Source organism: Pseudomonas sp. C6002, from assembly GCF_013385805.1.
GTDB lineage: Bacteria > Pseudomonadota > Gammaproteobacteria > Pseudomonadales > Pseudomonadaceae > Aquipseudomonas.
Genome location: NZ_JACAPH010000032.1, coordinates 186946 through 302288, shown reverse-complemented (window position 1 = coordinate 302288; position 115343 = coordinate 186946). Strand labels below are relative to the sequence as shown.

Annotated in this window: 107 protein-coding genes and 1 pseudogene (1 of these 108 running past the window's edge); 27 read left to right on the top strand and 81 right to left on the bottom strand. The window is 61.0% G+C overall.

Annotation, left to right across the window (positions count from 1 at the left end; genetic code table 11):
• From HX817_RS24900 to fabB, 3 genes are all read left to right on the top strand, one after another.
• Positions 1-845, top strand: the final stretch of a protein-coding gene (locus HX817_RS24900) for an ATP-binding protein (RefSeq protein ID WP_102369646.1). 1057 nt of this gene lie to the left of the window's left edge; the window shows 845 of its 1902 coding nt (coding positions 1058-1902); its start codon lies off the left edge, out of view; the stop codon is at positions 843-845.
• 248 nt (positions 846-1093) lie between these two features.
• Entirely contained in the window at positions 1094-1609 is a 516-nt protein-coding gene (fabA, locus tag HX817_RS24895; RefSeq protein ID WP_003210552.1) for a 3-hydroxyacyl-[acyl-carrier-protein] dehydratase FabA, read from the top strand.
• 11 nt (positions 1610-1620) lie between these two features.
• Entirely contained in the window at positions 1621-2841 is a 1221-nt protein-coding gene (fabB, locus tag HX817_RS24890; protein WP_003210553.1) for a beta-ketoacyl-ACP synthase I, read from the top strand.
• Positions 2842-3347: 506 nt separating this feature from the next.
• On the opposite strand, the gene HX817_RS24885 is transcribed toward fabB, so the two are convergent.
• Positions 3348-4973 (bottom strand): methyl-accepting chemotaxis protein, encoded by a 1626-nt coding sequence (locus HX817_RS24885; RefSeq protein ID WP_003210555.1) that lies wholly within the window; start codon positions 4971-4973, stop codon positions 3348-3350.
• A gap of 148 nt (positions 4974-5121) precedes the next feature.
• Complete coding sequence (locus HX817_RS24880) at positions 5122-6126, bottom strand: amidohydrolase family protein (RefSeq protein ID WP_008434016.1); 1005 nt, start codon at positions 6124-6126, stop codon at positions 5122-5124.
• A 140-nt stretch (positions 6127-6266) separates the two neighbouring features.
• On the opposite strand from HX817_RS24880, the gene HX817_RS24875 reads away from it, so the two are divergent.
• Positions 6267-6683, top strand: a complete 417-nt coding sequence (locus HX817_RS24875) for an OsmC family protein (RefSeq protein WP_003210558.1) — start codon at positions 6267-6269, stop codon at positions 6681-6683.
• A gap of 64 nt (positions 6684-6747) precedes the next feature.
• Complete coding sequence (locus HX817_RS24870; RefSeq protein ID WP_003210559.1) at positions 6748-7620, top strand: pirin family protein; 873 nt, start codon at positions 6748-6750, stop codon at positions 7618-7620.
• A 135-nt stretch (positions 7621-7755) separates the two neighbouring features.
• Here the strand turns inward: HX817_RS24870 and HX817_RS24865 are convergent, their stop codons facing one another.
• The 4 genes from HX817_RS24865 to HX817_RS24850 form a co-directional block, all read right to left on the bottom strand.
• Complete coding sequence (locus HX817_RS24865; protein WP_008434010.1) at positions 7756-8484, bottom strand: dienelactone hydrolase family protein; 729 nt, start codon at positions 8482-8484, stop codon at positions 7756-7758.
• Between the two features lie 66 nt (positions 8485-8550).
• On the bottom strand, positions 8551-10455 hold the full coding sequence (gene htpG, locus HX817_RS24860; RefSeq protein ID WP_003210561.1) for a molecular chaperone HtpG: 1905 nt from the start codon (positions 10453-10455) through the stop codon (positions 8551-8553).
• An 89-nt stretch (positions 10456-10544) separates the two neighbouring features.
• The gene (locus HX817_RS24855) at positions 10545-10997 is read right to left on the bottom strand and encodes a PaaI family thioesterase (protein ID WP_087694453.1); all 453 of its coding nucleotides are present in this window, start codon (positions 10995-10997) and stop codon (positions 10545-10547) included.
• Positions 10994-11470, bottom strand: coding sequence for a PaaI family thioesterase (locus HX817_RS24850; protein ID WP_003210563.1), 477 nt, complete (start codon positions 11468-11470; stop codon positions 10994-10996). Before HX817_RS24850 ends, HX817_RS24855 begins: the two co-directional genes overlap by 4 nt.
• 157 nt (positions 11471-11627) lie before the next feature.
• On the opposite strand from HX817_RS24850, the gene HX817_RS24845 reads away from it, so the two are divergent.
• Positions 11628-11870, top strand: coding sequence for a hypothetical protein (locus HX817_RS24845; protein ID WP_003210564.1), 243 nt, complete (start codon positions 11628-11630; stop codon positions 11868-11870).
• Positions 11871-12019: 149 nt separating this feature from the next.
• Here the strand turns inward: HX817_RS24845 and brnQ are convergent, their stop codons facing one another.
• The 10 genes from brnQ to sdhC all read right to left on the bottom strand — a co-directional run bounded on the left by brnQ (position 12020) and on the right by sdhC (position 25159).
• Positions 12020-13333, bottom strand: a complete 1314-nt coding sequence (gene brnQ / locus HX817_RS24840) for a branched-chain amino acid transport system II carrier protein (RefSeq protein WP_003210565.1) — start codon at positions 13331-13333, stop codon at positions 12020-12022.
• A 417-nt stretch (positions 13334-13750) separates the two neighbouring features.
• Complete coding sequence (gene sucD, locus HX817_RS24835) at positions 13751-14632, bottom strand: succinate--CoA ligase subunit alpha (RefSeq protein WP_003210566.1); 882 nt, start codon at positions 14630-14632, stop codon at positions 13751-13753.
• On the bottom strand, positions 14632-15798 hold the full coding sequence (sucC, locus tag HX817_RS24830; RefSeq protein ID WP_003210567.1) for an ADP-forming succinate--CoA ligase subunit beta: 1167 nt from the start codon (positions 15796-15798) through the stop codon (positions 14632-14634). The genes sucD and sucC overlap by 1 nt, the downstream gene beginning before the upstream one ends.
• A gap of 214 nt (positions 15799-16012) precedes the next feature.
• On the bottom strand, positions 16013-17449 hold the full coding sequence (gene lpdA, locus HX817_RS24825; RefSeq protein WP_003210568.1) for a dihydrolipoyl dehydrogenase: 1437 nt from the start codon (positions 17447-17449) through the stop codon (positions 16013-16015).
• 95 nt (positions 17450-17544) lie between these two features.
• The gene (odhB, locus tag HX817_RS24820; protein ID WP_177041469.1) at positions 17545-18789 is read right to left on the bottom strand and encodes a 2-oxoglutarate dehydrogenase complex dihydrolipoyllysine-residue succinyltransferase; all 1245 of its coding nucleotides are present in this window, start codon (positions 18787-18789) and stop codon (positions 17545-17547) included.
• Between the two features lie 44 nt (positions 18790-18833).
• Complete coding sequence (locus HX817_RS24815) at positions 18834-21665, bottom strand: 2-oxoglutarate dehydrogenase E1 component (protein ID WP_003210570.1); 2832 nt, start codon at positions 21663-21665, stop codon at positions 18834-18836.
• A gap of 262 nt (positions 21666-21927) precedes the next feature.
• On the bottom strand, positions 21928-22632 hold the full coding sequence (locus tag HX817_RS24810; protein ID WP_003210571.1) for a succinate dehydrogenase iron-sulfur subunit: 705 nt from the start codon (positions 22630-22632) through the stop codon (positions 21928-21930).
• 11 nt (positions 22633-22643) lie between these two features.
• Complete coding sequence (gene sdhA, locus HX817_RS24805; protein ID WP_003210572.1) at positions 22644-24419, bottom strand: succinate dehydrogenase flavoprotein subunit; 1776 nt, start codon at positions 24417-24419, stop codon at positions 22644-22646.
• Between the two features lie 3 nt (positions 24420-24422).
• A complete protein-coding gene (gene sdhD / locus HX817_RS24800; protein WP_003210573.1) occupies positions 24423-24791 on the bottom strand; it encodes a succinate dehydrogenase, hydrophobic membrane anchor protein in 369 nt (122 codons plus the stop codon).
• Positions 24785-25159 carry a succinate dehydrogenase, cytochrome b556 subunit gene (sdhC, locus tag HX817_RS24795; protein ID WP_008433998.1) on the bottom strand — a complete coding sequence of 125 codons (375 nt, stop codon included), beginning with the start codon at positions 25157-25159 and terminating at the stop codon, positions 24785-24787. Before sdhC ends, sdhD begins: the two co-directional genes overlap by 7 nt.
• A 363-nt stretch (positions 25160-25522) precedes the next feature.
• Here sdhC and gltA point away from each other — a divergent pair, with 363 nt between their 5' ends.
• Positions 25523-26812 carry a citrate synthase gene (gene gltA / locus HX817_RS24790; protein WP_003210575.1) on the top strand — a complete coding sequence of 430 codons (1290 nt, stop codon included), beginning with the start codon at positions 25523-25525 and terminating at the stop codon, positions 26810-26812.
• Positions 26813-26972: 160 nt separating this feature from the next.
• On the opposite strand, the gene HX817_RS24785 is transcribed toward gltA, so the two are convergent.
• The 3 genes from HX817_RS24785 to HX817_RS24775 all read right to left on the bottom strand — a co-directional run bounded on the left by HX817_RS24785 (position 26973) and on the right by HX817_RS24775 (position 30030).
• A complete protein-coding gene (locus tag HX817_RS24785; protein ID WP_003210576.1) occupies positions 26973-28631 on the bottom strand; it encodes a cation acetate symporter in 1659 nt (552 codons plus the stop codon).
• Positions 28628-28939 carry a DUF485 domain-containing protein gene (locus tag HX817_RS24780; RefSeq protein WP_003210577.1) on the bottom strand — a complete coding sequence of 104 codons (312 nt, stop codon included), beginning with the start codon at positions 28937-28939 and terminating at the stop codon, positions 28628-28630. The genes HX817_RS24785 and HX817_RS24780 overlap by 4 nt, the downstream gene beginning before the upstream one ends.
• Before the next feature lie 239 nt (positions 28940-29178).
• Positions 29179-30030: a glycine betaine ABC transporter substrate-binding protein gene (locus tag HX817_RS24775; RefSeq protein ID WP_008433997.1), complete on the bottom strand. Its 852-nt coding sequence runs from the start codon at positions 30028-30030 to the stop codon at positions 29179-29181.
• A 330-nt stretch (positions 30031-30360) separates the two neighbouring features.
• Here HX817_RS24775 and HX817_RS24770 point away from each other — a divergent pair, with 330 nt between their 5' ends.
• Positions 30361-31914: a glycosyl hydrolase family 17 protein gene (locus tag HX817_RS24770; RefSeq protein WP_177035107.1), complete on the top strand. Its 1554-nt coding sequence runs from the start codon at positions 30361-30363 to the stop codon at positions 31912-31914.
• A gap of 98 nt (positions 31915-32012) precedes the next feature.
• On the opposite strand, the gene HX817_RS24765 is transcribed toward HX817_RS24770, so the two are convergent.
• Positions 32013-32381: a hypothetical protein gene (locus tag HX817_RS24765; protein WP_003210580.1), complete on the bottom strand. Its 369-nt coding sequence runs from the start codon at positions 32379-32381 to the stop codon at positions 32013-32015.
• A gap of 236 nt (positions 32382-32617) precedes the next feature.
• Between HX817_RS24765 and HX817_RS24760 the strand changes: the two genes are divergently transcribed.
• Both HX817_RS24760 and HX817_RS24755 read left to right on the top strand, forming a co-directional pair.
• Positions 32618-33916 (top strand): hypothetical protein, encoded by a 1299-nt coding sequence (locus HX817_RS24760; protein WP_003210581.1) that lies wholly within the window; start codon positions 32618-32620, stop codon positions 33914-33916.
• Positions 33909-34697, top strand: a complete 789-nt coding sequence (locus HX817_RS24755) for a VacJ family lipoprotein (RefSeq protein ID WP_003210582.1) — start codon at positions 33909-33911, stop codon at positions 34695-34697. Before HX817_RS24760 ends, HX817_RS24755 begins: the two co-directional genes overlap by 8 nt.
• Positions 34698-34727: 30 nt before the next feature.
• Here the strand turns inward: HX817_RS24755 and HX817_RS24750 are convergent, their stop codons facing one another.
• The 7 genes from HX817_RS24750 to HX817_RS24720 form a co-directional block, all read right to left on the bottom strand.
• A complete protein-coding gene (locus HX817_RS24750; protein ID WP_177035109.1) occupies positions 34728-36719 on the bottom strand; it encodes an FUSC family protein in 1992 nt (663 codons plus the stop codon).
• Between the two features lie 71 nt (positions 36720-36790).
• Positions 36791-37774, bottom strand: a complete 984-nt coding sequence (locus HX817_RS24745; RefSeq protein ID WP_003210584.1) for a GlxA family transcriptional regulator — start codon at positions 37772-37774, stop codon at positions 36791-36793.
• 34 nt (positions 37775-37808) lie between these two features.
• Positions 37809-38714: a DUF808 domain-containing protein gene (locus HX817_RS24740; RefSeq protein WP_003210585.1), complete on the bottom strand. Its 906-nt coding sequence runs from the start codon at positions 38712-38714 to the stop codon at positions 37809-37811.
• Positions 38715-38781: 67 nt separating this feature from the next.
• The gene (locus HX817_RS24735; RefSeq protein ID WP_177019607.1) at positions 38782-40203 is read right to left on the bottom strand and encodes an efflux transporter outer membrane subunit; all 1422 of its coding nucleotides are present in this window, start codon (positions 40201-40203) and stop codon (positions 38782-38784) included.
• Positions 40200-43325 (bottom strand): efflux RND transporter permease subunit, encoded by a 3126-nt coding sequence (locus HX817_RS24730; protein ID WP_043226017.1) that lies wholly within the window; start codon positions 43323-43325, stop codon positions 40200-40202. The genes HX817_RS24735 and HX817_RS24730 overlap by 4 nt, the downstream gene beginning before the upstream one ends.
• Before the next feature lie 5 nt (positions 43326-43330).
• On the bottom strand, positions 43331-46393 hold the full coding sequence (locus tag HX817_RS24725; protein ID WP_177041466.1) for an efflux RND transporter permease subunit: 3063 nt from the start codon (positions 46391-46393) through the stop codon (positions 43331-43333).
• Positions 46394-46406: 13 nt separating this feature from the next.
• Positions 46407-47534, bottom strand: coding sequence for an efflux RND transporter periplasmic adaptor subunit (locus HX817_RS24720; protein WP_177035111.1), 1128 nt, complete (start codon positions 47532-47534; stop codon positions 46407-46409).
• 241 nt (positions 47535-47775) lie between these two features.
• Between HX817_RS24720 and HX817_RS24715 the strand changes: the two genes are divergently transcribed.
• Positions 47776-48381: a TetR/AcrR family transcriptional regulator gene (locus tag HX817_RS24715; protein WP_003210590.1), complete on the top strand. Its 606-nt coding sequence runs from the start codon at positions 47776-47778 to the stop codon at positions 48379-48381.
• A gap of 211 nt (positions 48382-48592) precedes the next feature.
• A complete protein-coding gene (locus HX817_RS24710) occupies positions 48593-49051 on the top strand; it encodes a transposase (protein WP_177041464.1) in 459 nt (152 codons plus the stop codon).
• Between the two features lie 126 nt (positions 49052-49177).
• On the opposite strand, the gene HX817_RS24705 is transcribed toward HX817_RS24710, so the two are convergent.
• Positions 49178-49618: a heme-binding protein gene (locus tag HX817_RS24705; protein ID WP_003210592.1), complete on the bottom strand. Its 441-nt coding sequence runs from the start codon at positions 49616-49618 to the stop codon at positions 49178-49180.
• Between the two features lie 267 nt (positions 49619-49885).
• On the opposite strand from HX817_RS24705, the gene gcl reads away from it, so the two are divergent.
• From gcl to HX817_RS24665, 8 genes are all read left to right on the top strand, one after another.
• On the top strand, positions 49886-51661 hold the full coding sequence (gcl, locus tag HX817_RS24700; RefSeq protein WP_063028181.1) for a glyoxylate carboligase: 1776 nt from the start codon (positions 49886-49888) through the stop codon (positions 51659-51661).
• A gap of 10 nt (positions 51662-51671) precedes the next feature.
• Positions 51672-52454 (top strand): hydroxypyruvate isomerase, encoded by a 783-nt coding sequence (hyi, locus tag HX817_RS24695; RefSeq protein ID WP_008432625.1) that lies wholly within the window; start codon positions 51672-51674, stop codon positions 52452-52454.
• Between the two features lie 176 nt (positions 52455-52630).
• Positions 52631-53521 (top strand): 2-hydroxy-3-oxopropionate reductase, encoded by an 891-nt coding sequence (locus HX817_RS24690; RefSeq protein ID WP_003210595.1) that lies wholly within the window; start codon positions 52631-52633, stop codon positions 53519-53521.
• Positions 53522-53699: 178 nt separating this feature from the next.
• Positions 53700-54995, top strand: a complete 1296-nt coding sequence (locus HX817_RS24685; RefSeq protein ID WP_003210596.1) for a glycerate kinase — start codon at positions 53700-53702, stop codon at positions 54993-54995.
• Positions 54985-56400 carry a pyruvate kinase gene (gene pyk, locus HX817_RS24680; RefSeq protein ID WP_003210597.1) on the top strand — a complete coding sequence of 472 codons (1416 nt, stop codon included), beginning with the start codon at positions 54985-54987 and terminating at the stop codon, positions 56398-56400. The genes HX817_RS24685 and pyk overlap by 11 nt, the downstream gene beginning before the upstream one ends.
• Before the next feature lie 129 nt (positions 56401-56529).
• Entirely contained in the window at positions 56530-57405 is an 876-nt protein-coding gene (locus HX817_RS24675) for an urea transporter (protein WP_177041462.1), read from the top strand.
• A gap of 31 nt (positions 57406-57436) precedes the next feature.
• Complete coding sequence (locus HX817_RS24670) at positions 57437-58261, top strand: ion transporter (RefSeq protein WP_008434745.1); 825 nt, start codon at positions 57437-57439, stop codon at positions 58259-58261.
• A gap of 107 nt (positions 58262-58368) precedes the next feature.
• Positions 58369-59373, top strand: a complete 1005-nt coding sequence (locus tag HX817_RS24665; protein ID WP_177041460.1) for a sulfate ABC transporter substrate-binding protein — start codon at positions 58369-58371, stop codon at positions 59371-59373.
• A 141-nt stretch (positions 59374-59514) separates the two neighbouring features.
• Here the strand turns inward: HX817_RS24665 and HX817_RS24660 are convergent, their stop codons facing one another.
• Entirely contained in the window at positions 59515-60129 is a 615-nt protein-coding gene (locus HX817_RS24660; protein ID WP_008434747.1) for a DUF5666 domain-containing protein, read from the bottom strand.
• 178 nt (positions 60130-60307) lie between these two features.
• Here HX817_RS24660 and HX817_RS24655 point away from each other — a divergent pair, with 178 nt between their 5' ends.
• Entirely contained in the window at positions 60308-61504 is a 1197-nt protein-coding gene (locus HX817_RS24655; RefSeq protein WP_032899318.1) for an MFS transporter, read from the top strand.
• Positions 61505-61661: 157 nt separating this feature from the next.
• On the opposite strand, the gene HX817_RS24650 is transcribed toward HX817_RS24655, so the two are convergent.
• The 15 genes from HX817_RS24650 to phnC form a co-directional block, all read right to left on the bottom strand.
• Complete coding sequence (locus HX817_RS24650; RefSeq protein ID WP_177041458.1) at positions 61662-63701, bottom strand: M10 family metallopeptidase C-terminal domain-containing protein; 2040 nt, start codon at positions 63699-63701, stop codon at positions 61662-61664.
• Positions 63702-64090: 389 nt separating this feature from the next.
• On the bottom strand, positions 64091-65587 hold the full coding sequence (locus tag HX817_RS24645) for a M10 family metallopeptidase C-terminal domain-containing protein (protein ID WP_177041456.1): 1497 nt from the start codon (positions 65585-65587) through the stop codon (positions 64091-64093).
• A 348-nt stretch (positions 65588-65935) separates the two neighbouring features.
• Positions 65936-66685: a phosphonate metabolism protein PhnP gene (gene phnP, locus HX817_RS24640; protein WP_003210610.1), complete on the bottom strand. Its 750-nt coding sequence runs from the start codon at positions 66683-66685 to the stop codon at positions 65936-65938.
• Positions 66676-67239 (bottom strand): phosphonate metabolism protein/1,5-bisphosphokinase (PRPP-forming) PhnN, encoded by a 564-nt coding sequence (phnN, locus tag HX817_RS24635; protein ID WP_003210611.1) that lies wholly within the window; start codon positions 67237-67239, stop codon positions 66676-66678. Before phnN ends, phnP begins: the two co-directional genes overlap by 10 nt.
• The gene (locus tag HX817_RS24630) at positions 67239-68384 is read right to left on the bottom strand and encodes an alpha-D-ribose 1-methylphosphonate 5-triphosphate diphosphatase (RefSeq protein ID WP_177041454.1); all 1146 of its coding nucleotides are present in this window, start codon (positions 68382-68384) and stop codon (positions 67239-67241) included. Before HX817_RS24630 ends, phnN begins: the two co-directional genes overlap by 1 nt.
• Positions 68374-69093 (bottom strand): phosphonate C-P lyase system protein PhnL, encoded by a 720-nt coding sequence (gene phnL / locus HX817_RS24625; RefSeq protein ID WP_008434762.1) that lies wholly within the window; start codon positions 69091-69093, stop codon positions 68374-68376. Before phnL ends, HX817_RS24630 begins: the two co-directional genes overlap by 11 nt.
• The gene (phnK, locus tag HX817_RS24620; RefSeq protein WP_085984643.1) at positions 69093-69902 is read right to left on the bottom strand and encodes a phosphonate C-P lyase system protein PhnK; all 810 of its coding nucleotides are present in this window, start codon (positions 69900-69902) and stop codon (positions 69093-69095) included. Before phnK ends, phnL begins: the two co-directional genes overlap by 1 nt.
• Positions 69863-70729: an alpha-D-ribose 1-methylphosphonate 5-phosphate C-P-lyase PhnJ gene (locus tag HX817_RS24615; protein ID WP_177041452.1), complete on the bottom strand. Its 867-nt coding sequence runs from the start codon at positions 70727-70729 to the stop codon at positions 69863-69865. The genes phnK and HX817_RS24615 overlap by 40 nt, the downstream gene beginning before the upstream one ends.
• On the bottom strand, positions 70722-71798 hold the full coding sequence (locus tag HX817_RS24610) for a carbon-phosphorus lyase complex subunit PhnI (RefSeq protein ID WP_177041450.1): 1077 nt from the start codon (positions 71796-71798) through the stop codon (positions 70722-70724). Before HX817_RS24610 ends, HX817_RS24615 begins: the two co-directional genes overlap by 8 nt.
• On the bottom strand, positions 71798-72388 hold the full coding sequence (gene phnH / locus HX817_RS24605; RefSeq protein WP_063028147.1) for a phosphonate C-P lyase system protein PhnH: 591 nt from the start codon (positions 72386-72388) through the stop codon (positions 71798-71800). The genes HX817_RS24610 and phnH overlap by 1 nt, the downstream gene beginning before the upstream one ends.
• Positions 72388-72825: a phosphonate C-P lyase system protein PhnG gene (gene phnG, locus HX817_RS24600; RefSeq protein WP_003210619.1), complete on the bottom strand. Its 438-nt coding sequence runs from the start codon at positions 72823-72825 to the stop codon at positions 72388-72390. Before phnG ends, phnH begins: the two co-directional genes overlap by 1 nt.
• Positions 72826-72836: 11 nt before the next feature.
• Complete coding sequence (gene phnF / locus HX817_RS24595; protein ID WP_023659262.1) at positions 72837-73541, bottom strand: phosphonate metabolism transcriptional regulator PhnF; 705 nt, start codon at positions 73539-73541, stop codon at positions 72837-72839.
• Positions 73542-73576: 35 nt separating this feature from the next.
• Positions 73577-74359 carry a phosphonate ABC transporter, permease protein PhnE gene (gene phnE, locus HX817_RS24590; protein WP_033897602.1) on the bottom strand — a complete coding sequence of 261 codons (783 nt, stop codon included), beginning with the start codon at positions 74357-74359 and terminating at the stop codon, positions 73577-73579.
• Positions 74360-74507: 148 nt separating this feature from the next.
• Positions 74508-75509 (bottom strand): phosphonate ABC transporter substrate-binding protein, encoded by a 1002-nt coding sequence (phnD, locus tag HX817_RS24585; RefSeq protein WP_003210622.1) that lies wholly within the window; start codon positions 75507-75509, stop codon positions 74508-74510.
• A gap of 32 nt (positions 75510-75541) precedes the next feature.
• Positions 75542-76375, bottom strand: a complete 834-nt coding sequence (gene phnC, locus HX817_RS24580; RefSeq protein ID WP_003210623.1) for a phosphonate ABC transporter ATP-binding protein — start codon at positions 76373-76375, stop codon at positions 75542-75544.
• Positions 76376-76786: 411 nt separating this feature from the next.
• On the opposite strand from phnC, the gene HX817_RS24575 reads away from it, so the two are divergent.
• On the top strand, positions 76787-77209 hold the full coding sequence (locus HX817_RS24575) for an NUDIX domain-containing protein (protein ID WP_177041448.1): 423 nt from the start codon (positions 76787-76789) through the stop codon (positions 77207-77209).
• A gap of 129 nt (positions 77210-77338) precedes the next feature.
• Here the strand turns inward: HX817_RS24575 and HX817_RS24570 are convergent, their stop codons facing one another.
• Positions 77339-78235 carry a LysR family transcriptional regulator gene (locus tag HX817_RS24570; RefSeq protein ID WP_177041446.1) on the bottom strand — a complete coding sequence of 299 codons (897 nt, stop codon included), beginning with the start codon at positions 78233-78235 and terminating at the stop codon, positions 77339-77341.
• Positions 78236-78370: 135 nt separating this feature from the next.
• Here HX817_RS24570 and HX817_RS24565 point away from each other — a divergent pair, with 135 nt between their 5' ends.
• Positions 78371-79570 carry an MFS transporter gene (locus HX817_RS24565; protein ID WP_177041479.1) on the top strand — a complete coding sequence of 400 codons (1200 nt, stop codon included), beginning with the start codon at positions 78371-78373 and terminating at the stop codon, positions 79568-79570.
• A gap of 185 nt (positions 79571-79755) precedes the next feature.
• Here HX817_RS24565 and HX817_RS24560 read toward each other — a convergent pair whose 3' ends face one another.
• The 10 genes from HX817_RS24560 to ccmA all read right to left on the bottom strand — a co-directional run bounded on the left by HX817_RS24560 (position 79756) and on the right by ccmA (position 87057).
• Complete coding sequence (locus HX817_RS24560) at positions 79756-80148, bottom strand: hypothetical protein (protein ID WP_177041444.1); 393 nt, start codon at positions 80146-80148, stop codon at positions 79756-79758.
• A gap of 15 nt (positions 80149-80163) precedes the next feature.
• Complete coding sequence (gene ccmI, locus HX817_RS24555; RefSeq protein WP_177023215.1) at positions 80164-81357, bottom strand: c-type cytochrome biogenesis protein CcmI; 1194 nt, start codon at positions 81355-81357, stop codon at positions 80164-80166.
• Positions 81350-81823, bottom strand: coding sequence for a cytochrome c-type biogenesis protein (locus HX817_RS24550; protein WP_003210629.1), 474 nt, complete (start codon positions 81821-81823; stop codon positions 81350-81352). The genes ccmI and HX817_RS24550 overlap by 8 nt, the downstream gene beginning before the upstream one ends.
• Positions 81820-82356 carry a DsbE family thiol:disulfide interchange protein gene (locus tag HX817_RS24545; RefSeq protein ID WP_008434782.1) on the bottom strand — a complete coding sequence of 179 codons (537 nt, stop codon included), beginning with the start codon at positions 82354-82356 and terminating at the stop codon, positions 81820-81822. Before HX817_RS24545 ends, HX817_RS24550 begins: the two co-directional genes overlap by 4 nt.
• Positions 82353-84341 carry a heme lyase CcmF/NrfE family subunit gene (locus tag HX817_RS24540; protein ID WP_087694319.1) on the bottom strand — a complete coding sequence of 663 codons (1989 nt, stop codon included), beginning with the start codon at positions 84339-84341 and terminating at the stop codon, positions 82353-82355. The genes HX817_RS24545 and HX817_RS24540 overlap by 4 nt, the downstream gene beginning before the upstream one ends.
• A gap of 3 nt (positions 84342-84344) precedes the next feature.
• Positions 84345-84800, bottom strand: a complete 456-nt coding sequence (ccmE, locus tag HX817_RS24535) for a cytochrome c maturation protein CcmE (protein ID WP_008434786.1) — start codon at positions 84798-84800, stop codon at positions 84345-84347.
• The gene (gene ccmD / locus HX817_RS24530) at positions 84797-84973 is read right to left on the bottom strand and encodes a heme exporter protein CcmD (protein WP_008434788.1); all 177 of its coding nucleotides are present in this window, start codon (positions 84971-84973) and stop codon (positions 84797-84799) included. Before ccmD ends, ccmE begins: the two co-directional genes overlap by 4 nt.
• The gene (locus HX817_RS24525) at positions 84970-85725 is read right to left on the bottom strand and encodes a heme ABC transporter permease (RefSeq protein WP_003210634.1); all 756 of its coding nucleotides are present in this window, start codon (positions 85723-85725) and stop codon (positions 84970-84972) included. The genes ccmD and HX817_RS24525 overlap by 4 nt, the downstream gene beginning before the upstream one ends.
• Before the next feature lie 85 nt (positions 85726-85810).
• Positions 85811-86479: a heme exporter protein CcmB gene (gene ccmB / locus HX817_RS24520; protein WP_003210635.1), complete on the bottom strand. Its 669-nt coding sequence runs from the start codon at positions 86477-86479 to the stop codon at positions 85811-85813.
• Positions 86476-87057: a cytochrome c biogenesis heme-transporting ATPase CcmA gene (ccmA, locus tag HX817_RS24515; protein WP_003210636.1), complete on the bottom strand. Its 582-nt coding sequence runs from the start codon at positions 87055-87057 to the stop codon at positions 86476-86478. The genes ccmB and ccmA overlap by 4 nt, the downstream gene beginning before the upstream one ends.
• Positions 87058-87309: 252 nt before the next feature.
• On the opposite strand from ccmA, the gene HX817_RS24510 reads away from it, so the two are divergent.
• The 3 genes from HX817_RS24510 (at position 87310) to HX817_RS24500 (ending at position 90609) form a co-directional block, all read left to right on the top strand.
• On the top strand, positions 87310-88893 hold the full coding sequence (locus tag HX817_RS24510) for a flagellar hook-length control protein FliK (protein ID WP_177041442.1): 1584 nt from the start codon (positions 87310-87312) through the stop codon (positions 88891-88893).
• Entirely contained in the window at positions 88890-89219 is a 330-nt protein-coding gene (locus HX817_RS24505; RefSeq protein WP_177041440.1) for an EscU/YscU/HrcU family type III secretion system export apparatus switch protein, read from the top strand. Before HX817_RS24510 ends, HX817_RS24505 begins: the two co-directional genes overlap by 4 nt.
• A 226-nt stretch (positions 89220-89445) precedes the next feature.
• Positions 89446-90609 carry a hypothetical protein gene (locus tag HX817_RS24500; protein WP_177041438.1) on the top strand — a complete coding sequence of 388 codons (1164 nt, stop codon included), beginning with the start codon at positions 89446-89448 and terminating at the stop codon, positions 90607-90609.
• A gap of 33 nt (positions 90610-90642) precedes the next feature.
• Here HX817_RS24500 and HX817_RS24495 read toward each other — a convergent pair whose 3' ends face one another.
• The 17 genes and pseudogenes from HX817_RS24495 to HX817_RS24415 form a co-directional block, all read right to left on the bottom strand.
• The gene (locus HX817_RS24495; RefSeq protein WP_008434800.1) at positions 90643-91038 is read right to left on the bottom strand and encodes a DUF2802 domain-containing protein; all 396 of its coding nucleotides are present in this window, start codon (positions 91036-91038) and stop codon (positions 90643-90645) included.
• The gene (locus HX817_RS24490; RefSeq protein WP_003210641.1) at positions 91039-91524 is read right to left on the bottom strand and encodes a chemotaxis protein CheW; all 486 of its coding nucleotides are present in this window, start codon (positions 91522-91524) and stop codon (positions 91039-91041) included.
• Between the two features lie 73 nt (positions 91525-91597).
• Positions 91598-92401 carry a CheW domain-containing protein gene (locus HX817_RS24485; protein ID WP_003210642.1) on the bottom strand — a complete coding sequence of 268 codons (804 nt, stop codon included), beginning with the start codon at positions 92399-92401 and terminating at the stop codon, positions 91598-91600.
• A 151-nt stretch (positions 92402-92552) separates the two neighbouring features.
• Entirely contained in the window at positions 92553-93341 is a 789-nt protein-coding gene (locus HX817_RS24480; RefSeq protein ID WP_003210643.1) for a ParA family protein, read from the bottom strand.
• A 51-nt stretch (positions 93342-93392) separates the two neighbouring features.
• Entirely contained in the window at positions 93393-94280 is an 888-nt protein-coding gene (gene motD, locus HX817_RS24475; protein WP_003210644.1) for a flagellar motor protein MotD, read from the bottom strand.
• Positions 94281-94295: 15 nt separating this feature from the next.
• Positions 94296-95036: a flagellar motor protein gene (locus HX817_RS24470; RefSeq protein ID WP_177041436.1), complete on the bottom strand. Its 741-nt coding sequence runs from the start codon at positions 95034-95036 to the stop codon at positions 94296-94298.
• Positions 95036-96157: a chemotaxis response regulator protein-glutamate methylesterase gene (locus HX817_RS24465; protein WP_008434810.1), complete on the bottom strand. Its 1122-nt coding sequence runs from the start codon at positions 96155-96157 to the stop codon at positions 95036-95038. The genes HX817_RS24470 and HX817_RS24465 overlap by 1 nt, the downstream gene beginning before the upstream one ends.
• Before the next feature lie 49 nt (positions 96158-96206).
• Entirely contained in the window at positions 96207-98405 is a 2199-nt protein-coding gene (locus HX817_RS24460; protein ID WP_177041434.1) for a chemotaxis protein CheA, read from the bottom strand.
• 11 nt (positions 98406-98416) lie between these two features.
• A complete protein-coding gene (locus HX817_RS24455; protein WP_003214538.1) occupies positions 98417-99205 on the bottom strand; it encodes a protein phosphatase CheZ in 789 nt (262 codons plus the stop codon).
• A gap of 18 nt (positions 99206-99223) precedes the next feature.
• Positions 99224-99598 (bottom strand): chemotaxis response regulator CheY, encoded by a 375-nt coding sequence (locus HX817_RS24450; RefSeq protein WP_005790040.1) that lies wholly within the window; start codon positions 99596-99598, stop codon positions 99224-99226.
• 170 nt (positions 99599-99768) lie between these two features.
• Positions 99769-100509, bottom strand: a complete 741-nt coding sequence (gene fliA / locus HX817_RS24445) for an RNA polymerase sigma factor FliA (RefSeq protein WP_008434817.1) — start codon at positions 100507-100509, stop codon at positions 99769-99771.
• Positions 100506-101339, bottom strand: a complete 834-nt coding sequence (gene fleN / locus HX817_RS24440; protein WP_003192912.1) for a flagellar synthesis regulator FleN — start codon at positions 101337-101339, stop codon at positions 100506-100508. The genes fliA and fleN overlap by 4 nt, the downstream gene beginning before the upstream one ends.
• A 120-nt stretch (positions 101340-101459) precedes the next feature.
• Positions 101460-102776: a flagellar biosynthesis protein FlhF gene (gene flhF / locus HX817_RS24435; RefSeq protein ID WP_003214543.1), complete on the bottom strand. Its 1317-nt coding sequence runs from the start codon at positions 102774-102776 to the stop codon at positions 101460-101462.
• A gap of 11 nt (positions 102777-102787) precedes the next feature.
• Positions 102788-104902, bottom strand: a complete 2115-nt coding sequence (gene flhA / locus HX817_RS24430; protein WP_023659255.1) for a flagellar biosynthesis protein FlhA — start codon at positions 104900-104902, stop codon at positions 102788-102790.
• 391 nt (positions 104903-105293) lie between these two features.
• Positions 105294-105500 (bottom strand): cold-shock protein, encoded by a 207-nt coding sequence (locus tag HX817_RS24425; RefSeq protein WP_087694327.1) that lies wholly within the window; start codon positions 105498-105500, stop codon positions 105294-105296.
• A gap of 183 nt (positions 105501-105683) precedes the next feature.
• Positions 105684-105938 carry a bacteriocin immunity protein gene (locus HX817_RS24420; protein ID WP_177041432.1) on the bottom strand — a complete coding sequence of 85 codons (255 nt, stop codon included), beginning with the start codon at positions 105936-105938 and terminating at the stop codon, positions 105684-105686.
• A gap of 6 nt (positions 105939-105944) precedes the next feature.
• Positions 105945-107499 (bottom strand): annotated as a pseudogene (locus HX817_RS24415) (S-type pyocin domain-containing protein).
• Positions 107500-107761: 262 nt separating this feature from the next.
• Here HX817_RS24415 and HX817_RS24410 point away from each other — a divergent pair.
• On the top strand, positions 107762-108064 hold the full coding sequence (locus tag HX817_RS24410; protein WP_256345567.1) for a DUF6124 family protein: 303 nt from the start codon (positions 107762-107764) through the stop codon (positions 108062-108064).
• A 154-nt stretch (positions 108065-108218) separates the two neighbouring features.
• On the opposite strand, the gene flhB is transcribed toward HX817_RS24410, so the two are convergent.
• From flhB to HX817_RS24365, 9 genes are all read right to left on the bottom strand, one after another.
• Positions 108219-109355: a flagellar biosynthesis protein FlhB gene (gene flhB / locus HX817_RS24405; RefSeq protein ID WP_087694331.1), complete on the bottom strand. Its 1137-nt coding sequence runs from the start codon at positions 109353-109355 to the stop codon at positions 108219-108221.
• A gap of 3 nt (positions 109356-109358) precedes the next feature.
• On the bottom strand, positions 109359-110135 hold the full coding sequence (gene fliR, locus HX817_RS24400) for a flagellar biosynthetic protein FliR (protein ID WP_003214551.1): 777 nt from the start codon (positions 110133-110135) through the stop codon (positions 109359-109361).
• Positions 110136-110148: 13 nt separating this feature from the next.
• Entirely contained in the window at positions 110149-110418 is a 270-nt protein-coding gene (fliQ, locus tag HX817_RS24395; protein ID WP_003214552.1) for a flagellar biosynthesis protein FliQ, read from the bottom strand.
• Positions 110419-110421: 3 nt separating this feature from the next.
• Positions 110422-111165, bottom strand: coding sequence for a flagellar type III secretion system pore protein FliP (fliP, locus tag HX817_RS24390; protein WP_003214554.1), 744 nt, complete (start codon positions 111163-111165; stop codon positions 110422-110424).
• A complete protein-coding gene (gene fliO / locus HX817_RS24385; RefSeq protein WP_023659254.1) occupies positions 111165-111599 on the bottom strand; it encodes a flagellar biosynthetic protein FliO in 435 nt (144 codons plus the stop codon). The genes fliP and fliO overlap by 1 nt, the downstream gene beginning before the upstream one ends.
• Position 111600: 1 nt before the next feature.
• Positions 111601-112068 carry a flagellar motor switch protein FliN gene (gene fliN / locus HX817_RS24380; RefSeq protein ID WP_003214557.1) on the bottom strand — a complete coding sequence of 156 codons (468 nt, stop codon included), beginning with the start codon at positions 112066-112068 and terminating at the stop codon, positions 111601-111603.
• A gap of 34 nt (positions 112069-112102) precedes the next feature.
• The gene (gene fliM / locus HX817_RS24375) at positions 112103-113071 is read right to left on the bottom strand and encodes a flagellar motor switch protein FliM (protein WP_003214559.1); all 969 of its coding nucleotides are present in this window, start codon (positions 113069-113071) and stop codon (positions 112103-112105) included.
• 9 nt (positions 113072-113080) lie between these two features.
• Positions 113081-113581 carry a flagellar basal body-associated protein FliL gene (gene fliL, locus HX817_RS24370; RefSeq protein WP_003214560.1) on the bottom strand — a complete coding sequence of 167 codons (501 nt, stop codon included), beginning with the start codon at positions 113579-113581 and terminating at the stop codon, positions 113081-113083.
• 223 nt (positions 113582-113804) lie between these two features.
• Entirely contained in the window at positions 113805-115175 is a 1371-nt protein-coding gene (locus tag HX817_RS24365) for a flagellar hook-length control protein FliK (protein ID WP_177041430.1), read from the bottom strand.
• Positions 115176-115343: the final 168 nt, after the last annotated feature.

Below are 115343 nucleotides of genomic sequence, written 5' to 3'. Positions count from 1 at the left end.
ACGCCGCCCAACAGCGCGGGCTGGCGCTCGAAGTGCCGATCCCCCAGGGCCTGGGCTCGCTGCAGGTACAGGGCGACCCGACCCGCATCCGGCAGATTTTGGTGAACCTGATCGGCAATGCCCTGAAGTTCACCGAGCAGGGCACCGTCACCGTCGAACCCCACTGGCAGACCCTGGACCATGAATTGCTGTGGTTCACCTGCACCGTGCGCGATAGCGGGATTGGCATTTCCGCCGAGCGCCTGGAACTGATGTTCGATGCGTTCCAGCAAGCCGACAGTTCCATTTCAAGACGTTACGGCGGCACCGGACTGGGACTGCCTATCGCACGCACCCTGGCCGAACGCATGGGCGGCACCCTGCGCGCCCAGAGCGAAGAAGGCCACGGCTCGGTGTTCACCCTGGAAATCCCGCTGGCGATCTACCAGCAGAGCTTGCCGGTGCTCGCGCCGAATACCGAAGGCAATGGCCGTGCGGGCGAAGGGCGCAACGTGTTGCTGGTGGAAGACAACCCGGTCAATCGCACGGTGGTCGAAGCCATGCTGCGCAGCCTGGGGTTCGAGGTGAGCATCGCCACCGACGGCGCCGAAGCGATTCGCAGCGCCGAGAGCCTGATTTTTACCGCAATCCTGATGGACTGCCGACTGCCGGGCATCGATGGCTACGAGGCTACCCGGCAGATTCGCCAGTTGCCCGGTTGCGCCGAGCTGCCAATCATTGCCCTCACGGCCAATGCCTTGCAGGGCGATCGCGAAGCCTGCCTGGCAGCTGGAATGAACGATTACCTGGCAAAGCCGTTCAAACGCACGGATTTGCAGCAAATCCTGCAGAGATGGGTGCAGTAACACGGTGCCATCAGCCAACTGCGACTGGCGTGAAAGACGAAAGTGCGGCAGTCTTAGGCACCCGAACGGGCCCGTAAACCGGCCCGGTTTATAATTTCAGTGCACAAGTGTACATTCATGACCTTGACGCTGTGACTTTCACTACAACGCAATAGTCTATGTGTAGGCTGCCGATATGAGGCATGAACGCTTCAGTCGGCCGGGAAGATTTGCCCTGCCCTGCCGCATGGGATTATTGAGGAGCTCGCATGACCAAACAAAACGCCTTTACTCGGGAAGACCTGCTGCGCTGCAGTCGCGGTGAGCTGTTCGGCCCAGGTAACGCGCAACTGCCCGCCCCGAACATGCTGATGGTGGATCGCATCACCCATATCAGCGAAGAGGGTGGCAAGTACGGCAAAGGTGAATTGGTCGCCGAGCTGGATATCACCCCTGACCTGTGGTTTTTCGCCTGCCATTTCGAAGGCGATCCGGTGATGCCGGGCTGCCTGGGCCTTGACGCCATGTGGCAGCTGGTCGGTTTCTACCTGGGCTGGCAAGGCCTGCCGGGCCGCGGTCGCGCCCTGGGTTCGGGCGAAGTGAAGTTCTTTGGCCAGGTCTTGCCGACCGCCAAGAAAGTCACTTACAACATTCAAATCAAGCGCGTCCTCAAGGGCAAGCTGAACCTGGCCATTGCCGATGGTTCGGTGACTGTCGACGGTCGCGAGATTTATACTGCCGAAGGCCTTCGGGTCGGCGTATTCACTTCCACTGACAACTTTTAAGGGTTATCCGCATGCGCCGCGTCGTTATCACTGGTCTGGGCATTGTTTCGTGCCTGGGCAATGACAAAGAGACCGTCTCCGCTAACCTGCGTGCAAGTCGCCCTGGCATCCGCTTCAACCCGGAATATGCCGAAATGGGTCTGCGTAGCCAGGTTTCCGGCTCCATCGACCTGCCCCTCGAAGAGCTGATTGATCGCAAGATCTATCGCTTCGTCGGCCACGCAGCCGCTTACGCCTACCTGGCCATGAAGGACGCGATCACCGATTCCGGCCTGAGCGAAGACCAGGTGTCCAACGTACGCACCGGTCTGATCGCCGGTTCCGGTGGCGCGTCGACCTTGAACCAGATGGAAGCGCTGGACATCCTGCGCGAGAAAGGCGTCAAGCGCGTTGGCCCGTACCGCGTCACGCGGACCATGGGCAGCACCGTTTCCGCCTGCCTGGCCACGCCGTTCAAGATCAAGGGCGTGAACTACTCGATCTCCTCCGCTTGCGCCACCAGTGCTCACTGCATCGGTACCGCTGTAGAGCAGATCCAGTTGGGCAAGCAGGACATCGTGTTTGCCGGCGGCGGTGAAGAAGAACATTGGAGCCAGTCGTTCCTGTTCGACGCCATGGGCGCCCTGTCGACCCAGTACAACGAAACCCCGGACAAAGCCTCCCGCGCCTATGACAAGAACCGTGATGGCTTCGTCATTGCCGGCGGTGGCGGCATGGTGGTGGTCGAGGAGCTGGAACACGCCCTGGCCCGTGGTGCGAAGATCTACGCGGAAATCGTCGGCTACGGCGCGACGTCCGACGGCTACGACATGGTTGCGCCAAGCGGCGAAGGCGCCATCCGCTGCATGCAGATGGCCATGTCCACCGTTGATACCCCGATCGACTACCTGAACACCCACGGTACTTCGACTCCGGTCGGCGACTCCAAGGAAATGGAAGGCGTGCGTGCGGTATTCGGCGACAAGGCTCCGGCGATCAGCTCTACCAAGAGCCTGTCGGGTCACTCCCTGGGCGCCGCTGGCGTTCACGAAGCGATCTACTGCCTGCTGATGATGGAAGGCAACTTCATGGCAGGTTCTGCCAACATCGAGGAACTGGACCCGGACGTGGCTGACATGCCTATCCTGACCAAGACTCGTGAAGATGCGACCATCAATACAGTGATGAGCAACAGCTTCGGCTTTGGTGGCACTAACGCCACCCTGGTGCTGAAACGCTGGCAGGGTAAGTAAGCTCTCGCAGCTTGATCGCCTGAAAACGCCCCGACTGGTTCGGGGCGTTTTTTTACCCGTTTACCGCGCTTACAGTGGCTCACTTTTGAAAGCCGGAATGCGTGCCCAGTCAAAAGTAAGCAAAACGCTCTTGCCCGATCACTCGGCACCTCGCTCAGGCTTGAGTGTTTAGAAGCAAAATCAAAAGCTAAAGCGGGCACGGTCCAAATGTGGGAGCGGGCTTGCTCGCGAAGGTCGTTAACGATGACGCTGGCATCCTGATTCAACGCGGCGTTCTCAGGTTTTCGCCGGCAAGCCGGCTCCGACAGAAAAGCGGTTCTGCTTTTGCTTCTAACACTCAGGTCGGCTTCCAGGCCGCCGTGCTCTTGCTTTTGATCTTAGGCGCCCCGCCGACAGGCGGGGCAGAGCGCTTTGGTTACTTTGCCGCTTTTTTGCAAAGTGACTCGCTGTAAGAGCGAAACCATAAGCCGCCGTGACCGCAGCAACGGATATGCCCCCCCAACAACCTAAACCGAAAACCGAGCCACCATCGTGTTGAGATCCACCGCCAACCGCGACAACTCCTGGCTCGCCGCACTGGTCTGGTTCGCCCCCGCCGACGTCTGCTGTGCCAAATCGCGAATATTCATCAAATTGCGATCCACCTCCCGCGCCACCGCCGCCTGTTCTTCCGAGGCACTGGCAATCACCAGGTTGCGCTCGTTGATCAGGGTAAACGCCGAAGCAATCTCCTCCAGCGCCGTCCCCGCCGACTTGGCGATATCCAACGTTGACCGCGCCCGAGTATTGCTCTGCTGCATGGAGCTGACAGCCTGATCAGTCCCCTGCTGAATCCCACTGATCATCTGCTCGATTTCCTGGGTCGACTGCTGCGTACGATGCGCCAAGGCACGCACCTCATCCGCCACCACCGCAAACCCACGCCCGGCATCCCCAGCTCGCGCCGCTTCGATGGCGGCATTCAGCGCCAGCAAATTGGTCTGCTCGGCAATCGAACGAATCACATCCAGCACCTTGCTGATGCCATACACCTTCTGCGCCAGGTCCTCCACCTGAGTCGCATTGGCCGTCACATCATCCGCCAGGGACTCAATCGACAACACCGTCTGATGCACCTGCTCGCGCCCATGCTGAGCGATACGATCCGACTCCCGCGACGCCTGGGACGTAGCCACCGCATTGCTCGCCACCTCCTCCACCGCCGCCGTCATCTGGTTCACCGCAGTAGCCGCCTGCTCGATTTCCTGACTCTGCTGATGCAACCCACGGGTGGCATCTTCGGTCACGCAACTAAGCTCTTCGGAAGCCGACGCCAACTGGCTGGACGAATCGGAAATACGCCGAATGGTTTCCCGCAGGCTCTCCTGCATGCTTTTCAGCGCCTGCTGCAAACGCGCCGGCTCATCCTGGCCGCTGACAGTAATCACCCCGGTCAGATCGCCACTGGCCACACCCTGGGCGACTTTCAAAGACTGGGATAACGGCAGCACAATACTGCGGGTCAGCAACAATGCCAGTCCGATGGTGATCAGCGCCGTCACGGCAATCATGCCAACCACCCAACTGCGCGATTGCGTGAACACACTTTGCGCCAGGCTCGCCGCCTGATTGGCACTGACCTTGTTCAACGTCACCAGCTCACGCAGGGTGCCGGCCAGTTCGTCGGCCAACTGGTTCATCTCGCCGTTGACCACCTTGATCGCGTCTTCCAACTGATTCGCCCGGGAAAACGCCATCACCTGTTCCTGGCGCTGCAGGTAACGCTCTTCCTCGGTTTTAAAGCGATCGAACAGCACCCGCTCTTCTGGCAGCACGATCAAACCTTCATAGAGGGACTGAGCCTTGTGCAGGCCGCTTTTCAGCTCGGTGATTTTCTGCTCATTCTGCGTGATTGCCTGCGGGTCGCGGTTAAGCAGTAGCCGCAACGTCAGGGCCCGTACCCGCAGCAGGTCCTGATTCATCTCGCCGACCGCCATCACGCTGGGCAGCCAGTTGTTTTCCACCTGGTCAGACTGCTGGCGCATATTGCCCATCTGCAACAAGGCGAACCCGCCCAGGGCAAACACCATCAGCGCCAGCAAACCAAACCCCAGGCCGGCGCGAGGGGCGATATTCAGACTTCTGATATTCATGCTCGGAATCCTTCCAAAAGCGCTGCATCCACCTGCAGCGGGCTCTTGAAAGGTATCGGCGAGTTGAGACGTTTGCCTAAGACGAAAACGCGATATCAAAACGCCTTATGATCGCCCCGCCCCGGCTGTAGCGATTCAGCTAAACCCATCACCTGGGCTTGGGCAGAATCGCCAGGAAATTGTCCCGTGCGACCTTTCTGGCCACATCCTCAGGCAACGCATCGAGGAACGGGTCAAAGCTGCGCATTTCCTTACCGAGCTTGTTGAAGCGTCCTACCACGTCTGAGCCAAGCATGAAGCGGTCCGGGAAGCGCTCCACCAGTTTTACCCACTCAGGGCGTGCCTTTCCCGCCTCATCCAGCAAGTAAGGCGTGAGCACGCTCCAGGACAGGTCGACGTACAGGTTCGGGTAAGCCTCCAGCATGCGCGCCAGGGTCGGCAGCAAAAAATCCATCTGCGTCTGGTGCCGATGGATCTCCATGCTGCTGCCCGCATGGGCCCAGATAAACCGGGTGTGCGGGTGATTACGTAGCGGCTCTTCCATTTCCGCCAGGTACAACGGATTTTTCTCACGCTTGGAGGTGATGTTGGAATGCACCATCACCGGCAGATCATTCTCCGCGGCCAGGTGATAGATGCGGGTCATCGCCTCGTTGTTGGCCCTTGGGGTGTCGCCGGAGGTCAGCGCGGTCAGGTCGTCGTGACGGGTGAAGACTTCGCCGATGCCTTGCCAGAGCCCAGGATTGAGATCGAGCATGCGCTGGATATGGGATGCGGCATTTTTATCGTTGGGATTGAAACCACTGAGGAACGGATGAAAGCGCTGACGTTGCTCCGGGCTCAGTTTATTGACCGCATCGGCGACGAACACGTCGGTGGCGCTGTACCAATAGGCGTCGGCGTCGTCCCCGGCGTAATAGCGCGGCCGCTTGGGTTCGTCCTCATGCCATTTCTTGGCCACCGGTATGCCGGAAATCATCACATGCTCGATGCGATTATCGGCCATGGCCTTGAGTAATTTATCCATGCCCGCCGACTCCTGGAAGAAATCGACGTAATGCAGGTGTGCATCGCTGTAGGCATAGTCGCGAGCCTGCACCGCAAGGCTTGCGGCGGTCAGCAACAGGGCAATACTCAGGCGGGTCCGGCGCACGGGGGTATCTCAAACAAGGGCTAATGCCGGTAGACCTCGGACCGCGCCTGCGGGTTCAGCGGTAAACAACGGGGAACACCAACGTGCCAGCATGCTCTATAACTGCATGAGCTTCTTCCTGCCACCCTGTGAGGTTTGCCATGCCTGTTACCGTGAACACGCTGAACGCCGAAAACTTCCGCCACAGCGTCAATATCAATAACCACGAGCTGTTTACCGACCTGCCCAAGAGCCTGGGCGGTGACGATTCGGCGCCCTCCCCCCACGATTACTTCGACGCCGCACTGGCGTCCTGCAAGGCCCTGACCGTCAAGCTCTATGCGCAGAAAAAAGACATACCGCTGACCGGCGTGACCGTGGAAGTCACCCATGACAGCACCGAAGAGCAAAAGGGCAAATACAAGCTCAACGTCAAACTGACCCTCAAGGGCGTACTCACTGACGAGCAGCGCGACGAGCTGCACCGCGTGGCGGATCGCTGCCCGGTGCACAAGCTGATGACCACGGCCGAAGTTACCATTGAGACCCGGCTCTCCGAAGGCGCCTTCAGCCAGTAGCGGCAACCTCCCGTCGAGCGGGTTATGCTCAGTACCATCAGACCCGCTCAGACTGGGAAGCACCATGACCACCGTGACCGTGATTCGCCCGCGCGCCGAAGATGTGGAAGGCCAACCGATCCTGCGCCCACTGCCCTCCAGGCAATGCCGCAGCGTCGGGCCTTTCGTGTTTTTCGACCATATGCTGCAAACCCGTTATGCCCCGGGTACCGGCATGAACATTCGCCAACACCCGCACATCGGCCTCTCTACCCTGACCTACCTGTTTGAAGGCGAACTCCTGCACAAGGACAGCCTCGGCTCCGATCAGGTGGTCAAGGCCGGGGACGTCAGCTGGATGACAGCCGGCAGTGCCATTGCCCACGTTGAACGCAGCCCCGAGGCGTTGAAGGCCAGTGGTTTCAGCCTGCACGGGTTGCAAGTGTGGCTGGCCTCCCCCAAGGAACATGAACAAGGGCCTGGGCATTACAGCCATCATCCGGCCGCCAGCTTGCCGGTGAGCGATAACCTCGGCGTGCAGATTCGCCTGATTGCCGGCAATGGCTTTTGCCTCGAATCGCCGGTGCCGGTGTTGTCGCCCACCTTGTATGCCGAGGTGCGGATGCAGACGGCTACCACCCTGCTGATCCCGGATGAGCATGAAGAACGGGCGGTGTACGTGCTGGAGGGTGAGGCGCAGTTGGATGGCGAAGCGCTGGAGGTGCATAGCCTAGTGGTGTTGCCGGCAGGCGCAAGCATGGGGCTGTTTGCCGAGACTGATTGCCACCTGGTGGTGTTCGGCGGCGCGGCGCTGGATGGGCCACGGCGGATTAACTGGAATTTTGTCGCGAGTGATCCGGCGTTGATCGAGCAGGCTCGGCAGCGTTGGGCGGCTGGGGATTGGCCGACAGTGCCGGGGGAAAGTGAGCGGATCGAGTTGCCTGGAGGCAAGGCTTAAGCGCTTTATTGCCTGTGAAACAGCCTTCGCGAGCAAGCCCGCTCCCACATTTCGACCGCGTTCCTTCAGGATGTACACGGTTAAAATGTGGGAGCGGGCTTGCTCGCGAAGGGGCCAGCCAAGGCAACCGAACTATCAGCCCTTGAACACTTCATCCAGCAAGTTATGCATCGACTGGAAGGCCCGCGCAGCGGTCTTCGCGTCATACATCATCTTGCCCGGCACATTCGCGTGCGGGTCGGTAAACGAGTGCACCGCACCGCCGTAGCTCAGCAATTGCCAATCCACACCGGCGGCGTTCATTTCGTCTTCAAACGCCGGCAGTTGCTCCTTCGGCACCAACGGGTCGGAAGCACCGTGCAACACCAGCACGGAACCCTTGATGTTTTTTGCATCGGCCGGGTTCGGCGTGTCGAGGCTGCCGTGGAACGAAACGGCAGCTTTCAACGGTGCACCGGTACGTGCCAGCTCCAGGGAGCAGCAACCACCGAAGCAGAAACCAAAGGTCGCCAGCTTCGAGGTATCCACCGCCGCTTCAGTCTGGGTTTTCAGGTGATCAAGCGCGACCTGCATGCGCTTGTTCAACAGCGGCCGGTCATTCTTCAACGGCATCATCGCCGCACCCGCTTCATCGCCGTTCGAAGGGCGGACGGTTTGCCCGTACAGGTCGGCAAGCAGCACCACGTAGCCCTTGCTGGCCACGCTCTTGGCGATCTCTTCAGCGCCGGCACTGACACCCATCCAGTTCGGCGCCATCAACAACCCTGGCAGCGGGCCCTTATGACTGGCATCAAATGCCAGGCGGCTTTCATAAGACTGGCCATCAATCTGATAGACCACGGAACGCACGGTGATTTGGCTCATCATTTACTCCAGGTGAAAGGCTCCAGAACGAAAAAACCCGCCGAAGCGGGTTTTTCTACAACGGTGTTAAACCGACAGTTCAACCAACAGCTTGTTCAGTCGGCGCACATAAGCGGCCGGGTCTTTCAGGCTGTCGCCGGCAGCCAGGGCTGCCTGGTCGAAGAGGATGTGCGACAGGTCGCCAAACCGCTCTTCGCTCTGCTCGCCGTCGAGTTTCTCGATCAGCGGGTGCGCCGGGTTGAATTCGAAGATCGGCTTGGAATCCGGAACCTTCTGACCGCTGGCTTCCAGGATCTGACGCATCTGCATGCCCAGGTCCTGCTCGCCGATGGCCAGGATCGCCGGGGAATCGGTCAGACGGTGGGAAACCCGCACTTCGCTGACGGCATCGCCCAAGGCGGTCTTGATTCGCTCAACCAGACCCTCTTTGGACTTGGCCACTTCTTCAGCGGCTTTCTTGTCTTCTTCGGAATCCAGGTTGCCCAGGTCCAGGTCGCCGCGGGCGACGTCAACAAAGCTCTTGCCGTCGAAGTCGCTGAGGTAGCTCATCAGCCACTCGTCGATGCGGTCGGTCAGCAGCAGCACTTCGATGCCTTTCTTGCGGAAGACTTCCAGGTGCGGGCTGTTCTTGACCTGAGCGTAGGTTTCACCGGTCAGGTAGTAGATCTTGTCCTGACCTTCCTTGGCGCGAGCCAGGTATTCAGCCAGGGAAACGTTCTGCTCGCCGTCGTCACCGTTGGTCGATGCGAAACGCAGCAGCCCGGCGATTTTTTCCTTGTTGGCGAAATCTTCTGCCGGGCCTTCTTTCATGACCTGGCCGAAGTTTTTCCAGAAGCCCTTGTATTGCTCAGGCTCGTTTTTCGCCAGCTTTTCCAGCATGTCGAGGACACGCTTGGTCAGCGCCGACTTCATCGAGTCGATGATCGGGTCTTTCTGCAGGATTTCCCGCGACACGTTCAGCGACAGGTCGTTGGAGTCAACCACACCCTTGATAAAGCGCAGGTACAACGGCAGGAACGATTCCGCCTGGTCCATCACGAATACGCGCTGCACATACAGCTTCAGGCCTTTCGGCGCTTCACGCTGGTACAGGTCGAACGGAGCACGGGCCGGTACGTAGAGCAGCGAGCTGTATTCCAGCTTGCCTTCGACCTTGTTGTGGCTCCAGCTCAGCGGGTTTTCGTAATCGTGGGCAATGTGCTTGTAGAACTCCTGGTATTCCTCGTCCTTGACTTCGGTACGAGGACGGGTCCACAGGGCGCTGGCGCGGTTGACCACTTCCCATTCCTGGGCTGGGGCTTCTTCGCCTTCGGCCGCCGCTTGTTCTTTCGGCAACTCGATCGGTAACGCGATGTGGTCGGAGTACTTCTTGATGATATTGCGCAGACGCCAGCCATCGGCGAACTCGTCTTCACCGGACTTCAGGTGCAGGACGATGCGGGTACCACGATCAGCCTTGTCGACAGTGGCGATTTCAAATTCGCCCTCGCCCTTGGAAGACCAGTGCACGCCTTCGCTGGCGGCAAGGCCGGCACGGCGGCTGAATACTTCAACCTTGTCGGCAACGATGAAGGCCGAGTAGAAGCCCACGCCGAACTGACCGATCAGGTGCGAATCTTTCTTCTGGTCGCCCGACAGGTTCTTCATGAAATCAGCGGTGCCGGATTTGGCGATGGTCCCCAGGTGGGTGATCGCATCGTCACGGCTCATGCCGATACCGTTGTCTTCGAGGGTGACGGTTTTCGCGTCCTTGTCGAAGCTCACACGGATTTTCAGTTCCGCGCCACCTTCCAGCAACTCAGGCTTGGACAGGGCTTCGAAACGTAATTTGTCGACAGCGTCAGAGGCGTTCGAGATCAATTCGCGAAGGAAAATTTCCTTGTTGGAATACAGCGAATGGATCATGAGGTGCAGCAGTTGCTTCACCTCGGTCTGGAAGCCCAGGGTTTCCTTTTGAGTTTCCACACTCATGGTCATCAAACTCCAATTGGATGGCAGTGGCCGCGCCCTTGAGGGTTGGCGGCGGGTTGTCATCAAAGTTGGGGGCTAAGACCAGGATTTCAAGGGCGAGCCGGTTCCTCAATCTTGAAATGCGCACGGGCGGTGGCAATCGGTTCGGCCTGGGTACTTTGCCATGCGGTGATCGCCACGTTGGCCACCCGCCGGCCCTGGCGCCACACCTGGCATTTGGCGTAGGTGTCGCGAAACTGGCCGGCGCGCAGGTAATCCAGGGAGAAATCGATGATCTTGGGAACACCAGGCGCACCGGTGAAAACCAGCAAATGCAAGGCTGCGGACAGCTCCATGAAGCCCGCGATCACCCCGCCGTGGATCGCCGGCAATATCGGGTTACCAATGTTGTCCTTGTTGGCCGGCATGCGAAACAGCAATTCATCCCCCAGGCGCGTGCATTCGATACCGATCAGCCTGGCGTAGGGAATCAGGTTGAGCAGCGCCTCATAGTTGCCCCGTTCGTGGGCTTGCTGCAGACGGGTTTTGAACTGATGTTTCATGCCTGTTCTCCCTTGATTGCATTGCCCAGGCCCTGGCTGCCCTTGAGGCGCTTGCCCATGCGCATGAACGTACCCACCACGTGGGCAATCGGTTGCTGCGGATCGTCCTGGTAGGCGAAGCCGCGGGTGAAGATCACGTCGGTGGTCACCCGGTAGCACTGGGCAAAGCCGAATACCGGTTTATGGGGCTCGGCCGGGTGCATGTAGTCGATGCGCAGGTCCAGGGTCGGGCAAACCTCGAACTCCGGTAGTACGCACAAGGTAGCCATGCCACAGGCGGTGTCCATCAAGGATGTGATGGCGCCGCCGTGGATCACGCCGGTCTGCGGGTCACCGACGATATGCGGAGCATAGGGCAGCACCAGCGTCATGCCGTCCTCACTGGCGGCGTGCACCTGGATGCCCAGCACCTGGCAGTGGCGCAAGGCTGAAACAAAGCGCGTGGCACGGGATAAAAGAGGATTTTCGGTCATTCGTTAAAGACTCTTATTAGTGTGGAGCCGGCGGAGTAGACAACCTTGCTGAAAGTTCCCTAGGGAAAAGCCTTATATATCTGTGAGATTTAAGGAACTAAGCGTTGGGCATAGGCTCGAAAGGCCAGTAGATATCTTCAATAAGGAGAAACACCCCATGCGCAAGACTTTAGCTATTTCCATGATGCTGGCTGCTGCCCTCGGCCTCGCTGCCTGCGACAAAAAATCCGAAGACAAAGCCCAAGACGCCGCAGCCCACTCTGAGCAAGCTCAAAAAGACATGGCGAAAGCACAGGATAAAGTGAACGACGCTGCGAAAGAAAACGCCGATGCTGCCAAAGCTCAGGCTGAATCGAACGAAGCTGCAGCGAAAGAAGCAACACCTGCAACCGGTTCTTGAGTCTGACGACTTGAACACTGTGACTTGAAAAGTCATGTTGCAAAAGAAAGCCCGCTTAATAGCGGGCTTTACTTTGTCCGGTGCTTTTAACCCGGCCGGGCAGCTCGAAACTTCGAACTAAACCTCGGCACAAGTTAGTGGCTAAACGTTTAAGCCATCGCTTCACTGCGTTTGCCCAGCAGGCGGTCAATCACCACCGCAACCACCAGCGTCATCACCGAAGGCACCAGCCACGCCAGGCCCTGCTCGCTCAGCGGCAGGTGAGCCAGTTGCGATGGCATCCAGTCAGCCAGGCCCGCGCCCTTCAGCGCGTCAATGCAACCGAAGATGAACGACACCAGCATCACCGGGCCAACGATCCGGCCCTGCTCCTGCCAGAAGTCCTTACAGAAGCTCAGGGCCACCAGCACGATGCACGGCGGGTAGATGGCGGTCAGCACCGGGATCGAGAACGCGATCAGCTTGGTCAGGCCCAGGTTGGACACAAACAGCGAGAATACCGCCAGGATCACCACCAGGGTCTTATAGGACAGCGGCAGTACGCGGCTGAAGTACTCGGCGCAGGCGCAGGTCAGGCCCACCGCGGTTACCAGGCACGCCAGGGAAATCAGCACGGCGAGGAAGCCGCTGCCCAGGGAGCCGAAGGTGTGCTGGACGTAGGCGTGCAGCACGGCGGCGCCGTTGGCGGCACCGGCCGCCACTTCGTGGCTGCCCGAACCGAGGCGGAACAGGCTGATGTACACCAGCGCCAGGCCCACACCGGCAATCAGCCCGGCGATGATCGCGTAGCGGGTGATCAGCTTCGGCGACTCGACGCCACGGGAGCGGATCGCGTTGACGATCACAATGCCGAATACCAGCGCGCCGAGGGTATCCATGGTCAGGTAACCATTGATAAAGCCCTGGGAGAACGGTGCCGCCACGTACTCAGGGGTGGCAACACCCACATCGCCGGCCGGCAAGGCAAAGGCAGCAATGCCCAAGACGGCCAGGGCGATGATCTTCAACGGTGCCAGGAAACGACCGACGGTATCCAGCAGGCGGCCCGGGTACAGGGAGATGAAGAACACCAACAGGAAGTACACCGAGCTGTAGAGGAACAGCGCCAGCGGGCTTTCACCGGTCAGCGGCGCCAGGCCCACTTCAAAGGAAACGGTGGCGGTTCGCGGGGTGGCGAACAACGGGCCGACAGCCAGGTAGGCCGCCGCTGCCAGCAAGCCACCGGCAATCTTGCCGATCGGACTGCTCAACGCGTCCATGCCACCACCGACTTTGGCCAGGGCGACAACGGTGATCACCGGCAAACCGACCGCGGTGATCAGGAAGCCCAGCGCTGCCATCCAGACATGAGGCCCGGACTGTAAACCGACGATTGGCGGGAAGATGATGTTGCCGGCGCCCACGAACAGGGCAAAAGTCATAAAGCCCAACGCCAGGATGTCCTGGCTTTTCAACACTTTCATTTGAGGAAATACCACACTACTGAATCGGAATTTAGAGAGGGCTTCCCTATGGATGAGGGAAATACTGCCGGTCCGGATGGGGACCGACCGGTCTGGCGCGAGGCTTCCTTTTGGGATGCGTACGCATAAAGAGGCGGCTAGCCTAACGAATTTGCGGGTCAAACGCACTGTTGCGGGGCGAACTGTCCGATAAGCGACATTTTTATGTCGCGTTTTTATATCTAAATTTTGAAATACGATCGAATGTGGGAGCGGGCTTGCTCGCGAAAGCGGTGTATCAGCCACTCATGAGCTGACTGACACACCGCTTTCGCGAGCAAGCCCGCTCCCACATGTTGATCTCCACCAACCTTCAGAATGCACAAAGGCCACCCGAAGGTGGCCTTTGTGGGGTGAAGCGTCAGTTAAGCGCGAGGCTTACTTGACAGCCCAACCGGTCAGCTCGGACAAAGCCTTGCCGATGTCTGCCAGCGAACGCACGGTTTTAACGCCTGCGTCTTCCAGGGCAGCAAACTTCTCGTCTGCAGTACCCTTGCCGCCAGAGATGATTGCGCCCGCATGGCCCATGCGCTTGCCAGCAGGGGCAGTCACACCAGCGATGTAGGAAACAACCGGCTTGGTCACGTGTGCCTTGATGTAGGCAGCCGCTTCTTCTTCAGCCGAACCGCCGATCTCACCGATCATTACGATCGCTTCGGTCTTCGGGTCTTCCTGGAACAGCTTCAGGATGTCGATGAAGTTCGAGCCTGGGATCGGGTCACCGCCGATGCCGACGCAAGTCGACTGACCGAAACCGGCGTCAGTAGTCTGCTTGACAGCTTCGTAGGTCAGGGTGCCGGAACGGGAAACGATACCGACTTTACCTGGCAAGTGAATGTGACCTGGCATGATGCCGATCTTGCATTCGCCTGGAGTGATCACGCCTGGGCAGTTAGGGCCGATCAGGACTACGCCCAGCTCGTCGCACTTAACTTTAGCGTCCAGCATGTCCAGGGTAGGAATGCCTTCGGTGATGCAAACGATCAGCTTGATGCCGCCGAATGCTGCTTCCAGGATGGAGTCCTTGCAGAAAGGAGCTGGAACGTAGATCACGCTGGCGGTGGCGCCAGTGGCAGCTACAGCATCTTTCACGGTGTTGAACACTGGCAGGCCCAGGTGCTCGGTGCCGCCTTTACCAGGAGTAACGCCACCCACCATCTTGGTGCCGTATTCGATGGCTTGCTGGGTGTGGAAACTACCTTGGGAACCGGTAATACCCTGGCAGATAACCTTGGTGTCTTTATTGATCAGGACGCTCATTATTTGCCCTCCGCAGCTTTGACAACTTGTTGAGCAGCGTCGGTCAGGCTGGTAGCAGCGATGATGTTCAAACCGCTTTCTGCCAGTACTTTAGCGCCCAGTTCAGCGTTGTTACCTTCAAGGCGCACAACAACCGGGATTTTAACGCCGACTTCTTTCACTGCACCGATGATGCCTTCGGCAATCATGTCGCAACGAACGATGCCGCCGAAGATGTTGACCAGTACTGCAGCGACGTTGGAGTCGGACAGGATGATCTTGAACGCTTCGGTAACGCGTTCTTTGGTGGCACCGCCGCCTACGTCGAGGAAGTTGGCTGGTTTGCCGCCATGCAGGTTGACGATGTCCATGGTACCCATGGCCAGGCCAGCACCGTTGACCATGCAACCGATGTTACCTTCCAGGGCTACGTAGTTCAGTTCGAACTTGGCAGCGTGCGCTTCGCGCGGATCGTCTTGCGACGGATCGTGGAAAGTCTTCAGCTTAGGCTGACGGTACATGGCGTTGGCGTCGATGTTGATCTTGGCATCGAGGCAATGCAGATCGCCGTCAGCCTTGATCACCAGCGGGTTCACTTCCAGCAGGGCCAGATCGTGATCCTGGAACAGTTTGGCCAGACCTACGAAGATCTTGGCGAACTGGGCAACTTGCTTGCCTTCCAGACCCAACTGGAATGCCAGCTCGCGACCCTGGAATGGCTGAGCGCCAACCAGTGGATCGATAGTGGCTTTCAGAATTTTTTCTGGGGTTTCTTCAGCGATCTTCTCAATGTCCACGCCACCTTCGGTGGAGGCCATGAACACGATGCGACGGCTCGAACGGTCAACGACAGCGCCCAGGTACAGCTCTTTAGCGATATCAGTGCACGATTCAACCAGGATCTTGGTGACTGGCTGGCCATTGGCATCAGTCTGGTAAGTCACCAGACGCTTGCCCAGCCACTGCTGAGCGAAGGCTTTGGCGTCTTCTTTGCTGCGAACCAGCTTGACGCCGCCCGCTTTACCGCGACCACCAGCGTGGACCTGGGCTTTGACAACCCACTCGGTGCCGCCGATTTTGTCGCAAGCTTCTGCTGCTGCTTCCGGGGTGTCTACTGCGTAACCCTTGGATACTGGCAGGCCGTATTCAGCGAACAGCTGCTTACCCTGATACTCGTGAAGATTCATGCTTATTACCGTCTTCGTTAGGTACTGCGCATTCGGCGCTGCGCTCTTTATTGAGTGCCGCGCCACCTGTGACTGCTGCTTGCACAGTCAAACCACCAAAGGCCTGAACCCTGGGTGGTGAAACTGCGCAAGACTGCGTCCAGCGGATATTCCGCGGTGAGTCTTGCGCACAAGGCTCACGACGGGCAACCGCCGTGGTTTCTTATTATCTCGCTTAGCGCTTCTTCTTGTTGGCGATGTGGATGGCATGGCCATTCACTGCCAACGCGGCTTCGTGCAGCGCTTCGGACAGGGTCGGATGGGAGAAAACCATCATGCCGATGTCTTCGGCGCTGGTGCCGAATTCCATACCGATTGCGCCTTGCTGAACCAGTTCTGCTGCGCCTGGGCCGATCACATGGACGCCCAATACGCGGTCAGTCTTGGCATCAGCGATGACTTTGACAAAACCACCGGTGTCGTTGGCTGCCATGGCACGGCCAGAAGCGGCAAACGGGAAGGTGCCGACGTTAACTTCAACGCCTTCAGCTTTCAACTGCTGTTCGTTCTTGCCGACCCATGCAATTTCCGGGTGGGTGTAGATAACAGACGGGATCAGGTCGTAGTTCATCTGGGTCTTGTGACCCTTGATGCGCTCGACAACCATGATGCCTTCTTCGGAAGCCTTGTGCGCCAGCATCATGCCGCGAACCACGTCGCCAATGGCGTAGACGCCCGGCACGGTGGTAGCGCAGTGATCGTCAACGTGGATGAAACCACGCTCGTCGATGTTCACGCCGCTGTCGGAAGCCAGCAGGTCAGTGGTCACCGGACGGCGACCAACGGCTACGATCAGCTTGTCGAAAGTGATGGTCTGTTCGCCATCCTTGTCGGTGTAGGTCACGACAACTTCTTCGCCGTTAACCTTGGAACCGGTAACACGAGCGCCCAGCTTGATGTCCAGACCTTGTTTGGTCAGGGTTTTCAGCGCTTCTTTGGACACTGCGGTGTCGGCAGCCAGCAGGAACGTGTCCAGGGCTTCCAGCACGGTCACTTCGGAACCCAGGCGGGACCAGACCGAACCCAGTTCCAGGCCGATCACGCCAGCGCCGATCACGCCCAGACGTTTTGGAACCGCTTGGAATTCCAGGGCGCCGGTCGAATCAACGATCACGTTCTGGTCGACCGGAGCCGGTGGAATGTCGATTGGACGCGAACCTGGAGCCAGGATCACGTTCTCGGCTTCGATGATTTCGGTCGAACCGTCAGGCTTGGTGATTTCAACTTTCTTGCCGGCCAGCAGTTTGCCGTGGCCTTGCAGGGAAGTAACGCCGTTGGCCTTGAACAGGGTAGCAACGCCGGAAGTCAGGCCTTTAACGATGTTGGCCTTGCGGCCGACCATCGCTGGCACGTCCATGGTCACGCCAGCGTGGTTGATGCCGTGGATGGCAAAACCGTCTTGCGCTTCGTGGAATTTCCAGGAGCTGTCCAGCAGCGCCTTGGAAGGAATGCAGCCAACGTTCAGGCAAGTACCGCCCAGCGCCAGTTTGCCTTCCTTGTCGGTGTATTTTTCGATGCAAGCAGTCGAGAGGCCCAGTTGTGCGGCCTTGATGGCGGCAACGTAGCCGCCAGGGCCTGCGCCAATCACTACAACGTCAAATTTCTGCGACATGAAAAAAAATCCTCTTTAGCTAAAAGCTTCAAGCCGTGAGCCGCACTCCGGCCTGCCTCGCGGCAGACCGGGTGGTACGGCGCACCGCCGCTTTATCAGATATCCAGCAGCAGACGAGCCGGGTCTTCCAGCAGGTTCTTGATGGTCACCAGGAAAGTCACGGCTTCTTTACCATCGATCAGGCGGTGATCGTACGACAGCGCCAGGTACATCATCGGGCGGATAACCACTTGGCCGTTGATCGCCATAGGACGCTGCAGAATGTTGTGCATGCCCAGGATCGCAGCTTGTGGCGGGTTGACGATCGGAGTCGACATCATCGAACCGAAAGTACCACCGTTGGTGATGGTGAAGGTACCACCGGTCATCTCGTCGATGGTCAGTTTGCCGTCACGGGCCTTCTTGCCGAAGTTGGCGATGCCGCCTTCGATTTCAGCCAGGCTCATCAGCTCGGCGTTACGCAGAACCGGTACCACCAGGCCACGGTCGCTGGAGACGGCAACGCCGACGTCAGCATAACCGTGGTAAACGATGTCGCCGCCGTCGATGGAAGCGTTGACTGCCGGGAAGCGTTTCAGCGCTTCGGTGGCCGCTTTCACGAAGAACGACATGAAGCCCAGGCGTACGCCGTTGTGGGACTTCTCGAACAGGTCCTTGTACTTCGAACGCAGGGCCATGACTTCGGTCATGTCGACTTCGTTGAAAGTAGTCAGCATCGCCATGTTCGACTGTGCTTCAACCAGGCGCTTGGCCACGGTGGCACGCACGCGGGTCATCGGTACGCGCTTCTCGGTGCGGTCGCCAGCGGCGAACACAGGAGCAGCGGCAGCCGGGGCAGCAGCCTTGGCAGGCGCAGCAGCTGGAGCGTTTTTCTTGGCTTCAACGGCGGCAACCACGTCTTCCTTGGTCACACGGCCATCTTTGCCGGTGCCCTTGATGGACGCCAGGTTGATGCCGTTTTCGTCAGCCAGCTGACGCGCAGCCGGTGCAGCGATTGGATCTTCGCCACCCGCAACCGGTGCAGCAGCTGGAGCTGCGGCAGCAGCCGGTGCCGCAGCGGCGGCAGGAGCAGGAGCAGCGGCAGCGGCAGCGGCAGCAGCACCGCCCTCTTCGATCGAGCCCAGTACCTGGTTCGACAGGACGGTAGCGCCTTCTTCGGCAACGATTGCGCCCAGCACGCCGTCAGCTTCAGCCAACACTTCGAGCACGACCTTGTCGGTTTCGATGTCGACGATCAGGTCGTCACGCTTGACGGCCTCGCCTGGTTTCTTGTGCCAGGTGGCAACGGTGCCATCGGCAACCGATTCCGGGAATGACGGGGCTTTGATTTCGATAGCCATTATCTGTGGGTCCTTAAAATTCGGTTTCAGTCAGCGCGAAGGCGTTAAACAGTGAAAGCATCTTGCAGCAGTTTTTCCTGCTGTTCGGCGTGCATCGACGCATAACCACACGCAGGTGCAGCAGAAGCATCACGACCGGCGTACTCCAGGCCCAGTGCCTGTTTGTGATTGCCGATGCTGCGACGCAGATGATGCTGGCTGCTGTACCACGCGCCCTGGTTCATCGGTTCTTCCTGACACCACACCACATTGGTGAGGTTGGTGTAAGGCGCGATGGCCTCCATCAGGTCGTCTTCCGGGAACGGGTAAAGCTGCTCGATCCGCACGATGGCGATGTCTTCGCGGCCTTCGGCACGGCGTTTTTCCAGCAAATCGTAGTAAACCTTGCCGCTGCACAGGATCAGGCGAGTGACCTTGGCCGCGTCGAGGGTATCGATTTCTGAAATAACGGTCTGGAACGAACCATCCGCCAGATCTTCCAGGGTCGAGATGGCCAATTTATGACGCAGCAGCGATTTCGGCGTCAGCACTACCAGCGGCTTGCGCAGCGGGCGGATCACCTGGCGACGCAGCAAGTGGTAGATCTGGGCCGGGGTAGTCGGCACGCACACCTGGATGTTGTGCTCGGCGCACAATTGCAGGTAACGCTCCAGACGGGCCGAGGAGTGCTCCGGACCCTGACCTTCATAACCGTGTGGCAGCAGCATGGTCAGACCGCACAGACGGCCCCACTTGTGCTCGCCGCTGGTGATGAACTGGTCGATAACCACCTGGGCACCGTTGGCGAAGTCGCCGAACTGGGCTTCCCAGATCACCAGCGCCTGAGGCGTGGTGGTCGAGTAACCGTATTCGAACGCCAGTACGGCTTCTTCGGACAGGAACGAATCGTACAGGTCGAAACGTGGCTGGCCTTCGTACAGGTTCTGCAACGGGATGTAGGTGCCCGCGTCTTTCTGGTTGTGCAACACAGCGTGACGGTGCGAGAACGTACCGCGGCCGATGTCCTGGCCGGTCATGCGGATCGGGTGACCTTCGAACGCCAGGGTCGCGTACGCCATGGTTTCAGCGTAACCCCAGTTGATCGGCAGGCCGCCGGCTTGCATCTTCTGACGGTCTTCGTAGATCTTCGCAACCTGGCGCTGTACGACGAAACCGTCTGGGATTTCCAGCAGCTTGGCCGACAGTTCCTGCAGGGTCTTCAGATCGAACGAGGTGTCGTGACGCGCCGTCCAGGCGTGGCCCAGGTACGGACGCCAGTCAACGAACAGCTCTTTGTTCGGCTCCTTGACCAGGCTTTTCACGACATGCAGGCCGTTGTCCAGCGCGTTGCGGTATTCATCGATCTTCGCCTGAACACGTGCATCGTCCACCACGCCGGCCTTGATCAGGCTATCGGCATACAGCTCACGGGTGGTGCGCTGCTTGGTGATTTGCTGGTACATCAACGGTTGGGTGCCGCTAGGCTCATCCGCTTCGTTGTGACCGCGACGACGGTAGCAGACCAGGTCGATGACCACGTCACGCTTGAACTGCATGCGGTAATCGATGGCCAACTGGGTCACGAACAACACGGCTTCCGGATCATCACCATTCACATGGAGGATCGGCGCCTGGATCATCTTGGCAACGTCGGTCGCGTACTCGGTAGAGCGTGCGTCCAGCGGGTTGCTGATGGTGAAGCCCACCTGGTTGTTGATGACGATGTGAACGGTACCGCCGGTCTTGAAGCCGCGAGTCTGCGACATCTGGAACGTTTCCAGGACCACGCCCTGACCGGCGAACGCCGCGTCACCGTGGATGGAAATCGGCAAGACCTTCTCACCGGTGGAATCGTTACGACGATCCTGGCGCGCACGTACCGACCCCTCGACCACTGGAGAAACGATCTCCAGGTGGGATGGGTTGAACGCCATGGCCAGGTGAACTTCACCGCCGGTGGTCATTACGTTGGACGAGAAGCCCTGGTGATATTTAACGTCACCGGAACCCAGCTCGACCTTCTTCTTGCCTTCGAACTCGTCGAACAGCTCGCGCGGGTTCTTGCCGAAGGTGTTGACCAGCACGTTCAAGCGGCCACGGTGGGCCATGCCGATCACGATTTCCTTGGTGCCGTAGGAACCGGAACGCTGGATCAGCTCGTCGAGCATCGGGATCAGGCTTTCGCCGCCTTCCAGGCCGAAACGCTTGGTGCCCGGGTATTTGGTGCCCAGGTATTTTTCCAGGCCTTCCGCTGCAGTGACGCGCTCGAGCAAGTGGCTCTTGACGTCCGCAGACAGCACCGGGCGACCACGCACGCCTTCAAGGCGGTGCTGGAACCAGTGGCGCTGCTCGGAATCAGTGATGTGCGTAAATTCGGCACCGATGGTGCGGCAATATGTCTGCTGCAACGCTTCGTGAATTTCGCGTAGGCTCGCTTCCTCTTTGCCGATGAACAGGTCGCCGGCACGGAAGGTCGTATCAAGATCGGCATTGGTCAAGCCGTAATGATTGATCGACAGGTCTGCAGGTGCAGGACGCTGCCACAGCCCCAGCGGGTCAAGCTGGGCTGCCTGGTGGCCACGCATACGGTAGGCCTGGATCAGTCGCAGTACTTCAACTTGCTTCTTCTCGTGCTCACTGCTCACGCTTGCGGCAGAAACCGGCTGGGCGCGGCGCTGGTTCTTTGCCAGCAGCACGAACTGATCGCGAATTGTTGCGTGCGATACATCGGTGGCAGCGTTGCCGTCTGAAGACAACGTCTGAAATTTGGTGCGCCATTCTTCTGGCACAGCGTTAGGGTCGTGCAGGTAGAGCTCATAAAGCTCTTCCACATAGGCAGCGTTACCACCTGAAAGATAGCCGCTGTTCCACATGCGCTGCATCACGCTTTCTTGCATGCTTGGTCACCCTCGATTTGGGGACACCACCGGCGAAAACACCGAGTTTGCTTGCAAAAGGCCAAGTGCAGCGACCAAAACAAGCCACTTAGGATCACGCTGATAGTTCGGGTACCAACCCGAATGCCCCTGCTTGTCTCATTTCTTCAAAATAAGAGCCGCGTCTTTGTAAGTCGCTGCTCAAGTTAAAACTACGGCGCCGGTTGAAGCCTGCGCCGTAGCATCTACGGGCACAACGGTCCTGCTTTTACTACAACGTCGGTTACACGCCGCTTTGCAGCAGCATGCTACGTACGTGACCAATGGCCTTAGTCGGGTTCAGGCCTTTAGGACATACGTTGACGCAGTTCATGATCCCGCGGCAGCGGAATACGCTGAACGGGTCATCCAGCGAAGCCAGACGCTCGGCAGTCTTGGTGTCACGGCTGTCTGCCAGGAAGCGGTACGCTTGCAGCAGGGCAGCGGGGCCCAGGAACTTGTCGGGGTTCCACCAGAAGGACGGGCAGGAAGTCGAGCAGCAAGCGCACAGGATGCACTCGTACAGACCGTCCAGCTTCTCGCGCTCTTCCGGAGTCTGCAGACGCTCGATGGCCGGAGCCGGCGTGTCGTTCTGCAGGAATGGCTTAACCTTCTCGTATTGCTTGTAGAAGATGCTCATATCGACGACCAGGTCACGGATAACCGGCAAACCTGGCAGCGGACGAACAACCAACTTGTTGCCTTTCACCACGGAAGACAGCGGCGTGATGCACGCCAGGCCGTTCTTGCCGTTGATGTTCATGCCGTCGGAGCCGCAGACACCCTCACGGCAAGAGCGACGATAGGAGAAACCCTCGTCCTGCTCTTTAACCAGGGCCAGCACGTCCAGCACCATCAGGTCCTTACCACCGGTATCGACCTGGAATTCCTGCATGAACGGCGCAGCGTCCTGATCAGGGTTGTAGCGATAAACACTGACTTTCAACATGGCAGCCACCCTTAGTAAGTCCGAATCTTCGGTTCAAACGTCGGAACCGTCTTCGGCGAGAAGTTCACGGCACGCTTGGTTACGCGCTTGTCACCCGGGAAGTACAGGGTGTGGCACAACCAGTTTTCGTCGTCGCGGTCTTCATAGTCTTCACGAGCGTGAGCACCACGGGATTCTTTACGAACCTCGGCGGCGATCGCAGTCGCTTCAGCCACTTCCAGCAGGTTTTGCAGCTCAAGGGCTTCGATTCGAGCGGTGTTGAACGCCTGGCTCTTGTCGTTGATCTTGACGTTGGCAATGCGCGTACGCAGGTCAGCCAGCTGGGCGATACCTTTCTGCATGTATTCGCCGGTACGGAACACACCGAAGTAGTTCTGCATGCAGCTTTGCAGCTCTTTGCGCAGGGAGGCGACGTCTTCGCCATCGGTACGCGAGTTCAGGCCATCCAGACGTGCCAGGGCAGCGTCGATGTCGGACTGGCGTGGACGAGCGTAATCAACGCCTTCCTTCAGGGTCTGTTCCAGGAACAGACCGGCGGCGCGACCGAATACCACCAGGTCGAGCAGCGAGTTGCCACCCAGGCGGTTGGCACCGTGAACCGATACGCACGCCACTTCACCTACCGCGAACAGACCAGGGATGATCTGGTCGACACCGTCGGCGTCCTGGGTGATCGCCTGGCCATGAATGTTGGTGGCAACGCCGCCCATCATATAGTGGCAAGTTGGAACAACCGGGATCGGCGCAACAGCCGGGTCAACGTGGGCAAAGGTCTTGGACAGCTCCATGATGCCTGGCAGACGGCTGTGCAGCACTTCTTCACCGAGGTGATCGAGCTTCAGCATCACGTGGTCGCCATCGGGACCACAGCCGTTACCGGCGATGATCTCTTTAACCATGGAACGGGCTACAACGTCACGACCGGCAAGGTCTTTGGCGTTCGGAGCATAACGCTCCATGAAGCGCTCGCCGTTCTTGTTGATCAGGTAACCACCTTCACCACGGCAACCTTCTGTAACCAGTACACCGGCGCCGGCGATGCCGGTCGGGTGGAACTGCCACATTTCGATGTCTTGTACCGGAACGCCTGCACGCAGGGCCATGCCGATACCGTCACCGGTGTTGATCAGGGCGTTGGTAGTCGAAGAGTAGATACGGCCTGCACCGCCGGTCGCCAATACGGTGGCGTTAGCCCGCACGTACGAGGTTTCGCCGGTTTCGATGCAGATAACGATCATGCCTACAAAGGCACCGTCTTCGTTCTTCACCAGGTCGACGCCGTAGTATTCGTTGAGGAATACGGTGCCGGCCTTCAGGTTGGCCTGGTACAGGGTGTGCAACAGCGCGTGACCGGTACGGTCGGCTGCGGCACAGGTACGAGCGGCCTGGCCACCCTTACCGAAGTCTTTCGACTGACCGCCGAACGGACGCTGGTAGATGCGACCCTGTTCGGTACGGGAGAACGGCAGACCCATGTGTTCCAGCTCGAAGACCGCTTCCGGGCCTACGGAGCACATGTATTCGATAGCGTCCTGGTCACCGATATAGTCGGAACCCTTGACGGTATCGTACATGTGCCAGCGCCAGTCATCGTTTGGATCGGCGGAGGCGATGGCGCACGTGATGCCACCCTGGGCCGAAACGGTGTGGGAACGGGTCGGGAACACCTTGGTGATCACGGCAGTCTTGTGACCGCCCTGGGCCAGTTGCAGCGCAGCGCGCATGCCGGCACCGCCGCCGCCAATGATGATGGCGTCGAATGAAAGCGTATTAACTGTGTTAGCCATGAATCAGATACCCCAAAGAATCTGCACACCCCAGACGAAGTAAGCGAACATCGCGACGCCGCATACTGCCTGGAAGAGAAACCGTACTGCTGTCGCGGACTTGCCCAGCGCCATCGGCGTCAGGTAGTCGGTCGCGATGGTCCACATGCCAACCCAGGCGTGAGCGCCCAGGGCTACAAGGGCCAGCAGACTGAAGATGCGCATCCCGTTGTGAGCGAACAGGCCGTGCCATTGGGCGTAGCCAATGCCAGGGTTCGCCGCGAGGTACCCGATCAGGAAGATGAAATAAGCCGCGAGAACAACCGCAGACACACGTTGCGCCATCCAGTCATAGAGGCCCGAACGCGACAGGTTCGTAACGCTGGTTACCATATCCAAACTCCCGCCAGAACGATCAGCACCACGGAAATGGCGATGACGATTTTCGAGCCCAGCTTGCCGCCTTCCAGCGTCTCACCGATACCCATGTCCATGATCAAGTGGCGAATACCGGCCACAAGGTGATAAAGCAGAGCGGACAGGAGGCCCCAGGCGACGAATTTGGCCAGCGGACTGGTCAAGCATGCCTTCACCTCGGCGTACCCTTCTTCCGAACCCAGGGATTTGCTCAATGCATAAAGCATGATGCCCAGGCCAAGAAACAGGATGATGCCGGATACACGGTGCAGGAACGACGTTACGCCGGTGATGGGGAGTTTGATGGTCCTTAGGTCTAGGTTTACAGGTCGTTGGCTATTCACGGCTTTTTTTCACACTGAAGAGCCCCTAACAATCAGGGCAAAGTTGTTGGGGAGTGCACTGGTCAGGTAACCACCACCCAGGGAGTGCGACCCCCATCAAAACGGGCCCAAAAGCCCCTGGCGGTCGGAGGCCGAGTATAGACAGTTAGGCAACTAATGACAACGCGCACTCCTCACCCTAATAGCGCATTGCGCTGGCGGCATAAAAGGCGTAAACGGCAGGTAATTTCGAGGAAAAAGTACGGTTAAAGCCTTCTGGAGCAAGACTTTAGGCAAATTGACATCTGAATTTATCTCACTATAGTGGTGCGGGCCCTGCGTGGGGGGTCTGTCTGATGATTTGAAGCATAAATAGGAGGCCACATGGCTGACAAAAAAGCGCAGTTGATCATCGAGGGCGCAGCCCCCGTCGAGCTGCCCATTTTAACCGGCACCGTTGGTCCCGATGTTATCGACGTACGGGGCCTGACGGCCACGGGCCGTTTTACATTCGACCCAGGCTTCATGTCGACCGCCTCATGCGAGTCGAAGATCACCTATATCGACGGTGATAACGGTATCTTGCTGCACCGCGGCTACCCGATCGAACAGCTTGCTGAACAGTCGGACTACCTGGAAACCTGCTACCTGCTGCTTAATGGCGAATTGCCAACAGCTGAGCAAAAGGCCCAGTTTGTCAGCACCGTAAAGAACCACACCATGGTTCACGAGCAGTTGAAGACCTTCTTCAACGGCTTCCGTCGCGACGCCCACCCGATGGCCGTCATGTGCGGCGTAGTCGGCGCCCTGTCGGCCTTCTATCACGACTCCCTGGACATCAATAACCCGCAGCATCGCGAAATCTCCGCGATCCGCCTGGTTGCCAAGATGCCGACCCTGGCCGCAATGGTTTACAAGTACTCCATGGGTCAACCCATGATGTACCCGCGCAACGACCTGACGTACGCGGAAAACTTCTTGCACATGATGTTCAACACCCCGTGCGAGATCAAACCGATCAGCCCGGTGCTGGCCGCCGCGATGGACAAGATCTTCATCCTCCACGCCGACCACGAACAGAACGCCTCGACCTCTACCGTGCGCCTGGCGGGCTCTTCGGGTGCCAACCCGTTCGCCTGTATCGCCGCCGGTATCGCCGCACTGTGGGGCCCTGCCCACGGCGGTGCGAACGAAGCCGTATTGACCATGCTCGATGAAATCGGCGATGTCTCGAACATCGACAAGTTCATCGCCAAGGCCAAGGACAAGAACGATCCGTTCAAGTTGATGGGCTTCGGTCACCGGGTCTACAAGAACCGCGACCCGCGCGCCACCGTAATGAAGAAGACCTGCGACGAAGTGTTGAAGGAACTGGGCATCAAGAACGATCCGCAACTCGAACTGGCCATGCGCCTGGAAGAGATCGCCCTGACCGACCCGTACTTCATCGAGCGCTCGCTGTACCCGAACGTCGACTTCTACTCGGGGATCATCCTCAAGGCGATCGGCATTCCAACCAGCATGTTCACCGTGATCTTCGCCCTGGCGCGGACCGTGGGCTGGATCTCCCACTGGAAAGAAATGCTCTCCAGCCCGTACAAGATTGGCCGTCCGCGCCAGCTGTACACCGGCTACGAGTCGCGTGACATCACCAAGCTGGAAGACCGCAAGTAAGCTGATCGCTACTTGGCTACACTGAAAACGGCCTCCCTTGATAGAGAGGCCGTTTTTATTTGTGCCGGATTTGAGAAACAGTTTTGTCGTATCTGTTACCAATAAAGGCAAAAAAAAGCCCCGATCTCACGACCGGGGCTGTTTTTGTAACGTTACACGCTTAGTGGCTTACCGCCCCACTCGCCCCCAGGCCAGTTTGCGAACGCACAAACTGCGGGAAGTACAGCGCACGTTCCTTCTCTGCCGCCGCCGATTTGTCGGTGATGGAGAAGAACCAGATGCCGATGAACGCAATGATCATCGAGAACAGCGCCGGGTACTCGTAAGGGAAGATCGCCTTCTCATGGTGCAGGATCGAGACCCAGATGGTCGGGCCGAGGATCATCAGGCCAACGGCACTGATCAAGCCCAGCCAGCCACCAATCATCGCACCGCGGGTAGTAAGGTTTTTCCAGTACATGGAAAGCAGCAGCACCGGGAAGTTACAGCTGGCCGCAATGGAGAACGCCAGGCCCACCATGAACGCGATGTTCTGGCTTTCAAACAGGATGCCCAAGCCAATCGCCAGTACTGCCAGGGCGATGGTGGTGATCTTCGATACGCGAATCTCATCCTTCTCGTTGGCCTTGCCTTTCTTGATCACGCTGGCGTACAGGTCATGGGACACCGCCGAAGCACCCGCGAGGGTCAAACCGGCAACCACTGCCAGGATGGTGGCAAACGCCACGGCCGAGATGAAGCCCAGGAAGATACTGCCGCCCACCGCGTTGGCCAGGTGCACCGCCGCCATGTTGTTACCGCCGAGCAAGGCACCTGCAGCATCCTTGAACGCCGGGTTGGTGCTGACCAGCAGGATCGCGCCGAAGCCGATGATGAAGGTCAGGATATAGAAGTAGCCGATGAAGCCAGTGGCATACAGCACGCTCTTGCGCGCTTCCTTTGCGTCACTCACAGTGAAGAAGCGCATCAGGATGTGCGGCAGGCCGGCGGTACCGAACATCAGTGCCAGGCCGAGGGAGAACGCCGAAATCGGGTCTTTCACCAGGCCGCCCGGGCTCATGATCGCTTCACCTTTAGGGTGAACCTTGATCGCCTCGGCAAACAGCATGTTGAAGTCGAAGTTGACGTGTTTCATCACCATCAGCGCCATGAACGAGGCACCGGACAGCAACAGCACTGCCTTGATGATCTGCACCCAGGTGGTCGCCAGCATGCCGCCGAACAACACATAGAGGCACATCAGGATGCCTACCAGGATCACCGCGACGTGATAATCCAGGCCGAACAGCAGCTGGATCAGCTTGCCCGCGCCTACCATCTGCGCGATCAGGTAGAACGCCACCACCACCAAAGAGCCACAGGCCGACAGGCTGCGGATCTGGGTTTGCCCCAGGCGATAGGACGCCACGTCGGCAAAGGTGTATTTGCCCAGGTTACGCAGGCGCTCGGCGATCAGGAACAGAATGATCGGCCAGCCCACCAGGAAGCCGATGGAGTAGATCAGGCCATCGTAGCCGGAGGTGAACACCAGCGCGGAAATCCCCAGGAAGGAGGCTGCCGACATGTAGTCACCGGCAATCGCCAAACCGTTCTGGAACCCGGTGATCTTGCCGCCGGCCGCATAGTAGTCGGCCGCCGACTTGTTGCGCTTGGACGCCCAGTAGGTGATGCACAAGGTCGCGCCAACAAAGGCCACGAACATCAGGATCGCTGCGATATTCAGCGGTTGTTTATGCACTTCGCCGGTCAATGCATCGGCCGCCCAAACGGCAGGTGCAAAGGCCGAAGCGCCGAGTACAGCCAATAGACGACGGATCATTGCGCAGCCTCCTTGAGAATCGCATTGTTCAGGTCGTCGAATTCGCCGTTGGCGCGTCGTACATAGATGCCGGTGAGGACGAAGGCCGACACAATCAGCCCGACCCCGATCGGGATCCCCCACGTAATGGACGAACCGGGGCTGATCTTGGCCCCCAGTATTTGCGGCCCATAGGCAATCAGAAGAATGAAAGCGGAGTAAAGCCCAAGCATGATTGCCGAGAGAATCCAGGCGAATCTTTCCCTTTTACTAACCAGCTCCTTGAAACGCGGGCTGTTTTGAATCGAGAGGTAAATGCTGTCGTTCATTGTTTTTATCCTCGCAGCACAGCTTTTTATTATTGGAACATATCCACTGTATGCGGCTGAGGAACAGGTTCCAGACGACCTTAGTAGTAGAAGGAGTGTAGCGAGGGATATTGAAGGTGCAGGAATAATTGCGGGGGCGAAATAATGTGGGAGCCGGGCTTGCCCGCGATAGGATTACCTCGATACATCAAGTGCACCGAGGCGTCTGCATCGCAGGCAAGCCAGCTCCCACAAGAGACTTACTTAGCAGTCCACTCGGCGACGCGCTCAGGGTGCTTGGCCACCCAGTCCTTGGCTGCCGCTTCAGGCTTGGCGCCCTCCTGGATCGCCAGCATGACTTCGCCGATTTCATCCTTGGAGGCCCACTGGAATTTCTTCAGGAACGCCACGACTTCCGGGGCTTTCTTTTCCAGGCCTTTGCTGCCGATGCTGTTGACGGTCTCAGCAGCACCATAAATTCCTTTTGGGTCGTCCAGGAAACGCAGTTTCCACTTGGCGAACATCCAGTGTGGCACCCAGCCGGTGACCGCAATGGATTCCTGTTTGTCTTCGGCACGGGTCAACTCGGCGATCATCGCCGCGCCCGAACTGGCTTGCAGCTTGTAGTCCAGGCCATAGGCCTTGATTGCTTCGTCGGTCTTGAGCATCACACCTGAACCGGCGTCGATACCCACGATCTTGTTCTTGAAGGTGGTGTCGGTCTTGAGGTCTTCGATGGATTTGGCTTTCACGTACTCAGGCACGATCAGGCCGATCTTGGCGTCCTTGAAGTTGGGGCCGTAGTCGACCACCTTGTCCTTGTTCTTGGCCCAGTATTCACCGTGGGTCACCGGCAACCAGGCGGAGAGCATGGCGTCGAGTTTGCCGGTGGCCACGCCTTGCCACATGATCCCGGTGGCGACCGCTTGCAGTTTCACGTCATAACCGAGCTTTTGCTTGATCACTTCTGCCGCCACGTGGGTGGTGGCGACACTGTCCGACCAGCCATCCACATAGCCGATGCTCAGGGTTTTGCTGTCGGCGCTGGCCAGTGTGGAGCTCATCGCAACTACCAGAGTGGCAGCTGCGCCCAAGAGTCGTCGCATCTTCATAGTGCTTCCCCGAAAGTGCTGCGCCCGGCGGATGCCGAGCGACGTCAACCTGTTGTTATGTGGTGCACCGCGCCCCCTTCACGCGCATGGATCACGTGGGTGCCTCATCAGTGGAGGGCTGACACTTCGATCATCAACCTGCTGCCACAAGCGACCTGCTCTGACTGCGACCTCAGGTAAGCAAGAAACGACATCACATCGCCAGCAGGATGATTTGTAGGACATTCACCGACGATCCCGCCCGAACTTTGCATGTCAAAATTATGCGGCCCCACTGGGACGGCTCAAATCCGGGTAAGATGCGCGCCTTTGCCCCCAGACGGCCTGATCATGCCCGCGACTGCACGTTTCCCGCTCCTGCCCTATTTATTTGCCCTGATCCTTGGTGTGCTGGCCCTCGGCGGCTATTGGTACGGCCTTGGCCAACCGGTGGTGCTGCCGGACGTGGCCAGCGCCAGCCACAAGCTGCAATGTGCGTCCTACACGCCCTTCGACAAAGACCAGTCGCCGTTCGACCAGCCGTTCAAACTGCGCCCCGAGCGCATGGACGCCGACCTGGCGTTGCTGGCCACCCGTTTCGAATGCATTCGCACCTACTCCCAGACCGGCCTTGAAGACTTGCCGGCACTGGCACGCAAACACGGCCTGAAGCTGATGAGCGGCGCATGGGTCAGCAGTGATCCGGTGGCCACCGCCAAGGAAGTCGAGGCACTGATCGCTTCGGCCAATGCCAACCCCGACGTCGTCACCTCGGTGATCGTCGGCAACGAAACCCTGCTGCGCAAGGAAGTCACCGCCGGGCAGTTGGTCAAGTTGATCCATCACGTCAAGGACCATATCAAGCAACCGGTCACCTATGCCGATGTGTGGGAGTTCTGGCTGCAACACCCGGAAATCGCCCCGGCCGTGGACTTCCTGACCATCCACCTGCTGCCTTACTGGGAAGATGACCCCTCGGGCATCGACCAGGCGCTCAAGCACGTGGGCGATGTGCGCCAGACCTTCGGCAACAAGTTCGCCCCCAAGGACGTGATGATCGGCGAGACCGGCTGGCCGAGCGAAGGCCGCCAGCGGGAAACGGCGGTGCCGAGCCGGGTCAACGAAGCGAAATTCATGCGCGGGTTCGTGGCCATGGCCGAAGCCAATGGCTGGCACTACAACCTGATCGAAGCCTTTGACCAGCCGTGGAAACGTGCCAGTGAAGGGGCGGTGGGGGGTTACTGGGGCCTGTTTGATGCGGACCGCCAGGACAAGGGCGTGCTCGCCGGCCCGGTGACCAATGTGCCGTACTGGCCGCTGTGGCTGGGGGTTGGCGGGATTATCCTGCTGGGCACGCTGCTGCTGGGTGGCCGCGTGCGCACGGCCCGGGCTGCGTTGTTGTTGCCATTGCTGGGCGCCGTGGCGGCCTGCTCGATCGGCACCTGGGCCGAGTTGAACCGGGTCACCGCGCGCTTCACGGATGAGTGGGTGTGGGCTGGATTGCTGGTGGCCTTGAACCTTGCGGTACTGGCTCACGCGGCCCTGGCGATGAGTGCGCGAGAAGGTTGGCGCGAACGCGCCTTCAACTGGCTGGAGCAGCGCGCTGGCTGGCTGGTGGCAATCGCCGGGTTTGCCGGTGCGGTCATGATGCTGGCGCTGGTATTTGACCCGCGTTACCGCAGCTTCCCGAGTGCCGCGCTGGTGCTGCCGGCGCTGGTGTACCTGGTGCGTCCGGTGAGCGGGCTGCGGCGGGAGATTGCGTTGCTGGCGTTCATCATCGGTGCCGGCATTGCGCCGCAGTTGTTCCGTGAAGGGTTGATGAACCAGCAGGCGTGGGGTTGGGCGGTGGTGAGCCTGCTCATGGTTGCAGCATTGTGGCGTTGCTTGCGGGTGCGCAAGGCTTAAGACCGCTTTCGCGAGCAAGCCCGCTCCCACACTCGACCGCATTCCAAGGGATGTACTCGGTCAAATGTGGGAGCGGGCTTGCTCGCGAAGAGGCCCTGTCAGGCAACGCGAGGCTTACGGACCAACCGCAACCCCGCAATCACCACCGCAAACACCGCAAAGGTCGTGTTGTACAACGCCAACGCCGGAAACCCGAACACCAGCGCCAACACCGCCAAACCCCACCCGGCCCGGCCCGGCACGAAAAACGCCAGCACCGCCGTGACCAGCGCCGCCCAGCCCAGCACCTTGAAGTGAATCATCAACCCCAGGTTGGAACGCACCTGGCATTCCCAGCGGCTGGCTTCGTCAGCGCAAATGCCCACCCAACGGCCATCCTCCATGAATCCGTAACGCGCGCCATAACTGGCGGCCAGCCAAAGCGGCAGGGCAATAAGCAACAGGATCAGCGGAAAACGGCGGGACATGGGGCACTCCGATAGGCGAAAACGGCGCCCAGCTTAATCCCCCGGTGGCCGTTGGCAAGTTTTGCAAACAGATAAGTGTTCATTAAGGCGTGCCAAAGTGTATCGTCTCGCTACTATTACCCCGATTCCGACGTTTTTTCCGACTTTTAGTGCCGAAGGCTGGCACTTCGGCAGCAACGCGGTGGTCATAGCCTGCGAACTCCACTTCAGCACGTTTTCCTCTTAGGGATTTAGTCATGCTCCGTTCCTTGCGCTGTGCGGCCCTGTTGGGCAGCCTTTTTCTGAGTGCGTCAGCACTGGCGGTCGATATCGACCAGGCCAGCTATGGCTACCCTTTGACCAACCCGTTTGAAGCGACCATCGCCACTACCCCGCCGAACCTGCGGCCGGAACTGCCATCGGACGATCAAATCAATCAGTCCGACTACACCCTGACGATGCGTCCCGAGCGCGAGTTCAGCCTGCCTGACAACTTCTGGGCGGTGAAGAAACTCACCTACCGCATCGCCAAGCAGGACCGTGCCGCACCGCTGATCTTCCTGATCGCCGGCACCGGCGCACGCTTTGACAGCACCATCAACGAATACCTGAAAAAGCTCTACTACAAGGCCGGTTACCACGTCGTCCAGCTGTCGTCCCCCACCAGCTTCGACTTCATCGCCGCCGCCTCGCGCTTCGCCACTCCCGGCATCAGCCAGGAAGACGCCGAAGACATGTACCGCGTGATGCAGGCCGTACGCGCGCAAAACCCGACGCTGCCCGTGACCGACTTCTACCTCACCGGCTACAGCCTCGGCGCCCTCGACGCAGCCTTTGTCAGCAAGCTGGATGAAACCCGTCGCAGCTTCAACTTCAAGAAAGTCCTGCTGCTGAACCCGCCGGTCAACCTCTATACCTCGATCACCAACCTCGACAAGCTGGTGCAGACCGAGGTCAAGGGCATCAACAACAGCACCACCTTCTATGAGCTGGTGTTGAACAAGCTGACCCGCTACTTCCAGCAAAAGGGCTACATCGACCTCAACGATGCCCTGCTCTACGACTTCCAGAACTCCAAGGAACACCTGACCAACGAACAGATGGCGATGCTGATCGGCACCTCGTTCCGCTTCTCGGCGGCCGACATTGCCTTCACCTCGGACCTGATCAACCGTCGCGGCCTGATCATCCCGCCCAAGTACCCGATCAGCGAAGGCACCAGCCTCACGCCGTTCCTCAAGCGTGCGCTGCAGTGCGACTTCGACTGCTACCTCACCGAACAGGTGATCCCGATGTGGCGCGCCCGTTCCGACGGCGGCAGCCTGCTGCAACTGGTTGACCAGGTCAGCCTGTATGCCCTCAAGGACTACCTGCACGACAGCCCGAAAATCGCCGTCATGCACAACGCCGACGACGTGATCCTGGGCCCTGGCGACCTTGGCTTCCTGCGTAAAACCTTCGGCGATCGCTTGACCGTCTACCCCCTGGGCGGCCATTGCGGCAACCTCAACTACCGCGTCAACGCCGACGCCATGCTGGAGTTCTTCCGTGGCTAAATATCTTCTGCTGCTCGCCGCCCTGATGTGCGCGGGCGTGGCCAATGCCGACAACAGCAAGGCCCACACGCCGACCGTAGTGGACTCCGACGGCTTCAAGGAGCCCCTGAGCCACCTCAAGTTCAACCCTGGCCTGGACCAGCGTGAGTTCGAGCGCTCGTCGGTCAACGCCCTGAATGTCTACGACCCGCTGGAGTCGTGGAACCGCCGGGTCTACCACTTCAACTACCGCTTCGACCAGTGGGTGTTCCTGCCCGTGGTGGACGGTTACCGCTATGTCACCCCAAGCTTCCTGCGTACCGGCGTCAGCAACTTCTTCAACAACCTCGGGGATGTACCCAACCTGCTGAACAGCCTGCTGCAGCTCAAGGGCCATCGTTCCCTGGAAACCACCGGGCGCCTGCTGCTCAACACCACCATCGGCATCGCCGGCCTGTGGGACCCGGCCACCGCCATGGGCCTGCCGCGCCAGAGCGAAGACTTCGGCCAGACCCTGGGCTTCTACGGTGTACCGGGCGGCGCCTACCTGGTGCTGCCGCTATTTGGTCCGTCGAACCTGCGGGATACCACCGGCCTGCTGGTGGACTACGGCGCCGAGACCGAGATCAACTTCCTGAACGTGTCCAAGGTCAGCGAAAACCACCCGGAAATCTGGGCCCTGCGCGCCGTCGACAAGCGCTACCAGACCAGCTTCCGCTACGGCCAGATGAACTCGCCGTTCGAGTATGAAAAGGTGCGCTACGTGTACACCGAGGCGCGCAAGTTGCAGATCGCCGAGTAATGCCCCGTGTAGGCGCTGGCTTGCCAGCGCCTACACCCCCCGCCGACACCACTTACGCCACGTAAACCGCAGTTGCAGCACTGCCGCCCTGGCCATTTCCCGATCCTGCTCCGCCAATCCCGAAGGCTGTTCAAGCGCTTCAAGCATCGCAACGCTGGCCGCATCCATCAGCGACTCATTCGCCACGCTCGGCCCCCCCTCCTCCAACACCGACTCCAATGCCCGCAAATAGCGATCGCGCTCAATCGCCAACGCACCCCGGCTGTCCGCCAGGCAGGCGCGCAACTCCAGCAACTCATCCCCCAGGTCCAGCCCCAGCAATCCGTTATCCCAGTGGACACGGCGATCGGCAGGCAAGGTTTCGCTGTAGCGCGACAGGCGAATCAGCCGGTCCGCCATGCGCCCGCCAAACCAGCTTTCAGCCTGCTCCAGGGGACGGGAAGTCAATTGCGCCAGGTCGAACAGCGACGCCTTGAACATCCGCCGATAGTGATGCTCGCCGGGATTGAGCTGGATCAGCCGAAACACCACCACGGCAATCCCGACACCCACCAACGTCGCGATGGCCTTGTTGAGGAACGCGGCGAAGTCATAGGTCATCACATTGCTGGGCCCGACGTTGTTGACGAAAAAGATGCAGAACGCCGAGGCCGTGGCCGCCAGCTTGAGGCGGCTCATGCACAATGAGGCGAAAAACAGCGGCACTCCCAACGCCAGGCATAACAGGGGAAAGCCATCGAAGCCGGGCAACAGCACGAAGCACACAAAACCGGCCACCGGGATCGACAGCGCTATGCCCTTGAGGAAATTCAGGCTGGAGGCCGACGGGTTTTCCCGCGCTGCAAACAGGCTCAACACCACGCCACAAATCGATACCGCGCCCAAACCCGAAGGCCATGCCGTAAAGATCCAGAACGCCGCGACCGCCAGAAACGCCAACGCACTGCGCAGCCCGCCAAGCACCCCCTGCTCGATATCCCGGTGCCAGGACATCGCCCCCGGTGCGCCGGGCGGCACCCTGCCCTGCTCGACCGCCGACAGCGTCAATGCACCCAGCTCAATCAAGCGCAACACCTGCGCCAGTTGCACCAGGCAAAAGTGCGCCTCCTGGCCAAGCTGCGGATCCTGCAACGCCAGGCCAAGCCGTTGTGACAACTCGGGCAGTTCATCAAGACGCTCCTGCTGCAACGCCGAAGCCACCGCTTCAATCAGTGGCCCGACCGCCGCCGTTTCATCGAGCATCATCCGCTGGCGCGCCACGCCCCGCGCCGCCCGCAGCAGGCTAAGCAGATCACGGCTGAGCACCCGCAAGGCCTGGGAGCGGCGCCGGCCCTTGGGCCCTTCAAACCAGGCATGGTCGCGCTGGCTGTCCACCGCCACCAGGCGGCTCAATGCTTCGAGCAAGCCTTTACGCTGGTCGGTACCCAACAGCTCCGAAGCGGCAGCCCGCACCCCGGCCTGCCAGGCGGCGCGCGCCTGAACCGCCAGCACCTGCTCGACCCGGCGCGGCCACAGAATCGTACTGGCGATGGAGGCACAAAGAATCCCCAGGCTGATCTCCTGGCAGCGTGCCACCGCCTCATCGAACACTCCCAGCGGTGCCGCCGTAGCGGGTAGCGCAATAATCGCCGTGGTGTACCCCGCCAGCACAAACCCATAGGACGCATGATTGCGCAGCAAGGATGCCCCCGTGGTGCAGAACGCCAGCCACAGCGCCATGCACAGCAGGAACAGCAGCGGCGCCTGGCCAAACACGCCGATCATCGCAATGGAAACCATGGCCCCGACAAACGTACCCACCAGCCGATAGGCGCCTTTGGCCAGGACCATGCCGCTGGTGGACTGGCCCACGATAAATACGGTGGTCAGGGCCCATTGCGGTTGCTGCAAGTCAAAACAGAAGGCCAGGTACAACGCGACCCCGCCGGCGATCATGTTGCGCAAGGCAAACAGCAGATCGCTACGGGACGGGGTCAACGTCGCCTGCCAGAAATCAGGGAGCTGGAAGGTGGAGGATTTCATTAAACCCACATATAGATAGCAAGCTAATGATTAGCATCGTATCTATATTTGTGGCGAATGCCAATCTCAGGCTATTTGACCAGGCGCTTTTCCTTGGATGGCCTGTAGCCAAAGTAGGCGCTGTAGCACTTGCTGAAATGGCTCGGCGAGACAAACCCGCAGGCCACCAGCACGTCCACCTGGGACAGCTCGGTGTGTTGCAGCAGCCGACGGGCCTCGGTGATGCGCAGTTCCAGGTAATAACGCTGGGGCGTGGTGCCAAGCTGCTCCTTGAACAAACGCTCCAACTGGCGTCGGGAACGGCCCGCATAAACGGCCAGTTGCTCAAGCTCCAGAGGCTCTTCGAGGTTGGCGTCCATCAGGTTGACCACCTCGCGCAGGGGTGCGCTCAAGCACACGTTTTCCGTGGGTTTCACCCGCCGGTAGCGCGACTCCTCAAACGCCAGGATGTCCTCGATCCCCTCCACCAGCGCTTTGCCGTACAGCCCCTTGATCCAGTCCAGCGCCATATGAAACGCACCGGAAGGGCTCGATGCCGTCAGCCGGTCGCGATCAATCACATAGGGTTCGCTGCTGACCTGCGTCGCCTTGCAGAAATCAGCGAGGGCCGGGCGATGTTCCGGGTGCACGGCGCAGCGGTAGCCGCCCAGCAATCCCGCACGCCCCAGGAACCACGCACCATTCCACAAACCGGCCAGGCTCACACCCTGCTCCGAGGCGCTTTTCAGCAGGTGGATAAACTCCTCCGCAGCCTTCAGTTCAGTGCGATAGCCACCGCATATCACCAACAGGTCCAACGCTTTAAGCACCGAAGACTCAAGCCGCGCATCGGGCCGGATCACCAGCCCCAGGTCACTGATCACCTCGCCTTCCCGCAAGCCGAAGGTCGAGGTAGAAAAAGAAGCGGGCCGCAGCAGGTTGGCGGTGATCAGCGTATCCAGCGCCTGGGTAAACGCCGGCAGCGAAAAATGTTCGAGCAACACAAATCCCGCACGCACCGTCTGGCGGGCGTCGCCGGGATTTTCATTCAGGTAACGGAGGTTCTTGCCTTTCATGCCCCCGCTGAATTGCCGTCGCTCGATCAAATGCCTATGCCCTCACCCGCTTCCAGAGGTTACCCACCGCGCTGACCACCGCCAACACCACGGCCCCGGCAATGATCCCCGCCACTGCATTGAGCAACGTCGGCATCAACCACGCCAGGCCGCCAGTACTCTGGCTCACGGTCTCGATCCAGTGATGCACCACCGGCACACCATGGGTCAGGATGCCACCGCCGACCATGAACATCGCCGCCGTACCGATCACCGACAGGCTTTTCATCATGTACGGCGCCGCCCGCAGGATCGCCCCGCCAATGCTGCGCGCCGCCTGGCCGGGCTTCTGGGTGAGCCACAGGCCCAGGTCATCGAGTTTGACGATACCAGCCACCAGGCCGTAGACGCCGATGGTCATGACGATGGCGATACCCGACAACACGATCACTTGCTGCATCAGCGGTGCATCGGCCACGGTACCGAGGGTGATGGCGATGATTTCGGCGGAGAGGATGAAGTCGGTACGGATCGCGCCCTTGATCTTGTCCTTCTCGAAGGCCACCAGGTCCGTGGCCGGATCCGCCACGGCTTCCACCAGGTGCGCCTGCTCTTCGGTGCGTTTGTGGAAGAAGCTATGGGCGAGTTTTTCGAAGCCCTCAAAACACAAATAAGCGCCGCCCAGCATCAACAGCGGTGTCACCGCCCACGGCGCAAACGCGCTGATCAGCAACGCAGCCGGCACCAAAATCAGCTTGTTGACGAACGAGCCCTTGGCCACCGCCCACACCACCGGAATTTCCCGCTCGGCGCGCACCCCGGAGACTTGCTGGGCATTCAGCGCCAGGTCGTCCCCCAGCACGCCGGCGGTTTTCTTCGCGGCCATCTTGGTCATCAACGCCACATCATCGAGCACCGCGGCGATGTCGTCGATCAATACCAGCAAACTGCTTCCTGCCATGGCTCGGGCTTCCCGTGATTCAAAGTGCGCCGAGAATAACGCGGCGCACACCGGGTTAGCGAGCCGTTCAGCGCGCAGGCGTTTGCCAGCCCCCGCCAAGGCTCTGGATCAGCGCCACACTGCCCTGGCTGAGCTGGCCCTGGGTGTCGCGAAGATTCTGCTCGGCTTGCAGCAACACCAGTTGCTGGGTCAGCACGGCCTCCTGGCTCACGGTGCCGGCGCGCAACTGTGCTTCCTGGCTGCCGAACAGTTGCTGATTACGCTGGTACACCTGCTGGAACGCATCGGCCTGGGTTTGCAGGTGGTTGATTGCCGACAGGTTGTCTTCAACGTTCTGCAAGGCGCTGAGCACGGTGCCCTTGTAGGTCGCGGCGATCTGGTCATAGCTGGCCTCGGCCTGCTTGACCGCCGCTTCGCGGGCGCCGCCATCAAACAGGGTTTCCGCCAGCGCCGGGCCCAACGTCCAGATGCGATTGGGCAGGGAGAACAACCCGCCCAACGCACTGCCGCGGTAACCGGCCTCGGCAGTAAGATCCAGGGTCGGGAAGAATGCGGCTTCAGCCACGCCGATTTTCGCGTTGGCCGCCGCTGCCGAGCGCTCCGCCGCCACCACATCGGGACGCCGTTGCAGCAGGGTCGACGGCAAGGTCAACGGTGGCCGCGGGACCACGAAGCTGTAGTCATTGCGCACCGCCACGCTGAATTCACTCGGCGCCACACCCACCAGCACCGCCAGCGCGTGTTCGTATTGCTCGCGGTCGCGCAGGGAGGTCTGCAGGTCGGCAATCGAGGTGGTCAACTGGTCCTGAGCCACCAGCAACTGGTCGTTGGTGGCGACGCCCTGGGTGAACTGCACCTGGATCATGTCCAGCAGTTGCTGGTTGATCTTCTGTTGTTGCTGCAACAGGCGCACGTCGATGTCCATCTGCCGCAGGGCGAGGTAGTTACTCGCCACGCTGGAACTGATGGACAGCCGCACCCCGGCCAGCAACGCATCCGATTGCTGGGCCGTCGCCTGGCTGGACTCTATCCCGCGCCGCACCAGGCCCCACAGGTCCGGCTCCCAACTGGCGGTCAAGGTTGCGCTGACACTGTTCTGCACGCCGCCCGCCGTGGTACCGGTGGTGGACGTGCCGCTACCACTGCCTGCCGTTCCCCGCGAACCCGACAACCCCACGCCCACCGTCGGCCACAAACCGGCCCGGCTGGACGCCACCTGCGCCTGAGCCAAACGGTACGCGGCCTCCGCCGCGATGATCGATTGGTTGGCCTTGGCCGAGCGCGCCACCAGGTCGTTCAGCACCGGGTCCTGATAGGCCAGCCACCACTGGCTGTCCATCGCCCCTTGGGGGTTAGCCGCCGCGCGCTGCCACTGCGCGCCTTCCTTGAACGACTGCGGCAGCTCCATGGCGGGCTTCTGGTAATCGGGCCCGACCATGCAGCCGCCGAGTAGCAGGCTGATGCAAAGCACGCTGTATTTCACGTTCATAACCTTGCTTCCTTACGCCGACCCAGGCGCTGTGACGCCCGGTCGAGCCACAGGTAGATCACCGGGGTGGTGTACAGCGTCAGCACCTGGCTGAACAGCAGGCCACCAATAATCGAAATCCCCAACGGCCGGCGCAACTCAGAGCCATAACCGGTGCCGAGCACCAGCGGCAGCGCGCCAAGGATCGCCGCCAGGGTGGTCATCATGATCGGCCGGAAACGGATCAGGCACGCCCGGCGAATCGCTTCCTTGGCCGTGAGGCCGAACTCCCGCCGCTCGGTGATCGCGAAGTCGATCATCATGATCGCGTTTTTCTTCACGATACCAATCAACAGAATCACCCCCACCAGCGCAATGATCGACAGCTCGGTGCCGGTCAGCAGCAAGGCGATCAACGCACCGACGCCGGCCGAGGGCAGGGTCGAAAGAATGGTCAGCGGGTGCGTCAGGTTTTCGTAGAGGATGCCCAGCACGATATACACGCACAGCAACGCAGCGACGATCAGCAGTGGCTCACTGGCCACCGACGACTGGAACACCTGGGCCGTACCGGCAAACTGACCGACCACACTGGCGGGCATGCGCAGTTGCTTCACCGCATCGTCCACCATCGCCGTGGCCTGGCCGATGGACGTACCGGGCGCCAGGTTGAACGAGACTGTCACCGCCGGGAACGTGCCCTGGTGACTGATGGAAATTGCGGTGCGCGCCACCGTGTTATCCGCCAGTGCCGAGAGTGGCACCAGGGTCTGCCCGGTGGTCAGGTTGGGCGCCGCCGTGGTGCCCTTGGTGGTCGTGGCCTGGGTGCCCGTCGGCACATAAATGCCCTTGAGCGCGGAAGGGTCGGTCCAGTATTCCGGAGCGATTTCCATCACCACGTGGTACTGGTTGGCCGCGCGATACAGGGTCGCGACCTGGCGCTGGCCAAAGGCGTCGTACAGCGTCTGGTCGACCGCCGAGACACTCACCCCGAGGCGCGCCGCCGTGTCCCGGTTGATTTGCACATTGGCCAGCAAGCTGTTGTCTTGCTGGTCGGTATTGAGGTCGGTGAGTTGCGGCAATTTGCGCAGCACCGCCACCACCTTGGGCACCCATTCGTCCAGCGACTCCTGGTCATCGGCGGTCAGGGTGTATTGGTATTGCGCGCCACTTTGCCGGCCACCCACGGTGATGTCCTGGGCCGACTGCAAATACAGCTTGGTGCCCGGCAAGTCGCCGAGGCTGCGGCGGATCTGGCCGATGATTTCGGTGGCGTTGTCCTTGCGCTCGCCCAGGGGCTTGAGCAATACAAACATCTGCGCGCTGTTGACCGCCCCGCCGCCCCCTCCGCCACCGCCGACAAACCCGGCGACGGTTTCGATGTTCGGGTTTTTCATCACCTTGCGGTTGATCTCGGTGAAGTCCTTCTGCATCGCCCCATAGGAAATGCTCTGGTTCGCCAGGATGCTGCCCTGCAAGCGCCCGGTGTCTTCCTGGGGGAAAAAGCCCTTGGGCACCAGCACGTACAACACGCCGGCGAGCACGATCACTAACACCGTCACAAAACCCATCAGCACCGTATGGTCGATCACCCAACCGAGGGTGCGATCGTAGAAGCGGTGAAAGCGCGAGTCCGGGTGTTCATTACCTTCATGAATCGCTTTCGGCGCGCGCAGCAGCACGCTGGCGAGCATCGGTGTAACCGTCAGCGAGATCAGCATCGAGATCACAATGGCCACCGACAACGACACCGAAAACTCGCGGAACAGCCGCCCGACAATCCCGCCCATCAGCAGCAGCGGAATAAACACCGCCACCAGCGACACGCTGATGGTCAGTACCGTGAAGCCGACTTCCTGGGCACCGGCCAGCGCCGCTTCCACCCGGGTCTTGCCGCGCTCCAGGTGGCGCATGATGTTTTCCACCACCACAATCGCATCGTCCACCACAAAGCCGGTGGAAATCGTCAGCGCCATGAGTGACAGGTTGTTCAGGCTGTAGCCGAGGAAGTACATCGCGCCGAAGGTGCCGAGCAGCGACAGCGGCACCACAATCGCCGGCACCAGGGTGCTGCGCCAGTCGCGGAAGAAGCCGAAGGTCACCAGGGTCACTAGCAGGATCGACACCAGCAACGTGATCTCGACGTCATGCAACGAGGCGCGAATGGTGGTGGTGCGGTCCATCAGCAGGTTGAGCTTGATCGTCGCCGGAATCGAGCTTTGCAGGAACGGCAGCGAGGCTTTCACCGCGTCCACCGTTTCGATCACGTTGGCGCCCGGCTGCTTGAACACCACCAGCAGTACCGCCGGCTTGCCGTTGGACAGGCCGAAGTTGCGCAGGTCCTGCACGTCTTCGCGCACGTAGCCCAGGTCGGCGATATGGATCAGGTCGCCGTTGTGGGCCTTGACCACCAGCGGCCCGTAGTCCTTTTCATCGAGCAACTGGTCATTCGCCGCAATGCCGTAGTTGCGATCACCGATGGCCACGTTGCCCTTGGGCAAGTTGACGTTGGAGGCGTTGATCACCTGGCGCACCTGCTCCAGGCTCACGCCGTACTGGTTGAGCCGGTCGGGGTTCAATTCCACCCGCACCGCCGGCAGCGCGCCGCCGCCCACCGTCACGTCACCGACCCCGGTGGTCTGCAACAACTTCTGCTCCAGCAGGGTCGAGGCCACGTCATACATCTGCCCCGGCGTGGCGCTGTCGGAGGTCAGGCTGATGATCAGAATCGGCGAATCCGCCGGGTTGACCTTGCGGTACGTCGGGTTGCCGGACAGGTCGCTGGGCAGGTTGCTGCGGGCGGCATTGATCGCCGCCTGCACATCCCGCGCGGCGCCGTCGATGTCGCGATTCAGGTCGAACTGCAAAATGATCCGCGCCGAGCCCAAGCTGCTGGATGAGGTCATCTGCGTGACCCCGGCGATCTGCCCGAACTGGCGCTCCAGGGGCGTGGCCACTGAACTGGCGACGGTGGTCGGATCGGCGCCGGGCAACGAGGCGCTGACGCTGATGGTCGGGAAATCCACCTCCGGCAACGGCGCCACCGGCAACAGCATGAAGGCCAGCGCGCCAAACAGCGCGAGGCCGGCCGCCATCAAGGTGGTTGCAATCGGGCGGCGAACAAACGGCGCGCTGAGGTTCATTGCCATCAGACCGCTTCAGCCGGGCGGCGGCTGAAGCGCTGCCCCAGGCCGTGCATGGCGAGGAAGATCACCGGCGTGGAAAACAGCGTCAGCAACTGACTGAGCAACAACCCGCCGATAATCGCGATGCCCAGCGGGTGACGCAGCTCCGAACCAATCCCCGTACCGAGCGCCAGCGGCACCGCGCCGAACAGCGACGCCATGCTGGTCATCAGGATCGGCCGGAACCGCAACTCTGCCGCCTGGCGGATCGCGGCCGTGGGGCTCAGGCCGCCCTCGCGTAACAATTCCAGGGCAAAGTCGACCATCATGATGCCGTTTTTCATCACGATACCGATCAGCAACACAATGCCGATCAGGCCGATGATGTCGAACTGCGTGCCCGTCACCAGCAGCGCCAGCAAGGCCCCGAGCGCTGCCGAGAGCAGCGTCGAAAGGATCGTCACCGGGTGCACGAAGCTCTCGTACAGAATCCCCAGCATCAGGTACACCACCACAATCGCCGCCACCACCAGGAATACCTGGTTGGACAGCGACTGTTCGAACGTCGCCGCCGCGCCTTCCAGGTTGGCCTGCACCGACAGCGGCAAGCCGACCTTGGCCTCGATGTCCTTGAGCCGCGTCACTGCCGTGCCAAGGGTCTGGCCCGGAGCAAGGTTGAACGACACGTCGGCATACGGAAACTGACCCAGGCGGTTGATGGTCACGGGCGTGCGCACCACCTGCATGGTCGCCATGCTCGACAGCGGCGCCACACCGCCACCAGGAATGTCCACGTACAACCCGGTGAGCAGGTCCGGCAAGTTGCGCGGCGGATGGTCGGTGGCGATCACCACGTGGTACTGGTTGAGCTGGGTGTAGATCGTCGAGACCTGGCGCTGGCCGAAGGCGTCATACAGCACATCGTCGATCGCCTGGGGCGTGATACCAAGGCGCGAGGCGGTGGCGCGGTCAAAGGTCAGCTGGATCTGATTGCCGAATTGCATCGCCTGGCTTTGCACGTCGGTGAACATCGGGTCTTGCTTGATCGCCGCCAGCAGCTTGTTGGTCCACGTTTCCAGTTCGTCCGGATCGGTGGCTTGCAGGCCCAGGCGGTAGCTGGTGGTGGACACCGTGGCGTCGAGGGTCAGGTCCTGTACCGAGTGCAGGTACAGGCGGATCCCGGCGTCGTCGGCGTTGGCATCGGAGAGCCGGCGGATCACCTCGGTGGCACTGTCACGCTCGCCGCGGGGCTTGAGGTTGATCAGCAGGTTGCCCTGGTTGATGGTCGGGTTGGTCTGGTCGATCCCGACGAAGGACGACAGGCTTTGCACCGCCGGGTCCTTGAGGATTCGCGCGGCCAGGCGCTGTTGTTCGGTCTGCATCTGCTGGAATGAAACCGTCGGCGCCGCCTGGGAAATACCCTGGATCAGCCCGGTGTCCTGGTCGGGGAAAAAGCCCTTGGGCATGATCACCAGAATCATCAGGGTCAGCGCGGCGGTGAGCGCTATCGAGATCAGGGTCAAGGTGCGGTGCGCCAACACCCAGTCAAGGCCACGCACGTAGTGGGTGTTGATGCGGTCGAAGAAATCCGCGCGGCGTTCCTGGTGCTTATTCTTGAGCATCCGCGCGCACATCATCGGCGTGAGCGTCAGGGAGATGAACGCCGAGATAACGATGGTCACGGCCACGGTCATGGCGAATTCGCGGAACAGCCGGCCGACCACATCGCCCATGAACAGCAGCGGGATCATCACTGCAATCAGCGCAATCGACAGCGAAATAATCGTGAAGCCGATTTGCTCCGACCCCTTGAGCGCCGCCTCCAGCGGCGAGTCGCCCGCCTCGATATAGCGCGTGATGTTTTCGATCATCACGATGGCGTCGTCCACCACGAATCCGATGGCGATAGTCAGCGCCATCAGTGTCAGGTTGTTCAGGGAAAAGCCCAGCGCATAAGCCACCGCCAGGGTGCCCACCAGCGTCAGCGGCACGGTGACTGCCGGAATAACCGTCGCCGCAACGTCGCGCAGGAAAATGAAAATCACGATCACCACCAGCAGCACCGCCACCGCCAGTTCGTACTGCACATCGGTGACCGAGGCGCGGATGGTTTGCGTGCGGTCGGTCAGCACATCGACCTTCAAGGTACCCGGCAAACTGGCCCGCAGCTTGGGCAGCAATTGCTGCACGCGGTCGACCACCTGAATCACATTGGCGCCGGGCTGGCGCTGAATGTTCAGCACAATCGACGGCGTGCTGTTGGTCCACGCAGCCTGGCGCGGGTTCTCCGGGCCCTGGGTGGAACTAGCGATCTGCGACAGGCGAATCGGCGCGCCGTTTTTATAGGCGATCACCAGGTCGCGGTATTCCTCGGCCGATTGCAGCTGGTCGTTGGCACCAATCGAATACGCCTGGAACTTGCCGTCGATATTGCCCTTGGCCTGGTTGACGTTGGCCGTGCCGAGGGAGGTGCGCAGGTCATCAATGGACAGGCCGAGGCTATTGAGCGCCGAGGTATTCGCCTCGACCCGCACCGCCGGGCGCTGACCGCCGCTGATGGTCACCAGGCCGACGCCAGTGATCTGCGAGATCTTCTGCGCCAGCCGTGTATCCGCCAGGTCCTCGACCTTGGTCAGCGGCAACACATCGGAGGTCAGGGACAGGGTCAGCACCGGCGCATCCGCCGGATTGACCTTGCTGTATACCGGTGGGTACGGCAGGTTGGCCGGCAGGAAGGTGCCGGCGGCATTGATCGCGGCCTGCACTTCCTGCTCTGCCACATCCAGGGACAGCGACAGGTCGAATTGCAGGGTCACCACCGAAGCGCCGTCGGAGCTGGTGGAGTTCATCGACTTGAGGCCCGGCATCTCGCCGAGCTGGCGCTCCAGCGGCGCGGTGATCGAGGAACTGACCACGTCCGGGCTGGCGCCGGGGTATTGGGTGAAGACCTGGATGGTCGGGTAGTCGACTTCGGGCAACGCCGACACCGACAACAGGTGATACCCCAATATGCCCAGCAACAGCACCGCGACCATCATCAAGGTGGTGGCGACGGGACGTTCGATAAAGGGCCGCGAAATGTTCATGCTCGGCAGCTCCTCACTGGGCGACGACCTTCACGGCCGAACCGTCATCCAGTTTGTCGGCGCCTTCGGTGATCACCTGCTCGCCTGGCTTGACGCCGTTCTCGAGCACCGCCGACACATCGCCCATCGATGGGCCGGTCTTGATGTTGCGCAGGCTGGCCTTGTCGCCATTCACCACGAACACAAAATCGCCCTTGCTGCCATGCTGGATCGCCCGGGTGGGCACCACGGCAACCTGGGCCAGGGTGTCGGCCTTCAGGCGCGCATTGACGAACTGGTTGGGGAACAGCGCACTGCCCGAATCATCGAACTGCGCCTTGACCTTGATGGTGCCGGTGGAGGTGTCTACCTGGTTGTCCAGGGCCAACAGGCTGCCGGTGGCCAGCAGGGCTTTCTTGTTGCGGTCGTAGGCCAACACCGTCACGGCGCCACGGCCCAGGGCCTGGTTGATTGCACCCAGGTCGTCCTCGGGGACCGCGAACACCACGGTGGCCGGGTTCATCTGGGTAATCACCACGATGCCGGTGGTGCTGGTGGTGGTGACGTAATTGCCGGGGTCGACCAGGCGCAGGCCCACCACACCGTCGACCGGCGAGGTGATGGTGCAGTAGCCGACCTGCACTTCAAGGTTCTGCACATTGCCCTGGTCGGCAGCCACGGTGCCCAGTTGTTGCTGGACCAACGAGGCCTGAGTGTCGACGGTTTGCTGGCTGGTAGAGCCGGCCTTGACCAGTTCGCGGTAGCGCACCAGATCACGCTGGGCATTGCTCAACACAGCCTGGTCGTGGGCCAGGGTGCCCTTGGCCACGGCCAGTTGGGCCTTGAGAGCACGGTCATCGATCCGCGCAATCACCTGGCCCTTGCTGACGTGCTGGCCTTCCTTGAATTCCACGCTGCTGAGGATGCCATCGACCTGGGTGACCACGGTCACACTGCGGGTGGGGGTGACGGTGCCGAGGGCGTCGATATACACCGGCACGTCCTGCAACACCACCGGCACCACGGCCACCGGTTCGCCGGTGGCGGCCGGCCGGCCTTTGTGCCCGCCTGCAAAGAAGTGCAAACCCAGGGCAATCAACAACGCTACCAGTAACAACGTGCCAACGGCCCAGGCGAACGTACGTCGTCTGCTTTTCTCCACGGGTTTCTCTCTCGAACGCCGAAAACAGGAAGCGGCGGCCAGGCTAAATGGCCGCTCGCTGCCTGAACTCTAGCAGCGCGCTGGAGCTGTGCCTGTACGACCGTGAATGCGTTCAGCATCAAGACAGACAAAGTCAGCTGGGCGCCCCGCCATGCAAGGGCTGCGGCGGGATTCTTGAGCCCTGCGCAAAGCCGGTGCTACCATGCCAGACCGCCTGTCTTGGCAAGGAACCTCCTGGTCTATGAGCACCATTCGCGAGCGCAACAAAGAACTGATCCTGCGGGCTGCCAGTGAGGAGTTTGCCGACAAGGGCTTCGCCGCGACCAAAACCAGCGACATCGCCGCCAAGGCCGGGCTGCCCAAGCCCAACGTCTACTACTACTTCAAGTCCAAGGACAATCTCTATCGCGAGGTGCTCGAAAGCATTATCGAGCCGATCCTGGCGGCCTCCACACCGTTCAATCCTGATGGCGACCCTTCGGCCGTGCTGAGCGGGTACATCCGCTCGAAGATCTGCATCTCCCGGGATTTGCCGTTTGCCTCGAAAGTGTTTGCCAGTGAGATCATGCACGGCGCCCCGCATTTGAGCCCCGAGCAGGTGGAACAGCTGAATGCCCAGGCCAAGCACAACATCGACTGCATCCAGAGCTGGGTGGACCGTGGGCTGATTGCGCCGATTGATCCGCATCACCTGATGTTCAGCATTTGGGCGGCGACGCAGACGTATGCGGATTTTGACTGGCAGATTTCGGCGGTGACCGGCAAGGCGAAGTTGGATGAAGCGGATTATGAGGCGGCGGCGCAGACGATTATTCGGTTGGTGTTGAAGGGGTGTGAGCGGGACTGATAGACCGCAGCGTCTTCAAGATTCGCGAGCAAGCCCGCTCCCACATTTGAATTTGTGCCAGACATAAATTGTTTAAACGCCGCAGATCCAATGTGGGAGCGGGCTTGCTCGCGAAAGCGCCCTCCCAGACACATCCTGCACAAAGCCAAACCATCATCTCCAGATTCCCCGATCTAGCCTCTCAGAACCCCACCTGAAGAGAGGCAAAGGAATGCCTGATCCAGCTGCTTCACATCGCCTGCGCATCGGGCGATTCAGCGAGTCCAACCGCATCTACCTGATCACCACCAACACCCACGAACGCGCGCCGATATTCAGTGATTTTTATCTCGGCCGCCTGGTGGTCTGGCAATTCCGGCTCGCCCAGTATCAAGGGCTGGCGAACTCCCTGGCCTGGGTGGTCATGCCCGACCACTTTCACTGGTTGATTGAGCTGCAAAAAGGCTCATTGGGAGACCTGATGTGCCAGGTGAAGTCCAAAAGCACTCGAACCGTTAATGGCGTTACGGGCCGCAAAGGGCGGCTATGGCAAACCAGCTTTCATGATCGTGCGCTGCGCAAGGACGATGACCTGGTGAAGATGGCTCGGTATGTCGTGGCCAACCCATTAAGAGCAGGGTTGGTGGAGCGGATTGGCGACTATCCGCTGTGGGATGCGGTTTGGGTTTAGGTCCGGGACCAAGTCGCCCCTTTCGCGAGCAAGCCCGCTCCCACATTTGACCGAGTTCCAGCCTTGGAATGCAGTCAAATGTGGGAGCGGGCTTGCTCGCGAAGAGGCCCGACCAGTCACCTCACATCAAGCAGTAACCCCCGCATCCGCCAACAACCCCAACCCCTCGATCGCACTGATCGCACACTGCTCGTCAATATCCGACGTATCCCCGCTGATCCCGATCGCGCCCAGCACCACACCCGCCTGATCCCGGATCAACACCCCGCCCGGTGCCGGCACCACGCTGCCCTGCCCCAGGCTGTTCAGCGCGGCAATAAACGCCGGCCGTTGCTGTGCGTCCAGCGCCAGCAAGCGCGAGCCCTTGCCCAGGGCTATCGCGCCCCAGGCCTTGCCAATCGCGATCTGCGGGCGCAGCAGGCTCGCGCCATCCTCGCGCTGCAACGTTATCAAATGCCCGCCGCTGTCGAGTACCGCAACGGTCAGCGGTGCCGCCGAAATGGTGCGGCCTGCCGCGATGGCGTGGCTGGCCAGGTTGACTGCGACTTTCAAGGTTAAAGCGCTCATGGGTGCCGTCCTTATCTTGTTATGGGAAAGCCGTGGGGCTCTGTCTGATCAGAAGCTCGATCAAACAAATAGAACACAATAGACTTATTTTTTGTATACAATATTTCCAAACATACGCACCACACGTCGAAATATTCCCGTCCATAAGCCTTCCGACGAACGTAAAGGCCACCCAAGAAAATGGATTGACCTGCCCCGCTCGCCGTGAATACACTTCGGACCAACACCACTTGTATACAATTACAAAACGCAAGAGGCACCAAAACCATGAGCAAAATGAGAGCAATCGAAGCCGCTGTCCTGGTGATGCGCCGTGAAGGGGTCGACACCGCCTTCGGTATCCCGGGCGCCGCGATCAACCCGCTGTATTCGGCCTTGCAGAAGGTCGGTGGCATCGATCACGTCCTTGCTCGCCACGTTGAAGGCGCCTCGCACATGGCCGAGGGCTACACCCGCACCAAGGCCGGCAATATCGGCGTGTGCATCGGCACCTCGGGCCCGGCGGGCACCGACATGGTTACCGGCCTGTACAGCGCCTCGGCGGACTCGATCCCGATCCTGTGCATCACCGGCCAGGCGCCACGGGCACGCATGCACAAGGAAGACTTCCAGGCTGTCGACATCACCAGCATCGTCAAGCCGGTGACCAAGTGGGCGACCACCGTCCTGGAACCCGGCCAGGTGCCGTATGCCTTCCAGAAAGCCTTCTATGAAATGCGCTCCGGTCGCCCGGGCCCGGTGCTGATCGACCTGCCATTCGACGTACAAATGGCCGAGATCGAATTCGATATCGACGCCTACCAACCACTGCCCCTGGCCAAGCCTTTGGCGACCCGTATCCAGGTGGAAAAAGCCCTGGCCCTGCTGGACCAGGCCGAGCGCCCATTGCTGGTGAGCGGTGGTGGCGTGATCAACGCCGACGCCAGCGAACTGCTGGTGGAATTCGCCGAGTTGACCGGCATCCCGGTGATCCCGACCCTCATGGGCTGGGGCACGATCCCGGACGATCACCCGCAGATGGTGGGCATGGTCGGCCTGCAAACATCCCACCGTTATGGCAACGCGACGATGTTGAAATCGGACGTGGTGCTGGGCATCGGTAACCGCTGGGCCAACCGTCACACCGGTTCGGTGGAGGTGTACACCGAGGGCCGCAAATTCATTCACGTGGACATCGAGCCGACGCAAATCGGCCGCGTGTTCACCCCGGACCTGGGCATCGTTTCCGACGCCGGCTCTGCATTGACCATGTTCATTGAAGTGGCCCGCGAGTGGAAAGCCGCCGGCAAGCTCAAGGACCGCAGCGCCTGGCTCCACGATTGCCAGCAGCGCAAGGCCACCCTGCACCGCAAGACCCACTTCGACAACGTGCCGGTCAAGCCGCAACGGGTGTACGAAGAGATGAACCAGGTGTTCGGCAAAGACACCTGCTACGTCAGCACCATCGGCCTGTCGCAGATTGCCGGCGCGCAGTTCCTGCACGTCTACAAGCCACGCCACTGGATCAACTGCGGCCAGGCCGGCCCGCTCGGCTGGACCATTCCGGCGGCACTGGGTGTGGTCAAGGCGGACCCGACCCGCAAAGTCGTGGCACTGTCCGGCGACTATGACTTCCAGTTCATGATCGAAGAGCTGGCCGTGGGCGCACAGTTCAAGCTGCCGTACATCCACGTGGTGGTGAACAACTCCTACCTGGGGCTGATCCGCCAGGCCCAGCGCGGGTTTGAAATGGACTACTGCGTGCAGCTGTCCTTCGACAACCTCAACGCACCGGAACTCAACGGTTACGGCGTCGACCACGTGGCCGTCGCCGAAGGCCTGGGTTGCAAGGCCCTGCGGGTGTTCGAGCCGGGCCAGATCCAGCCGGCACTGCGCAAGGCTCAGGAAATGATCGAAGAATTCAAGGTTCCGGTGATCGTTGAGATTATTCTGGAGCGGGTGACCAATATTTCCATGGGCACCGAGATCAACGCCGTCAACGAATTCGAAGATCTGGCACTGGTGGGCAACGACGCGCCGACTGCCATTTCACTGCTCGATTAAGGAGAACCCCATGCCGCGTTTTGCCGCCAACCTGTCCATGCTGTTTACCGAACAGGACTTTCTTGCCCGTTTCAAAGCCGCCGCCGACGCGGGGTTCAGTGGTGTGGAATACCTGTTTCCCTATGAATTCAGCTCAGCTGAAATCAAGGCGCAACTCGATGCCCACGGCCTGACCCAAGTGCTGTTCAACCTGCCGGCCGGTGACTGGGCCAAGGGCGAACGCGGCCTGGCCTGCCACCCGGACCGGGTCGAGGAGTTCCGTGCCGGGGTCAACCTGGCCATCGCCTACGCCCAGGTACTGGGCAATACCCAGGTCAACTGCCTGGCGGGGATTCGCCCGGCCGGCGTGGATGACGCGACGCTTGAAAAAACCTTCGTCGCCAACCTCAAGTACGCCGCCGACAAGCTGCAGGCGGTGGGCATCCGGCTTGTGATGGAGATGATCAATACCCGCGACATTCCGGGTTTCTATCTGAACAACACGGCGCAGGCCCTGTCGATTCGCGAGCAGGTAGGCAGTGCCAACCTGTTCCTGCAATACGACATCTATCACATGCAAATCATGGAAGGCGACCTGGCCCGCACCATGGCTGCGCACCTGGGTGAGATCAACCACATCCAGCTGGCGGACAACCCGGGGCGCAACGAGCCGGGGACCGGTGAGATCAACTACCGCTTCCTGTTCGAACATTTGGACCGCATCGGTTATCAGGGTTGGGTCGGCTGTGAGTACAAACCGTTGACCACCACCGAAGCGGGTTTGGGTTGGCTCAAAAGCCACAACGCGATCTAACTGAACAAACACAGCACCCAATGTGGGAGCGGGCTTGCTCGCGAAAGCGGTGGATCAGTCGACATCAATGCTGAATGTCGGCCCCCATTCGCGAGCAAGCCCGCTCCCACAGTGGATCTCCTGTGTTTAGCAGGCCGCGCCAGGCCTGCACACCTAACAATAAGAGGATTTTCGTCATGGCTAAAATCGGATTTATCGGCACCGGCATCATGGGCCAACCCATGGCTGCCAACCTGCAAAAGGCCGGTCACCAACTGTTTCTTTCCGAGCATCACGGCAAGGCGCCGGCTGAACTGATCAGCGCTGGTGCGGTGGCCCTGGCCAACCCGCAGCAAGTGGCCCAGGAAGCCGAATTCATCATCGTCATGGTGCCCGACACTCCGCAGGTCGATGATGTGCTGTTCCGCGCCGACGGCGTTGCCGCAGGCCTTGGGCCGAACAAAGTGGTGATCGACATGAGTTCGATCTCGCCCACCGCCACCAAGGCCTTCGCCGCGAAGATCAACGAGACCGGCGCACGTTACCTCGACGCCCCGGTGTCCGGTGGTGAAGTCGGTGCCAAGGCCGGCACCCTGAGCATCATGATCGGCGGCGACCCGCACACCTTCGAACGCGCCCTGCCGCTGTTCCAGGCCATGGGCAAGAACATCACCCTGGTGGGCGGCAATGGCGATGGCCAGACCGCCAAGGTGGCCAACCAGATCATCGTTGCGTTGAACATCCAGGCGGTGGCGGAAGCGCTGCTGTTCGCCTCGAAGAACGGCGCCGACCCGGCCAAGGTGCGTGAAGCACTGATGGGGGGGTTTGCTTCGTCGAAAATCCTCGAAGTGCATGGCGAGCGCATGATCAAGGGCACCTTCGATCCGGGCTTCCGCATCAACCTGCACCAGAAGGATCTGAACCTGGCCCTGGCCGGTGCCAAGGAGCTGGGGATCAACCTGCCGAACACCGCCGGCACGCAGCAGGTGTTCAGCACCTGCACCGCCATCGGTGGCGGCAACTGGGACCACTCGGCGCTGATCAAGGGCCTGGAACATATGGCGAATTTTTCGATTCGCGATAAATAACGCCCGTTGAAATGCGATCGAATGTGGGAGCGGGCTTGCTCGCGAAAGCGGTGTATCAGTCAGCATGGATGTCGAATGGTAGACCGCTTTCGCGAGCAAGCCCGCTCCCACATTTTTGACCGCATTTCACATCGAATTTGATGCACCCCTAATAACAAGAATCCCCGGGAGCCCGCTTATGTCGGTCGATCCGCAACACCTGCTTCGCGAGCTGTTTGCCACAGCCATCGACGCCGCCCACCCCCGGCAAGTCCTCGAACCCTATCTGCCCGCCGACCGCAGCGGCCGTGTCATCGTGATCGGCGCCGGCAAAGCCGCCGCCGCCATGGCGCTGGTGGTGGAAAACTGCTGGCAAGGCGAAGTCTCGGGCCTGGTGGTCACCCGCTACGGCCACGGCGCACCCTGCAAGAAAATCGAAGTGGTCGAAGCCGCGCACCCGGTGCCGGACGCCGCAGGCCAGGCCGTGGCCAAGCGTGTGCTGGAGCTGATCAGCAACCTGGGCGAAGACGACCGCGTGATCTTCCTGCTCTCCGGCGGCGGCTCTGCACTGCTCGCCCTTCCGGCCGCCGGCATCACCCTGGCGGACAAGCAAGCGATCAACAAGGCCCTGCTCAAATCCGGCGCCACCATCGGCGAGATGAACTGCGTGCGCAAGCACCTCTCGGCGATCAAGGGCGGGCGCCTGGCCAAGGCAAGCTGGCCTGCCACCGTCTACACCTACGCGATTTCCGATGTACCGGGCGACCAGGCCACGGTCATCGCTTCCGGCCCCACTGTTGGCGACCCCAGTACCTCGCAACAGGCGCTGGCGATTCTCAAGCGCTACCAGATTGAAATCCCGGCGTCGGTGCGCACCTGGCTGCAAAGCCCGGAGTCGGAAACCGTCAAGCCCGGGGACCCGGTGCTCGCCCGCAGCCATTTCCAACTGATCGCCCGTCCGCAGCAATCCCTGGAAGCGGTGGCGGTGAAAGTCCGCCAGGCCGGTTTCAGCCCGCTGATCCTCGGCGACCTGGAAGGCGAAGCGCGGGACGTGGCCAAGGTGCACGCCGGTATCGCCCGGCAAATCATCCAGCACGGCCAACCCCTGGCGGCGCCTTGCGTGATCCTCTCCGGCGGCGAAACCACCGTCACCGTACGCGGCAATGGCCGTGGCGGACGCAACGCCGAATTCCTGCTGAGCCTCACCGACAGCCTCAAGGGCCTGCCCGGCGTCTACGCCCTGGCGGGTGACACCGACGGCATCGACGGCTCGGAAGACAACGCCGGCGCGATCATGACGCCCACCAGCTACGCCCGCGCCGAAGCCCTGGGCTTGAGCGCCAGTGACGAGCTGGACAACAACAATGGCTACGGTTACTTCGCGGCCCTCGACGGCTTGATCATCACCGAGCCGACCCGCACCAACGTCAACGATTTCCGCGCCATTCTGATTCTTGAAAGCCCTGAAAGAGAGTCCCCTGAACATGACGCCTGACAAGAAGGTCAAGATCCTCGCCACGCTGGGCCCGGCCACCGACAGCATCGACGACATCCGCGAGCTGGTGGAAGCCGGGGTGAATATCTTTCGCCTGAACTTCAGCCATGGCGATCATGCCGACCACGCCCAACGCTACCAGTGGATTCGCCAGGTGGAGCGCCAGCTCAATTATCCCCTCGGCATCCTGATGGACCTGCAAGGGCCGAAGCTGCGGGTGGGGCGTTTTGCCGAAGGAAAAGTGCAACTGATTCGCGGCCAGGCCCTGCGCCTGGACCTCGACCCGACACCCGGTGACCAGCGGCGAGTCAACCTGCCCCACCCGGAAATCATCGCGGCCCTGCAGCCCGGCATGGACCTGCTGCTGGACGACGGCAAGCTGCGCCTGCGGGTGATCACCAAGCACGCCGATGCCATCGACACCACCGTGCTCAACGGCGGCGAACTGTCGGACCGTAAAGGCGTGAACGTACCCCAGGCATTGCTGGAGCTCAGCCCGCTGACCGCCAAGGACCGCCGCGACCTGAGCTTCGGCCTGGAACTGGGGGTGGACTGGGTGGCGCTGTCGTTTGTGCAACGCCCGGAAGACATCCGCGAAGCCCGCGAGTTGATCGGCGACAAGGCGTTCCTGATGGCCAAGATCGAGAAGCCCTCGGCGGTGCAGCGCCTGCAGGAAATCGCCGAGCTGAGCGACGCGATCATGGTCGCCAGAGGCGACCTGGGGGTGGAAGTGCCGGCGGAAAGCGTGCCGCAAATCCAGAAGGACATCATTGGTGTGTGCCGCCAGTTGGGTAAACCGGTGGTGGTGGCCACGCAGATGCTTGAATCCATGCGCTTCTCCCCGGCGCCGACCCGTGCCGAAGTCACCGACGTGGCCAACGCAGTGGCGGAAGGGGCGGATGCGGTGATGCTGTCGGCGGAAACCGCTTCCGGTGAATACCCGTTGGAGGCCGTGCTGATGATGAGCAAGATCATTCGCCAGGTGGAAAATGGCCCGGATTACCAGACCCAGCTGGACGTCAGCCGGCCCAAGGCGGATGCCACGGTGTCGGACGCCATCAGCTGTGCGATCCGCCGTATCAGCAGCATCCTGCCGGTGGCAGTGCTGGTGAACTACAGCGAGTCGGGCAGCTCCACCTTGCGGGCGGCGCGGGAACGGCCGGCGGTGCCGATTCTGAACCTGACACCGAACCTGTCGACGGCGCGACGCTTGAGCGTGGCGTGGGGCGTGCATTCGGTGGTGAACGATCGGCTGCGGCAGGTGGATGAGGTGTGTTCCACGGCGTTGGAGATTGCCCAGGCACAGGGTATGGCGGAGCGTGGGGATACGTTGGTGATTACTGCTGGGGTGCCATTCGGGCAGCCAGGGTCGACCAATTCGTTGCGGATCGAGACATTGATCTAATCCCCTGTGGCGAGGGAGCTTGCTCCCGCTGGACTGCGCAGCAGGCCCATCTTTTGGGGCCGCTGCGCGCCCCAGCGGGAGCAAGCTCCCTCGCCACAAGATTCGGCGCTTTCCTGCAGATTATTGATCATGCCCAACCAACCCTGCCCCGACTGGGCCGAAGCCCTGCTCAACGGCTTCAGCCAGATATTCCTGCAGCGCCACCCGCTGTGTGGCCTGCTCTGCCTGCTGGCGATCCTGGTCGGCGCCCCGGCCCTGCTCGGCGGCGCGCTGCTGGGCGGTGTCGCCGGCTTGCTGACCGCCCAACGCCGCGGCTATCCCAAGGCCGAACGCCAGGCCGGTCTCTATAGCTACAACGGCGTGCTGCTCGGCTTGCTGATCAGCCAGCACTTCAGCTGGTCGGCACTGCTGCCGCCGTTGATTCTCGCCTGCGGTGGCCTCAGCGCAATCCTCACTCGCCAGTGGCTCAAACGCGCCGCCAACCCCGATGACCTGCCCGCCTACACCGCACCGTTTGTGGTACTCGGCTGGCTGCTGCTGGGCACCACCGCGCCCGCCGCATTTGCCGCCAGCGAACCCGGCACCTGGGCGCTACTCTGCGCGCCGTTCACAGGTCTGGCCCAAGTCATCCTGATGGACCAACCCCTCGCCGGCCTGCTGATCGCCCTCGGCCTTTTAATAGCCAGCCGCCGCGCGGCCTTGTGGGCGCTGACCGGCGCGAGCCTCGGCGTGTTGATCGCCCTGTTGATGGACGAGCCCGCCAGCGCCCTGCTCGGCCTGCACAGCTATAACCCGGCGCTGGCCGCCCTGGCCCTCAGCCAGTATCGTCGCCAACCCTGGCTGCCGCTGATCGGCATCCTGCTGGCGATCATCCTCACGCCCGGCTTCACCGGCCTGAACCTGCCCGCGCTGACCGCGCCGTTTATCCTCGCCACCTGGCTGGTGCGCGCCAGTCAGCGGGTGATGCAGAAAACCTGCATGGACAGCCCCTTCGAATCCCCCTAGGCTTCGCTGATCTTCGATTCAGGCGACTTCCATGGACAGCAACAAGCACTGGCGTGAGCGTCTCTACGTCATGGTTTTCCAAAGTGACACCCCGGCCGGCCGACGCTTCGACAGCACCCTGTTGCTGATCATTCTGGCCAGCCTGGTGATCGTGATCCTCGACAGCATCCAGGCAGTCCACGACAACTACGCCAACGTGCTGGCCTATATCGAGTGGGGCTTCACCATCATCTTCGCCATCGAATACGGCCTGCGGCTGTATTGCTCGCCCAAGCCGTTGCGCTATGCCTTCAGCTTTTATGGGCTGGTGGATTTGCTGGCGATCGTGCCGGGCATCCTCGCGCTGTATTACAGCGACGCGCAGTACCTGCTGATTATCCGGATCATCCGGATGCTGCGGATTTTCCGCGTGCTCAAGCTCGGCCCGTACCTCAAGCAGGCCAACTACCTGATGTCGGCGCTGCGGGGCAGCAAGCAGAAGATCGTGGTGTTCCTGGTCAGCGTCTGCACCCTGGTCACGGTGTTCGGCACCTTGATGTACGTGATCGAAGGCCCGGAGCACGGGTTTACCAGTATTCCCAAGGGCATCTATTGGGCAATCGTGACGCTGACCACCGTGGGTTTTGGCGATATCGTGCCGAAGACCCCGCTGGGCCAGGTGATTTCGTCGCTGGTGATGATCACCGGTTATTCGATCATCGCGGTGCCCACCGGGATCTTCACCGCCGAACTGGCCAACGCCATGCGCGGTGAGCAATTACAAACGGATTGCCCGGTGTGCAAGAAAAACAGCCATGAGCCCAATGCAGCGTTTTGCTCACGGTGTGGCAGCGCGCTTTTCAAGAAACTGGAATAAGCAAAGTTCTTTTTAATCTTTAAGCGACTATGCGCCCCCCCGTTATAGTCGCTGGCATATTGCCCCCATGCGTTTCAAAAACCTTCTCGAACAACAAGGAATGAGCAGTGAAAAAACTCGTTAGTGCCTCTCTCCTGGCCGCCGGCCTCGCACTGGCTGGCGTCGTCCAGGCCGCCCCGGTCACCCTGCTCAACGTCTCCTATGACGTGATGCGTGACTTCTACAAGGACTACAACGCCGCCTTCCAGAAGCACTGGGTCGCCGAGCATCCAAACGACAAGCTGACCCTGCAGATGTCCTTCGGTGGTTCGAGCAAACAAGCGCGCTCGGTGATCGACGGCCTGCCGGCTGACGTGATCACCATGAACATGGCCACCGACATCAACGCCCTGGCGGACAACGGCAAACTGGTGCCGGACAACTGGGTTACCCGCCTGCCGAACAACAGTGCGCCGTTCACTTCGGCCACGGTGTTCATCGTGCGCAAAGGCAACCCGAAAGCCCTGAAAGACTGGCCGGACCTGCTCAAGGATGGCGTGCAAGTCATCGTGCCGAACCCGAAGACCTCCGGTAACGGCCGCTACACCTACCTCTCGGCCTGGGGTTATGTGCTGAAAAACGGTGGCGACGAAGAGAAGGCCAAGAAGTTTGTCGGTGACCTGTTCAAGCACGCGCCCGTGCTGGACACCGGTGGCCGTGCCGCTACCACCACGTTCATGACCAACCAGATCGGCGACGTGCTGGTGACCTTTGAGAACGAAGCAGAAATGATCGCCCGTGAATTCGGCCGTGATCAGTTCGAAGTGATCTACCCGAGCGTTTCCGCAGAAGCTGAGCCGCCAGTGTCGATCGTCGACAAAGTGGTCGAGAAAAAAGGCACCAAAGTGGCTGCCGAGGAATACCTGAAGTACCTGTGGTCGCCGGAAGGCCAGGAAATTGCCGCCAACAACTACCTGCGTCCACGTGACCCGAAAGTGCTGGCCAAGTACACCGACCGTTTCCCGAAAGTCGACTTCCTGTCGGTAGAGAAGACCTTTGGCGACTGGCGCACCGTGCAGAAGACCCACTTCAATGATGGCGGGGTTTTTGACCAGATCTACTCCGGCCAATAAGCAGTTCTGACTGGAGAAACCCGGTCAAAAATGTGGGAGCGGGCTTGCTCGCGAAGGCGGTGGATCAGTCGGTACATCCGGTGACTGTCACACCGCATTCGCGAGCAAGCCCGCTCCCACATTTGTTTCAGTGTTCAGCGGTTACATCGGCGGTGTCACGCCATCCTTACCCGCAGAAATCGCCTGGGCCGTTACGCTCCCGTCCGCGCCCTTCGCCGCAAACATCACCACCTTCACCCCAGGCTTCAGCAAGCTGCGATCACCCGGCTCCAGGTTGACGATCGGCACATCATCCGGCACCACGATCTTCTGCTCGCCGCCCTTGTACTTGACGGTCAACGTGCGGCCATTGCTCACCACCAGGTCACCCACGGTGCCGTTGGTCATGCTGCTGCCTTCCTTCAGGTCGAACGCACGGTGCCCATCGCCTGTACCGGCCATCGCCGGTGGGAATACATGCACTTCCAGCGCCGTCAGGGTGCCATCCGCGTTGGGCATGGCCGCCGAACCGATGTAACTGCCGGGCTTGATGTCTTCGATTTTTGCCAGGGTGACCGCACGCACCTGCGTGTCCTTGGTCAGGTGCACGGTGACGTCTTCACCGCTGTTGACCTTGACGTGCATCGCGTCGCCGTCCATCGCGGTAATCGCACCCCGCACGCCGACACGCGGGGCATCTGCGGCCTGGGCAACGCCCACGGTCATCAGCGCGGCCAGGCTGGAGGCCAGGAGCATCTTGTTGAATGTCGTCTTCATGGCAGTCGATTTCCTGTTTATGCAGTTGTGACTGAATGTATCATCGACCTTCAGCGCGAAAGTTAACGTTTCAGTCATTAATTCCCGGCATGAGTGTTATCACCACAGACAGGCTACTCCCGCCCGGGGCCAGTCTTTATCCTCGCTCGCCACAATCCTTCGCTTTTATGAGAACGCCATGAACGCCACGCCCCCCGCTACAAGCACGATGACCCGAGGCATGGTGATGCTGTTTGCGTTCTGTTGCGGCGCCATCGTCGCCAACATCTACTACGCGCAACCGATCATCGAGCTGATCGCCCCGGACATCGGCCTCACGCCGGCCATGGCCAGCCTGATCGTGTCCCTGACCCAGATCGGCTATGCCCTGGGCCTGTTCTTCCTGGTGCCGTTGGGCGACCTGCTGGAAAACCGCCGGCTGATGATCATCACCACCGTGGTGGCCATCGCCAGCCTGCTGGGTGCGGCGTTCACCGAACAGCCGAACCTGTTCCTGCTGGTGTCGCTGCTGATCGGCTTCAGTTCGGTGTCGGTACAGATCCTGATTCCGCTGGCGGCGCACCTGGCGCCGGCTGAATCCCGTGGCCGGGTGGTCGGCAGCATCATGGGCGGCTTGCTGCTGGGTATCCTGCTGGCGCGACCGGTGTCCAGCGTGGTGGCCGACCACTTCGGCTGGCGCGCCATGTTCATGGCCGCCGCGGCACTGATGGCGTTTATCAGCGTGGTGCTGATGCTGACCATCCCCAAGCGCCAACCGGATCACGCGGCCAGCTATGGCCAGTTGCTCGCCTCGCTGGGCACCTTGCTGCGCCGCCAGCCGGTGCTGCGCCAGCGCGCGTTTTACCAGGGCTGCATGTTCGCCACCTTCAGCCTGTTCTGGACCGCCGCCCCGCTGGAACTGTCACGCAACCACGGCCTGAGCCAAAGCCAGATCGCCCTGTTTGCCCTGGTCGGTGCCCTGGGCGCCATCGCCGCACCCATCGCTGGGCGCCTGGCGGACGCCGGCCACACCCACCGCGCTTCGCTGCTGGCGATGCTGTTTGCCGCACTGAGCTTCCTGCCGGCCTTCGTGCACCCGCTGTACAGCGTGATCGGCCTGGCGGTGACCGGCGTGGTCCTGGACTTCTGCGTGCAGATGAACATGGTTCTTGGCCAGCGCGCCATCTACGCCCTCGACGCCAACAGCCGTAGCCGACTGAACGCGCTGTACATGACCAGCATCTTCATCGGCGGCGCCTTCGGCTCGGCGATTGCCAGCAGCGTGTACGAACACGGCGGCTGGCTGGGGGTGATGCTGGTGGGCAGCGCATTCCCGCTGGTGGCGTTGCTGCGCTTCTTGAGCGCCTCGCGGCAAGGGGCGGTGGCGACTGCCTGACCCACCTTACAACCGCATCAACGGCTCCAACGCCGCATCCGCCAGAAATGACGAGTGACGAGGTCAAGGGCTTGCTGACTGATTGGGAATTACCGCCCAGGGATTTATGGGCGGTATCCCCTCCAGGAGGATGGCGAGCGCCCTGGCGCGTTGCTTTTCAGCGCAGGTGAGTAGACAGACCGATCACGTCCTCTGGCCGGATCAAGCGTGTGCTTTTAAGCAGGAAGTTTGTCTGACGCCGTCCCAGTAAGTCGATGCCCACAAAGTAACGCCCGCTCTGCTGGTTGTATTTGACGACGGTATCTCCAATACGGCCCGTGTAGCTATCCACCAGCCGCAAGGGCGTTCCGACTTCTGTCATTAAACCCGTCAGATCAATTGTGTCTTGGCCACTGGTGAAATCCATGATCAGGTCAGCGTCGTCATAGGCCGAGTCGCTGGCCTTCTCATACCTGAACGTGTTTCTACCGCCCACACCCCAGAGCGTATCTCCACCTGCCCCGCCGGTGAGAACGTTATCCACCGTATTGCCTATGAGCGTGTCACGGCCTGAGCCGCCAATCGCATTCTCCACGGTGACACCTTTGGCTATACCAACGTTATTGCGCAAGCCGCCTACGCTGGAGGCTGCGCCCTCGCGCAAGTCGATGGTCTGATTCTGCCGGAAGCCCGAAAAGTCCAGGGTGTCATCGCCACCTTTGTCCCTCACCAGGAACCTGGGAGCGCCACTCTGGGAATGCAGGCTAACGAAGGGATCACCGGTGTTGGAGTTGAAGCCATAGACAGTATCGTGCGGAGCAGGAAAAGGTTCCGGATTCGGGTCCCGTTGAGGTTCTGGCTTGGGCTCTGGTTGGGGCTCCGGCTTGGAAACTCCAGGTTCGTGTGCCCCGCCAGTGACTATGTCACTGGCCTGAATGCCACCCACGCTCTTAATCAGAAAATCCGCTTTGCCCCTGCCAGTGGTGTCGAGACCCAGACTACCGTTTCCGCTGCGCGGGTCATGGCTCAGGACAATCTCGCCAGCACGCCCCGTAAACCGCTCAACAATGTTGAAATGCTTGATTGAGGTATTTTTCAATAAGCCCGAAAGGTCGATCTTGTCTGTGCCGCTGGTGAAATCCAGGATTTCGTCAGGCCTGGTGAGTGTCGAGTCACTCGCTTTATCGTAAGCAAACACGTCCGCGCCTGCGCCGCCTGTCAACCTGTCTGAACCCGCTCCACCCTTGAGCCGGTTGCCGGCCTCATTCCCTATGAGCTCATCGTCACCTGAGCCACCTGTGGCATTTTCAATGACAACGCCCTTGGCGATAGACACATTACCCTTCAAGCCACCCACATTGGAAAACGACTCCGCATTAAGGTTGATCTTCTGGTTCTGGGAAAATAGCGAAAAGTTCAGCGTGTCATTCCCGCCCCCGTCCCATACCGAAAATATCGGGGCGTCCTTCGAGGACTCAAGGCTGAAGTGGTCACGGTCAGTATTGGATTCAAAGCCATAAGTAGTATCGGTATTCCGCGTATTGAGATTGGCCCCGTAGAGTTTCTGTACGGCAGCAATATCATCTTTCATTGGTGTTGAAGGTTCGCGCGATTTGAAGTCATGGCCCGTATGATTGGTTTCTCGCCAGTAACTCATTACGCTGTGGGCTCTGGTGTCCTGCGTGTATAGAGCATCTGCATAAGAGTGCACACTTTCACCATAGTCCCCAGGGTGGCCAAGCCCCAGGGCATGTCCCAACTCATGTATGGCCGTTGATAAAAAAACATCGCCATGCCGTGGGGCATCAGAAGCGCCTTTCGTTCCAACCGTAGTGCTCATATCACCGTACCAGCGATTAGGCAGCCCCGACACCCCGCCATTGTCATCGGGATTGGCCTTGATGGTTATTGAACCATCCGGACCTGTCGCCCCCTCCTTGAAGACAATATTTGTCACGTCCTGCCAAGACGTCAGGGCTTTGCGCAAGGACGCTTTCTGTTGCACAGAGAATTGATCGTCAAGGGTGAAGGAAAGCTCGATTTTGTTATCGCCATTACGATCGTAATGCCTCGAACCCTCTCGCAGGATCTGCTTTGCAGCATCATCCGTGGTGACGGTTTTTTTTGAGGTTGCGCCATCACTGGTAGTGGCCGCATTCAACGTAGATAGCTCATGACTTGAAACAGTCGGATTAACAAAAGAAGCAGTGACTCTCATACAAACAACATCCTTTTAGTTGAGACTTTGATTCATCAGGAAACAGACTTTCAACGCGACTTTTTCACTTAACAGCCGCCTTAAAATCTCACATGAAAAAACCGAATGCCACCCCTACGAACGTTTCAATTTAAATATCCAAACAGCCAGAAACACATCGCCAATTTTTTAAGCGCACTATATTTATATTCAGAAGTTTCAGATCAGGCCAGCTCTGCATTCAATATGCGATACGAAGAAAACCGGAGACATATAAACCTACAATTACCCATCGCCCTAACCCGGGCATGAAAACAATCTGCTACACATCCGGCTGCTGCACCACGTGGTGCTGATGGCTGAGAGCCAGGCACTGGAAACAGGGCCAGACTCTGCCTTCACTCTGGCGGTTACCCAGGGGCGCCCGGCTGTTGAAGCAGACCTTTCAATAGCTGCAGCAACGTCGACAATGTCTTAGCGATCATCTCGTTCAACACTGCAAGCGTGGTCGTTTTCGAATCAGGCTCAGGGGGCGGCGCCGGGGACGGCACTACATTTGGCATGGGTAATGGCACCGGCTTGAACCCAGGCGTCGCCCCCGCCCACTGCACATCCGTCGACTTGATCTGGCCAACACTGTTGATCAACAACTCGGCTTTGCCACTGCCGTTCAGGTCAACTTCCAGGCTTGACCGGCCCGTGGCGGCGTCGTACTTGAGCAAGGCCTCGCCAGCGCGCCCCGTGAATCGGTCCGTGAACACCAGGGTGCCCACCCCGGCTTCTTTCAATGCGCCCGACAGGTCGATCTTGTCGGTACCGCTGGTAAAGTCCTCGATCAAGTCAGGATCCTGAGGCGTGGAATCACTGGCCTTGTCGTAGATAAACATGTCCGCTCCGCCGCCACCGCGCAACGTATCAGCCCCTGCTCCACCTTTGAGTCGATTGCCCGCCTCGTTACCGATCAGGGTGTCGCGACCGGCCCCACCTGTTGCGTTTTCAATTGTGCACCCCTTGGCAATCGAGACATTGCCCTTCAAGCCGCCCACGTCAGAGAACGACTCGGCATTGAGGTTGATCTTCTGGTTCTGTGAGAACCCTGAAAAGTCCAACGTATCGTCACCGCCGCCGTCCCATACGCAAAAAACGGGTTTGTCCGTGGCGCTCTTGAGCGTCATCGCCTCCCGCTCGGTGTTGGAGTTGAAACCATACGTGGTGTCGGTATTGCGGGTTTGGTGATTGGCCCCATACAACCGCTGCGCTGCCGCGATGTCGTCCATCATTGGAGCGGATGGATTCGAAGACTGAAAGTCGTGGCCGGCCTGGTTTTTCTCCGACCAGTAGCTCATGACGCTGCGCGCCTTGGTATCCCCGGCATAGACCGCGCCACTGTTGTAGGTAGAGCCGCCACCATTGTAGTTGCCTGGATGCTGCAGGCCGATGGCGTGCCCGATTTCATGTACCGCGGTCACCGAAAAGTGGCTGCCCAGGCCAGGTCTGCTCCCTGCTTTCAGCGTGCCTATCGTCGCGGTCGTGCTGGTGTTGGAGCGTGTAGGTGATGTGGCAACACCACGGTCACCGCGAGGGTTGTTTTTAATGTTTACCGTGCCGTCTGCCCCATCTGCCTGCTCCTTGAGGTTAATGTTGGCAACATCCTGCCAGGACTGCACCGCTTGACGAACGCGTTGTTGCTGCTGCGCGGTGAAACTGGGGTCGACGGTGTAGGACAGATCAACTTTCTTGTCGCCGTTACGATCGTGAAACCGCAGGTTGTCCCGCGAGATCTGCTTGCCGGCCTGATCCGTGGTGTAGGTCGGCTTGGCTTTCGCGCCGAAGCCAGTCGAACCGGGGTCAGACTCCGGCAAGTTTTGAAGCATGGGCCTGATGGAGATCGCGTCAAAAACGTTCATGAGAAAGAGCACTCTCTTTTAATTAATAGACGAGCCGGAACAATCGGCATCAGCCATTAAGTTCCCATGCATGGAAAGCACGGGACAGCGCTCATTTAGTTCTCATCGAAACACTTAAAAGCGATGAAACACCCGCTAAGAAACTCAATAAATTACTTGCAATTTCAACAACTGAACACACACAAGCCGTTGCGGCAGCGCCTTGGTTTATCAGAAAAAAAACAAAAATCTACACAATGCCGCCAATATGAATACTCCAAACCGGCATCAACAAAGATACATCCACTCAAACTTTTCATCCAAATCCACCGGCGATCAGGACCTCACCGCTTGACATAACTTCCCACGCTAAATCACCCGCCCATCCCAGCCCACCGTCACATGCCGCGGCAGCTCCCGCCGATGCTGCAACAACCACGCATCCAGCGTGTGCCCCACATGGGTCAGCACCCCCAACTGCGCACCCACCTCCTCAATACACTGCAATGCCAGCGTCAGGTCATTGTGATTGCGCGGTGCCTGCGGTTGCGGCGGCATGGAGCAATCGAGTACCAGCACATCCAGCGGCTCGCGTTGCAGCCAATCGCGGGTGGCGGGTGGCAGGCCGACGGTGTCGGTAAGGTAGGCAATGCGCCGCCCTTCACCTTCCAGCAGATACCCCAGGGTGGGCTTGGAATGCAGCAGCGGTAACGCGGTGACGCTCAGTTCACCCAACCGGCGGGTTTCAAACTCGGCAAACGGCTGGCTGAAATCGAGGATGCCGGGGTGTTTGTACAGGTCGGACAACCCTTCCGGATCCACCGGCCCATGCACCGGAATCACCAACCCTTGCCCCCAACGCAAATGCAGCAGGCCTTGGGCGTGATCGGCGTGGTAGTGGGTCTGGAGAATCCCGTTGAAACTGCGGGGCGGGAAGCGTTCGGTGAGGTCGGGCAACCCGCTGTCGATCAACCAGCGCTGGTCGCCACACTCGATCAATGCGCTGCATGGGCGGCGGCGCAGGCTCTGGTCATGGCGGGCCAGGCCACAGGCGGCGCACTCACAGCCATACACCGGCACTTGCCGCGCATCGCCGGTGCCCAGCAGTGTCAGGCGCATGCGGGTTGCCCGTCGAGGCAGCCCAGCAAGCGCTCGACCGTGTGTTCCAGGTGGCCGGAATTGTCGAGCAGGAACACATCTGCAGCAGCGCTCAATCCCTCGGCGAATCGCGCATTGCGCGCCAGGCGCAGATCAATATCCGCCAGGGATTCGCGACCCCGCGCCAGCAAGCGCTGGCGCAACACCCCTTGGTCTACCGTCAGCAGCACCACCAGCAGGTTCGGGTAACGCAGCCGGGTTTGCGCCAGGTGGCCGCGGGAGCCGTTGACCAGCACATCGTGCCCCGCCGCCAGCCACTCATCGATTTCCCGCGGGATGCCATAGGACAACCCGTTGGCGTGCCAGCTGAGGGCAAATGCGCCCTCGGCCTCCATTGCGGCAAACTGCGCCGGGCTCACACCCTGCGCCGCTTCGCCCACCGCTTCCGCCGAGCGGGTGATGACCCGCCGCACAATGCGGCAGCCACGCTCGGCCAGACGCGGTCGTGCGGCATCCAGCAGGCTGTCCTTGCCCGAACCCGATGGTCCGATGAGATAGATCAACCTGCCTGCCATCAAAACACCCTCTTCGCTTGTCGCCACACTTGTTGGACCACGGGCAGTCCGTCGCGGCTCCTGGCTTGCACCAGGTCGGCCCGCAGACCCGTGGCGATTTCGCCGCGATCACTCAGGCCCGCCGCGTGTGCGGGCGCCAGGCTGATCATCCTGACCGCCCGAGAAAGGTCGCCGCCGTCCTGTTGATTGGCCAGCACGAACGCCGCCTGCAACAGGCTGGCCGGGTAGTAGTCACTGGAAAGTATATCCAGCAATCCTTCGGCGGCCAGGCCGGCGGCGGCCACATTACCCGAGTGGGACCCGCCACGCACCACGTTCGGCGCGCCCATCAGAACTTTCATGTTCAGTTGCCGGCAGCCACGCGCCGCTTCCAGGGTGGTGGGGAATTCGGCGATGGTCATGCCATAGCGCGCCGACTCCTCCACATGCGCCAACGTCGCATCGTCATGGCTGGCCACCGACAGGCCGCGTTCCAGGCAATGCTCGACGATCGCGGCGCGGTAGCGGTCGCTGTACTCCCTGGAGTTGGCCATTTGCAGCTTGATGAACGCGTCCATGGTCTCGTCGTTCAGGTGGTACTTGCCCATGTAGTACTCACGGTACTTGGATTCAAGCACGAACTGGCGCTGGCCCGGCGAGTGGTCCATCACTGACACCAACTGCACCAACGGATTTTCCACCAGGTCGCGGAACACGCTCAGGGTGTCGGGGTGGCACAGCTCGCAGCGCAGGTGCAGGTGGTGTTCGGCGCGGGTCAGGCCGGCGCTTTCTGCTGCCGCGATGGCGTTGAGCATCGCCGGCAGTTTCTGCATGCGGTTGCCCTTGGGATTCACATCGCCGATGGACACCGCGTCGAACACCGTGGTGATGCCGGCCGCGATGATCTGCGCATCATGGCTGAGCACCGCCGAGGTCGACGGCCAGTCCACGCCGGGGCGCGGGGTCATGTGTTTTTCCAGGTTGTCGGTGTGCAGTTCCACCAGGCCCGGCAACAGGAAATCCCCTTCAAGGTCCTGGGCCTGGGGCAGTTGGCTGCGGCCTTCGGCGATGTCGACGATCAGCCCGTCACGCAGCACGACGCTGCCAAGGAACATACGGTCAGCCGTCACCAGCCGGGCATTACTGAGGATCTGTTCAGCGGGCATGGGCGTATTCCTCTTGGGCAACAGGCGCGGGGGTCATGTCGAAATGGCGGTCGGCGACCGCTTCACGGGCGGCGCGGTCGTGGAAGATGCCGATCAAGGCCGCGCCGGCAGCCTTGGCTTCGTTCATCAATTCCAGCACCACCTGGCGATTGCTGTCATCGAGGGACGCGGTGGGTTCGTCCAGCAGCATCACCGGCCAATCCACCATGAAGCCGCGGGCGATGTTGACCCGCTGTTGCTCGCCGCCGGAGAACGTACCGGGCGCCAGCTGCCACAGGCGTTGCGGGATATTGAGGCGGGTCAGCAGATGCTCGGCGCGCGACTGTGCATTGGCCTTCGACCAGCCACGGGCCAGGGCAGGCTCCATCACCACATCCAGGCAGGCCACCCGCGGGATCACCCGCAGAAACTGGCTGACGTAGCCCAGGGTCTGCTGGCGCACCTGCAACACCTCCCGCGGCTCGGCACCAACCAGCTCCAGCCATTCGCCGAGGTGCTGTACCCGGATGCTGCCGCCCGCCGGCAGATAGTTACCGTACAGGGTGCGCAGCAACGTGCTTTTACCGGCGCCGGACTGGCCATGCAGCACCAGGCACTCACCGCCTTTCACACTGAACTCCACCCCGCGCAGCACGTTCAGCACCACGCCGTTCTGCTGGTGCAAGGTGAAGGTTTTCGAGAGGTCACGGACCTCGATCAAGGCATTCATCATGGCTGCAATACCGAAGACACCAGCAGTTGAGAGTAAGGGTGCTGTGGATCGTCGAGGATCTGGTCCGTCAGCCCGGTTTCCACCACGCGCGAGCGGCGCATCACCATCAGGCGGTCGGCCAGCAGGCGCGCCACGGCGAGGTCGTGGGTCACGATCACCACCGCCAGATCCAGCTCGCGAACGAGGCCGCGCAGCAGGTCGAGCAAGCGCGCCTGTACCGACACGTCCAGGCCGCCGGTGGGTTCGTCCATAAACACAAGGCGTGGACTGGAGACCAGGTTGCGGGCGATTTGCAGGCGCTGCTGCATGCCGCCGGAAAAGGTCCGGGGCAAGTCGTCGATGCGCTGCGGGTCGATTTCTACCTGGCCCAGCCAGTCGAGGCCGGCGCCACGCAGTTGCTCATAGTTGCGCACGCCCTGGGCCATCAGGCGCTCGCCGATATTGGCGCCGGCAGACACGCCCATGCGCAAACCGTCCCGAGGGTTTTGCTCGACAAAGCCCCATTCGGTGCGCAGCAAGGTGCGACGTTCGGCTTCGCTGGCGCTGTACAGATCCAGCCATTCACCGTCCTTGCCGCGATAGCCGATGTGGCCGGCCTGCGGTGGCAGACGCCCGCTGAGCAGCGAGAGCAAGGTGGACTTGCCTGAGCCCGACTCACCAACAATCCCCAACACTTCACCGGGGTACAAATCGAAGCTGACGTCCTGGCAGCCCTTCTCTTCCCCGTACAACAACGACAGGTCACGCACTTGCAAAAGAGGCTGGCTCACTGGTTGTTCTCCTTGACCCGTTGGGCGCAGTACCAGGTGTCGGAACACACAAAACTCTGGGTACCGGCATCGTCCAGAATCAGCTCATCGAGGAACGATTCATGGCTGCCGCAGATCGCGCAGGTGTGTTCCCACTTCTGCACTTCGAACGGATGGTCTTCAAAGTCGAGGCTGGTGACCTGGGTGTACGGCGGCACCGCGTACAGGCGCTTTTCGCGACCGGCACCGAACAGCATCAGCGCCGGGCTCATGTCGAGTTTCGGGTTGTCGAATTTCGGGATTGGCGAGGGGTCCATCACGTAGCGCTCATCCACCATCACCGGGTAGGCGTAGCTGGTGGCGATATGGCCGAAGGTGGCGATGTCCTCGTAGAGCTTTACGTGCATCACCCCGTAGTCATTCAGGGCGTGCATGGTGCGGGTCTCGGTTTCCGACGGTTCGATAAAACGCAGCGGCTCCGGGATCGGCACCTGGTAGACCATGATCTGATTGGCCTGCAACGGAGTTTCCGGGATGCGGTGGCGGGTCTGGATCACCGTCGCGTCCGGGGTGCTTTCGGTGGTGGCGACGCCCGCCGTACGGGCGAAGAAGCGGCGGATCGACACGGCGTTGGTGGTGTCGTCGGCGCCCTGGTCGATCACCTTGAGCACGTCGTCAGCCCCCAGGATCGCGGCGGTCAGTTGCATGCCGCCGGTGCCCCAACCGTAAGGCAGCGGCATCTCGCGGCCACCGAACGGCACCTGGTAACCGGGGATCGCCACGGCCTTGAGCAAGGCGCGGCGGATCATGCGTTTGGTCTGCTCGTCGAGGTAGGCGAAGTTGTACGCCGGGTCACGCGCAGGCGCTTGAGTCAGGTCATTCATGGCGGGTGCCCTCGGCCGGTTGGCGCAGTTTGCGGATCAGTTCCAGCTCGGACTGGAAGTCCACGTAGTGAGGCAATTTGAGGTGGGAAACAAAGCCCGCCGCCTCGACGTTGTCGCAGTGGGACAGCACGAATTCTTCCTGCTGGGCCGGCGACACGATCTCTTCGTTGAACTCATTGGCCCGCAACGAGCGGTCCACCAGGGCCATGCCCATCGCCTTGCGCTCGGCATGCCCGAATGCCAGGCCGTAGCCCCGGGTGAACTGCGCCAGCTCGGTGGCCGAGCCGACGAACTGGTTGACCATCTCGCACTCGGTGACTTCGATGCTGCCCAGGCAGATCGGGAAACCCAGCTCTTCCGGGTCGATCCACACCTCCACATCGCCGATGCGAATCTCGCCGGCGAACGGGTGGTTGCGGCCATAACCACGTTGGGTCGAATAACCCAGCGCCAGCAGGAAACCTTCGTCGCCACGGGCCAGGGCTTGCAGGCGCTGGGCGCGGTTGGCCGGGTATTCCAGCGGGTCGCGGGTGATGTCGGCGACGCTGCCGGTGTCGTCGGATTCGTTCTTGATCAGCCCTTCCTTGGCCAGCAGGCCGAGTACCCGAGGGCACGCTTCCAGAGTCGCATCCGGCGTGGTTTGCGGGCCGGGGTATTCACCTTCGGCCAGCAGTGCGAAGTCCAGCAGGCGGTGGGTGTAATCGAAGGTCGGGCCCAGCAGTTGCCCGCCCGGCACGTCTTTGAAAGTCGCCGACAAACGCCGACTCAGTGACATCTGCACGGTATCGATCGGCAGGCTCGGGCTGAAGCGCGGCAACGTGGTGCGGTAAGCCCGCAGCAGGAAGATCGCTTCCACCAGATCCCCCGCCGCTTGCTTGACCGCCAGTGCGGCCAGCTCCGTGTCGTACAGCGAGCCTTCGCTCATCACTCGCGCGACCGCCAGCGGCAGTTGCTCGCGGATCTGCTCCACGCTCAATTCCGCAATGGAAGTATCGCCCCGGCGTTTTTTCGCCAGCAGGCGGTGGGCATTGTCGATGGCCTGTTCGCCACCCTTGACGGCTACGTACATCAGGCATGCTCCTGTGCAATTCGAGTGCTGCGTGGCAGGCCGATCAGGTGATGGCCGGCGGCGAACAACACGTCCAGGCCACGGGGAAACGTCTCGCGGCGTTGACGTTCCAGCCAGAATGCTTGAGGCACCGGCAGGTTGACCTGACGCTGGGTCTTGATCCCCGGACCGCGCCAGTTCAAGGCACGACCGGCTTCCAGGTCGGTCAACTGGACCAGCAAGGTGCAGGACTGATCCGGGTAGCGGTCATTGCCGTGGTCGAAGCCGCTGAGGTCGAGCAAGTCCTGTTCACCGAGCAAGGCGAACGCGGCCTCTTCCCGGTTGGCGGTCAGCGGGCAGCCGCAGTGGAAGGCCAGGTTGGCGCGGATCAGCGGCGTGTCGAAGCACGGCGCCAGCCAGAGCGGCGTGTCCATATCCAGCAGCGCCAGGCACAGCGCATAGGTAGCCGGCGCCAGGCCTTCAAGGCTGGGGGCCGCGGGCAAGGACTGGATCAGGCCGGGCTCGGCGAGGGCCTTGAGGGCCCCGCGAAAACCGCGCTGGGCGTCCAGCACCGGGTCTACAAAGGCCGGTTGCAAGCGTTGGGCATTCATCAGTTTTCTCCTCGAACCAGGGTGAAGAACTCGACCTTGGTCGCGGCGGTGTCGGCCTCTTTTTGCGCCCGGCGCTCGGCCTGGGCGTTGGCCAGTGCGCCGATCAGGTCGCTGAGCCAGGGGCTCGGGTGTGCACCCTGCAAATGCGCATCCGCCAGGGCCGCCAGTTCGGCGTGGACCTTGTCGCGCCCGGCCAGGTAGCTGTAGCCGGTGCGCCCGTCTGCCAGGCGCACCACGCAGCGGGTCACGCTCATTTCGCCGAGGTTGAACGGCGCGCCATTGCCGCCCATGCGGCCACGCACCAGGGTCATGCCGATTTCCGGGGCGCGGATCAGTTGGTAATCCACGTCGCGCAGGGCGTCTTCATGGGGCAGCAATTCACTGCGAAAGGCGCGGGCGAGCACGCCGATCCAGTGTTGACGCGGGGACAGGTTCATCGGGGTCTCCATCAGGTCACCACTTGGTACTGGAAGCGATCCGAACGGCTGGTGGACTGCGCTAGCTCCACCGGGCGGCCGTCGCGATCGCGGGAAAGGGTGAATACGGTGAGCGCCGGCAAGTGCCGGGGCATCATCAGCAGTGCGGCTTCGTCGCGGTTGGGCAAACGCGCGCCGATCAGGCTTTGGGTACGGGTCAACGGCATGTCGCGCTCACGCAGGTAGTGGCGCAGCGAGCCGCCGTTGTAGTCCGCCAGCAGCGGCGCATGGCTGGCGCAGTAACGGTGGCGGATCAGGCTGACCGGCTGGTGGTCGAGCTTGCGCAGGGTTTGCAGCTCGATCATCGGCGCCATCTCGGCGATGCCCAGTTGCTGGGCCTCTTCGCGGCTGGCAAAGCAGTAGCGGCGCTTGAGCAGCATCGCTTCCACGCCCACGCCTTGGGCCGACAAGGACTGGCTGTAGGAGGTCTCGGCGCCCATCGGGTAAATCAGCGGGCGGTCCAGCACCTGGGTGCCCTTGCCCTGGCGGCGCAACAGGCTGCCTTCGAACACCAGCTCGTCGATGGCGCGGCGCAGGGTGTGGCGGTTGACGCCGAAGCGTTCAGCCAGTTGCACCTCGCCCGGCAGGAATTCACCGGCCTGGTAGCTGCTCAGTTCGCGGCGCAGGATGTCGGCGAGTTCGCGGTACACCGGCTCATCTTGTCTAGACAACTGCATGCTTAAAAAAAGCGCCCTGGGGCACCCCTCCGACGTCAGATGAACTGCTTGCGCAGGCGTTGGGACAGCACGTCGATACAGCTCACCACCACGATGATCACCAGCAGCACCGCGCAGGTCTGCACGAACTGGAACGCGCGGATGTTCTCCCAGAGGATCACGCCGATCCCGCCGGCACCGACCATCCCCACCACCGTCGCCGAACGCACGTTGGCCTCGAAGCGGTAGAGCGCGTAGGACACCCACAGCGGCATCACTTGCGGGATCACGCCGTAGATCACTTCCTGCAAGGCACTGGCACCGGTGGCTCGCACACCTTCAACGGGGCCCGGGTCGATGGCTTCGACGGCTTCGGCAAACAGCTTGGCGAGGACCCCGGTGGTGCTGATCCACAAGGCCAGGACACCGGCAAAAGGACCGAGGCCGACGGCGACCACGAACAACATCGCGAACACCATTTCGTTGATCGAACGGAAGGCATCCATCACCCGGCGCAGCGGCTGGTGAATCCACCATGGGGTGATGTTGTCGGCGCACAGGATGCCCAGGGGCACCGAGCAGACGATCGCCAGCACCGTGCCCCAGAGGGCGATTTGCACGGTGACGATCATCTCCTTGAGGTAGGAGCGCCATTCGTGGAAGTCCGGCGGGAAGAAGTCGGCGGCGAAGGTCGCCATGTTTCCGGAGTCGCGGTACAGCGCCAGCGGGTTCATCTCGGCGCCGTGCCAAGCCCAGGCCAGCAGGACCAGGAACAGGCCCCAGCCCAGGTATTGCGGCCAAGTCCTTTTGCCCACTGCTTCAGCATGCAAGGTAGTCATGGGTCACTCTCGGTGTAGGGTTGGAACTGGGCTTAATGTGGGAGCGGGCTTGCTCGCGAATGCGGTGACTCAGTCGCCGGATGCGTTGAATGACACACCGTATTCGCGAGCAAGCCCGCTCCCACATGAACCCGATTCCTACAGGGGGTTAGCCGTTGGCTGCGGTCTTCTTGTCCAGTTCGGTGATGCGCTCTTGCAGCTTGGCCAGGTCGGCGTCGATGTCGGCGAGCTTCCTGGCCTTGTCAGCCGCTTCCAGCTTGTCGTCGGCGCTGATGGTGGTGCGCTGCTTGAACAGTTCCAGTTGGCGGATCGGCAACAACTGGTCGTCGCTGGACTTGAGGAACTTGCCCAGTTGCATGTTCTTCAGCACGGCCTTCTCTTCGTCGGTGTCACCGTAGTTGGCGAAGAAGTCGCGGATCTTGGTCTTCTCGCTGTCGCTCAGGGCCTTGCTCCACACCATCGGGTCGGCCGGGATCAGCGGCGACTTCCAGATCACCTTGAGCATGGCGGCCTTGTCCGGCTGGGTGACTTCCAGGCGGTCCCAGCTTTCGGTGTTGAAGGTGGCGACGTCCAACTGCCCCTTGGCCACGCTCAATGCGTTGACTTCATGGCTGGAGTTGAGGGTGCGCTTGAAGGCGGTGGCGGCGTCGACGTGGTTCTTGGCGAACACGTAGTAGCCGGGTACCAGGTAGCCCGAAGTGGAGTTCGGGTCACCGTTGCCGAAGGTCAGGTTCTTGGCGTTCTTGAGCATGTCATCGACGTTGTTGATCGGGCTGTCCTTGCGCACGATCAGCACGCTCCAGTAACCGGCAGCCCCGTTGGCGGCGGCGGTCTGGGCGAAGATTTCGCCGTTGGAACGGTCCACCGCTTCCATCGCGGCCTTGTTGCCCAGCCAGGCCACGTCGACTTTGTTGAAGCGCATGCCCTGGATCAGGCCGGCGTAGTCGGAAGCGAAGGTGGCGTTGATGGTGAGGCCGGTCTTCTTGTGCATGTCATCCAGGAAGGGCTGCCAGATGCTCTTGAGGTTCTGCGAAGACTCGGTGGACATGATGCCGAAATTGATCGCCTTGTCGGCGGCCTGGGCAGTGCCCATGGCCACGCTGGCAAGCAGCACGGCAGACAGAAACACATGACCGATACGGTTCAACATGGAGAGGATTCCTGTGGGTCGTTAGTAAGGTTTCAAGCGCGGGCCAGGGCCAACCGTGCGGGGACGACGGGTGTGCGGGTCTGGTCGGAAAACATCAGGCTGGTGTCGACATCGGCACCGTACAAATCGTTGAGGAACTGGCTGCTCAGCTCGCTGGCCTGGCCGTCGAAGTGAATCCGCCCGCCCTTGAGCGCCACGGCTCGCGGGCAATAACGCATGGCGTAATCGACCTGGTGCAGGGTAACCACCACGGTCTTGCCGTCGCGGCCGTTGATGTCGGCGAGGATCTCCATGACCTTGCGCGCCGACTCTGGGTCCAGGGAGGCGATGGGTTCATCCGCCAGGATCACTTCGGCGCGTTGCGTCAAAGCGCGGGCGATTGCCACGCGTTGCTGCTGGCCGCCGGACAAGGTGGAGGCGCGCTGGCTGGCCAGGTCTGCCAGGCCGACGCGGGCCAGGGATTCCATGGCGAACTGTTTTTCCTCGGCATTGAACAAACCGAGGTTGCCGCGCCAGCGCGGCATGCGGCCCAGGCAACCGAGCAGTACGTTGTCGAGCACGCTCAGGCGGTTGACCAGGTTGAACTGCTGGAAGATGTAGCCGATGTCGGCGCGCAGGCGCCGCACCTTGCCATTCAACCGCCCGCTGGCCTGCACTTCCCGGCCCAGCACCTTGACGCTGCCGCCGTTGCTCTTGTCGCAACAGGCCAGGCCCGCGAGGTGGCGCAGCAAGGTGGACTTGCCGGAGCCGGAAGCGCCAATCAGCGCGACCATCTCACCGGTGGCAACGGTGAGCTCGAGGTCGACCAGCGCGGATTTCTTCGCAAAGGTCTTGTTCAGATGATCGACATGGATAGCTGGAGTCATGGGCTTCTCTGTCTGGTTGAACAGCCATCCGTGGCTGCGTTTGAGTTCAAACGACAGTAGGCGCGGGCTGTGTCAGCCCTATGACTTGCACATGACTGGGGTAAAACCGTTTGATGAAGGTTTGATGAAAGGTTGGAAGTAGCTGTAGGACGTTGATCGTTCCCACGCTCTGCGTGGGAACGATCCATACCTAACCTAACCTGTGGCGAGGGAGCTTGCTCCCGCTGGGCTGCGCAGCGGCCCCAAGCCTGGGTGACACGGTCTGTCAGATGTACTGAAGTGGCTGACTTGGGCCTGCTTCGCAGTCCAGCGGGAGCAAGCTCCCTCGCCACAAGGTCTTCGCCCGGCATTGGAAATGTGCCGGACTGTGGTGCAATAGCTGGCCGCCAATATGTGCAAAAGGACAACGTTATGGGAAAAGACAAGGCATGTCCGGTCATCCTGCGAACCCGCCAATCCCTGGAAATCCTCGCCTTCAAACACCCACTGGCAGGTCTTCAACTGGTCAAGGGCAGCGTGGAGCCTGGCGAAAGTACCGAGGTTGCGGCAGTTAGAGAGTTGCTTGAAGAGGCCGGGATAACCGGCAAGGTGATACGTGACCTGGGCACTTGGCACTCAGCGTCCACGGGGCATACATGGGCCTTTCATCAATGCCTGATCCCTGAAGACCTGCCAGATACCTGGACCCATTTTGCAGAGGATGATGGCGGCCACGAGTTCCAGTTCTTCTGGCACCCGCTGGCGAGCGAACCGTCAGAAGAGTGGCATCAGGTGTTTAAAGATGCCCTGGAGTTTCTAAAGCCGCGCCTTGCCGAGATCCAACTGGCAACGTAAATCCAATGTGGGAGCCGGGCTTGCCCGCGATAGCGGTGGATCAGCAACAGTTTCAAAACCTGATACACCGCTATCGCAGGCAAGCCAGCTCCCACATTTTGATCTTCATCAGGTCCAAATTCGTCGGTGTTATTGGGCGATGCGGGCGCGCAACCGCGGCATTACAAAATCCAGAAACGCGCGCAGTTTCAGCGGCAACGGTGACTGTCCTTTATGCACCAAACTGATGGGCAATGGCGCCGACTCAAACGCTTCAAGCACCACCGCCAGTGCCTCTTCCCGCACCGCATCCGCCACCTGATACGACAACACCCGAATCACCCCAACCCCCAACGTCGCCGCCGCAATCGCCGCTTCTGCGGTGTTCACCGACAACCGCGAATGCACCGGTACCGAGAGCCCGGTTTTACCTGCGCCAAATCCCCACGCCCCTTGGGACGCCAGCACTTCGAAGGTGATGCAGTCATGCCCCGCCAAGTCCTGGGGCTCAGCGGGTATGCCGCGAGCGGCCAGGTATGCCGGGCTGGCGCACACCACCCGCCGCACCGTGCCCACCTGCATGGCCTTGAGCGAGCTGTCGGGCAGTTCGCCGATGCGTACCGCCACGTCGCAGTGTTCTTCCATCAGGTGCACGACGCGGTCGGTGAGGATCAGGTTGATGTCGATCTCCGGGTACTGCGCGAGGAATTCCGCCACCACCGGCACGATGTGCAGCCGCCCGAAGACCACTGGCGCGGTAACCACCAGTTCGCCCCGGGGCTGGGAATATTCGCCAGTGGCCGCGCGCTCGGCCTCGCTGATGTCTTCAAGAATGCGCCGGCACGCGTCGAGGTAAGAGGCGCCGGCATCGGTCAACGACAGCTGGCGCGTGGTGCGGTGCAGCAGGCGGGTTTTCAGGTGCGTCTCAAGTTCAGCCACCTTGCGGCTGACGCTGGCCAGCGGCATGTCGAGGCGCCGCGCCGCAGCGGTCAGGCTGCCTGCATCAACCACGGCAACGAAGATGGACATGGATTCAAGACGGTTCATGGCAACCTATCAAATTCTGGAAGGATGATTCCAAATCCTAGGGGATTATCCTGATAAGCGCGAGTGCGTAACGTTGGCCACTCATCTCCTTCCCGGAGATCTGCATTGAAGGAGAGCGCCGTGAGTGGCCTGCCGATGACATCCCAACCTTCCACAGCGCCTGCGGTCGCGCCGCGCGGCAAGATCATCATGATGGCGATGATCGCCGGCGCGGTGATTACCAATATTTACTGCACCCAGCCAATCCTGCCGCTGATCGCTTCGGACATGGGCGTGGACGTGACCACCGTGGATCTGGTGGCCGGTTCCGCCCTGCTGGGTTTTGCTACCGGACTGGCGTTGCTGCTGCCGATGGGCGACCGTTTTGACCGCCGCAAGCTGGTGCTGGGGCAGATCGCCCTGGCGTTCTGTTTCGCCCTGGCGGCGGCGTTTTCACCGGGCATCTGGGCGCTGATCGGGGCGTCTTTCGGCTTGGGGATTGTGAGCTGTGTGCCGCAGCAACTGGTGCCGTTCGCGGCGGTGATGTCGCAGCCCCACGAACGCGGGCGCAATGTGGGCACGGTGGTCAGCGGGATCATGGTCGGCATCCTGCTCGGGCGCACGATCGCCGGCGTAGTCGGTGAGGCTTATGGCTGGCGGGCGGTGTACGCGATGGAGGCGGCCTTCATGATCCCGGTGTGGATCGGTGCCGCCAGGCTGCTGCCACAAGGCGTGCCGAGCACCAACCTGTCCTACCCTCGCCTGCTGGCTTCGCTGTGGCCGCTGATGCGCGACAACAGCCCAATTCGCCAATCAATGATGGTGCAGGCGTTGTTGTGGGCTTGCTTCAATGCGTTTTGGGTGAATCTGGCAGCACTGTTGGCTCATGGGCCATGGCAATTGGGCAGTGCCTGGGCCGGTGGCTTCGGGATTATCGGTGCGGCGGGTGCGTTGGCGGCGTCGCTCGGTGGGCGGGCTTCCGACAGGCTGGGTTCGCGCAAGGTGATTGGGGCGAGTATCGGGATTGTGACCTTGGCGTTCCTGCTGCTGGCGGGTGCCGAGACTTCGATTATCTTGCTGGTGCTGGGGGTGATCGTGCTGGATATCGGCGTGCAGTCGGGCCTGGTTTCCAACCAGACCCGGGCGTTTGCAGTGGACCCGAAAGCCCAGGGCCGCATCAATAGTTTGTACATGACGGCGACGTTTTTTGGCGGTGCGGTGGGGGCGACAGTCAGCGGCTGGTTAATGGCGCGGTTGGGCTGGATGGGGATTGTGGAGTTTGGGGTGATGCTGGGGGTGATTGCCGGGGTGGTCCACTGGACAAGCGCGCCCAGGCAGACTGAGGAGCTGGCGTAATTTCAAATCAAACGAGATTCAAAATGTGGGAGCGGGCTTGCTCGCGAATACGGTATATCAGTGCCCGATTTGTTGGCTGACACGCCGTATTCGCGAGCAAGCCCGCTCCCACATTTGAGCTTTGTTGTTAGGTGGACTGTATTCCAAACCAGCCATGAAAAAGGCGACCCGAAGGTCGCCTTTTTTCATTGCGCGTACTGCTTGCTCAACCCCGGCGGTACACCATGGACATCGGTCTCTTCCCAAGGTCCGTTCGGGCTGATGGAGCGGCTCCAGCCGTTGCTCCAGCGGTAGTAGGTGCGCTGGCGGTAGAACGTATCGGCCTGCTCATCCAGCACATACACCTGCATCTTGCCATCCCAGTGGCTGGCCGCGCCCGGTGGCGGTGCGAAGGTCGGCGAGGAGCTCGGCACCGGCTTCGACGGTTTGATCACCGGGCTCGAGGGCTGGGTGCTCGGCTGGGTCGACGGCCCTGTCGGTGGAATAGTCGGCCCGGTAGGCGACGGAGGCCGATGGACCGCACAAGCACTCAACCCCAGTACCAGGCTGAGCAGGGTGATACGTGCGATAGCGGTCATGGGCATTTCCTCGAATTATTGGTCCGGACTGTCGATGGTCAGCTGCTGCAGCGCAGTGGTGCTGCTGGCCAGGGGTTGGCTGCGGCCGATCCACTCGCCAGCTGTGGGAACACCTGCCCGGGATATGCGCGCAACCAGTTGGACTTCGGGAAAGTTGGACAGTTTCAACTGCGGCATCATCGCGTCGCTGTCGCCCAGCTCGACGGTGATCGGCAGGTCGGCCACGGTCACGCGCTTGGCCGCCAATGGCGCAGGCGGGCCTTTGACGGCACGGGCGAAGATGAACACGCTGTCGGTCGGCAAGGCCTTGGCCTTCACATCGGCGGCCAGGTCCACCCGCACTTGCATCTGTTTTTCTGCCTTCACGGGCGCCACGCTGCCGCCGCTCTCCTTGAGCTTCTCGGCGGCCCGGTCGATCCCGCCTTGCAGCGCGGCACGGGAATTGTCGTCCGGTGGCAGTTGCGCCAGCAGGCGGTTCCAGTAGTCGATCGCTTCCTGGTAACGCTGGCCTTCAAAGGCGGCGATCCCCAGCAGGCCGAGGCTGGTGACTTCCTTCGGGTCGAGTTTCAGTGCTTCGTCGGTCAGGGCCTGGACCTTGGGCGACCACTGTTTGTTGTCGGCAAAGTACTGGGCCTGGGCCCACTGGCCGAGCAACTCGGGCTGGCGACCGGCCAGGGCCACGGTGCGCTCGAAGATTTTCGCCGCATCGGCGGAACGGTCCTGGGCCATGTAGGCGCGACCGAGGAAGTACAGGCCTTCCGGCGAATCCGGCTGGGCCGCTGCGGCGCGCTCCAGGCGGCGGGTCATGTCTTCCATGGACACCGGCGGCTGGGAGAATTCGCGGGTCAGTTCGACCTTGTCGCTGGCACCGTAATGCAGGTACAGCGCCACGCCCAGCACCGGCACCAGAAACGCCGCGAGCAACGGCAACGGTTTGCCGAGGCGCGATTCCCGGGGCTTTTCCACACCCTCGGTATCCGCCAGCAACTCACGGGCCGCTTCAGCGCGACCGCTGTCCAGCTGGGCCGCATCCAGCACGCCTTCGGTCTGCTGGGTTTGCAGTTCCGCCACGCGTTCCTGGTACAGCGCCACGTTCAATGCAGTGCGATCCTCTTCACGCTGGGCACGGCGGCCGCGTAACACCGGGATCAGCAGGAAACTCAAGGCAATCAGAAGCAGCAGACCTGCTGCGAGCCAGAAATCAATCATCAGTTTTTTTGTCCAGCAGTTGGTCGAGGCGTTGACGCTCATCGACGGAAAGCGAGTCCGAGCCATCGGCCGGGGCGACACGACGGCGGCGCACAATCACCGCCATAACGACTAAGCCTGTGAGCAACAACCCGGCGGGGCCGAACCACAGCAGCGCTGTCTTGCCGGTGAGCGCCGGCTTGTAGCGCACGAAGTCACCGTAGCGGTCGACCATGAAGTCGATGATCTGCTGATTGTCCTTGCCCTCGCCGAGCATGCGGAAAATCTCTTTGCGCAGGTCGGCGGCGATCGGTGCGTTGGAGTCGGCGATGTCCTGGTTCTGGCACTTGGGGCAGCGCAGCTCCTTGGTCAGTTCGCGAAAACGCTCGCGGTCTCCGTCCTTGGCAAATTCGTAAGTGTCGATGGCGGCGTGGGCCACGCCGACCATGCTCAAGCCCAATACCGCGGCGGCTAACCAACGCTTCATGGCTTGGCCTCGTCCACCAGCGCCTGGTACTTGGCGGCCAGTTGCTCGCGCCACACCACTTCGTCGATCACGCCCACGTACTTGTCGCGGATCACGCCCTTGGCGTCGATGAAGAAGGTTTCCGGAGCGCCGTACACACCAAGGTTCAGCCCGAGGTTGCCGTCTTCGTCGCGGATATCCAGCTGGTACGGGTTGTGGAATTCAGCCAGCCACTTCAGGGCGGCAGCATTGTCGTCCTTGTAGTTGATGCCGTAGATCACCACGCCCTTCTCCGCCAGCTTGTTCAGCACCGGATGCTCCACGCGGCAGGAAATGCACCAGGTGCCCCACACGTTGACCAGTGCCGGTTTGCCCAGCAAGTCAGCCTGGGTCAGGGTCTTGTCGCCCTGCACCGTCGGCAGCGAGAACGCCGGGAATGGCTTGCCGATCATGGCCGACGGCAACTCGGCCGGGTCCAGGTACAGCCCGCGATACAGGAACACCGCCACCACCAGGAACGCCGCCAGCGGTAACACCATCAACCAACGCTTCATACTGGCGCTCCTTGCAGGCCGAGGGCTTCACGCACCCGGCTCTTGACCTTGACCCGGTAGCGCCGGTCCATCGCTGCCAGCAAACCACCGAAGCCGGTGAGCAGGCCACCGAACCAGATCCAGCGCACAAACGGTTTGACGTGGACCCGCACGGCCCAGGCGCCATCTCCCAACGGTTCACCCAGGGCGACGTAGAGGTCGCGGGTGAAACCGGCGTCGATCCCGGCTTCGGTCATCATCGAACTTTGCACGGTGTACAGGCGTTTTTCCGGGTGCAGCACGGCGATTTCCTTACCGTTGCGCACCACACGTACGGTGCCTTTGTCGGAGGTGAAATTCGGGCCTTCGAAGTGCTTGGCGCCTTCGAAAATGAAGTGGTAGCCGGCCAGGTCCATGGACTCGCCGGGGGCCAGGCGCAGGTCGCGCTCGGCGCTGTTCTGGCTGGACAACACCACACCCAGGGCGCACACGGCGATGCCGATGTGGGCGACCTGCATGCCCCAGTAACTGCGGGTCATGGTCGGCAAGCCTTTGATCAAACCTTTGTGGCGGGTCTTGTCGATCAGGTCGCGTACACCGGCCAGCAATACCCAGGCCGCGAGCATGAAGGTGGCAAGCACGGCCCAGTTGAAGTCGCCGTAGGCAATCCCGGCGATCACCGCCAATGCGGCGCTGCCCAGCAGTACCGGGGTGAGCATGCCCACCAGCCATTTCACCGGGGTGTCTTTCCAGCGCACCAGTACGCCGACCGCCATCACCACCATCAGCAGCGCCATCAACGGGATGAACAGCGCGTTGAAGTACGGCGGGCCGACGGACAGCTTGGCGCCGCTCAGGGCATCCAGCACCAGCGGGTACAGGGTACCGAGCAGAATCATCGAGGCCGCCACCACCAGCACCAGGTTATTACCCAGCAGCAGGGTTTCCCGGGACCAGAGGTTGAAGCCCACGTGGCTCTTGACCACTGGCGCACGCAGGGCGAACAGCGTCAGGGAGCCGCCGACCACGAACAGCAGGAAGATCAGAATGAACACGCCGCGCTCCGGGTCGGAGGCAAACGCGTGCACCGAGGTCAGCACGCCGGAACGCACCAGGAACGTACCCAGCAGGCTCAGGGAAAACGCGGCGATGGCCAGCAACACGGTCCAGCTTTTGAACACGCCGCGTTTTTCCGTGACTGCCAGCGAGTGAATCAGCGCGGTGCCCACCAGCCAGGGCATGAAGGAGGCGTTTTCCACCGGGTCCCAGAACCACCAGCCGCCCCAGCCGAGTTCGTAGTAGGCCCACCACGAGCCCAGGGTGATGCCGATGCCGAGGAATGCCCAGGCGACGATGGTCCACGGCCGCGACCAGCGCGCCCAGGCGGCATCGAGACGCCCGCCGAGCAAGGCGGCGATGGCGAAGGCGAAGGCGACCGAAAAACCGACGTAGCCCATGTAGAGCATCGGCGGGTGCACGATCAAGCCGATGTCTTGCAGCAGCGGGTTGAGGTCGTGCCCGTCGACCGGGATCTGCGGCAGGATGCGGGTGAACGGGTTGGAGGTCATGATCAGGAACAGCAGGAAGCCGATGCTGATCATGCCCATCACCGCCAGCACCCGGGCCAGCATCACTTGCGGCAGTTGGCGGGAGAAGATCGAGACGGCAAAGGTCCAGCCGCCGAGGATCAATGCCCACAGCAGCAACGAACCTTCGTGGGCGCCCCACACGGCGCTGAACTTGTAGTACCAGGGCAAGGCGCTGTTGGAGTTATTGGCGACGTAGGCGACAGAAAAGTCGTCGGTCATGAAGGCGTAGGTCAGGCAACCGAAGGCGAACACCAGAAAGGCGAACTGGCCCCAGGCAGCCGGCTGGGCCAGGCTCATCCACAGGCGGTCACCGCGCCAGGCGCCCAGCAACGGGACCACGGCCTGGACGATGGCAAAGCACAGGGCGAGAATCATCGCCAACTGGCCCAACTCCGGAATAAACAGTGCGGACGTCATGACTTAGCCCTCCTTGGCAGGGGTCGGGGCGGATTGGCCGCTGTCTTTGAGGGCCTTGGTGACTTCCGGCGGCATGTATTTTTCATCGTGCTTGGCCAGCACTTCGTCGGCCACTACCACGCCGTCGGCGTTGAGCTTGCCGAGGGCGACGATGCCCTGCCCTTCGCGGAACAGGTCCGGGAGGATGCCGCGGTAGGTGATGGTCACGGACTTGTTGAAGTCGGTGACGATGAACTTGACGTCCAGGGAGTCGCCGGAGCGTTGCAACGAGCCTTTCTCGACCATGCCACCGGCACGGATTCGGGTGTCCAGCGGCGCTTCGCCGTTGGCGATCTGGGTCGGGGTGTAGAACAGGTTGATGTTCTCCCGCAGGGCGCTCAGGGCCAGGGTCACGGCAATGCCGACACCGGCCATGATGGCCAGGATGATCAACAGACGCTTTCTACGCAGCGGATTCACTTTTCGGTCTCCCGGCGCAAACGACGCGCCTCTTGTTGCAGGTAACGCTTGCGGGCCAGGATCGGCGCGGCGACGTTGAGGGCCAGCACCGCCAGGCAAATGCCATAGGCCGTCCAGACGTACAGGGCGTGATGGCCCATGGCGAGAAAATCACTGAAAGAGTTGAAGCTCATCCACGGGCTCCCAGGCTGTTTTGCACTTCGGCCTTGACCCAACTGGTGCGGGCTTCACGCTTGAGCACTTCGAGGCGCATGCGCAGCAGCAGCACGGCGCCAAAAAAACAGTAGAACCCCAGCACCATCAGCAGCAGCGGCGCCCACATTTCCACGGGCATTGCCGGCTTTTCGGTGAGGGTGAAGGTGGCGCCCTGGTGCAGGGTGTTCCACCACTCCACCGAGTATTTGATGATCGGGATGTTGATCACGCCGACGATCGCCAGCACCGCGCAGGCCTTGGCGGCGCTGTCACGGTTGCTGATGGCGTTGCCCAGGGCAATCAGGCCGAAGTACAGGAACAGCAGGATCAGCATCGAGGTGAGTCGCGCATCCCATACCCACCACGAACCCCAGGTCGGCTTGCCCCAGATCGCGCCGGTGACCAGCGCCACGGCGGTCATCCAGGCACCGATGGGCGCGGCGCATTGCAGGGCCACATCCGCCAGTTTCATCTTCCACACCAGGCCGACGATGCCGCACACCGCCAGCATCACGTAGCAGGACTGGGCCAGCATCGCGGCAGGCACGTGGATGTAGATGATGCGAAAGCTGTTGCCTTGCTGATAGTCCGGCGGCGCGAAGGCCAGGCCCCAGACCAGGCCGATGCCGATCAGCAATACCGCGGCGATGCTCAACCACGGCAGCAGTTTGCCACTGATGCCGTAAAACCATTTGGGCGAGCCGAGCTTGTGAAACCAGGTCCAGTTCATGCTGTTTCCATCACGGTTGCTTCTCGTCGTTGCGAGAAGCTTAGGGTCTTTACTGGTTAAGGTTCTATCGCTTAACCAGACCTCATTATTCGCCGACGCTGATCTTCAGGCCAGCCGCTATAGCAAAGGGTGTCAGGGTTACCGCCAGGGCGGCCAGGCTGCCAAGCCACAGGAGGTAACCGGTCGCCGGCATGCCCTGGAGCGCGGCTTGCAACGCGCCGCTGCCCAGGATCAACACCGGGATATACAAAGGCAAGATCAGCAGCGCCAACAACAGGCCACCGCGTTTCAAACCGACGGTCAGTGCCGCACCTACGGCGCCCAGTAGACTGAGAACCGGCGTGCCAAGCAACAAGGAAAGGAGCAACACCGGCAGGCATTCGGTGGGCAACCCCAGCATCATCGCCAGCAGCGGCGCGAGCAATACCAGCGCCAGGCCGGAAAACGCCCAGTGTGCCAGTACCTTGGCCAATACCAGAAGTGGCAGGGGGTGCGACGAAAGGACCCACTGTTCGAGGGAACCGTCTTCAAAATCACTGCGAAACAGCCCGTCCAGCGAGAGCAGGACTGACAAAAGCGCCGCCACCCAGACCAGTCCCGGAGACAAGGTTTGCAACAGTTTAGTCTCGGGGCCCACCGCCAACGGGAACAGCGCGATCACAATCGCGAAGAACACCAGCGGGTTGGCCAATTCGGCCGGACGGCGACAGAGTAACCGCGCTTCGCGGGCGACCAACAGGGCAAATACGCTCATACCGCCCACCGGCCCAGGTCGAGGTCGCGGTAACCGGCGGGCATGCGCGTCAAGGTGTGGTGAGTGGTCAGGACAACCATGCCGCCCTGCTCGCAGTGCGCGGCAAGGTGTTCTTCCAACTGGGCGACGCCTTGTTTGTCGAGGGCGGTGAAGGGTTCGTCGAGAATCCATAGCGGCGGGCCGTCGAGATACAAACGGGCCAGGGCCACGCGGCGCTGCTGGCCGGCGGACAGGGTGTGGCAGGGAACGTCTTCGAAACCCTTGAGGCCAACCGCGGCCAGTGCCTGCCAGATCGCCTCGCGGCTGGCGGGATGATGCAGGGCGCTGAGCCAACTGAGGTTTTCTTCAGCGGTAAGCACATCCTTGATTCCGGCGGCGTGGCCGATCCAGATCAGGTTGCGCGCCAGCTCGGTGCGCTGCTCGTGCAACGGTTTGCCGTTGAGCCGCACTTCGCCCGCCGTCGGCTGCATCAGACCGGCCAGCAGGCGCAACAGGCTGGTCTTGCCGCTGCCGTTGGGGCCGCTGACCTGCACCATGTCGCCGCCCGCCAGACGCAGTTCGAGGTGTTCGAACAGCATCCGCAGGTCACGTTCACAGGCGAGCGCTACGGCTTCTAGAAGAGGGCTGGTCAAGAGATCGCGGGCCTTTACGGTTCAAGTCGGCGGTGGAACGGCCGTTAAAGAGATGCACATTAACTGCTTTGGCGACCGTTTTTAGAGAGCTGGATCAATCAGTTGTGTTGTTTTTAACGCTCTCTTTGAAGACGGGCGGCATTATACATGTGATGCCCTACTCTAAAGAGGGCAATTTCCCCTGAGACGGCGCGCACGATGACCGGTGAGATCAATCTTCCCACGCTCCCCCCGACGCTTCCGGCCGGGCCTGCGCCCGCGCCTGCAGCGGGCGAGTTGCTGAAACTGCTGGAGCCGCAGACCGGCCTGATCGACCCCGGAAAAACCGTAAATGCCGAGGTGCTGGCACTGAAACAAGGCAGCGATGCATTTCAGTTGCTGCTCAAGCTGACCCTGGAAGGCGGCCGGCAAACCCTGGTGCAGGCCAGCAGCAGCCAGCCGCTGCCGCTGGGTACCCAGGTGGAAGTCAGCCAGACGCCGTCGGGCAATTTGTCCATCAGCCTGCAGCAGGCCCTGAGTTCCAGCGTCGCCGCGCTGACGCGTATCGATACCAGCCAGTTACCGGTGGGCACCCTGCTGCAAGGCAAGGTGCTGACCACCCAGGCGCTGCCACAGGGCGCCAACCAGCCGGTGGTGTATCGCTCACTGGTGTCGGTGCTCAATAACGTCCTCAGCGGCGCGACCCTGACCGTCGAAAGCCCGCAGCCCTTGCGCGTCGGCAGCCTGCTCAGCGCCGTGGTGCAAAGTGCGCAGACCTTGAGCTTTGTACCGCTGAGCGGGCGCCAGGACCAATTGGCCGTGGCCCAGCAACTCTCCACCCAGCAAAGCCGCCAGGGCTCGCTGGACGTGGTATTCACCGCGCTGCAAAGCCTGCCGGCGACCAGCAGCGACGGCACCGGGGCCGACCTGCGCGCCGCCGCCGAGCGTTTGCTCGCCGGCCTGCCCGACCTGGCCCAGGCCAGCAACCCCAAGGTGCTGGCGCAACTGATCCAGAACAGCGGGACCTTCCTCGAAGCCAAGTTGCTGGCCGGGCAAAACCCGCAGATACCGCCGCTGGACATGAAAGGCGCGCTGCTGCGCTTCGTCGCCGACCTGCTGCCATCCCTGCCCGCCAGCACCAATCTGAATGCGATCCTCGCTGCCAACACCCTGGCGCAGTTGCTGCCCAGCTTCGTACGCAGCCCGCTGGGCACCCTCGGCCAGGTCGGCGCCAGGCAGGCGCCCGCAGGCTTTCCGTTGCCCGATCGGCTGATGCAACGCCTGGAAGGTGAAAGTGACCTGGAAAACCTGCTGCGCCTGGCCGCCGGGGCCATCTCCCGCCTGCAAAGCCATCAGCTGTCGAGCCTGGAGCAGACCGGTACCACCGCCGACGGCAAGCTCTTGACCACCTGGCAGCTGGAAATCCCCATGCGCACCTTGCAGGACATCGTGCCGTTGCAGGTCAAGTTCCAGCGGGAAGAACCGGCGCCCGACAAGGAACAGCCGGAACGCAAGGACAGCAAGGATCCCAAGCAAATGCTCTGGCGCGTGGAAATGGCGCTCGACATGGAGCCGCTCGGCCCGTTGCAGGTCCAGGCGCAACTGAGCCAGGGCAAACTGTCGAGCCAGTTGTGGGCGACCCGGCCCTTCACCGCCAGCCTGATCGAAAGCCACCTGGGCAGCCTGCGCGAGCGCCTGGTGTCGTCGGGACTCAACGTCGGCGACCTCGACTGCCACCTCGGCACCCCGCCACGGGGCCCGAAAACCGGGCTTGAACAACGCTGGGTGGATGAAACCGCATGAAAACCCCCAACCCGCCCCGCCAGGCCATCGCCCTCAAATACGACGGGCGACAAGCGCCGACCCTCACCGCCAAGGGCGACGATGCCCTGGCCGAAGCCATCCTCAAGCTGGCCCGGGAGAACGAAGTCCCGATTTACGAAAATGCCGAGCTGGTCAAATTACTGGCACGCATGGAGTTGGGCGACAGCATCCCGGAAGAGTTGTACCGCACCGTCGCCGAGATCATCGCGTTTGCCTGGACGCTGAAGGGCAAGTTCCCGGTGGGCTACGACCCGGACGCGGGGCCGGTGGAGCGGGATGTGACGGAAAGAGGCGACGATTATTAAGGTGGGAGCCGGCTGATCGTTCCCACGCTCTGCGTGGGAACGCCGCCTCGGAGCTCCGCGTCCAACCGGCGCTGCAACGTTCAAGTCTTGCGCAGGGGTGACGCGGAGCGTCACGGGATGCATTCCCACGCAGAGCGTGGGAATGATCAGTTGCGGTGGGTGGTGTATAGCAATTATATCTTTCGAGGTATAGATTATCTCGAACCCGATAGTTCAGGATAAACCCATGAGCCCTACCCGCCCGATTCTCAGTCGAAGGCTACTCGCCGAAGCGCTCGCCCGTGATCTGGCAGGCGAGTCATTTGCCGACTACAGCTCCGGCATGTTCCTCGCGGCTCCGCGCCGTACCGGCAAGAGTACGTTCCTGCGCAACGACCTTATCCCCGAGTGCAAGGCCCGGGGCTGGCTGCCGGTGTACGTGGACCTGTGGATGAACCGTGAAGTCGACCCCGCCGAACTGATCTCCGGCGCCATCGGCAAAGCCCTGGGCGAGTTCGAAAGCGCAGTGAGCAAAGCGGCCAAGAAGGCCGGTATCGACAAGATCAGCCTGCTGCGCACCTTGAGTTGGGATTTCACCAAGCCTCAACTGCCCGCCGGCACCACGCTCAGCCACGCCCTGGACGTGCTGCACCAGGTCTCGGGGCAAATGATCGTGCTGATCGTGGACGAGGCCCAGCACGCCCTCAACAGCGAAGGCGGGGTGAACGCCATGTTCGCCCTCAAGGCGGCACGGGATCATCTCAACGGCAGCAGCACGGCCGATGGCCTGCGCCTGGTCTTCACCGGCTCCAGCCGGGACAAACTGGCCAACCTGGTACTCAAGAGCAAACAACCGTTCTTCGGCGCCCACATCACGCCATTCCCGTTGCTGAGCCGCGACTTTGTGGAGTTCGTGACGGACCTGTGGAACCAGCGCCTGGCTGCGACCAACCAGTTCAACCTTGAGGATATGGACTACGCGTTTCAGCTCGTCGGCCGACGCCCGGAAATGCTCAACAAACTGTTGACCGAAGTGAGCGTGGGTCTTGGCGAGGCCAGCAACCTTGGCGAGTTGCTGAGGACCGGAGCACTCAATCACCAGGCCGGAATCTGGAGTGACTACGAGAGCGCCTACAACGACCTGTCACCCTTGCAACAAGCAGTACTGGAAGTGATGGGCGAACGAACCCTGAGCAAGCAAGCGTTCTCGCCGTTTGCGGAAAAAACCTTCCAGGATGTGAACCGCAAGCTGGAACAGGCCCAGGTCGAGCCGAACGCCAGCACGCCAAACGTGCAGAAAGCACTGGAAGTGCTGCGGGAGAAGGAGTTGGTCTGGAAAGCCAACCGTGGTGAATATGCTTTGGAGGACTCGACCATGGCCGAATGGCTGAGCAACCGGCACCGGCTATAAGCTGCAAGCAATACCGCTTGCAGCTCGTAACCTTCAGTTGTCCTTGTGCAACCGGCTCATCAACTGCGCTTCAGCCTGGGTCAACCCGCAGGACTGGGTCAGCTCATCCACCGTGGCGCCCATGCCCACCAGCTTCGCCGCCTGGGCGAATGAGAGGCTCGACGGGTCACGCTGCTCGAGTGCCGACAGCTTGTCCGGCAACGGCGCCAGCACCGAACGCAGCTCGTGCACTTCATCACCCACACGCACCGCACTTTGCTGGAAGTGGTCGACCCGCTTGGCCAGCTCCAGGATCCGCCGGTCGCGCACAGCGTCGCGCTCGACTTGTCGAGTGGCCAATTCCCGTTGCTGGCGAACATAACGCAGCAGGAAGCCCAGGGTCCCGGCCCAAAGGATGGCCAGGACGATCACCGCTACCTCAAGAAACAATCAGATATTCTCCAGGTCCTGCCACTCTTCTTCGCTCATCATCTTGTCCAGCTCAACCAGAATCAGCAGTTCGCCGTTCTTGTTGCAGACACCCTGGATGAACTTGGCCGATTCTTCGTTGCCGACGTTCGGCGCAGTCTCGACTTCGGATTGGCGCAGGTAAACCACTTCCGCCACGCTGTCGACCATGATCCCGACCACTTGCTTGTCGGCTTCGATGATCACGATGCGGGTGTTGTCGTTGACTTCGGTCGGCACCAGGCCAAAACGCTGGCGGGTGTCGATCACGGTCACCACGTTGCCGCGCAGGTTGATGATGCCCAGCACATAGCTTGGGGCACCCGGAACCGGAGCGATTTCGGTGTAGCGCAGCACTTCCTGCACACGCATCACGTTGATGCCGTAGGACTCGTTGTCCAGCTTGAAGGTGACCCATTGCAGGATTGGATCATCCACCAGACCTTGTGCGGATACTGACTTGTTCATACTCCAGACCCCTTCAAATACCGTTGGTTACGGTGTGTGTTCTTAGGCAGCGCCGTAGCGCTGCTGCTTGTTATCAAGTGCGTTTGTTCAGCGGCATGGCTTTTACCGCGCCGCTGGCAATCAACTCCGCCAGTTCGGCGACATCCAGCAACGCGCACATGTGTTCGATCACAGTGCCCGCCAGCCATGGCCGCTGGCCCCGGTGGCTGCGCCATTTGATTTCGTTCGGGTCCAGGCGCAATGAGCGGCTGACCTGATGCACCGCCAGCCCCCACTCGTAGCCCTGGACCGAAATAACGTATTGCAGGCCCTGGCGGAAGTCATCGCGGTAGCGGTCGGGCATCACCCAACGCGCGGTGTCCAATACCTTCAAGTTGCCCTGCTGGCTCGGCAGGATCCCGAGGAACCAATCCGGCTGGCCGAACAACGGCGTCAACTCCTGGCCTTCCAGGGAGTAGATCGAACCCAGGCACACCAGCGGCACGGCCAGGGTCAACCCGGCGACATCGAACAGCAAACATTCGAACGGCTCCGCAGCCCACACCGGGCGACCGTCGCCCTGTACCGGCGGCGGCGTAATGCTCGGCGGGAGGTGAACCTCAACCACCGGCTCCACCACTACAGGCGCAATCACCACAGGCTCGACGGGCACAGCAACCGGTACAGGAACGGCTACGGGAACCACCAACGCATCACGGGCCTGTTCTTCCAGGACCGCCAACTGAAACTCGTCCAGGGCAGCAGGTTCAGGCTCGATGACTTCATCGAGGATCAGAATCGGTTCCGGCATGTCCTCGGTGGCGTCCTGGAGCAAGGCGTCCAGGTAGGACTCCAGCGCCAGCTGCGGCCGGGTCTTGAAATCAACGGGACGGTTCATCTGTATGCCCACGCGCAAGCCCCATCAACCCTGTATTCAGAGGTTATCGGCCTGTGAGTGTCCGGACTTGAATCGAGAGCCGGTTTGGTCAGGAAAACCGCGGCGTCTGCATCGCTGGCAAGCCAGGCTCCTACAGGGCTGTTTATGACCATCATGCCACCTGCGCCACAAGTTGCTGGGACAAAAGGTGCTTGAGCAACGCCCGATACGCCAGCACCCCACGGCTCTTGCCGTCGAACTGCGACGGCGTCAGCCCTGCCCGGCTCGCATCCCGCAGGCGCGTGTCCACCGGGATGTAGCCTTGCCAGATGGTGTCCGGATAAGCATCGCGCAATACCCGCAAGGTGCCGAGGGACGCCTGGGTACGGCGGTCAAACAGGGTCGGCACGATGCTGAACGGCAGCGCTTGCTTGCGCGAGCGGTTGATCATCGCCAGGGTGCTGACCATCCGCTCTAGGCCCTTGACGGCCAGGTGCTCGGTCTGCACCGGGATCACCAGCTGTTGGCTGGCGGCCAGGGCGTTGACCATCAGCACGCCGAGCAACGGCGGGCTGTCGATGATCGCGTAGTCGAAGTCCTGCCACAGCTGCGCCAGGGTCTTGGCGATCACCAGGCCCAGGCCGCTCTGCCCCGGCGACTGGCGCTCAAGGGTGGCCAGGGCGGTGCTGGACGGCAACAGCGAGATCTTTTCATTGCTGGTAGGCAGCAACAGTTGCCCCGGCAAGTCGGCCGGCACGCTGCCCTTGTGCAGGAACAGGTCGTAGCAACTGTGTTCCAGGGCATCCGGGTCATAGCCGAAATAGCTGGTCATGGAGCCGTGGGGGTCCAGGTCGACCACGACCACACGCTTGCCGGCCTCGGCCAGCAAGCCGGCCAAGGCGATGGACGTGGTGGTTTTACCGACACCACCCTTTTGATTGGCAACTGCCCAGACTCTCATTCGGATTGTTCCTCCCGGCAGGCACAGGCTCGACCGAGAAATTGCATGGGGTTATAGAGCCGGTGACGGAGAATTGACGGCACTCCCGCGAACCGGCGCCTTTACGGGCGCTGGTGCAGTTTGTGTGCCAGCCCGCTTCAAGGCGGCATCCGGTGTTGCATTGGCAGTGCCGGTACCGGTCAGGCTGCGGCGTACGTCCAGGTTGCGCGACACCACCAGCACCACCCGACGGTTGCGCGCACGGCCTTCCGCCGTGGCGTTATTGGCCACCGGCTGGAACTCGCCGTAACCCACCGACGCCAGGCGCCCGGGGTTCACACCCTGCATCGCGAGCATTCGTACAATACTCGCCGCCCGGGCCGAAGACAGCTCCCAGTTGGTCGGGTACTGCGCGGTACTGATCGGCAGGTTATCGGTAAAGCCTTCAACGTGGACCGGGTTTTCAAACGGCTTCAGGATCGCCGCCACCTTGTCGATGATGGTAAACGCCTGGTCGCTGGGCATTGCATCGGCACTGGCGAACAGCAGGCTGGAATTGAGCTCGATCTCGACCCACAACTCATTGCCGCGCACGGTCATCTGGTTGGAGCTGATCAGGTCGCCAAAGGCCGCGCTGATGTTATCGGCGATGCTTTTCAGCGGGTCGCTGGTGCCACCAATGCCGGCGGCGGTTTCATCGCTGTCGTTGACCAGCGGCTTGGCCGGGGTCACGGTCTTGGGGCGTTCTTCGCCAATGGGTATCGGCTTGAGGGCGCGGTCAGCGTCGTTGAACACGCCAATCAGCGCCTGGGAAATGACTTTGTACTTGCCTTCGTTGATCGAGGAAATGGAGTACATCACCACAAAAAACGCGAACAGCAACGTAATGAAGTCGGCGTAGGACACCAGCCAGCGTTCATGGTTGACGTGTTCTTCAGGCTCGCGGCGGCGACGGCTCACAACAAATACCTCCCATCAATCCATGAAGCCCTGGAGCTTCAATTCGATGGAGCGCGGGTTTTCACCCTCGGCAATCGAGAGGATGCCTTCGAGCAACATCTCGCGATAACGCGACTGGCGCAGGGCGATCGACTTGAGCTTGCTGGCCACCGGCAACAACACCAGGTTGGCACTGGCCACGCCGTAGATGGTGGCGACGAACGCCACGGCAATCCCGCTGCCCAGTTGCGACGGATCGGCCAGGTTGCCCATCACGTGGATCAAGCCCATCACCGCACCGATGATGCCGATGGTCGGCGCGTAGCCGCCCATGCTTTCAAAGACCTTGGCCGCGTTGATGTCGCGGCTTTCCTGGGTGTAGAAGTCCACTTCGAGGATGCTGCGAATCGCTTCCGGCTCGGCGCCGTCCACCAGCAGTTGCAGGCCTTTGCGTGCGTAGCTGTCGGGCTCGGCATCGGCCACGCCTTCCAGCCCAAGCAGGCCTTCCTTGCGCGCCGTGAGGCTCCAGTTGACCACGCGGTCGATGCCGCCCGGCAAGTCGACACGCGGCGGGAAGATAATCCAGATGATGATCTGCATCGCGCGCTTGAACGAACTCATGGGCGACTGCAACAACGCCGCGCCCACGGTGCCGCCGATCACGATCAACGCTGCCGGGCCGTTGGCCAGGGCGCCCAGGTGGCCGCCTTCGAGGTAGTTGCCGCCGATAATCGCGACAAACGCCATGATGATGCCAATCAGGCTCAATACATCCATCAGAGGCAAGCCTCCACCAGGTGCTTGCCGATGTCGTCGAGGCTGTAGACGGCGTCGGCCAGGTCGGCCTTGACGATGGCCATGGGCATGCCATAGATCACGCAGCTGGCTTCATCCTGGGCCCAGATCGCGCTGCCGCCCTGCTTGAGCAGGCGCGCGCCTTCACGGCCGTCGGCGCCCATGCCGGTCAACACCACCGCCAAAACTTTGTCGCCGTAGGATTTGGCCGCAGACCCGAAGGTGATATCCACACACGGCTTGTAGTTCAGGCGTTCGTCACCCGGCAGGATTTTGATCGCACCACGGCCATCGACCATCATCTGCTTGCCACCAGGGGCCAGCAGCGCCAGACCCGGACGCAGGATGTCGCCATCCTCGGCTTCCTTGACGCTGATGCGGCACAGCTTGTCCAGGCGCTCGGCGAACGCCTTGGTGAACGCGGCCGGCATGTGCTGGATCAACACGATCGGCGCCGGGAAGTTCGCCGGCAATTGGGTCAACACCCGCTGCAAGGCCACCGGGCCGCCGGTGGACGTACCGATGGCCACCAGCTTGTAGGCCTTGCGCTTGGGCGCAGGTGAATGTGCGGCGGGCGCAGCCGTACGCACCGGGGCGGCGGCCGGGCGCGCAACCGGTGCCGGCGCCGGGCGACCAAAGGTGCTCGGGGCGGCCGGTGGCGGCGTAACGGGTGCGGGCGCCGGCGCACTGAACAGGCTGCGACGGTTACTGCGGGAGATGCTGTGCACCTTCTCGCAGAGCATCTGCTTGACCTTCTCGGGGTTGCGCGAGATGTCTTCGAAATTCTTCGGCAGGAAGTCCACCGCGCCGGCATCCAGCGCATCCAGGGTGACCCGGGCGCCTTCGTGGGTCAGCGAAGAGAACATCAACACCGGCGTCGGGCAGCGCTGCATGATGTGCCGCACCGCCGTGATGCCGTCCATCATCGGCATCTCGTAGTCCATGGTGATCACGTCCGGCTTGAGGGCCAGGGCCTGATCGATCGCCTCTTTGCCGTTGGTGGCCGTGCCGACCACCTGGATATTGGAATCCGATGAAAGAATTTCCGAGACGCGGCGGCGGAAGAAACCCGAATCGTCCACCACCAGGACCTTGACTACCATAAACACTCCGTTAGGCCGGGCGAGGGACAACCGCCCTGCCCGGGCCGAATCAAATACGCCGTGCGGCGTAACGCTTGAGCATGCTCGGAACATCCAGAATCAGCGCGATCCGACCGTCACCGGTAATGGTCGCACCCGACATGCCCGGGGTTCCCTGCAGCATTTTGCCCAAAGGCTTGATGACCACTTCTTCCTGGCCCACCAGTTGATCGACCACGAAGCCGATACGCTGGGTGCCCACGGAAAGAATCACCACATGGCCTTCGCGCTGCTCTTCATGCTTGGCCGAAGCCACCAGCCAGCGCTTGAGGTAGAACAGCGGCAACGCCTTGTCGCGCACGATCACCACTTCCTGGCCGTCCACCACGTTGGTGCGCGACAGGTCGAGGTGGAAGATTTCGTTGACGTTGACCAGCGGGAAGGCGAACGCCTGGTTGCCCAGCATCACCATCAGGGTCGGCATGATCGCCAGGGTCAACGGCACCTTGATGACGATCTTCGAGCCCTGGCCCTTGGTCGAGTAGATGTTGATCGAGCCGTTGAGCTGGCTGATCTTGGTCTTCACCACGTCCATGCCCACGCCACGGCCCGACACGTCGGAAATCTCGGTCTTGGTGGAGAAGCCCGGGGCGAAGATCAGGTTGTAGCACTCGGTGTCGGTGAGGCGGTCGGCGGCGTCCTTGTCCATCACCCCACGCTTGACTGCAATGTTGCGCAGTACCGTGGGGTCCATGCCTTTGCCGTCATCGGTGATCGACAGCAGGATATGGTCGCCTTCCTGTTCGGCCGCCAGGATCACTTTGCCCTGGCGGTTCTTGCCCGAGGCTTCGCGCTCTTCCGGCGTCTCGACACCGTGGTCGACCGCGTTGCGCACCAAGTGGACCAGCGGGTCGGCCAGGGCCTCGACAAGGTTTTTGTCGAGGTCGGTTTCTTCACCCACCAGTTCCAGGTTGATCTCTTTCTTGAGCTGGCGTGCCAGGTCGCGAACCAGGCGCGGGAAACGCCCGAAGACTTTCTTGATCGGCTGCATCCGGGTCTTCATGACGGCGGTCTGCAGGTCTGCGGTGACCACGTCGAGGTTCGACACGGCCTTTTGCATGGCCTCGTCGCCACTGTTCAGGCCCAGGCGCACCAGGCGGTTACGCACCAGCACCAGTTCGCCGACCATGTTCATGATGTCGTCCAGGCGCGCGGTATCAACCCGCACGGTGGTTTCGGCTTCACTGGCCGGTTGCTTGTCCGGGGCCGGGGCAGCCGTGGCAGCCCGGGCCGGTGCTGGAGCCGCTTTCGCTGCGACAGGCGCGGCAGCCTTGGCGGCAGGAGCCGGTGTTGCGACAGCTGCGGCAGCAGCCGGTGCAGCAGCGCCGACCACTTCGGTGAACTTGCCCTTGCCGTGCAGTTCATCCAGCAGGGCTTCGAATTCGTGATCGGAGATCAGTCCATCGGCGGCCGGCGCAGCAGCGGGTGCCGCAGGCGCGGCGGCCGTTGCGGCGACTTCCGGCAGAGCCTCGGCGGCAAACGAGCCTTTGCCGTGCAACTGGTCCAGCAGCGCTTCAAATTCGTCGTCGGTGATTTCATTGCTGACGGGCGCCGCGGCTTCCGTTGGCGCTGGCGCTGCGGCCACCGCGTCCGGGGCAAACTGGCCCTTGCCGTGCAACTGGTCGAGCAACGACTCGAACTCGGCGTCGGTAATGTCTTCGGTGGTCGGCACCATGGCCGGCGCACTGGCTGCCGGCGCTTCGGCTTCGGCCTTGACGGCGTTCAGCGAGTCCAGCAGTTGTTCAAATTCGCTGTCGGTCACGTCGCCCGCAGGCTCGGCAACCGGCTCAGCCACCGCTTCCACCACGGGAGCGTTGGCCGCAGGTTCCGCCAGGCGCGCCAGGGCGGCCAGCAGTTCCGGCGTGGCGGCAGTGATCGGTGCGCGCTCGCGCACTTCACTGAACATGCCGTTGACCGCGTCCAGTGCTTCCAGGATCACGTCCATCAGTTCCGAGTCGACGTGTCGCTCACCCTTGCGCAGGATGTCGAACACGTTCTCGGCGATGTGACAGCACTCCACCAGCTCGTGGAGCTGGAGGAAGCCGGCGCCCCCTTTTACAGTATGAAAACCGCGAAAAATTGCATTGAGCAGGTTCGCATCATCCGGTCGGCTTTCCAGCTCGACCAGTTGTTCGGACAGTTGCTCTAAAATTTCGCCGGCCTCTACAAGGAAATCCTGAAGGATTTCTTCATCGGCGCCGAAGCTCATGGGTGTGCTCCTTAGAAGCCTAAACTGGACAGCAAATCGTCTACGTCGTCTTGCCCGGATACAACGTCTTCACGTTTATCGGCATGAATCTGCGGACCTTCACCCTTGGCGAGGTGTTTTTGTGGATCTTTTTCAGAAAGGATCGCTGCGCGGTCATGTTCGATGCCGGCAAACCGGTCGACCTGGCCCGCCATCAACACCAGTTTGAGCAGGTTGCTTTCCACTTCGGTGACCAGTTGGGTCACACGCTTGATCACCTGACCGGTGAGGTCCTGGTAATCCTGGGCCAGCAGAATGTCATTGAGGTTGCTGGAAACCGTGCGATTTTCCTGCTCGCTGCGGGACAAAAAGCCCTCGACCCGACGCGCCAGCTCACGAAACTCCTCAGCGCCCACTTCCCGACGCATGAACCGGCCCCAGTCAGTGCTCAGGGCCTTGGCTTCACTGGCCATACCGTTGACCAGAGGCGTGGCGTTTTCCACCAGGTCCATGGTGCGGTTGGCCGCCGCCTCAGTCAGCCTGACCACGTAGGACAGGCGTTCGGTGGCATCCGTGATCTGCGAGATTTCCTCGGCCTGGGGCATGTGCGGGTCAATCTGAAAATTGACTATCGCACTGTGCAACTCACGGGTGAGCTTGCCCACTTCCTGGTACAGGCCGCGGTCACGGGTCTGGTTGAGCTCATGGATCAACTGCACCGCGTCGCCGAACTGGCCTCTTTCAAGGCTTTCGACGAGTTGATGAGCATGTTTTTTCAGGGTCGACTCAAAGTCGGCCTGCGATGATTCTTTATGCTCCATAGCTCCCCCGTGGCAGCATCAATGACCGATGCGTTCGAAGATCTTTTCGATCTTCTCTTTCAAGGCCAGTGCAGTGAATGGCTTGACCACGTAGCCGTTGACCCCGGCCTGGGCGGCTTCGATGATCTGTTCACGCTTGGCTTCAGCGGTCACCATCAGCACAGGCAGGCTGCGCAGTTTTTCATCAGCGCGCACGTGGCGCAGCAGATCGATACCGGTCATGCCCGGCATGTTCCAGTCCGTTACCAGAAAGTCGATGCTCCCGCTGTTGAGGATCGGAATCGCCGTAATACCGTCATCCGCCTCGACCGTGTTAGTGAACCCAAGGTCACGCAACAGGTTTTTTATGATCCGCCGCATCGTTGAGAAGTCATCAACGATGAGGATTTTCATGTTCTTGTCCAATTCGACCTCCAAGCAGTCTTAAACGCGCCCAGCACCTGGGCGCGCCATATCAATCAACAGGCGTTACACAAAAAGGACTACCGGGGGCGCACCACGGGCCAAGCCCGTCCGGGCGCAGGGCCTGGACGGTATCGTTCGCAGTGTCCCCACACTGCCTGTCAGCGCGCTCGCCACTCTCCCAAACGCCCCCGCAAGCGGGCCGCGCACTGGCTGTGTAACTGGCTGACCCGCGATTCGCTGACCCCCAGGACCTCACCGATTTCCTTGAGGTTCAGCTCTTCGTCGTAGTACAGCGCCAACACCAGTCGCTCACGCTCCGGCAAATTGGCTATCGCGTCCGCCAGCGCGCTCTGGAAGCGTTCATCTTCCAGGTCCCGTGACGGTTCGAGATGGGCACTCGCGCCGTCCTCGTGCAGCCCTTCATGTTCGCCGTCCTGTAAAAGGTCGTCGAAACTGAACAGCCGGCTGCCCAAGGTATCGTTCAAAATCCCGTAGTAATCGTCGAGACTCAATTGGAGTTCGGCCGCAACTTCATGATCTTTAGCGTCGCGACCGGTTTTTGCTTCAATTGAGCGAATTGCGTCACTCACCATCCGCGTATTGCGGTGCACTGATCGCGGCGCCCAATCACCTTTACGCACTTCATCGAGCATGGCCCCACGGATACGGATACCCGCGTATGTCTCGAAACTCGCGCCCTTGCTCGCGTCGTACTTGGTCGACACTTCAAGCAGGCCGATCATCCCGGCCTGGATCAAGTCCTCGACCTGCACGCTGGCAGGCAAGCGCGCCAGCAGGTGATAGGCAATGCGCTTGACCAGGGGCGCATAGCGCTCGATCAATTCGACTTGACTGTCACGTGCCGACTTCTTGTAAAGGTTGTAGCCGCTGGCTGTCATAGCACCGGTCCTGCGCTCGTCTGATGCACCAATCGCTCGACGAAAAACTCCAGATGCCCCCGGGGATTGGCGGGCAACGGCCAGGTATCGACCTTCTGGGCAATAGCCTTGAACGCCAATGCGCACTTCGAACGAGGGAACGCTTCATAGACCGCACGCTGCTTTTGCACGGCCTTGCGCACACACTCGTCGTAAGGAACTGCGCCAACGTATTGTAAGGCGACATCGAGGAAGCGATCCGTGACCTTGGTCAACTTGGCGAACAGATTCCGCCCTTCCTGCGGGCTTTGGGCCATGTTGGCCAGCACGCGGAAGCGGTTCATGCCGTAGTCGCGGTTGAGCAGTTTGATCAGGGCGTAGGCGTCGGTGATCGAGGTGGGTTCGTCGCACACCACCAGCAACACTTCCTGGGCTGCGCGCACGAAACTGACCACCGACTCGCCGATCCCGGCGGCGGTGTCGATCACCAGTACGTCGAGGTTGTCGCCAATGTCGCTGAACGCCTGAATCAGGCCGGCATGTTGCGCCGGACTCAGGTGCACCATGCTCTGGGTGCCGGAAGCGGCCGGCACGATGCGAATCCCGCCGGGGCCTTGCAACAGTACGTCGCGCAGCTCACAGCGGCCTTCGATGACATCGGCCAGGGTATGTTTGGGCGTCAGTCCCAGCAGAACGTCGACGTTCGCCAGCCCCAGGTCAGCATCCAGCAGCATGACGCGACGGCCAAGCTCTGCCAGGGCCAGGGACAAATTCACTGACACGTTAGTTTTCCCGACGCCACCTTTGCCGCCGGTCACCGCGATCACCTGTACGGGATGCATGCTGCCCATTTTATTTCTTTACCTTGTCTTGCTTAGACGCAGGCTACATAAGTTGGCCGCGCGAACTGCTGGCAGGCCATCGATGTAGATACTTTTCACTGTCATTTTTAAATAGAAAGCCATGATGCCTCAGCCAACTCGCTTGTTCGGGCTGTGGTAGAGGTCAGCAAACATGTCAGCCATCGCTTCCTCACTGGGTTCTTCCTGCATTTGCACGCTGACAGCCCGGCTGACCAACTGATGACGGCGCGGCAGATGCAAATCATCCGGGATCCGCGGCCCGTCGGTCAGGTAGGCGACCGGTAATTCATGACTGATTGCCAGGCTCAATACTTCGCCCAGGCTTGCCGTCTCATCCAGTTTAGTCAGGATGCAACCCGCCAGCCCGCAGCGCTTGTAGCTGTGGTAGGCGGCGGTCAATACCTGCTTCTGGCTGGTAGTGGCAAGCACCAAATAGTTTCTGGATTTGATCCCGCGCCCGGCCAAGCTTTCCAGCTGCATGCGCAGGGCGGGGTCGCTGGCTTGCAGGCCGGCGGTGTCGATCAGCACCACGCGCTTGCGCAGCAATGGGTCGAGGGCGTTGGCCAGGGACTGGCCCGGGTCGACGTGGGTCACCGGCACATTGAGGATGCGGCCCAGGGTCTTGAGTTGTTCCTGGGCGCCGATGCGGTAGCTGTCCATGCTCACCAGCGCGATGTTCTGGGCGCCGTACTTGAGCACGTAACGTGCGGCCAGCTTGGCCAGGGTGGTGGTCTTGCCCATGCCGGCCGGGCCGACCATGGCAATCACACCGCCTTCTTCCAGGGGTTCGATTTCCGGGGTGACGATCATCCGCGCCAGGTGGGCCAGGAGCATGCGCCAGGCCTGGCGAGGTTCTTCAATTTGCGTGGTCAGTTGCAGCAGGTCGCGGGACAACGGGCCGGACAGGCCAATGCGTTGCAGGCGACGCCACAGGTTGGCCTGTTGTGGCTGGCTGCCCTGCAACTGGTTCCAGGCCAGCGAACCCAGCTGCACTTCCAGCAGTTCACGCAGGCCGTTGAGTTCGAAACGCATCGAGTCGAACACCCGCTGGTCTACCGCCGGCGCCGGGGCTGGCGCAGCAGGACGCGGTGGTTCAACAAAAGTCGGCTCTACCAGCGGCTCGGACGCGGTCAACGGCAGCCCGGCAAACAGCTGGCGATTGGTCGAGGCGTCGCTGTCGCCACGCATGCTCAGTTCAGCCTGGGCCGAGACAATGCGCGAAGCGGTCTTGCGCAGCTCGTCTTCCAGTTCCATGTTCGGCACACGCGGCGCCAGGGCCGAGGGTTTGTAATCCAGGGCAGCCGTCAGCTCCACACCGCCGGCAATACGACGGTTACCGATAATCGCAGCGTCGGCGCCCAACTCATCACGTACCAGTTTCATGGCCTGACGCATATCGGCGGCGAAAAAACGCTTCACTTGCATATCCCACTACCTCAGCCGTTGGGCCCTACTGTCGCGACGATAGTCACTTGCTTATTGTCAGGAATTTCCTGGTAAGCCAATACGTGCAAATTCGGTATAGCCAGGCGTCCAAACCGCGACAACATCGCCCGGACGGGGCCAGCCACCAGCAGGATCACCGGATGGCCTTCCATTTCCTGGCGCTGCGCGGCCTCGATCAACGAACGTTGCAGCTTCTCTGCCATGCTTGGCTCCAGCAACACGCCCTCATCAGCGCCCTGCCCAGCCTTCTGAATACTATTGAGCAATATTTGTTCCAACCTTGGTTCCAAGGTGATAACAGGCAGCTCGGAGTCAAGCCCTACAATGCTTTGGACGATTGCACGCGACAATCCGACGCGCACTGCAGCCACCAGGGCGGCAGTATCTTGACTCTTGGCGGCATTGTTGGCGATAGCTTCGGCAATGCTGCGAATGTCCCGCACCGGCACCTGCTCGGCCAACAGCGCTTGCAGCACCTTGAGCAGTTGCGAGGTGGACAGCACACCCGGTACCAGCTCTTCGGCGAGTTTTGGCGAGGCCTTGGCCAGCAATTGCAAGAGTTGCTGGACTTCTTCGTGGCCAATCAGCTCGTGGGAGTGCTTGTACAGAATCTGGTTGAGGTGGGTGGCGACCACAGTGCTGGCGTCGACCACGGTGTAGCCCAGCGACTGCGCCTGGCTGCGCTGGCTGATTTCGATCCATACCGCTTCCAGACCAAAAGCCGGATCTTTGGCGGTAATCCCGTTGAGGCTGCCAAACACCTGGCCCGGGTTGATCGCCAGTTCGCGGTCCGGGTAGATCTCGGCCTCGGCCAGAATCACCCCCATCAGGGTCAGGCGGTAGGCGCTCGGGGCCAGGTCGAGGTTGTCGCGAATGTGCACGGTGGGCATCAGGAAGCCCAGGTCCTGGGACAACTTCTTGCGCACACCCTTGATCCGCGCCAGCAATTGCCCACCCTGGTTGCGATCCACCAGGGGAATCAGGCGGTAGCCGACTTCCAGGCCGATCATGTCGATCGGGGTCACGTCGTCCCAGCCCAGCTCCTTGGTTTCCAGGGCGCGGGCCGGCGATGGCAGCAGTTCCTGCTGGCGCGCCACTTCCTGCTGGGCAATCACCTTGATGTTGTTTTGTTTTTTCCAGAACAGGTAGGCACCGCCGGCGGCCATGGCGGCCATGCTCAGGAACGAGACATGGGGCATGCCCGGCACGATGCCCATGATCGCCATGATGCCTGCCGCCACCGCCAGCGCCTTGGGCGAGGCAAACATCTGCCGGCTGATCTGCTTGCCCATGTCTTCGGAGCCCGAAGCACGGGTCACCATGATCGCCGCAGCTGTAGATAACAACAGTGATGGCAATTGCGCCACTAAACCGTCACCGATGGTCAGCAGGGCGTAAACCTTGCCGGCGTCGCCGAAGGTCATGCCGTGCTGGAAGATGCCGACCGCCATGCCGCCGATCAGGTTGATAAACAGAATCAACAGGCCGGCGATGGCGTCGCCGCGCACGAATTTGCTGGCACCGTCCATGGAACCGTAGAACTCGGCTTCCTGGGCGACTTCAAGGCGACGGGCCTTGGCCTGGTTCTGGTCGATCAGGCCGGCGTTGAGGTCGGCGTCGATCGCCATCTGCTTGCCGGGCATCGCGTCGAGGGTAAAACGCGCGCTCACCTCGGAAATCCGCCCGGCGCCCTTGGTCACGACCACGAAGTTGATGATCATCAAGATCGCAAAAACCACGATACCGACCACGTAGTTACCGCCGATCACCACCTCGCCGAAGGCCTGGATCACCTTGCCCGCGGCGGCGTGGCCGTCCTGGCCGTGGAGCATCACCACCCGGGTGGAAGCCACGTTAAGCGCCAGCCGCAGCAGGGTGGCGATCAGCAGGATGGTCGGGAATACCGCGAAATCCAGCGGCCGCAGGGCGTATACGCACACCAGCAACACGACGACCGACAGCGCAATGTTGAAGGTGAAGAACACATCCAGCAGGAACGGCGGCATCGGCAACATCATCATTGCCAGCATCACCAGCAACAACAACGGCACACCCAGATTGCCTCGCGAGAGGTCAGTCAGGGTGCCACGGGCCGTGCTGAGCATTTGAGAGCGATCCACCGGTATTCCTCGTTTCCTTGAAGCAAACTTTTGACGCCGGGAAGCGTCCTGGAGGCGGTATTGCAAGAAGCCTTCCAACTTTTGCTTGAGGAAGCAGATCGGTCTCACGAACAGCGAAGGGCTACCGCCGTACACACATCACCTGTGGCGAGGGAGCTTGCTCCCGCTGGGCTGCGCAGCAGCCCCGGAACGGCTTGCGCGTTTTTGCCTGAATAACCGCGATAGCTTTATTGGGGGCGCTTCGCACCCCAGCGGGAGCAAGCTCCCTCGCCACACAAGCTCGTTCGCGGGAGATGGCGAAACGTCCGACAGGTATTTAGGGTTGCATTGCCGTCAAAGGCTGATCGCTCCCTGCGCGGGAACGATCAGTCCCTGCCTAGACCAGACGAACCTTTTCCGCTTGCAGTCCTTTTGGACCTTGCACCACCTCGAACTCAACGGCCTGGCCTTCTTCAAGCGTCTTGAAACCGTCGCTCTGAATGGCCGAGAAGTGGACAAAAAGATCTTCGCCGCCTTCTTGCTTGATAAAGCCAAAGCCCTTTTCTGTGTTGAACCATTTGACCGTGCCTGTAGCCCTTGCCATTGCCGTTCTCCCGACATCTCGTGCGCAGACTGCATAGCGCAGCCAGCCTCATCACCTCAATCAAACCGCTAAAGGCAGGGGGATAGCTACTGTCAAAGTTGACAGGTAGGGGGTTTGGCTGGAGGGATAAGGTGGCTGTCAAGATGCCTTCGCGAGCAAGCTCGCTCCTACAGTGTGGGGGTATCAAGCATCTTTGAAGCCCGGCAAACCATGAGCAGCACGCCACGCCTTCACTGTCAGAGCAACTCCTTCGGCAGAGCTATCGTTACTCGGCGCAGGGTAGAAAATTAAGTCAGAACCATCCGGGTGCCCAGAGATCTGCCGAAATTGCTCAATCAATCCACCCAGGTCGGCATCAGTCCCACCCTTGTTGGCGATTAGTATTTGATTGATAAGGCTTACAAATTCTTCTTCTGTGTAATCAGTAATATTTGCCATATCTACTTACGACCTCCTGTGAAGATCAATATGATTTTTCGGGGTGTTTACCCTTAGATTGTCCACGTCATAAACGGCACCGCCATCAGCAATGCGCTCGATATGATGTATTTCGTAAGTGCTTCTTTGGCCCACAGAATCCTTGTCCCGAACAACAGGAGCGTTTCCGGTCGATAAACGATCCCGAGCACTCTGACTTAGCTGACCCAACAACTCAGGGTCATTGCTTATAGCCATCCAGAACGCCTTCCGAAACGAATCAAAACTGCCGAAGTTCTTTCCCCGCAATTGATCAGCGATTCGTGTCGGAATGGGCGCTCCGAGCCCCGCACCAGCACCTGCTAACCAGGGACCTGCTACATCCTGCCCTCGCCCCGTCACAACCCCTGGCTGAAGGCGCACATTCATCACGATATACAGCGGCTTCACACCCGAATCCGCCGGAAACACGAGAATAAAATCCTTGTATTCAGGCGGGTAAATCGGGTTGACGATGATGTTATCCGCTTGCTCGGGTCGGCGGGTAAATCCAGATGTTCGGAGCCTGCGGTGCGCCCTCCAATGGCGGAATACCGGAGGTGCTGGACGGATCAACCGCCGGCGTCCAGATCAGGGTCACCCCATCACCAAAGTCGGCCACTTGTTGGGCGCCCCGCGCCTGAAACTGCACAACCGGTATCATTTCCCAGTCAGGGCGTTTCTGGGTGTTGTATCCATACCCCTTCAAGGCCCCATCAGCTTGTTGCTCTACATACAACCGAAGCCGCGTACGGCCATTTTTCATCGAATGGAGCTGTTCGTCAGTGTACAAGCTACTGTCGCCAAGGCTCGAAGGCCAAAGCAACGCAACCAGACCGGCCAATGCGCTGCTGGCAACACCCGTCGTTACAGCACCGGCTGCCGCAGTACAAAGACCTCCACAGGAGGCTCCTGTAGTCGTCGTCGCCCCACCCAATCGCAGCGTTCCGAGCGCTGCCGGCAACTGGTTGCCCCTGATTTTCTTGAGAACGATGGTGCCCGCAGCGTCCGCCTCACGCCCACCCAGCAGGGCGAAGGTGCCGTAGTCGCCGACGGCCAAGGTGGGAATCGCCCCACTGAAATTCGTGTAGTCAATCGCACCATCAGGCAACGTACAGGGTTTGGTAAAGGTACAGGCCAATTGCTTTTCAATAGGTGCAGGCCTTGGCAGCGCCCCGATTGGCTCAGCAGGTGGCGACTCTGACCTCTCTTGCGCACGTGCCGGGTGGTAGCCACTTTCCAGCCCCCTCCACCACCGGCCGCTTGTGTCTTGGCTCAATGGACTGAACGGCTCATCCAGCACCAGGAACCAGTTCCCATGCTCTACCGCCTCTAGCATCTGGCGCAATTTAAACTCAGATAACCTATTACGATAAACGCCGTAGCAACCAAAGGCGGTTTTCAATTCATCCAGCCCCGTCATGTGCAGGTCTCTCTCCAAAGACCAACGGACATGACCGACCGCAAAAAATGGAGATTCGATCTTTTCAAAACCAATCCCTAATCGCTCACGATCTTGCCAGCGAATAAGTCGCTCCCACATAACAAAGTCCCTTAGCAACGCGTATCCGTGATTTCGAGGTTTATGCTTTGGCACGGGAAGGGATGTTGCTGAGCGACGCTAAACCAAACAACTGACCGTTCGGCCAGCTATGGGATGGAAAGCGAAACGTCCGACAGGTATTTAGGGTTGCTGGTGGGAAAGTCGATCTCTAGTCTTCGGACACCGCTGCAAACGCAGCGGGCGGGCGTCGCGGCCCGAGTGAATTCAGGGTACCTCCAGCATATTCTCCAGGAGCGTCACCATGACCAAAACAACTTCCCATAACCTGTGCAACGCCGAAAAAGGCGCTATCGAAGATAGCCATTCCTCCTCCCACAACGCCCCCGTCGTGCTATTCAGCGTAATCGACGGCCTCAGCACCGAAGACCTGCTGGTCAACCTCACCGAAACACTGGCTTCAGCCCATGCGCTGACCTGCGACTTTGCCTTTGAACTGGAAGGATCGCGGCGGGAAGGCGCGCTGGGGATTGCACAGTTAATCGAGGTGGGGCGGTTGCTGGCTGATCGAGTGCTGGATGACATAGCGCCCTTGCCGGCGACTTAAACGTTGCCATAGGCAATGCGAGATTTTTTGTTGCCTGGCCGGACGCCTTCGCGAGCAAGCCCGCTCCCACATTTGACCGCGTTTCTACAGGATATACACGGTCAAATGTGGGAGCGGGCTTGCTCGCGAAGAGGCCAGGAGGGACGCTACAAAATCAGGAATCCCGACGCAAATCCGGCGGAATCGGCAGGTCTTTGAGCGGATCCGGCCGCTTGCCCTTGCCCGCCCGGTACTGGCGGATCTGATACACGTACGCCAACACCTGAGCCACCGCCAGATACAACCCGGCCGGAATTTCCTGGTCCAGGTCGGTGGAGTAGAAGATCGACCGCGCCAACTCCGGCGATTCCAGCAGCAGGATGTCATTGGCGACCGCAATCTCGCGGATTTTCAACGCCGTGAAATCACTGCCCTTGGCCAGCAACATCGGCGCCCCACCCTTCTCCGGGTCGTACTTGAGCGCCACGGCGTAGTGGGTCGGGTTGGTGATGACCACATCAGCATCGGGCACCGAGGCCATCATCTTGCGCTGGGACATCTCGCGCTGCAGCTGGCGAATCCGCTGCTTGACCTCGGGCCGGCCTTCCTGGTCCTTGTGCTCGTCGCGCACTTCCTGCTTGGTCATCAGCAGTTTCTTGTGGCTTTCCCACAGCTGGATCGGCGCATCCACCGCAGCAATGAGGATCAGCCCGCAGGCCATCCACAGCGAACTCCAGCCCACCACTTGCACACTGTGGATGATCGCCAGCTCGATCGGCTCATGGGCGATGCGCAGCAGGTCGTCGATGTCGGACGACAACACCGTCAACGCCACAAACAGGATCAGGATGAACTTGGCCAAGGCCTTGAGCAGTTCCACCAGGGCTTTGGTGGAAAACATCCGCTTGAGCCCGGCCGCCGGGTTCATCCGGCTGAATTTGGGCGCCAGGCTGCCGGCGGCAAACAGCCAGCCGCCGAGGGAAATCGGGCCGATCAGGGCCGCCAGCAACAAGGTGATGAGGATCGGCTGCACCGCGAGGATCGCGATCTTGCCCGAGTGCAGCAGGTACAAGCCCATGGCGCCCGGGCTCAGCAGCACGTCGCGGGGCAGGGAGAAATTCAGGCGCATCAACTCCATCAGGTCCAGGGCCAGGCCACCGCCATAGATCAGCAGGCCGCCGGAACCGGCGAGCATGATCGCCAGGGTGTTGAGCTCTTTGGAGCGGGCAATCTCGCCCTTTTCCCGGGAGTCCTTTTTACGTTTCTCCGTGGGGTCTTCTGTCTTGTCCTGGCCACTCTCGCTCTCGGCCATGGCTTACCGCGCCCGCGCCAAGTCACGTAAAAACTGCAAGGCGTCGGTCGCCAGCGGTTGATACTGATTGAGAATGTCAGCCATGCCGACCCAGAAAATCCCCATGCCCAGCACCAGGGTCAACGGGAAACCGATGGAGAAGATGTTCAACTGCGGCGCCGCCCGAGTCATCACGCCAAAGGCGATGTTGACCACCAGCAGCGCAGTGATCGCCGGCAATACCAGCAGCAGGGATGCACCGAGCACCCAGCTCAAGCGCCCCACCAGCTCCCAGAAATGATTGACCACCAACCCGCTGCCCACCGGCAAGGTGGTGAAACTTTCGGTCATCACCTCGAACACCACCAGGTGGCCGTTCATGGCCAGGAACAGCAAGGTCACCAGCATCGTCAGGAATTGCCCGATCACCGCCACCGACACGCCGTTGGTAGGGTCGACCATGGACGCGAAGCCCATGCCCATCTGGATCGAGATGATCTGCCCGGCGATGACGAAGGCCTGGAAGAACAGCGTCAGGGAGAAGCCCAGCAAGGCGCCGATGATGATTTGCTCGGCGATCAGCATCATTGCACTGAGGTCCAGGGCATTCACCGGTGGCATCGGCGGCAAGCCCGGTACGATGACCACGGTGATCGCCACCGCGAAATACAGGCGGATGCGCCGTGGTACCAGGGTGGTGCCGAACACCGGCATGGTCATCAGCACGGCCGTGACCCGGAACAACGGCAGGATGAACGAGGCCACCCAGGTGCTGATCTGGGTGTCGGTCAAGGCCAGCATCGAATTCACGGGGTCAGCCGATCAACTGCGGAATACTGCCGTACAGCTGCAGGATGTATTCCATGAAGGTTTGCACCAGCCACGGGCCGGCGACGATCAGGGTGATCAGCATCACCAGCAGGCGCGGCAAAAAGCTCAGGGTCTGTTCGTTGATCTGGGTCGCGGCCTGGAACATCGCCACCAACAGGCCCACCAACAGGCTCGGCACCACCAGCACGGCGACCATCATGGTGGTCAGCCACAGGGCTTCGCGAAACAGGTCGACTGCTACTTCTGGCGTCATGGCCTACACCCCACCGAAACTGCCGGCCAGGGTGCCGATAATCAGCGCCCACCCGTCCACCAACACAAACAGCATGATCTTGAACGGCAACGAAATGATCAGCGGCGACAGCATCATCATACCCATGGCCATCAGCACACTCGCCACGACGAGGTCGATGATCAGGAACGGAATGAAGATCATGAAGCCGATCTGGAACGCGGTCTTCAGCTCCGAGGTCACGAACGCCGGCACCAGGATGGTCAGCGGTGCCATGTCGGGGCTGGCGATGTCGGTACGCTTGGACAACCGCACAAACAACTCGAGGTCGCTGGAGCGCGTCTGCGACAGCATGAAATCCTTGATCGGGCCCTGGGCCTTGTCGATCGCATCCTGGGCGGTCATTTTCTCCGCCAGGTACGGTTGCAGGGCTTGCTGGTTCACCTTGTCGAACACCGGCGCCATGATGAACAGCGTCAGGAACAGCGCCATGCCGGTGAGGATCTGGTTCGACGGCGTCTGTTGCAGGCCGAGGGCCTGACGCAGGATCGAGAACACGATGATGATGCGGGTGAAGCTGGTCATCAGCATCACGAACGCGGGGATGAAGCTCAGCGCGGTCATGATCAGCAGGATCTGCAGGCTGACCGAATACTCCTGCGCGCCCGCCGCGTTAGTGCCCAGGGTGATCGCCGGGATCGACAACGGGTCTGCTGCGTACGCCAGCGGCGCTGCCAGCAACAGCATGAGCGTCAATAAAACGCGCATTACTTCTTATCCTTCTGATCCTTGCCCAGCAACTCCATGAGGCGCTGGGCGAATTCCGGCGTGGCCGCTTGGGTCTGGGCCACTTCCACAGGCGACTTGAGCACGTGCAACGGGGTGATGCGACCGGGGGTGATGCCCAGCAGGATCTGCTCGTCGCCGACCTGCACCAGCACCAGCCTGTCTCGCGGGCCAAGGGCGCGTGAACCCACCAGCTCGATGACCTGGGCATTGCCCGGGCCGATGCGCTGCACGCGGCGCAGCACCCAGGCGAGCACGAAGATCAGCCCCACCACCAGCAACAACCCCAGCACCAACTGGGTGAGTTGCCCGCCCACACCGCTGCCGAGTGCCGGCGCAGCCGCCTGGGCAACCGGTTCTGCTGCCATTACGCTCAAGGGCAGCGTCGATAACAGTCCTACCAATGAGCGCTTCATATCAACGCAACTTCTTGATGCGTTCGCTCGGGCTGATCACGTCGGTCAGGCGGATGCCGAACTTCTCGTTGACCACCACCACTTCGCCATGGGCGATCAGCGTGCCGTTGACCAGCACGTCCAGCGGCTCGCCGGCCAGGCGGTCCAGCTCGATCACCGACCCCTGGTTGAGCTGCAGCAGGTTGCGGATGTTGATTTCGGTGCTGCCGACTTCCATGGAGATCGACACCGGGATGTCGAGGATCACGTCCAGGTTCGGACCGTCGAGGGTCACCGGGTCATTGTTCTTCGGCACGCTGCCGAACTCTTCCATGGGAAGGCGGTTGCCGACCGGTGCAGTGGCCGCATCGGCCGCCAGCAGTGCATCGATATCGTCCTGGCCGACATCGCCGGTTTCTTCCAGGGCAGCCGCCCACTCGTCAGCCAGGGCCTGGTCTTCGGCGGAAGTGTTTTCGTGTTCGGTAGCCATTACATGTCCTCGGCGGAGCAGAAATTAAGGTGGATCAGCGACGGTTGATCGGTTCGATCACTTGCAACGCCAGGTTGCCTTTGTGAGAACCGAGCTTGACCTTGAACGACGGCACGCCGTTGGCGCGCATGATCAGTTCTTCCGGCAGGTCGACGGGAATCACATCCCCCGGCTGCATGTGCAAAATATCCCGCAAACGCAGCTGGCGACGGGCCACGGTGGCGCTCAGGGGTACGTCGACGTCCAGCAGGTCTTCGCGCAGGGCTTTCACCCAGCGTTCGTCCTGGTCGTCGAGGTCGGACTGGAAACCGGCATCGAGCATCTCGCGCACCGGCTCGATCATCGAGTACGGCATGGTCACGTGCAGGTCGCCGCCGCCGCCATCGAGTTCGATGTGGAAGGTGGAGACCACAATGGCTTCGCTGGGGCCGACGATGTTGGCCATGGCCGGGTTCACTTCCGAGTTGATGTACTCGAAATTGACTTCCATGATCGCCTGCCAGGCTTCCTTCAAGTCGATGAAGGCCTGCTCCAGCACCATGCGCACCACCCGCAACTCGGTCGGGGTGAATTCACGGCCTTCGATCTTGGCGTGACGGCCATCGCCGCCGAAGAAGTTGTCCACCAGCTTGAACACCAGCTTGGCGTCGAGGATGAACAGCGCGGTGCCGCGCAGCGGCTTGATCTTCACCAGGTTGAGGCTGGTGGGCACGTACAGCGAGTGCACGTACTCACCGAACTTCATCACCTGCACGCCGCCCACTGCCACGTCCGCCGAGCGGCGCAGCATGTTGAACATGCTGATACGGGTGTAACGGGCAAAACGCTCGTTGATCATTTCCAGGGTCGGCATGCGTCCACGGACGATGCGATCCTGGCTGGTCAGGTCGTAGCTTTTGACGCTGCCGGGCTCGGCAGCCATTTCGGTCTGTACCAGACCATCGTCGACGCCATGGAGCAGCGCATCGATTTCATCCTGGGACAGCAGGTCCTGCACGGCCATGTCGTGATCCTACTGCAATACGAAATTAGTGAAGAGCACCTGCTCGATCACCGGTTTGCCGACTTCCTTCTGGGCCACTTCCTGCACGCTGGCAGTGACCTTCTGGCGCAGCATTTCCTGGCCCACCGGGGTGGCGAGGGTGTCGAAGGGTTGGGCGGAAAACAGCATCACCAGGTTGTTGCGGATCACTGGCATGTGCACCTTGAGGGCATCCAGGTCTGCCTGGTTACGCGCCAGCAGGGTAATGCTCACCTGCAGGTAGCGTTGACGGCCGTTCTGATTGAAGTTGGCGACAAACGCCGGCAGCATCGGCTCGAAGATTGCCGGTTGCTTGACGTTGGGGTTGACCTCGGCCGTGGCGGCCGGTTTGCTCTGGGCACTGTGCATAAAGTACCAGGTAGCCCCCACGGACAAGCCGATCGCCAGCAACAAGGCCAGGACAATCAGCAGGATAAGCTTGAGCTTGCCCTTGCCTGCGGGTGCTTTTGCTGCGTCGTCGCTCTTCGCCATGCCAATAATCCGTCACTATTCTGGGATTCATAGTTCTGGGGAAAGGCAAGAGCAAGTGTTATGCCAGAGTTGTCAGTTCGGTCACGGTTTCGCCGACACTGCAAAACCAATGTGGGAGCGGGCTTGCTCGCGAAAGCGGTGGATCAGCACCTGTAACGGTGACTGACACTCCGTATTCGCGAGCAAGCCCGCTCCCACATTTTGATCATCGCCAGGCCTCGGATCAGGCGTAGTAGTCCACGGCACTGGAGCCAATCACCGACTGCACCACCGGCGCGGCCACTTCAGCCACCTCACCGATACCGCCGCCATCAACCCCATCACCCCGCCCGCCACTGCCGCTGACGCCGCGAGCCTGGTTCTGCTGTTGCTGGTCCTGGCCCTGCTGCCCCTGCCAGCCACGGGACTGGTCCGACACGTTGACGTCGACCTGGCCCATGCCCTGCTGGGCAAACATCTCCCGCAGGCGGCCCGACTGGCTTTCCAGGGCTTCACGCACCACCGCATGGCCGCTCATGAAGGTGACTTGCGCCTGCTGGTCGGCGGACATCTTCACGCTGATGTCCAGGCGACCCAGCTCAGCGGGCTGCAACTGGATCTCTGCCGACTTGAGGTTGGCGCTGGACAGGTACATGACCCGGTTCACCACCTCATCGGTCCAGCCACTCTGGTGCATGGCCAATGGCGCGTTGGCCACCGGCGGCAGGGCATTCGCAGTTTTCGGCGTGGCAGCCTGGGTCAGCGCGGCGAGGCGGTTGGCGAAGTCATCGACACGGGTGTCGCTGCTGGCATCCTTCAAATCCTTGAGGCCGCCGTCGATCAGACCGGCAAAGGCTTTGTCGCCGCCCTGGTCGGTGCTGTCCTTGGACGCTTGCTGGTCGACCATATTGGCCAGGCCTGTGACGAAGTTTTGCGCGGCGGTCGGATGATCCTGGGTCGGGGCCGGGGCGGTTTTTGCCGGGGCCTGGCTGCTGGCGGACACGTGTCCGCCCTGTTCCATGGCCAGGCGCACGGCGGGCATTGCATCCAGCGGATCGGCCTCGGGGTCGAAGGCGGGCTTGGCGTCGTCGGTCGCGGCCATCGGTGGCGCCACGACTGGCTGGTTCTTGTCATCCTTCGCGGTGGCCGGCGTCGGGGTCTCGACGGGCGCCGGCGTAGCGGGGACGGGGACAGGGACTACCGCGGCCATCAGCGCCGGGTCTACGGCGGGGTCGACCGGAGGTTGCTGGGCCAGGGACGGATCGTCTGCCGGGGCATCGCCGTCTGACTTGGCGGTGGTGTCCGGGGTGTCCGCCTTGGCCGGCGGGTTGGCAGGCAAAGTCTTGCCGTTATCGGCAACCGATGGCGTACCGGCGGCAGGCTTGTCGTTGTTGGCGACGGGCTTGGGGCTGTTGTCCGCAGGCTTGTCGCGGGTGGATTTGATGGGGGTGTCGACAGGTTTTGCCGCAGGCGCAGGGGCCTGGTTGGCGAACACCTGAGCGAAGCCCAGGGCCTTGTCCCGCGGGTTCGCAGCCACTGCCGGTGGATTGGCAGCGGGCGCTTGAGGCTTGGCCGCAAGGGCTGCCTGAAGGAGCGAATTCGGGGTGATTGCCATAGTCAAGAGTCTCCGCCGCACAGGGGTCGAGGGTGCGGTAACAGGAGATAGAGCAAGAGTTGGGCCAGGTTTTGGTTTAAGGGTGTATATCCGTTATTTGGGTGAGGGCTTGTATAGGGTCTTGAGTGTTGAAGAGCAAAAGCAACAGCCAAATCAAAAGCGGGCACG

Coding starts and splice junctions, on each gene's coding strand:
- fabA (WP_003210552.1), top strand. CDS start 1,094: ATGACCAAACAAAACGCCTTTACTCGGGAAGACCTGCTGCGCTGCAGT.
- fabB (WP_003210553.1), top strand. CDS start 1,621: ATGCGCCGCGTCGTTATCACTGGTCTGGGCATTGTTTCGTGCCTGGGC.
- HX817_RS24885 (WP_003210555.1), bottom strand. CDS start 4,973: ATGAATATCAGAAGTCTGAATATCGCCCCTCGCGCCGGCCTGGGGTTT.
- HX817_RS24875 (WP_003210558.1), top strand. CDS start 6,267: ATGCCTGTTACCGTGAACACGCTGAACGCCGAAAACTTCCGCCACAGC.
- HX817_RS24870 (WP_003210559.1), top strand. CDS start 6,748: ATGACCACCGTGACCGTGATTCGCCCGCGCGCCGAAGATGTGGAAGGC.
- HX817_RS24865 (WP_008434010.1), bottom strand. CDS start 8,484: ATGAGCCAAATCACCGTGCGTTCCGTGGTCTATCAGATTGATGGCCAG.
- htpG (WP_003210561.1), bottom strand. CDS start 10,455: ATGAGTGTGGAAACTCAAAAGGAAACCCTGGGCTTCCAGACCGAGGTG.
- HX817_RS24855 (WP_087694453.1), bottom strand. CDS start 10,997: ATGAAACATCAGTTCAAAACCCGTCTGCAGCAAGCCCACGAACGGGGC.
- HX817_RS24850 (WP_003210563.1), bottom strand. CDS start 11,470: ATGACCGAAAATCCTCTTTTATCCCGTGCCACGCGCTTTGTTTCAGCC.
- HX817_RS24845 (WP_003210564.1), top strand. CDS start 11,628: ATGCGCAAGACTTTAGCTATTTCCATGATGCTGGCTGCTGCCCTCGGC.
- brnQ (WP_003210565.1), bottom strand. CDS start 13,333: ATGAAAGTGTTGAAAAGCCAGGACATCCTGGCGTTGGGCTTTATGACT.
- sucD (WP_003210566.1), bottom strand. CDS start 14,632: ATGAGCGTCCTGATCAATAAAGACACCAAGGTTATCTGCCAGGGTATT.
- sucC (WP_003210567.1), bottom strand. CDS start 15,798: ATGAATCTTCACGAGTATCAGGGTAAGCAGCTGTTCGCTGAATACGGC.
- lpdA (WP_003210568.1), bottom strand. CDS start 17,449: ATGTCGCAGAAATTTGACGTTGTAGTGATTGGCGCAGGCCCTGGCGGC.
- odhB (WP_177041469.1), bottom strand. CDS start 18,789: ATGGCTATCGAAATCAAAGCCCCGTCATTCCCGGAATCGGTTGCCGAT.
- HX817_RS24815 (WP_003210570.1), bottom strand. CDS start 21,665: ATGCAAGAAAGCGTGATGCAGCGCATGTGGAACAGCGGCTATCTTTCA.
- HX817_RS24810 (WP_003210571.1), bottom strand. CDS start 22,632: ATGTTGAAAGTCAGTGTTTATCGCTACAACCCTGATCAGGACGCTGCG.
- sdhA (WP_003210572.1), bottom strand. CDS start 24,419: ATGGCTAACACAGTTAATACGCTTTCATTCGACGCCATCATCATTGGC.
- sdhD (WP_003210573.1), bottom strand. CDS start 24,791: ATGGTAACCAGCGTTACGAACCTGTCGCGTTCGGGCCTCTATGACTGG.
- gltA (WP_003210575.1), top strand. CDS start 25,523: ATGGCTGACAAAAAAGCGCAGTTGATCATCGAGGGCGCAGCCCCCGTC.
- HX817_RS24785 (WP_003210576.1), bottom strand. CDS start 28,631: ATGATCCGTCGTCTATTGGCTGTACTCGGCGCTTCGGCCTTTGCACCT.
- HX817_RS24780 (WP_003210577.1), bottom strand. CDS start 28,939: ATGAACGACAGCATTTACCTCTCGATTCAAAACAGCCCGCGTTTCAAG.
- HX817_RS24775 (WP_008433997.1), bottom strand. CDS start 30,030: ATGAAGATGCGACGACTCTTGGGCGCAGCTGCCACTCTGGTAGTTGCG.
- HX817_RS24770 (WP_177035107.1), top strand. CDS start 30,361: ATGCCCGCGACTGCACGTTTCCCGCTCCTGCCCTATTTATTTGCCCTG.
- HX817_RS24765 (WP_003210580.1), bottom strand. CDS start 32,381: ATGTCCCGCCGTTTTCCGCTGATCCTGTTGCTTATTGCCCTGCCGCTT.
- HX817_RS24760 (WP_003210581.1), top strand. CDS start 32,618: ATGCTCCGTTCCTTGCGCTGTGCGGCCCTGTTGGGCAGCCTTTTTCTG.
- HX817_RS24750 (WP_177035109.1), bottom strand. CDS start 36,719: ATGAAATCCTCCACCTTCCAGCTCCCTGATTTCTGGCAGGCGACGTTG.
- HX817_RS24745 (WP_003210584.1), bottom strand. CDS start 37,774: ATGAAAGGCAAGAACCTCCGTTACCTGAATGAAAATCCCGGCGACGCC.
- HX817_RS24740 (WP_003210585.1), bottom strand. CDS start 38,714: ATGGCAGGAAGCAGTTTGCTGGTATTGATCGACGACATCGCCGCGGTG.
- HX817_RS24735 (WP_177019607.1), bottom strand. CDS start 40,203: ATGAACGTGAAATACAGCGTGCTTTGCATCAGCCTGCTACTCGGCGGC.
- HX817_RS24730 (WP_043226017.1), bottom strand. CDS start 43,325: ATGAACCTCAGCGCGCCGTTTGTTCGCCGCCCGATTGCAACCACCTTG.
- HX817_RS24725 (WP_177041466.1), bottom strand. CDS start 46,393: ATGAACATTTCGCGGCCCTTTATCGAACGTCCCGTCGCCACCACCTTG.
- HX817_RS24715 (WP_003210590.1), top strand. CDS start 47,776: ATGAGCACCATTCGCGAGCGCAACAAAGAACTGATCCTGCGGGCTGCC.
- HX817_RS24710 (WP_177041464.1), top strand. CDS start 48,593: ATGCCTGATCCAGCTGCTTCACATCGCCTGCGCATCGGGCGATTCAGC.
- HX817_RS24705 (WP_003210592.1), bottom strand. CDS start 49,618: ATGAGCGCTTTAACCTTGAAAGTCGCAGTCAACCTGGCCAGCCACGCC.
- gcl (WP_063028181.1), top strand. CDS start 49,886: ATGAGCAAAATGAGAGCAATCGAAGCCGCTGTCCTGGTGATGCGCCGT.
- hyi (WP_008432625.1), top strand. CDS start 51,672: ATGCCGCGTTTTGCCGCCAACCTGTCCATGCTGTTTACCGAACAGGAC.
- HX817_RS24690 (WP_003210595.1), top strand. CDS start 52,631: ATGGCTAAAATCGGATTTATCGGCACCGGCATCATGGGCCAACCCATG.
- HX817_RS24685 (WP_003210596.1), top strand. CDS start 53,700: ATGTCGGTCGATCCGCAACACCTGCTTCGCGAGCTGTTTGCCACAGCC.
- pyk (WP_003210597.1), top strand. CDS start 54,985: ATGACGCCTGACAAGAAGGTCAAGATCCTCGCCACGCTGGGCCCGGCC.
- HX817_RS24675 (WP_177041462.1), top strand. CDS start 56,530: ATGCCCAACCAACCCTGCCCCGACTGGGCCGAAGCCCTGCTCAACGGC.
- HX817_RS24670 (WP_008434745.1), top strand. CDS start 57,437: ATGGACAGCAACAAGCACTGGCGTGAGCGTCTCTACGTCATGGTTTTC.
- HX817_RS24660 (WP_008434747.1), bottom strand. CDS start 60,129: ATGAAGACGACATTCAACAAGATGCTCCTGGCCTCCAGCCTGGCCGCG.
- HX817_RS24655 (WP_032899318.1), top strand. CDS start 60,308: ATGAACGCCACGCCCCCCGCTACAAGCACGATGACCCGAGGCATGGTG.
- HX817_RS24650 (WP_177041458.1), bottom strand. CDS start 63,701: ATGAGAGTCACTGCTTCTTTTGTTAATCCGACTGTTTCAAGTCATGAG.
- HX817_RS24645 (WP_177041456.1), bottom strand. CDS start 65,587: ATGAACGTTTTTGACGCGATCTCCATCAGGCCCATGCTTCAAAACTTG.
- phnP (WP_003210610.1), bottom strand. CDS start 66,685: ATGCGCCTGACACTGCTGGGCACCGGCGATGCGCGGCAAGTGCCGGTG.
- phnN (WP_003210611.1), bottom strand. CDS start 67,239: ATGGCAGGCAGGTTGATCTATCTCATCGGACCATCGGGTTCGGGCAAG.
- HX817_RS24630 (WP_177041454.1), bottom strand. CDS start 68,384: ATGCCCGCTGAACAGATCCTCAGTAATGCCCGGCTGGTGACGGCTGAC.
- phnL (WP_008434762.1), bottom strand. CDS start 69,093: ATGAATGCCTTGATCGAGGTCCGTGACCTCTCGAAAACCTTCACCTTG.
- HX817_RS24615 (WP_177041452.1), bottom strand. CDS start 70,729: ATGAATGACCTGACTCAAGCGCCTGCGCGTGACCCGGCGTACAACTTC.
- HX817_RS24610 (WP_177041450.1), bottom strand. CDS start 71,798: ATGTACGTAGCCGTCAAGGGTGGCGAACAGGCCATCGACAATGCCCAC.
- phnH (WP_063028147.1), bottom strand. CDS start 72,388: ATGAATGCCCAACGCTTGCAACCGGCCTTTGTAGACCCGGTGCTGGAC.
- phnG (WP_003210619.1), bottom strand. CDS start 72,825: ATGAACCTGTCCCCGCGTCAACACTGGATCGGCGTGCTCGCCCGCGCC.
- phnF (WP_023659262.1), bottom strand. CDS start 73,541: ATGCAGTTGTCTAGACAAGATGAGCCGGTGTACCGCGAACTCGCCGAC.
- phnE (WP_033897602.1), bottom strand. CDS start 74,359: ATGACTACCTTGCATGCTGAAGCAGTGGGCAAAAGGACTTGGCCGCAA.
- phnD (WP_003210622.1), bottom strand. CDS start 75,509: ATGTTGAACCGTATCGGTCATGTGTTTCTGTCTGCCGTGCTGCTTGCC.
- phnC (WP_003210623.1), bottom strand. CDS start 76,375: ATGACTCCAGCTATCCATGTCGATCATCTGAACAAGACCTTTGCGAAG.
- HX817_RS24575 (WP_177041448.1), top strand. CDS start 76,787: ATGGGAAAAGACAAGGCATGTCCGGTCATCCTGCGAACCCGCCAATCC.
- HX817_RS24570 (WP_177041446.1), bottom strand. CDS start 78,235: ATGAACCGTCTTGAATCCATGTCCATCTTCGTTGCCGTGGTTGATGCA.
- HX817_RS24565 (WP_177041479.1), top strand. CDS start 78,371: ATGACATCCCAACCTTCCACAGCGCCTGCGGTCGCGCCGCGCGGCAAG.
- HX817_RS24560 (WP_177041444.1), bottom strand. CDS start 80,148: ATGACCGCTATCGCACGTATCACCCTGCTCAGCCTGGTACTGGGGTTG.
- ccmI (WP_177023215.1), bottom strand. CDS start 81,357: ATGATTGATTTCTGGCTCGCAGCAGGTCTGCTGCTTCTGATTGCCTTG.
- HX817_RS24550 (WP_003210629.1), bottom strand. CDS start 81,823: ATGAAGCGTTGGTTAGCCGCCGCGGTATTGGGCTTGAGCATGGTCGGC.
- HX817_RS24545 (WP_008434782.1), bottom strand. CDS start 82,356: ATGAAGCGTTGGTTGATGGTGTTACCGCTGGCGGCGTTCCTGGTGGTG.
- HX817_RS24540 (WP_087694319.1), bottom strand. CDS start 84,341: ATGACGTCCGCACTGTTTATTCCGGAGTTGGGCCAGTTGGCGATGATT.
- ccmD (WP_008434788.1), bottom strand. CDS start 84,973: ATGAGCTTCAACTCTTTCAGTGATTTTCTCGCCATGGGCCATCACGCC.
- HX817_RS24525 (WP_003210634.1), bottom strand. CDS start 85,725: ATGAACTGGACCTGGTTTCACAAGCTCGGCTCGCCCAAATGGTTTTAC.
- ccmB (WP_003210635.1), bottom strand. CDS start 86,479: ATGAGCGTATTTGCCCTGTTGGTCGCCCGCGAAGCGCGGTTACTCTGT.
- ccmA (WP_003210636.1), bottom strand. CDS start 87,057: ATGCTGTTCGAACACCTCGAACTGCGTCTGGCGGGCGGCGACATGGTG.
- HX817_RS24510 (WP_177041442.1), top strand. CDS start 87,310: ATGACCGGTGAGATCAATCTTCCCACGCTCCCCCCGACGCTTCCGGCC.
- HX817_RS24505 (WP_177041440.1), top strand. CDS start 88,890: ATGAAAACCCCCAACCCGCCCCGCCAGGCCATCGCCCTCAAATACGAC.
- HX817_RS24500 (WP_177041438.1), top strand. CDS start 89,446: ATGAGCCCTACCCGCCCGATTCTCAGTCGAAGGCTACTCGCCGAAGCG.
- HX817_RS24490 (WP_003210641.1), bottom strand. CDS start 91,524: ATGAACAAGTCAGTATCCGCACAAGGTCTGGTGGATGATCCAATCCTG.
- HX817_RS24485 (WP_003210642.1), bottom strand. CDS start 92,401: ATGAACCGTCCCGTTGATTTCAAGACCCGGCCGCAGCTGGCGCTGGAG.
- HX817_RS24480 (WP_003210643.1), bottom strand. CDS start 93,341: ATGAGAGTCTGGGCAGTTGCCAATCAAAAGGGTGGTGTCGGTAAAACC.
- HX817_RS24470 (WP_177041436.1), bottom strand. CDS start 95,036: ATGGATGTATTGAGCCTGATTGGCATCATCATGGCGTTTGTCGCGATT.
- HX817_RS24465 (WP_008434810.1), bottom strand. CDS start 96,157: ATGGTAGTCAAGGTCCTGGTGGTGGACGATTCGGGTTTCTTCCGCCGC.
- HX817_RS24460 (WP_177041434.1), bottom strand. CDS start 98,405: ATGAGCTTCGGCGCCGATGAAGAAATCCTTCAGGATTTCCTTGTAGAG.
- HX817_RS24455 (WP_003214538.1), bottom strand. CDS start 99,205: ATGGAGCATAAAGAATCATCGCAGGCCGACTTTGAGTCGACCCTGAAA.
- HX817_RS24450 (WP_005790040.1), bottom strand. CDS start 99,598: ATGAAAATCCTCATCGTTGATGACTTCTCAACGATGCGGCGGATCATA.
- fliA (WP_008434817.1), bottom strand. CDS start 100,509: ATGACAGCCAGCGGCTACAACCTTTACAAGAAGTCGGCACGTGACAGT.
- fleN (WP_003192912.1), bottom strand. CDS start 101,339: ATGGGCAGCATGCATCCCGTACAGGTGATCGCGGTGACCGGCGGCAAA.
- flhF (WP_003214543.1), bottom strand. CDS start 102,776: ATGCAAGTGAAGCGTTTTTTCGCCGCCGATATGCGTCAGGCCATGAAA.
- flhA (WP_023659255.1), bottom strand. CDS start 104,902: ATGCTCAGCACGGCCCGTGGCACCCTGACTGACCTCTCGCGAGGCAAT.
- HX817_RS24425 (WP_087694327.1), bottom strand. CDS start 105,500: ATGGCAAGGGCTACAGGCACGGTCAAATGGTTCAACACAGAAAAGGGC.
- HX817_RS24420 (WP_177041432.1), bottom strand. CDS start 105,938: ATGGCAAATATTACTGATTACACAGAAGAAGAATTTGTAAGCCTTATC.
- HX817_RS24410 (WP_256345567.1), top strand. CDS start 107,762: ATGACCAAAACAACTTCCCATAACCTGTGCAACGCCGAAAAAGGCGCT.
- flhB (WP_087694331.1), bottom strand. CDS start 109,355: ATGGCCGAGAGCGAGAGTGGCCAGGACAAGACAGAAGACCCCACGGAG.
- fliR (WP_003214551.1), bottom strand. CDS start 110,135: ATGCTGGCCTTGACCGACACCCAGATCAGCACCTGGGTGGCCTCGTTC.
- fliQ (WP_003214552.1), bottom strand. CDS start 110,418: ATGACGCCAGAAGTAGCAGTCGACCTGTTTCGCGAAGCCCTGTGGCTG.
- fliP (WP_003214554.1), bottom strand. CDS start 111,165: ATGCGCGTTTTATTGACGCTCATGCTGTTGCTGGCAGCGCCGCTGGCG.
- fliO (WP_023659254.1), bottom strand. CDS start 111,599: ATGAAGCGCTCATTGGTAGGACTGTTATCGACGCTGCCCTTGAGCGTA.
- fliN (WP_003214557.1), bottom strand. CDS start 112,068: ATGGCTACCGAACACGAAAACACTTCCGCCGAAGACCAGGCCCTGGCT.
- fliM (WP_003214559.1), bottom strand. CDS start 113,071: ATGGCCGTGCAGGACCTGCTGTCCCAGGATGAAATCGATGCGCTGCTC.
- fliL (WP_003214560.1), bottom strand. CDS start 113,581: ATGGCGAAGAGCGACGACGCAGCAAAAGCACCCGCAGGCAAGGGCAAG.
- HX817_RS24365 (WP_177041430.1), bottom strand. CDS start 115,175: ATGGCAATCACCCCGAATTCGCTCCTTCAGGCAGCCCTTGCGGCCAAG.